Origin of the sequence: Mesorhizobium sp. LCM 4577 (assembly GCF_001854795.2) — a bacterium.
Classification (GTDB): Bacteria; Pseudomonadota; Alphaproteobacteria; order Rhizobiales; family Rhizobiaceae; genus Mesorhizobium; species Mesorhizobium plurifarium.
The window spans coordinates 1-115047 of the sequence record NZ_MDDU01000011.1 but is presented as its reverse complement, the minus strand read 5'-3'; the positions used below and the strand labels follow the sequence as shown (position 1 = coordinate 115047).

Annotated in this window: 106 protein-coding genes and 1 pseudogene (1 of these 107 only partly in view); 39 read left to right on the top strand and 68 right to left on the bottom strand. The window is 64.1% G+C overall.

The features are described 5' to 3' along the window. Positions 1 to 484 carry the 3' portion of a GcrA family cell cycle regulator gene (locus LCM4577_RS14350; protein WP_040985866.1) on the top strand. The gene continues 35 nt to the left of window position 1, outside the view, so the window shows 484 of its 519 coding nt (coding positions 36-519); its start codon lies off the left edge, out of view; it ends in the stop codon at positions 482 to 484. 168 nt (positions 485 to 652) lie between these two features. Here the strand turns inward: LCM4577_RS14350 and LCM4577_RS14345 are convergent, their stop codons facing one another. The 3 genes from LCM4577_RS14345 to LCM4577_RS14335 form a co-directional block, all read right to left on the bottom strand. Continuing rightward, entirely contained in the window at positions 653 to 1660 is a 1008-nt protein-coding gene (locus tag LCM4577_RS14345; RefSeq protein ID WP_040985867.1) for a magnesium and cobalt transport protein CorA, read from the bottom strand. 187 nt (positions 1661 to 1847) lie between these two features. Then, positions 1848 to 2570 carry a phosphate signaling complex protein PhoU gene (phoU, locus tag LCM4577_RS14340; RefSeq protein WP_071071850.1) on the bottom strand — a complete coding sequence of 241 codons (723 nt, stop codon included), beginning with the start codon at positions 2568 to 2570 and terminating at the stop codon, positions 1848 to 1850. 108 nt (positions 2571 to 2678) lie between these two features. Next, positions 2679 to 3944, bottom strand: coding sequence for a cell wall metabolism sensor histidine kinase WalK (locus LCM4577_RS14335; protein WP_041001680.1), 1266 nt, complete (start codon positions 3942 to 3944; stop codon positions 2679 to 2681). A gap of 198 nt (positions 3945 to 4142) precedes the next feature. On the opposite strand from LCM4577_RS14335, the gene ppk2 reads away from it, so the two are divergent. Then, on the top strand, positions 4143 to 5048 hold the full coding sequence (gene ppk2, locus LCM4577_RS14330; RefSeq protein ID WP_071071848.1) for a polyphosphate kinase 2: 906 nt from the start codon (positions 4143 to 4145) through the stop codon (positions 5046 to 5048). Positions 5049 to 5168: 120 nt separating this feature from the next. Here the strand turns inward: ppk2 and LCM4577_RS14325 are convergent, their stop codons facing one another. The 3 genes from LCM4577_RS14325 to LCM4577_RS14315 form a co-directional block, all read right to left on the bottom strand. Then, positions 5169 to 5918 (bottom strand): enoyl-CoA hydratase-related protein, encoded by a 750-nt coding sequence (locus tag LCM4577_RS14325; RefSeq protein WP_116390064.1) that lies wholly within the window; start codon positions 5916 to 5918, stop codon positions 5169 to 5171. An 11-nt stretch (positions 5919 to 5929) separates the two neighbouring features. Beyond that, on the bottom strand, positions 5930 to 6568 hold the full coding sequence (locus tag LCM4577_RS14320) for an acyl-homoserine-lactone synthase (protein WP_041007387.1): 639 nt from the start codon (positions 6566 to 6568) through the stop codon (positions 5930 to 5932). Between the two features lie 98 nt (positions 6569 to 6666). Beyond that, a complete protein-coding gene (locus LCM4577_RS14315; protein WP_040985873.1) occupies positions 6667 to 7398 on the bottom strand; it encodes a LuxR family transcriptional regulator in 732 nt (243 codons plus the stop codon). 280 nt (positions 7399 to 7678) lie between these two features. On the opposite strand from LCM4577_RS14315, the gene LCM4577_RS14310 reads away from it, so the two are divergent. Beyond that, positions 7679 to 8500, top strand: a complete 822-nt coding sequence (locus LCM4577_RS14310) for a transporter substrate-binding domain-containing protein (RefSeq protein WP_040985874.1) — start codon at positions 7679 to 7681, stop codon at positions 8498 to 8500. A gap of 161 nt (positions 8501 to 8661) precedes the next feature. On the opposite strand, the gene LCM4577_RS14305 is transcribed toward LCM4577_RS14310, so the two are convergent. Continuing rightward, a complete protein-coding gene (locus LCM4577_RS14305; protein ID WP_071071844.1) occupies positions 8662 to 9075 on the bottom strand; it encodes a tellurite resistance TerB family protein in 414 nt (137 codons plus the stop codon). Between the two features lie 183 nt (positions 9076 to 9258). Here LCM4577_RS14305 and LCM4577_RS14300 point away from each other — a divergent pair, with 183 nt between their 5' ends. Further along, positions 9259 to 10908 (top strand): lysine--tRNA ligase, encoded by a 1650-nt coding sequence (locus LCM4577_RS14300; protein WP_071071842.1) that lies wholly within the window; start codon positions 9259 to 9261, stop codon positions 10906 to 10908. Here LCM4577_RS14300 and LCM4577_RS14295 read toward each other — a convergent pair. The 9 genes from LCM4577_RS14295 to LCM4577_RS14255 all read right to left on the bottom strand — a co-directional run bounded on the left by LCM4577_RS14295 (position 10871) and on the right by LCM4577_RS14255 (position 20936). Beyond that, complete coding sequence (locus tag LCM4577_RS14295) at positions 10871 to 11761, bottom strand: thermonuclease family protein (RefSeq protein WP_371410051.1); 891 nt, start codon at positions 11759 to 11761, stop codon at positions 10871 to 10873. The two genes, LCM4577_RS14300 and LCM4577_RS14295, sit on opposite strands and share 38 nt — an antisense overlap. A gap of 10 nt (positions 11762 to 11771) precedes the next feature. Continuing rightward, positions 11772 to 12413: a helix-turn-helix transcriptional regulator gene (locus LCM4577_RS14290; RefSeq protein ID WP_041001666.1), complete on the bottom strand. Its 642-nt coding sequence runs from the start codon at positions 12411 to 12413 to the stop codon at positions 11772 to 11774. Between the two features lie 272 nt (positions 12414 to 12685). Further along, positions 12686 to 13228: a thioesterase family protein gene (locus tag LCM4577_RS14285; protein ID WP_071071838.1), complete on the bottom strand. Its 543-nt coding sequence runs from the start codon at positions 13226 to 13228 to the stop codon at positions 12686 to 12688. 9 nt (positions 13229 to 13237) lie between these two features. Beyond that, positions 13238 to 15457, bottom strand: coding sequence for a 3-hydroxyacyl-CoA dehydrogenase NAD-binding domain-containing protein (locus LCM4577_RS14280; protein ID WP_071071836.1), 2220 nt, complete (start codon positions 15455 to 15457; stop codon positions 13238 to 13240). 13 nt (positions 15458 to 15470) lie between these two features. Beyond that, positions 15471 to 16679 carry an acetyl-CoA C-acetyltransferase gene (locus tag LCM4577_RS14275; RefSeq protein ID WP_071071834.1) on the bottom strand — a complete coding sequence of 403 codons (1209 nt, stop codon included), beginning with the start codon at positions 16677 to 16679 and terminating at the stop codon, positions 15471 to 15473. Positions 16680 to 16711: 32 nt separating this feature from the next. Next, positions 16712 to 17881 (bottom strand): acyl-CoA dehydrogenase family protein, encoded by a 1170-nt coding sequence (locus LCM4577_RS14270; RefSeq protein ID WP_116390060.1) that lies wholly within the window; start codon positions 17879 to 17881, stop codon positions 16712 to 16714. After that, complete coding sequence (locus tag LCM4577_RS14265; protein WP_040985882.1) at positions 17878 to 18321, bottom strand: endonuclease domain-containing protein; 444 nt, start codon at positions 18319 to 18321, stop codon at positions 17878 to 17880. Before LCM4577_RS14265 ends, LCM4577_RS14270 begins: the two co-directional genes overlap by 4 nt. Positions 18322 to 18446: 125 nt before the next feature. After that, positions 18447 to 20243 carry an acyl-CoA dehydrogenase gene (locus tag LCM4577_RS14260; RefSeq protein ID WP_071071832.1) on the bottom strand — a complete coding sequence of 599 codons (1797 nt, stop codon included), beginning with the start codon at positions 20241 to 20243 and terminating at the stop codon, positions 18447 to 18449. A 228-nt stretch (positions 20244 to 20471) separates the two neighbouring features. Continuing rightward, the gene (locus LCM4577_RS14255; protein WP_116390059.1) at positions 20472 to 20936 is read right to left on the bottom strand and encodes a MerR family DNA-binding transcriptional regulator; all 465 of its coding nucleotides are present in this window, start codon (positions 20934 to 20936) and stop codon (positions 20472 to 20474) included. 359 nt (positions 20937 to 21295) lie between these two features. Between LCM4577_RS14255 and LCM4577_RS14250 the strand changes: the two genes are divergently transcribed. The 5 genes from LCM4577_RS14250 to LCM4577_RS14230 all read left to right on the top strand — a co-directional run bounded on the left by LCM4577_RS14250 (position 21296) and on the right by LCM4577_RS14230 (position 30016). Further along, on the top strand, positions 21296 to 22126 hold the full coding sequence (locus tag LCM4577_RS14250; protein WP_041007398.1) for a sterol desaturase family protein: 831 nt from the start codon (positions 21296 to 21298) through the stop codon (positions 22124 to 22126). A gap of 452 nt (positions 22127 to 22578) precedes the next feature. Further along, positions 22579 to 26664, top strand: a complete 4086-nt coding sequence (locus LCM4577_RS14245; protein ID WP_071071830.1) for a peptidoglycan-binding protein — start codon at positions 22579 to 22581, stop codon at positions 26662 to 26664. 189 nt (positions 26665 to 26853) lie between these two features. Further along, positions 26854 to 27777 (top strand): sulfite exporter TauE/SafE family protein, encoded by a 924-nt coding sequence (locus tag LCM4577_RS14240; protein WP_040985887.1) that lies wholly within the window; start codon positions 26854 to 26856, stop codon positions 27775 to 27777. Then, positions 27777 to 28568 (top strand): TIGR02186 family protein, encoded by a 792-nt coding sequence (locus LCM4577_RS14235; RefSeq protein WP_071071827.1) that lies wholly within the window; start codon positions 27777 to 27779, stop codon positions 28566 to 28568. Before LCM4577_RS14240 ends, LCM4577_RS14235 begins: the two co-directional genes overlap by 1 nt. A gap of 191 nt (positions 28569 to 28759) precedes the next feature. Continuing rightward, the gene (locus LCM4577_RS14230; RefSeq protein ID WP_071071825.1) at positions 28760 to 30016 is read left to right on the top strand and encodes an Hsp70 family protein; all 1257 of its coding nucleotides are present in this window, start codon (positions 28760 to 28762) and stop codon (positions 30014 to 30016) included. Here the strand turns inward: LCM4577_RS14230 and LCM4577_RS14225 are convergent, their stop codons facing one another. Then, positions 30017 to 30922, bottom strand: coding sequence for a LysR substrate-binding domain-containing protein (locus LCM4577_RS14225; protein WP_071071823.1), 906 nt, complete (start codon positions 30920 to 30922; stop codon positions 30017 to 30019). A 123-nt stretch (positions 30923 to 31045) separates the two neighbouring features. Between LCM4577_RS14225 and LCM4577_RS14220 the strand changes: the two genes are divergently transcribed. From LCM4577_RS14220 to LCM4577_RS14205, 4 genes are read left to right on the top strand one after another with little or no spacing between them, the layout of a single operon-like run. Continuing rightward, positions 31046 to 31204 carry a hypothetical protein gene (locus LCM4577_RS14220; protein WP_198540263.1) on the top strand — a complete coding sequence of 53 codons (159 nt, stop codon included), beginning with the start codon at positions 31046 to 31048 and terminating at the stop codon, positions 31202 to 31204. Then, positions 31201 to 34131, top strand: coding sequence for a molybdopterin oxidoreductase family protein (locus LCM4577_RS14215; RefSeq protein ID WP_071071821.1), 2931 nt, complete (start codon positions 31201 to 31203; stop codon positions 34129 to 34131). Before LCM4577_RS14220 ends, LCM4577_RS14215 begins: the two co-directional genes overlap by 4 nt. After that, a complete protein-coding gene (locus LCM4577_RS14210) occupies positions 34128 to 34862 on the top strand; it encodes a 4Fe-4S dicluster domain-containing protein (protein WP_071033385.1) in 735 nt (244 codons plus the stop codon). The genes LCM4577_RS14215 and LCM4577_RS14210 overlap by 4 nt, the downstream gene beginning before the upstream one ends. Positions 34863 to 34868: 6 nt before the next feature. Beyond that, a complete protein-coding gene (locus LCM4577_RS14205) occupies positions 34869 to 35804 on the top strand; it encodes a DmsC/YnfH family molybdoenzyme membrane anchor subunit (protein ID WP_071033387.1) in 936 nt (311 codons plus the stop codon). 6 nt (positions 35805 to 35810) lie between these two features. Here LCM4577_RS14205 and pdeM read toward each other — a convergent pair whose 3' ends face one another. The 5 genes from pdeM to LCM4577_RS14180 all read right to left on the bottom strand — a co-directional run bounded on the left by pdeM (position 35811) and on the right by LCM4577_RS14180 (position 42015). Continuing rightward, positions 35811 to 36527, bottom strand: a complete 717-nt coding sequence (gene pdeM, locus LCM4577_RS14200) for a ligase-associated DNA damage response endonuclease PdeM (protein WP_071071819.1) — start codon at positions 36525 to 36527, stop codon at positions 35811 to 35813. 16 nt (positions 36528 to 36543) lie between these two features. Next, positions 36544 to 39075: a ligase-associated DNA damage response DEXH box helicase gene (locus tag LCM4577_RS14195; protein ID WP_071071894.1), complete on the bottom strand. Its 2532-nt coding sequence runs from the start codon at positions 39073 to 39075 to the stop codon at positions 36544 to 36546. Positions 39076 to 39304: 229 nt separating this feature from the next. Next, positions 39305 to 40165 carry an NlpC/P60 family protein gene (locus LCM4577_RS14190; RefSeq protein WP_071071892.1) on the bottom strand — a complete coding sequence of 287 codons (861 nt, stop codon included), beginning with the start codon at positions 40163 to 40165 and terminating at the stop codon, positions 39305 to 39307. A 75-nt stretch (positions 40166 to 40240) separates the two neighbouring features. Beyond that, the gene (locus LCM4577_RS14185; protein ID WP_071071818.1) at positions 40241 to 40591 is read right to left on the bottom strand and encodes a MarR family winged helix-turn-helix transcriptional regulator; all 351 of its coding nucleotides are present in this window, start codon (positions 40589 to 40591) and stop codon (positions 40241 to 40243) included. A 56-nt stretch (positions 40592 to 40647) separates the two neighbouring features. Then, on the bottom strand, positions 40648 to 42015 hold the full coding sequence (locus tag LCM4577_RS14180) for a M17 family metallopeptidase (RefSeq protein ID WP_116390057.1): 1368 nt from the start codon (positions 42013 to 42015) through the stop codon (positions 40648 to 40650). A 125-nt stretch (positions 42016 to 42140) separates the two neighbouring features. On the opposite strand from LCM4577_RS14180, the gene LCM4577_RS14175 reads away from it, so the two are divergent. Beyond that, positions 42141 to 42968: a tetratricopeptide repeat protein gene (locus LCM4577_RS14175; RefSeq protein ID WP_071071816.1), complete on the top strand. Its 828-nt coding sequence runs from the start codon at positions 42141 to 42143 to the stop codon at positions 42966 to 42968. Between the two features lie 270 nt (positions 42969 to 43238). Here the strand turns inward: LCM4577_RS14175 and LCM4577_RS14170 are convergent, their stop codons facing one another. The 9 genes from LCM4577_RS14170 to LCM4577_RS14130 all read right to left on the bottom strand — a co-directional run bounded on the left by LCM4577_RS14170 (position 43239) and on the right by LCM4577_RS14130 (position 52413). Continuing rightward, positions 43239 to 44255: a type II secretion system F family protein gene (locus tag LCM4577_RS14170; protein WP_040985899.1), complete on the bottom strand. Its 1017-nt coding sequence runs from the start codon at positions 44253 to 44255 to the stop codon at positions 43239 to 43241. A 13-nt stretch (positions 44256 to 44268) separates the two neighbouring features. Next, positions 44269 to 45282, bottom strand: a complete 1014-nt coding sequence (locus tag LCM4577_RS14165; protein WP_071033399.1) for a type II secretion system F family protein — start codon at positions 45280 to 45282, stop codon at positions 44269 to 44271. Positions 45283 to 45413: 131 nt separating this feature from the next. Continuing rightward, positions 45414 to 46907 carry a CpaF family protein gene (locus LCM4577_RS14160; RefSeq protein ID WP_040985901.1) on the bottom strand — a complete coding sequence of 498 codons (1494 nt, stop codon included), beginning with the start codon at positions 46905 to 46907 and terminating at the stop codon, positions 45414 to 45416. Between the two features lie 30 nt (positions 46908 to 46937). Continuing rightward, positions 46938 to 48221 (bottom strand): CpaE family protein, encoded by a 1284-nt coding sequence (locus LCM4577_RS14155; RefSeq protein ID WP_198541047.1) that lies wholly within the window; start codon positions 48219 to 48221, stop codon positions 46938 to 46940. A 30-nt stretch (positions 48222 to 48251) separates the two neighbouring features. Further along, positions 48252 to 48983: a CpaD family pilus assembly protein gene (locus LCM4577_RS14150; RefSeq protein ID WP_071071815.1), complete on the bottom strand. Its 732-nt coding sequence runs from the start codon at positions 48981 to 48983 to the stop codon at positions 48252 to 48254. A gap of 14 nt (positions 48984 to 48997) precedes the next feature. Next, positions 48998 to 50524, bottom strand: coding sequence for a type II and III secretion system protein family protein (locus tag LCM4577_RS14145; protein WP_071071814.1), 1527 nt, complete (start codon positions 50522 to 50524; stop codon positions 48998 to 49000). Continuing rightward, complete coding sequence (gene cpaB / locus LCM4577_RS14140) at positions 50521 to 51333, bottom strand: Flp pilus assembly protein CpaB (protein WP_071071813.1); 813 nt, start codon at positions 51331 to 51333, stop codon at positions 50521 to 50523. The genes LCM4577_RS14145 and cpaB overlap by 4 nt, the downstream gene beginning before the upstream one ends. A gap of 198 nt (positions 51334 to 51531) precedes the next feature. After that, entirely contained in the window at positions 51532 to 52050 is a 519-nt protein-coding gene (locus LCM4577_RS14135; RefSeq protein WP_040985906.1) for a prepilin peptidase, read from the bottom strand. Between the two features lie 162 nt (positions 52051 to 52212). Next, entirely contained in the window at positions 52213 to 52413 is a 201-nt protein-coding gene (locus LCM4577_RS14130) for a Flp family type IVb pilin (protein WP_040985907.1), read from the bottom strand. 347 nt (positions 52414 to 52760) lie between these two features. On the opposite strand from LCM4577_RS14130, the gene LCM4577_RS14125 reads away from it, so the two are divergent. The 3 genes from LCM4577_RS14125 to LCM4577_RS14115 all read left to right on the top strand — a co-directional run bounded on the left by LCM4577_RS14125 (position 52761) and on the right by LCM4577_RS14115 (position 54585). Next, a complete protein-coding gene (locus LCM4577_RS14125) occupies positions 52761 to 53183 on the top strand; it encodes a pilus assembly protein N-terminal domain-containing protein (RefSeq protein WP_040985908.1) in 423 nt (140 codons plus the stop codon). Between the two features lie 140 nt (positions 53184 to 53323). Beyond that, positions 53324 to 53917, top strand: a complete 594-nt coding sequence (locus LCM4577_RS14120) for a TadE/TadG family type IV pilus assembly protein (RefSeq protein WP_052457954.1) — start codon at positions 53324 to 53326, stop codon at positions 53915 to 53917. 41 nt (positions 53918 to 53958) lie between these two features. Then, positions 53959 to 54585: a TadE/TadG family type IV pilus assembly protein gene (locus LCM4577_RS14115; protein ID WP_071071812.1), complete on the top strand. Its 627-nt coding sequence runs from the start codon at positions 53959 to 53961 to the stop codon at positions 54583 to 54585. 4 nt (positions 54586 to 54589) lie between these two features. Here LCM4577_RS14115 and LCM4577_RS14110 read toward each other — a convergent pair whose 3' ends face one another. Then, the gene (locus LCM4577_RS14110; protein WP_071071890.1) at positions 54590 to 55483 is read right to left on the bottom strand and encodes a phosphate/phosphite/phosphonate ABC transporter substrate-binding protein; all 894 of its coding nucleotides are present in this window, start codon (positions 55481 to 55483) and stop codon (positions 54590 to 54592) included. Positions 55484 to 55657: 174 nt separating this feature from the next. On the opposite strand from LCM4577_RS14110, the gene LCM4577_RS14105 reads away from it, so the two are divergent. From LCM4577_RS14105 to dnaA, 5 genes are all read left to right on the top strand, one after another. Then, on the top strand, positions 55658 to 56896 hold the full coding sequence (locus tag LCM4577_RS14105; RefSeq protein WP_071071888.1) for a phosphopentomutase: 1239 nt from the start codon (positions 55658 to 55660) through the stop codon (positions 56894 to 56896). After that, positions 56889 to 57779, top strand: coding sequence for a bifunctional DNA-formamidopyrimidine glycosylase/DNA-(apurinic or apyrimidinic site) lyase (mutM, locus tag LCM4577_RS14100; RefSeq protein ID WP_041001624.1), 891 nt, complete (start codon positions 56889 to 56891; stop codon positions 57777 to 57779). Before LCM4577_RS14105 ends, mutM begins: the two co-directional genes overlap by 8 nt. A 53-nt stretch (positions 57780 to 57832) precedes the next feature. Beyond that, the gene (locus LCM4577_RS14095; protein ID WP_071071810.1) at positions 57833 to 58606 is read left to right on the top strand and encodes an enoyl-CoA hydratase; all 774 of its coding nucleotides are present in this window, start codon (positions 57833 to 57835) and stop codon (positions 58604 to 58606) included. Between the two features lie 210 nt (positions 58607 to 58816). Next, the gene (gene rpsT / locus LCM4577_RS14090; protein ID WP_040985913.1) at positions 58817 to 59083 is read left to right on the top strand and encodes a 30S ribosomal protein S20; all 267 of its coding nucleotides are present in this window, start codon (positions 58817 to 58819) and stop codon (positions 59081 to 59083) included. A 912-nt stretch (positions 59084 to 59995) separates the two neighbouring features. Further along, the gene (gene dnaA / locus LCM4577_RS14085) at positions 59996 to 61471 is read left to right on the top strand and encodes a chromosomal replication initiator protein DnaA (protein WP_371410050.1); all 1476 of its coding nucleotides are present in this window, start codon (positions 59996 to 59998) and stop codon (positions 61469 to 61471) included. Here dnaA and LCM4577_RS14080 read toward each other — a convergent pair. After that, positions 61455 to 61673, bottom strand: a complete 219-nt coding sequence (locus LCM4577_RS14080) for a hypothetical protein (protein WP_127236034.1) — start codon at positions 61671 to 61673, stop codon at positions 61455 to 61457. The genes dnaA and LCM4577_RS14080 overlap by 17 nt on opposite strands. Between LCM4577_RS14080 and dnaN the strand changes: the two genes are divergently transcribed. From dnaN to LCM4577_RS14050, 6 genes are all read left to right on the top strand, one after another. Continuing rightward, on the top strand, positions 61672 to 62790 hold the full coding sequence (gene dnaN, locus LCM4577_RS14075) for a DNA polymerase III subunit beta (protein WP_040985915.1): 1119 nt from the start codon (positions 61672 to 61674) through the stop codon (positions 62788 to 62790). The genes LCM4577_RS14080 and dnaN overlap by 2 nt on opposite strands. A gap of 25 nt (positions 62791 to 62815) precedes the next feature. Next, positions 62816 to 63982 (top strand): DNA replication/repair protein RecF, encoded by a 1167-nt coding sequence (gene recF, locus LCM4577_RS14070; RefSeq protein WP_071071808.1) that lies wholly within the window; start codon positions 62816 to 62818, stop codon positions 63980 to 63982. 126 nt (positions 63983 to 64108) lie between these two features. After that, positions 64109 to 64864 (top strand): molybdopterin-synthase adenylyltransferase MoeB, encoded by a 756-nt coding sequence (locus tag LCM4577_RS14065; RefSeq protein WP_041001620.1) that lies wholly within the window; start codon positions 64109 to 64111, stop codon positions 64862 to 64864. Between the two features lie 4 nt (positions 64865 to 64868). Continuing rightward, the gene (locus tag LCM4577_RS14060) at positions 64869 to 65357 is read left to right on the top strand and encodes a GNAT family N-acetyltransferase (RefSeq protein ID WP_041001618.1); all 489 of its coding nucleotides are present in this window, start codon (positions 64869 to 64871) and stop codon (positions 65355 to 65357) included. After that, complete coding sequence (locus tag LCM4577_RS14055; RefSeq protein WP_083354728.1) at positions 65354 to 66619, top strand: aconitase X catalytic domain-containing protein; 1266 nt, start codon at positions 65354 to 65356, stop codon at positions 66617 to 66619. Before LCM4577_RS14060 ends, LCM4577_RS14055 begins: the two co-directional genes overlap by 4 nt. Further along, positions 66616 to 67029, top strand: a complete 414-nt coding sequence (locus LCM4577_RS14050; protein ID WP_041001616.1) for an aconitase X swivel domain-containing protein — start codon at positions 66616 to 66618, stop codon at positions 67027 to 67029. Before LCM4577_RS14055 ends, LCM4577_RS14050 begins: the two co-directional genes overlap by 4 nt. A 4-nt stretch (positions 67030 to 67033) precedes the next feature. On the opposite strand, the gene LCM4577_RS14045 is transcribed toward LCM4577_RS14050, so the two are convergent. Beyond that, positions 67034 to 68035: a D-glycerate dehydrogenase gene (locus LCM4577_RS14045; RefSeq protein ID WP_040985920.1), complete on the bottom strand. Its 1002-nt coding sequence runs from the start codon at positions 68033 to 68035 to the stop codon at positions 67034 to 67036. Between the two features lie 270 nt (positions 68036 to 68305). Here LCM4577_RS14045 and LCM4577_RS14040 point away from each other — a divergent pair, with 270 nt between their 5' ends. Beyond that, on the top strand, positions 68306 to 68863 hold the full coding sequence (locus tag LCM4577_RS14040) for an SH3 domain-containing protein (protein WP_071071806.1): 558 nt from the start codon (positions 68306 to 68308) through the stop codon (positions 68861 to 68863). Here the strand turns inward: LCM4577_RS14040 and LCM4577_RS14035 are convergent. Both LCM4577_RS14035 and irrA read right to left on the bottom strand, forming a co-directional pair. Continuing rightward, positions 68853 to 69245, bottom strand: a complete 393-nt coding sequence (locus LCM4577_RS14035; protein WP_071071804.1) for a DUF4260 domain-containing protein — start codon at positions 69243 to 69245, stop codon at positions 68853 to 68855. The two genes, LCM4577_RS14040 and LCM4577_RS14035, sit on opposite strands and share 11 nt — an antisense overlap. Positions 69246 to 69255: 10 nt before the next feature. Further along, a complete protein-coding gene (irrA, locus tag LCM4577_RS14030) occupies positions 69256 to 69687 on the bottom strand; it encodes an iron response transcriptional regulator IrrA (protein WP_040985923.1) in 432 nt (143 codons plus the stop codon). 247 nt (positions 69688 to 69934) lie between these two features. On the opposite strand from irrA, the gene fabA reads away from it, so the two are divergent. The 4 genes from fabA to LCM4577_RS14010 all read left to right on the top strand — a co-directional run bounded on the left by fabA (position 69935) and on the right by LCM4577_RS14010 (position 74486). Continuing rightward, the gene (gene fabA, locus LCM4577_RS14025) at positions 69935 to 70450 is read left to right on the top strand and encodes a 3-hydroxyacyl-[acyl-carrier-protein] dehydratase FabA (RefSeq protein WP_040985924.1); all 516 of its coding nucleotides are present in this window, start codon (positions 69935 to 69937) and stop codon (positions 70448 to 70450) included. A gap of 116 nt (positions 70451 to 70566) precedes the next feature. Then, positions 70567 to 71787 (top strand): beta-ketoacyl-ACP synthase I, encoded by a 1221-nt coding sequence (fabB, locus tag LCM4577_RS14020; RefSeq protein WP_071071802.1) that lies wholly within the window; start codon positions 70567 to 70569, stop codon positions 71785 to 71787. Between the two features lie 29 nt (positions 71788 to 71816). Next, positions 71817 to 72620 (top strand): enoyl-ACP reductase FabI, encoded by an 804-nt coding sequence (gene fabI / locus LCM4577_RS14015; protein ID WP_040985926.1) that lies wholly within the window; start codon positions 71817 to 71819, stop codon positions 72618 to 72620. Between the two features lie 312 nt (positions 72621 to 72932). Then, on the top strand, positions 72933 to 74486 hold the full coding sequence (locus LCM4577_RS14010; protein WP_071071801.1) for a bifunctional diguanylate cyclase/phosphodiesterase: 1554 nt from the start codon (positions 72933 to 72935) through the stop codon (positions 74484 to 74486). Between the two features lie 118 nt (positions 74487 to 74604). On the opposite strand, the gene LCM4577_RS14005 is transcribed toward LCM4577_RS14010, so the two are convergent. The 30 genes from LCM4577_RS14005 to LCM4577_RS13860 form a co-directional block, all read right to left on the bottom strand. Beyond that, the gene (locus LCM4577_RS14005; RefSeq protein ID WP_071071799.1) at positions 74605 to 75612 is read right to left on the bottom strand and encodes a class I SAM-dependent methyltransferase; all 1008 of its coding nucleotides are present in this window, start codon (positions 75610 to 75612) and stop codon (positions 74605 to 74607) included. A 91-nt stretch (positions 75613 to 75703) separates the two neighbouring features. Continuing rightward, a complete protein-coding gene (gene pnp / locus LCM4577_RS14000) occupies positions 75704 to 77854 on the bottom strand; it encodes a polyribonucleotide nucleotidyltransferase (protein ID WP_071071797.1) in 2151 nt (716 codons plus the stop codon). Between the two features lie 386 nt (positions 77855 to 78240). Continuing rightward, positions 78241 to 78510: a 30S ribosomal protein S15 gene (gene rpsO, locus LCM4577_RS13995; protein WP_027165894.1), complete on the bottom strand. Its 270-nt coding sequence runs from the start codon at positions 78508 to 78510 to the stop codon at positions 78241 to 78243. 295 nt (positions 78511 to 78805) lie between these two features. After that, entirely contained in the window at positions 78806 to 79900 is a 1095-nt protein-coding gene (gene corA / locus LCM4577_RS13990; RefSeq protein ID WP_071071795.1) for a magnesium/cobalt transporter CorA, read from the bottom strand. A gap of 106 nt (positions 79901 to 80006) precedes the next feature. Further along, positions 80007 to 80966, bottom strand: a complete 960-nt coding sequence (gene truB, locus LCM4577_RS13985) for a tRNA pseudouridine(55) synthase TruB (protein WP_071071794.1) — start codon at positions 80964 to 80966, stop codon at positions 80007 to 80009. After that, positions 80967 to 81383 (bottom strand): 30S ribosome-binding factor RbfA, encoded by a 417-nt coding sequence (rbfA, locus tag LCM4577_RS13980; protein ID WP_041007483.1) that lies wholly within the window; start codon positions 81381 to 81383, stop codon positions 80967 to 80969. It lies immediately after the preceding gene. A 123-nt stretch (positions 81384 to 81506) separates the two neighbouring features. Beyond that, on the bottom strand, positions 81507 to 84083 hold the full coding sequence (infB, locus tag LCM4577_RS13975; protein WP_071071792.1) for a translation initiation factor IF-2: 2577 nt from the start codon (positions 84081 to 84083) through the stop codon (positions 81507 to 81509). Further along, the gene (locus tag LCM4577_RS13970; RefSeq protein ID WP_116390063.1) at positions 84080 to 84730 is read right to left on the bottom strand and encodes an RNA-binding protein; all 651 of its coding nucleotides are present in this window, start codon (positions 84728 to 84730) and stop codon (positions 84080 to 84082) included. The genes infB and LCM4577_RS13970 overlap by 4 nt, the downstream gene beginning before the upstream one ends. 32 nt (positions 84731 to 84762) lie before the next feature. After that, positions 84763 to 86358, bottom strand: a complete 1596-nt coding sequence (nusA, locus tag LCM4577_RS13965) for a transcription termination factor NusA (protein WP_071071790.1) — start codon at positions 86356 to 86358, stop codon at positions 84763 to 84765. A gap of 46 nt (positions 86359 to 86404) precedes the next feature. After that, entirely contained in the window at positions 86405 to 87037 is a 633-nt protein-coding gene (gene rimP, locus LCM4577_RS13960; RefSeq protein ID WP_040985940.1) for a ribosome maturation factor RimP, read from the bottom strand. Positions 87038 to 87190: 153 nt separating this feature from the next. Beyond that, complete coding sequence (locus LCM4577_RS13955; RefSeq protein WP_071033456.1) at positions 87191 to 87478, bottom strand: type II toxin-antitoxin system mRNA interferase toxin, RelE/StbE family; 288 nt, start codon at positions 87476 to 87478, stop codon at positions 87191 to 87193. Continuing rightward, on the bottom strand, positions 87475 to 87720 hold the full coding sequence (locus LCM4577_RS13950; protein ID WP_116390056.1) for a CopG family ribbon-helix-helix protein: 246 nt from the start codon (positions 87718 to 87720) through the stop codon (positions 87475 to 87477). Before LCM4577_RS13950 ends, LCM4577_RS13955 begins: the two co-directional genes overlap by 4 nt. A 147-nt stretch (positions 87721 to 87867) precedes the next feature. Beyond that, positions 87868 to 88578, bottom strand: coding sequence for a tRNA (guanosine(46)-N(7))-methyltransferase TrmB (locus LCM4577_RS13945; RefSeq protein WP_071071788.1), 711 nt, complete (start codon positions 88576 to 88578; stop codon positions 87868 to 87870). Then, the gene (gene metK, locus LCM4577_RS13940; protein ID WP_040985947.1) at positions 88575 to 89840 is read right to left on the bottom strand and encodes a methionine adenosyltransferase; all 1266 of its coding nucleotides are present in this window, start codon (positions 89838 to 89840) and stop codon (positions 88575 to 88577) included. Before metK ends, LCM4577_RS13945 begins: the two co-directional genes overlap by 4 nt. 167 nt (positions 89841 to 90007) lie before the next feature. Then, on the bottom strand, positions 90008 to 90430 hold the full coding sequence (locus LCM4577_RS13935) for a helix-turn-helix domain-containing protein (RefSeq protein ID WP_040985949.1): 423 nt from the start codon (positions 90428 to 90430) through the stop codon (positions 90008 to 90010). 140 nt (positions 90431 to 90570) lie between these two features. After that, complete coding sequence (gene lnt / locus LCM4577_RS13930; protein ID WP_071071786.1) at positions 90571 to 92157, bottom strand: apolipoprotein N-acyltransferase; 1587 nt, start codon at positions 92155 to 92157, stop codon at positions 90571 to 90573. Positions 92158 to 92254: 97 nt separating this feature from the next. Further along, complete coding sequence (locus LCM4577_RS13925) at positions 92255 to 92725, bottom strand: VOC family protein (RefSeq protein WP_040985953.1); 471 nt, start codon at positions 92723 to 92725, stop codon at positions 92255 to 92257. Between the two features lie 12 nt (positions 92726 to 92737). Continuing rightward, the gene (locus LCM4577_RS13920) at positions 92738 to 93814 is read right to left on the bottom strand and encodes a hemolysin family protein (RefSeq protein WP_040986248.1); all 1077 of its coding nucleotides are present in this window, start codon (positions 93812 to 93814) and stop codon (positions 92738 to 92740) included. Between the two features lie 27 nt (positions 93815 to 93841). Continuing rightward, entirely contained in the window at positions 93842 to 94339 is a 498-nt protein-coding gene (ybeY, locus tag LCM4577_RS13915; protein WP_071071784.1) for an rRNA maturation RNase YbeY, read from the bottom strand. An 11-nt stretch (positions 94340 to 94350) separates the two neighbouring features. Next, entirely contained in the window at positions 94351 to 95343 is a 993-nt protein-coding gene (locus LCM4577_RS13910; RefSeq protein WP_225248283.1) for a PhoH family protein, read from the bottom strand. A gap of 127 nt (positions 95344 to 95470) precedes the next feature. After that, complete coding sequence (gene miaB / locus LCM4577_RS13905; RefSeq protein WP_071071781.1) at positions 95471 to 96880, bottom strand: tRNA (N6-isopentenyl adenosine(37)-C2)-methylthiotransferase MiaB; 1410 nt, start codon at positions 96878 to 96880, stop codon at positions 95471 to 95473. Between the two features lie 74 nt (positions 96881 to 96954). Further along, a complete protein-coding gene (locus LCM4577_RS13900) occupies positions 96955 to 97767 on the bottom strand; it encodes a 1-acyl-sn-glycerol-3-phosphate acyltransferase (protein ID WP_071033467.1) in 813 nt (270 codons plus the stop codon). Positions 97768 to 97888: 121 nt separating this feature from the next. Beyond that, positions 97889 to 98383 carry an N-acetyltransferase gene (locus LCM4577_RS13895; RefSeq protein WP_071071779.1) on the bottom strand — a complete coding sequence of 165 codons (495 nt, stop codon included), beginning with the start codon at positions 98381 to 98383 and terminating at the stop codon, positions 97889 to 97891. Next, positions 98383 to 99072: a tRNA (adenosine(37)-N6)-threonylcarbamoyltransferase complex dimerization subunit type 1 TsaB gene (gene tsaB, locus LCM4577_RS13890; RefSeq protein ID WP_071033471.1), complete on the bottom strand. Its 690-nt coding sequence runs from the start codon at positions 99070 to 99072 to the stop codon at positions 98383 to 98385. The genes LCM4577_RS13895 and tsaB overlap by 1 nt, the downstream gene beginning before the upstream one ends. 148 nt (positions 99073 to 99220) lie before the next feature. Continuing rightward, on the bottom strand, positions 99221 to 100327 hold the full coding sequence (locus LCM4577_RS13885) for a DUF1513 domain-containing protein (RefSeq protein ID WP_071033473.1): 1107 nt from the start codon (positions 100325 to 100327) through the stop codon (positions 99221 to 99223). Positions 100328 to 100767: 440 nt separating this feature from the next. After that, positions 100768 to 101862: an imelysin family protein gene (locus LCM4577_RS13880; RefSeq protein ID WP_371410049.1), complete on the bottom strand. Its 1095-nt coding sequence runs from the start codon at positions 101860 to 101862 to the stop codon at positions 100768 to 100770. After that, a complete protein-coding gene (locus tag LCM4577_RS13875) occupies positions 101862 to 103463 on the bottom strand; it encodes a di-heme oxidoredictase family protein (protein WP_071033475.1) in 1602 nt (533 codons plus the stop codon). Before LCM4577_RS13875 ends, LCM4577_RS13880 begins: the two co-directional genes overlap by 1 nt. A gap of 12 nt (positions 103464 to 103475) precedes the next feature. Continuing rightward, entirely contained in the window at positions 103476 to 103961 is a 486-nt protein-coding gene (bfr, locus tag LCM4577_RS13870) for a bacterioferritin (protein ID WP_040985970.1), read from the bottom strand. Continuing rightward, complete coding sequence (locus tag LCM4577_RS13865) at positions 103927 to 104238, bottom strand: (2Fe-2S)-binding protein (protein WP_040985972.1); 312 nt, start codon at positions 104236 to 104238, stop codon at positions 103927 to 103929. The genes bfr and LCM4577_RS13865 overlap by 35 nt, the downstream gene beginning before the upstream one ends. Before the next feature lie 110 nt (positions 104239 to 104348). Next, on the bottom strand, positions 104349 to 105638 hold the full coding sequence (locus tag LCM4577_RS13860; RefSeq protein WP_071071777.1) for an imelysin family protein: 1290 nt from the start codon (positions 105636 to 105638) through the stop codon (positions 104349 to 104351). Positions 105639 to 106052: 414 nt separating this feature from the next. Between LCM4577_RS13860 and LCM4577_RS13855 the strand changes: the two genes are divergently transcribed. From LCM4577_RS13855 to LCM4577_RS13845, 3 genes are all read left to right on the top strand, one after another. Continuing rightward, positions 106053 to 107306 (top strand): NAD(P)/FAD-dependent oxidoreductase, encoded by a 1254-nt coding sequence (locus LCM4577_RS13855; protein WP_071071776.1) that lies wholly within the window; start codon positions 106053 to 106055, stop codon positions 107304 to 107306. 125 nt (positions 107307 to 107431) lie between these two features. Next, positions 107432 to 107689, top strand: a complete 258-nt coding sequence (locus LCM4577_RS13850; RefSeq protein ID WP_071071774.1) for a type II toxin-antitoxin system ParD family antitoxin — start codon at positions 107432 to 107434, stop codon at positions 107687 to 107689. Continuing rightward, positions 107689 to 108000, top strand: coding sequence for a type II toxin-antitoxin system RelE/ParE family toxin (locus LCM4577_RS13845; RefSeq protein ID WP_071033483.1), 312 nt, complete (start codon positions 107689 to 107691; stop codon positions 107998 to 108000). The genes LCM4577_RS13850 and LCM4577_RS13845 overlap by 1 nt, the downstream gene beginning before the upstream one ends. Positions 108001 to 108023: 23 nt before the next feature. Here LCM4577_RS13845 and LCM4577_RS13840 read toward each other — a convergent pair whose 3' ends face one another. After that, positions 108024 to 109301, bottom strand: a complete 1278-nt coding sequence (locus tag LCM4577_RS13840; RefSeq protein WP_071071772.1) for a 4-aminobutyrate--2-oxoglutarate transaminase — start codon at positions 109299 to 109301, stop codon at positions 108024 to 108026. 388 nt (positions 109302 to 109689) lie between these two features. Between LCM4577_RS13840 and LCM4577_RS13835 the strand changes: the two genes are divergently transcribed. The 3 genes from LCM4577_RS13835 to LCM4577_RS13825 are packed head-to-tail and all read left to right on the top strand — an operon-like array spanning position 109690 to position 114871. Continuing rightward, positions 109690 to 110697: an efflux RND transporter periplasmic adaptor subunit gene (locus tag LCM4577_RS13835; protein ID WP_244508322.1), complete on the top strand. Its 1008-nt coding sequence runs from the start codon at positions 109690 to 109692 to the stop codon at positions 110695 to 110697. Then, positions 110694 to 111767 carry an efflux RND transporter periplasmic adaptor subunit gene (locus LCM4577_RS13830; protein WP_071033488.1) on the top strand — a complete coding sequence of 358 codons (1074 nt, stop codon included), beginning with the start codon at positions 110694 to 110696 and terminating at the stop codon, positions 111765 to 111767. The genes LCM4577_RS13835 and LCM4577_RS13830 overlap by 4 nt, the downstream gene beginning before the upstream one ends. Continuing rightward, positions 111767 to 114871 carry an efflux RND transporter permease subunit gene (locus LCM4577_RS13825; RefSeq protein ID WP_071071769.1) on the top strand — a complete coding sequence of 1035 codons (3105 nt, stop codon included), beginning with the start codon at positions 111767 to 111769 and terminating at the stop codon, positions 114869 to 114871. Before LCM4577_RS13830 ends, LCM4577_RS13825 begins: the two co-directional genes overlap by 1 nt. A gap of 12 nt (positions 114872 to 114883) precedes the next feature. Here LCM4577_RS13825 and LCM4577_RS13820 read toward each other — a convergent pair. Beyond that, positions 114884 to 115047 (bottom strand): annotated as a pseudogene (locus LCM4577_RS13820) (IS630 family transposase); the annotation flags it as partial.

The window sequence follows — 115047 nt, the reverse complement described above, 5'->3', positions numbered from 1 at the left end:
GAAATTGTGGTCGGAGGGCCTGAGCGCCAGCCAGATTGCCGCACAGCTTGGCGGAGTGAGCCGCAATGCCGTCATCGGCAAGGTGCATCGCCTGAAGCTGTCGGGTCGCGGTCGCGCGACGGCCGCCCCGGCGCGCCAGAAGAAGGCGACGCAGGGCGCCTCGATGCAGAAGTCGGTGACCCGCGCCGCAAGCGCCACGCGCCATGTGACGGCCACCATCGGCGCCACCGCGCTGCAGGTGCAGTTCGACGCCGAGCCGGTCGCCCGCCACTATATCCGCCCGGTCGAGAACGTCGTGGTGCCGATCTCGCGCAACCTGCAGCTTGTCGAACTGACCGAACGGACCTGCAAATGGCCGAACGGCGACCCGCTCTCGGAAGACTTCAGCTTCTGCGGCAACGACGCCGCCGAGACGGGACCGTACTGCAAGTATCATTCCCGGGTTGCGTTCCAGCCGGCGGCGGAGCGGCGCAGGGCGCGCTGAGCGAATAGCGAATAGCGAATAGCGAATAGCGAATAGCGAATAGCGAATAGCGAATAGCGAATAGAACGGCTTGGCTTCTGGGAGGAAGCAAGCCGTTTTTGCATTTCTCCCTATTCACTATTTCACTATTTCGCTATTCGCTATTCGCTATTCGCTATTCGCTTCCGATCACAGCCATCCATTCTTCTTGAACCGCCAGTACAGGAACGCACAGATCAGCGCGATGGCCGCGAGCACGGTCGGATAGCCATATTCCATCTTCAGCTCCGGCATGTCGGAGAAGTTCATGCCATAGATGCCGGCGAAAGCCGTCGGCACCGCCAGGATGGCGGCCCATGAGGCGAGCTTCTTGGAGATAGCGGTTTCCTGGCTCTGTCCGACGAGAAGGCTGGCTTCGAAAGCGAAGGCCAGGACCTCGCGCAAGCTGTCGATCTTTTCCTGCACGGTGCGGATGTGGTCGGTCACGTCGCGAAACAGCGGATGCATGGCGGCATGGATCTGCGGCAGATCGGCGCTGGTCAGCCTGCGGCAGACCTCGACCAGCGGCAGGGCCGCATTGCGCAGCCGCAAGAGATCGCGGCGCAGCATGTACAGACGCTCGATATCGGCGCCGGTCATCGGCTTCAAAAGCACCTTGTCCTCGATCGCCTCGACCTCGTCCTCGATCTGCTCCAGCACCGGCATGTAATTGTCGACGATGAAATCGAGGATGGCGTAGAGGACGAAATCCTCGCCCTTGGCGAGCGAATGCGGGCAGCTCTCCCAATGCTGGCGCACGGCGGCGTATGAGGTCGAGGGGCCATGCCGGACGCTGACGATGTAGCCGGTGCCGACGAACAGATGCGTCTCGCCGAAGGTGACGCGGCCGTCGATTAATTGCGCGGTGCGGGCGACGATGAAGAGAGCATCGCCATATTGCTCGATCTTCGGGCGCTGATGCGGATGCTCGGCATCTTCGATCGCCAGATCATGCAGGTGGAATTGCGCCTGCACCCTGAGCAGAAGGTTGCGATCGGGCTCGAGCAGCCCGATCCAGACGACATGGCCGGGTTTTGCCGCCCATTCGCCGGCCTGTTCGATGGCGATGTCGGCAACCCGCTTGCCCCCCAGATAGACGCTGGATGCAATGATGCCTGATGTCGGCGAGGCCGGAGTCAGGTTCCGAACTTGTTCCATCGCAAACCTCCCGAGACTGCGACTGACAAATTGCTGCGCCTGGAGCAATTCCAGGAAAAGTGTGAGCGGTTTTCCGCCCGGAATTGCGTAAAAACAAATAGTTAGGGCGTTTCGCCGTTTCCATGAAACGGTGAGACGCTCCAGAGGAGCTTAGCCTAAATTAGAAAGCCGTTCGAGAGGCGCCCGTTCACTTAGCCGATACCACGCCGGGCAGCACAACCTTGTCGGTCTTGTCGCCCTTCGGACGGTCGGCGGGCATCTGGTCGCCGGTGACGATGTAGTAGATGGTCTCGGCGATGTTGGTCGCATGGTCGCCGATGCGCTCGATATTCTTGGCGCAGAACAGAAGATGCGTGCAGGGCGTGATGTTGCGCGGATCTTCCATCATGTAGGTCAAAAGCTCGCGGAACAGCGAGGTGTACATGGCGTCGATCTGGTCGTCCCGATCGCGCACGAAGCCGATCCTCTCGACCGAACGCGAGGCATAGACGTCGAGCACTTCCTTGAGCTGCGTCAACGCCAGGTCGGCAAGGGCCTCTAGACCGCGGAAAAGACTGTTCGGCTGGCGGCCGTCGACCGCGGCAACGCGCTTGGCGACGTTCTTGCCCAGATCGCCGACACGCTCGATATYGGCCGAGATGCGGATGGCGCCGACGATCTCGCGAAGGTCCGTCGCCATCGGCTGGCGCCTGGCGATGATGATGATGGCCTTGTCGTCGATCTCGCGCTGTCCCTCGTCGAGGACGAGATCGTCCTGGATGACCTTCTGGGCGAGGCCGTGATCGACGTTCACCAGGGCCGCCACGGCCTGTTCGACCATGCGCTCGGCATGCCCGCCCATCGCGGCGATGCGCTTCGACAGATACTTCAGTTCTTCGTCATAGGCACTGACGATATGGACGGACTGCATGGATATGCCTTCCCGGTTTATGCCGGCTGGTGCGTTCCCTCATTCCGTCGCTGATACGTGAACCGCATGACAGAATGAAGAAAATCCCGGTTAGCAACCAATATACGATCAGCGAGCCGGCAAATGAACAGTGAACGCCGCGCCCTTGCCGACCTCCGACTTGATGGACAGTCTTGCGTTATGACGGGTCAATATATGCTTGACGATCGAAAGGCCAAGCCCGGTGCCTTTCTGGGTGCGGCTGCTTTCGACATCGACACGGTAGAAGCGCTCGGTGATGCGCGGGATGTGTTCTTCGGCAATGCCCGGACCATAGTCCCTGATCGTGACGTCGAAGCCCGGCTGTTGGCCATCCTCGCTGCCGGCAATCGATACGGTGACGCGCCCGCCCGACTGGCCGTATTTGCAGGCGTTCTCGAGGAGATTCTCGAAAACCTGGAACAGTTCGTCGCGATCGCCGGGAACGACGAGCGGCCCACTTGCGAACTCCCGCTCGATGACGACGCCGTTCTCGCTGGCCAGCGGCCCGAGCGAATCGATGACGCTGTCGATCGTCTGGCGAAGATCGACCTCCGTGCCCGGCCTCAGATAGGGCTTCATCTCCAACCGCGACAGGGAGAGCAGATCGTCGATCAGGCGGGCCATGCGGCCGGTCTGGTTCTGCATGATCTGCAGGAACTGGTCGCGCGCCGCCGGATCGTTGCGGGCCGGCCCGCGCAGCGTCTCGATGAAGCCGGCGATCGAGGCGAGCGGCGTGCGCAGCTCGTGGCTGGCATTGGCGATGAAATCGGCCCGCATGCGATCGATGCGGCGCGTCTCGCTCTGGTCCTTGAAAACCAGCACATACAGGCCGGTGGCATGACCGACCGTGGACGCGCTGACACGGTATGTCCGCTCCACCGGCAGCTTTTCGGTGTAGTCGACCGCGTCGGCGGCGACCTGCCCTGACAGGATGCCATCGAGCAGCGCCTGCATTTCCGGCGCGCGGAACTTCAATGACAGCGACATGCCCGGCGCCAGCCCGCCGAAGGCGGCGAAGGCGGCAGCGTTGGCATGAACGATGGTGGCGGAATGGTCGAAGATGATCAGCGGATCGGCGACCGCGGCCGCCAGATACTCGCCGGAGAGCCTTTGCAGCCCGCTTGCCTCGATCGCCGCTCCTGCATCGGCTGGCTGGCGTCCGGCATCCTTGGACAGCATCGCCGCGGCCGCCAGCGCGACCAGGGCCAGCACCAGCACATAAACGGAGACGCCAGCAAAAAAATAGACGGCAAGGACCGCGAGAACACCCGCGCCAAGCAGCCAGCGGTTGCGCGACAGCCGCGCCACCAGGGCCTGTCCCTTGCCGTCCTGCTCAGCGCCCGTCTCTGCCATAGGCCCGCGCCACCCCGCATGCCGTCGATCGGTCAGCAGTTCGCTGGACCGGCCTGGCGCATGGCCCTGAAAATCAGGATCGATTTTCGCGAAGGTTCATGCGCAAAATCAAAATGCTACAGCGTCTTTGCGCCCGAATGCGCGCTACGCTGCACAGGCTCCATAGCATGAGTCCGCAAACTGGAAAGGTTCGTCTGGATGAAAAAGGCCAAGGAAACGGCTGAAGCGGTGCCAGCCACGGCACCGATCAAGATCAAGATCGGCGGCAAGGAGCGCGAGTTCGACATCGACAATCCGGTGCTGCCTGACTGGATCGAGGACAACAAGCTTACCGCCGGCGGCTATCCTTACGACAAGAAGATGAAAGGCGAGGACTACGAAAAGGAGCTCGAGAGCCTGCAGATCGAGCTGGTCAAGGCGCAAGCCTGGCTGCAGGCGACCGGCAAGCGGGTGATGGCGCTGTTCGAGGGCAGGGACGCCGCCGGCAAGGGCGGCACGATCTTCGTGCTGCGGCAATATATGAACCCGCGCACGGCACGCAACGTCGCGCTGACAAAGCCGACGCCGACCGAAGCCGGGCAATGGTATTACCAGYGCTATGTCGACCACTTTCCGACTTCGGGCGAGTTCGTCACCTTCGACCGCTCCTGGTACAACCGCGCCGGCGTCGAGCCGGTCATGGGGTTCTGCACGCCGGAGCAGCACGAGAAATTCCTCGACGAGACGCCGCATTTCGAGCGGATGATCAGCAACGAAGGCATCCATTTCTTCAAATTCTGGCTGAATATCGGCCGCGAAACGCAGCTCGAACGGTTCCATGACCGCCGCTGGTCGCCGCTGAAGAACTGGAAGTTCTCGCCGATCGATATCGCCGGCGTCAGCAAATGGGACGACTACACCAAGGCGCGCGACCAGATGATCGAGCGCACGCATAAGGAGTTCTCGCCCTGGATCGTCGTGCGGGCCAACGACAAGCGCCGCGCCCGGCTCGCGGTGATCCAGCGCATCCTGCTTTCCCTGCCCTATGACGGCCGCGACCTCGACGCCGTCGGCAAGCCCGACAAGAAGATCATCGGCGAGGGGCCGGAGTTCCTGAAGGACTGATGCATGCCCCACCCAGAGGCGCGTGGCGGCTCGGGGAAACGACATGCATCAAACAAAGGCGGGAATTACAGCGCCGCGGGCCCTTCGGCTTACGCGGCGCTGAGATTTTAGGCCAGGCGCTCAGGCGGCCAGGCGGGCGATCCGCTGCAGCCGCTTCAGCGTGGTGTCATCCTGAAGCGCCTGCTGGAACAGCGTGATCTCGTGGTCGATGCGGTCGCACAACACGTCCGTATCCCCCTTGAGCAGGCTGCGCGTCTGCAGCAATGCCGTCACGGGTTTCTTGGCCAGCTGCTTCGCCCTCGCCAGCGTTGCTTCCTCGGCGCTGCCTTGCGTCACGATCTCGCCGACCAGGCCGAGCGCCTTGGCGTCCTCGGCGCCCAGCGTGTCGCCCAGGCAGAAGAAGCGGAAGGCGCCGGCATAGCCGAGCTTCTGGGGCGCCAGAATGCTGGTCGCCGCGTCCGGCACCAGGCCGAAATCGACGAACGGCACCCTGAAGGTGCTGCCCCTGGAAGCGATCACCATGTCGCAATGGAACAGGATGGTGCAGCCGACGCCGACGGCGTCGCCGTCGACACAGGCAAGCACCGGCTTGGGGAAGGTCGCCAACATGCGGAACATGTCGGTGACGGCGGCGATCAGCTCTCGGTGCTTGGTGGCGTCCAGAAACTCCGAGAAGTCGCCGCCAAGGCAGAAGCATCCGGCAAGGCCGCGCAGCATCACGACGCGGACCTCGTCATTGACCGCCGCCTCGTGGAAGGTCCTGGCAAGGCTCGCATAGGCATGCCTGTCGAGCACCGGCCTTTCGTCATGCGAGGACACTGTGACGACCAGCGTGTGGCCACGCAGTTCCGGTTCGGGATGGAAACTCATGACCACCTCCATCACGACGCCTGCTTCAGGCCGAGCTGACCGGGATAGCCCCGGTTCAGCACCGGCAGGAAGTGGTTGCGGCGAGCCCGCACGACCTCGAGCGTATGGTCGGTGAAGGTCAGCAGCGTCGCCACGACCTGCTGGTTGCCATAGGTGCGCTGATAGCCGAGCGGCTTTGCCAGGAAATGCAGCTGCAGGGCTCTCAGCACCCACATCGGCTCGAACTCGATGATGACCTGATTGACGTTGCGCTTCAGGCCCCATTCGACGAAGCCGGCGATCAGTTCGGTGCCGACCGTCGAGACGCCGCGTTTGCCGTCGCGAAAACCCGGAGCCACCGCATAGCGGGTGAGCTCCCAGACATTCGGTCCCGAGGGGGACGGCCCCTCGCAGAGATCCGACAGCACGTCGGTCAGAAGATGCGGCCGTGTGGTCGGCAGCATGCGTTGGTAGCCTGCCAGTTCGCCGTTGCGGATGACGAGGTGATGTTCGGCCTCGTCATGATCGAACTGATCGATCTCGAGCTGGTCCGGACGATCGAGATCGGTCCATCCCATCTCCTCGACGAAGATCTTGTAGCGCAGGCGATGAACCGCCTCCCAAAGGTCGGGACGTTCCATCAATTCCTGGGTGGTAAGGGCGAAAAGCATTAGCCGTCTCCTAGGCTTAAGAGGAAGATACGGCCGTGATGTCCCTTAAAATATTGCGCGACTGCGCAGGCAAGAATTTCTAGGTCGGCACGGCCGACCTAGCTAATATAGCCACGCCTAATCGCCTCCGCGACTGCCTGCACGCGGTTGGCTGCGCCCAGTTTGCTCTTGGCGTTAAGAAGATGTTTCTCGGAAGTGTGTTCCGAGATGCCTAAAATTTGAGATATCTCCCATTCGGACTTGCCGACGGCTGCCCATTGCAGGCATTCCCGCTCGCGCGCCGTCAATTCTATGTGATCGATGACGCCGTCGGCCTTGGTGTGCAACTGCATCGCGCGACCGATCGCGTAGGTCGATGCCAGCGAGACCATCCCAAATTCCTGATCCGACAGCTCGACGGATTCGCCGCCCAGCGAGACCATGACGATCTGGCCGTCGAGCGTGACCAGCGGAAGCGCCAGGCCGTCGCGCAACTTGAACTCGCGAGCGTCGCCCATGACTTCGTCGCTGCTTTTGTCGATCACGCTGCTTTTGGAAGCATCCCGCCATTGGAACGGCGCCTGAAGCTGCTTCATATGGCTGACCACCGGATCGTGGTCGACATAGTTGCGCGCCACATAGCGCTCCAGCCAATTGCCTGGCCAATCGCAAAGCAGCACATGCTGTTTCTGCTGGCCGCGTGGCGTGCCGGGCTGCGGCACCGTTCCCGCCATCAGCGCGGTCAGGCCGAAATTCGAGGTGACGCCGAGCAGCCTCTCGCAAACCGCGGCCGCGGTGCCGGCATGCTGCAACTGGTCTATGTATTCCAAAGTTCTGTCGAACAGGCCCATCGCAACATCTACCCCATGTTGCTTCTGCTTTTCTCGTTACCGACGATAGATGGACGAACACCCCGTCGCCATCAACCCCCACTTTGCAATCTCCTCAGCTATGCCGGCAGCTTCCCCCTTCCGGCACGCAGGTCATTTGCAAACGCGCTAAACCATACGCCTAATTTGACCGCTTGAAATCAAAAACCGTTGTGCCTGCCCCGTTTTCATACGAAAAGCCAAGGAACGGGGACAGGTGCGGAGCCAAATCGTGATCTTGCGGTGGATATTTCCGGCCTTGATGTTGCTCCTGACCGGCGCGGCGGCCTTTGCCGGCGCGACTCAAGGCGCGGAGCCGCAGGTGCCGGTATTGTGGGACGCGAAGGAGCGGCTGCCGAAGCCCGACCTCGCCGCGCTGCCGCGGCTTAGATTCCTCACCACCACCGATTTTCCGCCCTTCAACTTCCTCGATGGGTCGGGCCGGCTGTCGGGATTCCACATCGATCTGGCGCGGGCGATTTGCGCGGAGCTGGGCATCGTCGAGAAATGCCAGGTCCAGGCGTTGCCGTGGAGCGAACTGGAGGATGCCCTTCAGAAAGGCGAAGGCGAGGCGATCATCGCCGGCATCGCCGCGACGCCGGAAAGCCGCGAGAAATACGCCTTCTCGCGCTCCTACATGCAATTCCCCGCGCGCTTCATCATGCCGAAGGCGAAGGCCTTCGCCGAGCCGATCCTCGACAAGCTGCGCAGCAAGCGGGTCGGCGTCATCGGCGGCTCGGCGCATGAGAAAATGCTGCGCGACTACTTCAACACCGTGCAGGTGGTGACCTTCGACACACCGGAAGAGCTCTATGCCGATCTCAAGGCCGGCAAGATCGACGCCGCCTTCGGCGACGGCATGCGCTTCGCCTTTTGGCTGGGCGGCTCGGATGCCGGCGGCTGCTGCCGCTTCGCCGGCGGTCCGTATCTGGCGCCGGAATATCTGGGCTCGGGCATGGCGATCGCCACCCGCAAGAGCGACACCGCGCTTGCCGCCGCCTTCGACTACGCGCTGCAGGAAATCTCGATCAAGGGCACTTTCGCCGAGTTTTACCTGCGCTATTTCCCGGTGAGCTTCTTCTGAACACGAAAGTGACACGCTGAGGCTTTGTCGAGATTCAGGTCAGGCCGAGTCGAAAATGGTGGGTTCCGAGAACCGGAGCGGAGCGTACTTTTCGTACGTGAGCACCGGAAGCGCAGGAACCCGCCATTTGCAGGCCGGCATCACCTGAATATCGACAAAGCCTAGGTCAGCGTGCGCAGGCGCGCTTTCGCAGCACGCGCGATCGCGGCGACGGTCAGCGTGTCGAGATCGAGCTTGAGGCGGATGAGCTGCAGCACCCTGACCTCTTCCATGCGCATCTCGAGATCGATTGCGGCGACCTCGAAAGCGGCGGCATAAGCGGTGTCGCGCAGCCGCTCGGGCAGCGCTTCGGCGACGCGCCCCAGCACACCTTCCAGCCCGTCCTTCTCATGCAGCGCCTTCTGGCAGGCCTGCGCCACCTGCACCAGCCTGTCCTGGTTGAAATCGACGAATACCGGCCAGGAGCGGACGACGTCGCCGATCCGCGCCAACTCGACATCGGTCATGTCGCGATCTGAAGCCGATGTGATGACCATCAGGTGGATCAGGGCTTCGTGCGGCGTCAATGAAGGCATTCAAAACTCCTGGAAGCGTTCATGTCTTTCCCCCAAACGGGATAATAGCGCTCCAACGTAGGAGCGCCATTATGGCGCCGCAAGGAAAACCACCGCAAATCGTTGACGCTCCGGCCTCGCGCGCCTAGAGACCGGTCGACAGATTTTATCCGCCGCGCAGACGGCCATGACTGGAACTTCGACATGACGGGATCAAACATCATCGATCTCAATCCCGAGATGCTTGCCGCGGCGGCCGAGAGCAAGGCCTGGCCGTTCGAGGAAGCCAAGAAGATCATCGCCCGCTACAAGGGCAAGGACTTTCCCGAGACCGTGCTGTTCGAGACCGGCTACGGCCCGTCCGGCCTGCCGCATATCGGCACCTTCGGCGAAGTGGCGCGCACGACCATGGTGCGGCATGCCTTCCGGGTGCTGACGCAAGACAAGGTCAAGACCAAGCTTCTGTGCTTCTCCGACGACATGGACGGCATGCGCAAGATACCGGACAACGTGCCGGACCGCGCCGCGCTCGAGCCCTATTTGCATATGCCGCTGACGGCGGTGCCCAACCCGTTCGGCGGCGACTATGCGAGCTTCGCCGACCACAACAACGCGATGCTGTGCCGCTTCCTCGACACGTTCGGCTTCGACTACGAGTTCGCAAGCGCGACGCAGTACTACAAGGCCGGCCGTTTCGACGAGGTGCTGCTGCGCGCCGCCGAACGCTATGACGAGATCATGGGCGTGATGCTGCCGACGCTCGGGCCGGAGCGCCAGGCGACCTACAGCCCGTTCCTGCCGATCTCGCCCCGGACCGGCCGCGTGCTCTACGTGCCGATGATAAATGTCGACGCCAAGGCCGGCACCATCACCTTCGACGACGAAGGCACCGAGACGACGCTGCCGGTTACCGGCGGCCATGTGAAGCTGCAGTGGAAGCCGGATTTCGGCATGCGCTGGGCGGCGCTCGGCGTCGATTTCGAGATGTTCGGCAAGGACCACCAGACCAACGCGGCGATCTACGACCGTATCTGCAACATCCTCGGCGGACGCGCGCCGGAGCATTTCGTCTACGAGCTGTTCCTCGACGAGGAAGGCCAGAAGATCTCGAAGTCGAAGGGCAATGGGCTCACCATCGACGAATGGCTGACCTACGCGCCGACCGAGAGCCTCGGCCTCTATATGTATCAGCGGCCGCGGCAGGCGAAGAAGCTCTATTTCGACGTCATTCCGAAGGCGGTGGACGAGTATTACGCTTTCCTCGGCGCCTATCCGCGCCAGGACTGGAAGGAGCGCCTCGGCAATCCGGTCTGGCACATGCATGACGGCAACCCGCCGGCGATCRACCTGCCGGTGCCGTTCGCGCTGTTGCTCAACCTGGTCAGCGCGTCCAACGCGCATGACAAGTCGGTGCTGTGGGGCTTCATCTCGCGGCATGCGCCGGGCGTGACGCCGAAGACGCATCCGGAACTCGATCGGCTGACCGGCTATGCGATCCGTTATTTCGACGACTTCGTGAAGCCGACCAAGGTTTTTCGCGCCGCCGACGATGTGGAGCGCGAGGCGCTGGGGAAGCTTTCCGAGGCGCTGGGCGCTCTGCCGCAAGGCGCCGACGGCGAGGCGATCCAGAACGCCGCGCTCAACGTGGCGCGCAAGATCGAGCGCTACCAGGACCATTCCAAGCAGAGCCCCGAAGGCGGGCCCGGCGTGTCGGTCGCCTTCTTCCAGATGATCTACCAGGTGCTGATCGGCCAGGAGCGCGGACCGCGCTTCGGCTCCTTCGCGGCGCTTTACGGCATCGCCGAGACGCGCGCGCTCATTGAGCGGGCTCTGGCTGGTCAGTTGGCGGCGTAACGGCGCCGCCATCGGCCGGCAGGATCGAATCCGGCGCCACCGGCGCCGTCCCTGACGCTGCCGGCAGCGCAGGCAAGCCGTCAAGCTTCGGCGCCGGGCCGAAAATGCCCTTCCTGGCGGTGCGGGCCTTGTTCTCGGCCTCGACATAGGGACCACCCTGCGCGGCGCGCGCCCAGCCGTTCTCGACCAGCCACTGGCCGATGTCCTGATTGCCGATATGGCATTCGGCGGAAATGGTGTCGCGACCGCCCTCGGGCGGCACGGTGCAGGCGACCGCCCGGCCACGCAGGAAGGCGCGGAAGGCTGTCCTGGCGCGCGCCCCGCAGGCCCAGCTCTTACCCGCGTCGCTGCAGGTTTCGTCGGCCTTGACGACATCCACGCCGGACACCGCGACCGCATAGCCCTTCGCCTCGATCAGCCCGGCGGCGGCGGCGACCGGCTGGAACAGCTTAGTGCCGTTCCAGTCGTCCGGCATTTTCAACTTGGGCGGCTTGGGCGGCCCGGCCAGCGCCAGATCGCTGAGCGGCGCGCGCGGCTCCACCCGTTCGAGTTCCTGATCCGACGGCTCCGGCGGCGCCACGACGTCGGGATCGATGRCTCTCGAATGAACGGCGGGCTTCGGCGGCTGCGGAGCGTCGGGCGTGGGAATAGCCGAGGTCGCCGGCTCTTGCGCTGCGTCGGAACCGGAAGCGGAAAGGGTATCGTTGCCGGTGGGAAGCGCATCGGCGATGGGATCGATCTGATCGACCGTGACGACGCTTTCGTGGCCCTTGACCGTGTGTCCGCCGGCAACGACAAGCGCCGCCATGACCGGAACCGCCAGGACTGCCAGAACTGTTTGAAGAAGCCGCACCGGTCCCGGCCTACTGGCTTGCCCAGACGATGCGCGCCATCCATTCGATATCGCGCGTCGGGATGTCACGGTCCGGGTGGGCGGGGTTGAGCGAGACCAGCACGATCGATTTCACCGTTTGCCGGTCGAGCACCTTGGCCATCACCTCGCCGGCGGTGGTTTTGACGACAACACGGTCGCCCTTGCGCGTCGGCGCGCCCGGTTCCACGATCAGCACATCGCCATTGCGGTAGAGCGGCAACATGGAATCGCCCTGCACCTGCAGCGCGTAGGACGTCTCGGTCGCCCGCGCCGGAAGCTCGACCAGATCCCAGCCCTGCCCCGCCGGATAGCCGGCATCGTCGAAGAACCCCCCCGCACCTGCCTGGGCGAAGCCAAGCAACGGTACGGCGCGACGCTGGTGGGCGACGGAGACGCCGCCGCGTCCTTCGACCAGTCCGGTGAATTCCTCCAGCGAAGCGCCGGTGGCCTCGATGATCTTGGCCAGCGATTCCGTCGAGGGCCAGCGCGGCCGGCCGTCGGACGACAGGCGCTTCGACTTGTTGAAAGCTGTCGAATCGAGGCCCGCGCGCCGGGCAAGGCCGGAAGCCGATAGCGAATAGCGCTCGGCAAGAGCGTCGATTGCGGCCCATACGCGGTCGTGTGAGAGCAATGCCGCGCACTCCTTCAAACAGGAAAAAATGCCTCAAGCCTGTCTAGCGCGCAGTCACGTCCTTGTCCACCGGCGCTGCCGGCGGATCGTTAAGAATGCTCCACGAGCCTCGTTCGGACGCGGCGCCTATCTGATCCCGGCCAAGGCCTTCGGCAGGCTCTTCCTGAGTTCCTCAGCATCCCAGGCGGGAGGCCGTCGTCTCCGACGATGAGTTGATGATCTTTTCGGATAAAGTGCCGATTTCCGGCAAGTCGGTCTGAGCCGAGGCGCGATCAGGCCGCTTTGGCCTGTTCGCGCAAATTCCGGTGCGACACCATGAAGGCCCGCTCGGCTTCGGTCGGCGGGCGTGGACTGGTGGCATGGCCGAGCGCCGCGACGACCTCGTCGATGTCGAGAAAGCGGCGGCCGCCACGGTCATAGACGCCGCCCGTGGTCAGGATCAGCGCCGCCGTCTCTCCGCTATCGAGGACGAAACTGTGCCTGCCGATGACGGACGTGCCTTCCCAGGTCTCGATCGACGACACCACCTCGAAGCGGCGCCACAGCCTGATCTCACGCACGTAGGCGACCTGCAGCCCGCCGATCATCGGCGCCCAGCCGTTCTTGCGCGCCAGCGCGATCAACCCGACACGCAGGAAGATGTCGATGCGGCCAAGGTCGGCCAGCATCATGTAGCGCGCATTGTTGAGATGCAGGTTGAAATCGATGTCGATCGGCAGGCAGCGAAAAGCGAGCCGGCTTTCCTCGCCGACCCGATAAGGGCCACGGCTCGACGCCGTGGCCATGGTGCGGGCCATTCGCCCCCAGACATACATGCTGGTTCGTCAGGCCGCCTGCTTTACCTCGCCCTTCTGGTAAGGGTCGAAGCGCTGGTAGAAGGTCTCGCCTTTCTCGGCCATATCGAGCAGAAGCTTCGGCGCCTTGAATTCGACGCCATATTTCTTCTGCAGGCCCTTGGCGATCTTGACGAAGCGCTTGGCGCCGATGCCGTCGATGTAGGACAGGGCGCCGCCGGTGAAGGGCGCGAAGCCAAAGGCGAGGATCGAGCCGACATCGGCCTCGCGCGGATCGGTGACGATGCCTTCTTCCATCACGCGCGCCGCTTCCAGCGCGATGGTGACCAGCAGGCGCTGCTTCAGTTCCTCATAGTCGACCTTTTCGGGCTTCAGCTGCGGATAGAGATCCTTCAGGCCCGGCCACAGCTTCTTCTTCGCGGGCTTGGCCGGATAGTCGTAGAAACCCTTGCCGTTCTTGCGGCCGAAGCGGCCATGCGTGTCGACCATGGTGTTGATCAGCGCCATCTGCTTCGGATCGACCGCCTTGTCGCCGAGATCCCTGATGGTCTGCTTCATGATCTTCTGGGCAAGGTCGACGGCCGTCTCGTCGGTCAGCGCCAGCGGGCCGACCGGCATGCCGGCGGCCTTGGCGGCGTTCTCGATCATCGGTGCCGGAACGCCTTCGATCAGCATCTTGTAGGCTTCCGACATGTAGCGCAGCACGCAGCGGTTGACGTAGAAGCCGCGCGTGTCGTTGACGACGATCGGCGTCTTCTTGATGGCGCGCACGAAGTCGAAGGCGACGGCCAGGGCCTTGTCGCCCGTCTTCTTGCCGAGGATGATCTCGACCAGCATCATCTTGTCGACCGGCGAGAAGAAGTGGATGCCGATGAAGTTCTTCGGCCGCGCCGAATTCTTCGCCAACGCCGTGATCGGGATCGTCGACGTGTTCGACGCGAAGATCGCCGACGACTTCAGCACCGCCTCGGCCTTCTCGGTGGCGTCCTTCTTGACGCCCGAATCCTCGAAGACGGCCTCGACGACGAGGTCGCAGCCGGCAAGGTCGGCATAGTCCGCCGTCGGGGTGATCAGCGACAGGAGCTTGTCCTTGTCCTCCGGCTTGGCGCGGCCCTTCTTGACCTGATCGGACATCAGGCTGTCGGAATGCGCCTTGCCCTTCTCGGCCGATGGCAGGTCGCGGTCGAGCAGCACCACCGGAATGCCAGCTTTTGCCGTGACATAGGCGATGCCGGCGCCCATGAAGCCGGCGCCGAGAATGCCGATCTTCTTGAACTTGGTCTCCGGCACGTCGGCCGGGCGGCGCGCGCCCTTGTTCAGCTCCTGCAGTGACAGAAACAGCGAGCGGATCATCGCCGCCGCTTCCTTCGATTGCATGATCTCGGTGAAATAGCGCTGCTCGATCCGGAGCGCGGTATCGAACGGCACCAGCAGGCCTTCATAGACGCACTTCAGGATCGCGGCCGCGGCTGGGTAATTGCCGTAGGTTTCGCGGCGCAGGATGGCGATGGCCGGTGGCCAGAGATTGGCGCCGGCGGCCGAATAGATCGGGCCGCCCGGCAGCTTGAAGCCCTTCTCGTCCCAAGGCGCCACCGGCTTCAGGCCGTTTTTGATCATCGCCTTGGCGGTCTCGACAAGCTTTTTCGGCTCCGCGATCTCATGGATCAGGCCCATCGCCTTCGCCTTTTGCGGCGTCAGGTTCTGGCCGGAGGTCAGCATCTGCAGCGCCTGCTGCTGATCGGTCAGCCGCGGCACGCGCTGGGTGCCGCCGGCGCCGGGGAAGATGCCGATCTTCACCTCGGGCAGCGCCATCTTCACCTTGTCGCTGTCGGCGGCGACACGGCCATGGCAGGCGAGCGACATCTCGAAGGCGCCGCCCATGCAGGTGCCGTTGATCGCCGACACCCAAGGCTTGCCGGACGTTTCGATCTTGCGGAACAGGCCGGTCATGTAACCGGCATTCTCGAACAACGCCCTGGTCGCCTTGTCGAGATCCTTCTCCTTGTCGGCGGCGAAGGTCGCCAGCATCTTCTGCAGCATGGTGATGTCGGCGCCGCCGGAGAAGGAGTCCTTGCCGGAGGTAATGACCACACCCTTGATGGCGGCATCGGCGATCACCTTCTCGACGATGGCGTTCAACTCGCGCATCACCTCCTCGGTGAAGACATTCATCGAGCGGTCCGGCATGTTCCAGGTGACCAGAGCAATGCCGTCGGCGTCCATGTCGAGGGTGAAATTGGTGTAGCTCATCTTCTTCTCTCCCTCAGACGCGTTCGATGATGGTGGCGGTGCCCATGCCGGCGCCGATGCAGAGCGTGACCAGCGCGGTGTTGAGGTCGCGGCGCTCCAGCTCGTCCAGCACCGTGCCCAGGATCATGGCGCCGGTGGCGCCGAGCGGATGGCCCATGGCGATGGCGCCGCCATTGACGTTGATCTTATCGTGCGGAATGTCGAAAGCCTGCATGTAGCGCAGCACGACGGAAGCGAAGGCTTCGTTGAGTTCGAACAGATCGATGTCCGACAGCTTCATCTTGGCGCGCTTCAGGAGCTTCTCGGTGACGTCGACCGGACCGGTCAGCATCAGCACCGGCTCCGAGCCGATATTGGCGAAGGCGCGGATGCGCGCGCGGGGCTTCAGCCCCATCGCCTTGCCGGCCTTCTTCGAGCCGAGCAGCACGGCGGCGGCGCCGTCGACGATGCCCGACGAATTGCCGGCGTGATGGACGTGGTTGACCTCCTCGACCTCCGGATGCTTCTGCACGGCGACCGCGTCGAAGCCGCCCATCTCGCCCGGCATGACGAAGGATGGATTGAGCGAGGCGAGCGACTGCATGTCAGTCGAAGGCCGCATGTGCTCGTCATGGTCGAGAATGGTGAGACCGTTCTGGTCCTTGATCGGGATCACCGACTTCTTGAAGCGACCCTCGCCCCAAGCCTTGGCGGCGCGCTTCTGGCTTTCGACCGCATAGGCATCGACGTCGTCGCGGGAAAACCCGTATTTGGTGGCGATCAGGTCGGCCGAAATGCCCTGCGGCACGAACCAGCCGGGCAGGCCGACGGAGGGGTCCATGAACCAGGCGCCGCCGGACATGCCCATGCCGACGCGCGACATCGATTCGACGCCGCCGGCGATGACGATCTCGTCGGCGCCTTGCGCGATCTTGGCGGCACCGAAATTGATGGCGTCAAGACCCGAGGCGCAGAAGCGCGAGATCTGCATGCCGGGCGCTTTGGTGTCGTAGCCGGCCTCGAAGGCGGCGGCGCGCGGGATGACCGCGCCAGCCTCGCCGACCGGATCGACGCAACCGAAGATGATGTCGTCGACAGTGCCGGTGTCGAGCCCGTTTCGGTCGCGCAGCGCCTCGAGCGTCTTCGCGGCGAGCCGCACCGCCGGCACCTCGTGCAGCGCGCCATCCTTCTTGCCCCTGCCGCGCGGCGTGCGCACGGCGTCATAGACGTAAGCTTCGGCCATTTTCTGCTCCTTGGGTTTGCCGGCCGCGGCGCTCAGAGAGAGCGCCCGATCAGCAATTTCATGATCTCGTTGGTGCCGCCGTAGATGCGCTGGACGCGGGCGTCGCGGTACATGCGGGCGATCGGATATTCATTCATGTAGCCATAGCCGCCATGCAGTTGAAGGCATTCGTCGACGACTTTGCCCTGCAGGTCGCTGAGCCAGTATTTGGCCATCGAGGCGGTCACCGGATCGAGGCCGCCATCGATATGGCGGGTGACGCAATCATTGTAGAAGACGCGGCCGATGGTGGCTTCGGTCTTCAACTCGGCCAGCTTGAACTGGGTGTTCTGGAAATCGATGACCGCCTTGCCGAAGGCCTTGCGCTCCTTGACGTAGTCGATGGTGAGCGCCAGCGCCCGCTCGATCATGGCGATCGCCCCGGTGCCGATCTGCAGGCGCTCCTGCGGCAGTTGCTGCATCAGCTGGACGAAGCCCTTGCCTTCTTCATGGCCGAGCAGGTTGGAGGTCGGCACGCGCACGTCGTTGAAGAACAGCTCGGAGGTGTCGTTCGACTTCAGCCCTATCTTGTCGAGGTTGCGGCCGCGCTCGAAGCCCTCGACCTCGTCGGTCTCGACGACGATCAGCGAGGTGCCCTTGGCGCCCTTGTCCGGATCGGTCTTGGTGACGACGATGATCAGGTTGGCGAGCTGGCCATTGGTGATGAAGGTCTTCGAGCCGCTGATCTTATAGTGGTTGCCGTCCTTCTCGGCGCGGGTCTTCACGCCCTGCAGGTCGGAGCCGGCGCCGGGTTCCGTCATGGCGATGGCACCGATCAACTCGCCGGTCGCGAGCTTCGGCAGCCATTTCTTTTTCTGCTCCTCGGAGCCGTAATGCAGGATGTAGGGTGCGACGATCGAGTTGTGCAGGCCGATGCCGAAGCCGTCGACGCCGACATGGCCGATCGCCTCGATGATAGCGCTMTCATGCGCGAAGGTGCCGCCTGAGCCGCCATATTCCTCCGGCATCGAAGCGCACAGCAGGCCCGCCGCTCCGGCCTTCAGCCAGCTCTCGCGGTCGAAGATCTCGTTCTTCTCGAACTCGTCATAGCGCGGCGCGATCTCTTCGGCCATGAAGCGGGACGCCATGTCATAGAGCATGCCGACTTCGTCCGCCGCCCAGGCGGGCTTCGGCAGGCCAAGAATTTCGGCTGGATTTGTCATGCTATTTCCTCCGTGGCGCCGGCGTCCCCCTCCCCCTTGAGGGGAGGGTGGCCGCGAAGCGGTCGGGAGGGGTCGCCCGCGACGCGCTCGGCCTCACCTTTGACAAACTGTGCAACGTGCCAGGCGCTATTGATAACATCCGGCTCGTCGATCCTGAGCACGACGTAGCCAAGCGACTGCAAATAAGAGTCGCGATTCAAATCATGACGCTTGCCAGCCTCGGTTTCGTGCAGGTCGCCGTCGACCTCCACAATGAGTTTGACCGACGGACAAACGAAATCGACAACGTACGGCCCGATCGGCGACTGCCGCCTGAATTTCAGGCCATCCGCCTTCAGTTCCCGCAATTCGTACCACAGCAAGGACTCCGCCTTCGTCGCATGGAGACGAAGCGAGCGAGCCTTCTGCCGCATCTCGAAACTGACTCGCGTGCGGGGCATTGCGGTGGTCCTCCTCCTAGCGCACATCCGTCAAAATTGGTGTCGAGATCGTCGCGGGCGACCCCACCCGACCAGACTTCGTCTGGCCACCCTCCCCTCAAGGGGGAGGGGGACGCCGAGCATTTCTAGAACGCTTCCACCGGCAGCGCCATTAGCGTGTCCGCGCCACTGGAAATGCGGGCAAGCCGCGTCGCGGTTTCCGGCATGATGCGCTCCATGAAAAAGCGCGCGGTCACCAGCTTGGTGTCATAGAACACGCCGGCGCCATTGGCGCCTTCCGCGAGCTTCGCCTGCGCGGATTTCGCCATCTGCGCCCACATATAACCCAGCGCCACAAGACCGAAGAGATGCATGTAGTCGGTCGAGGCGGCCCCGGCGTTGTCGGGCTTGGCCATGGCGTTCTGCACCAGCCACATGGTGGCCGCCTGCAGGTCATTGAGGCCCTTCTTCAGCGCCTTGGTGAAGGGCGCCATCTTCTCGTCGGCGCGGTTTTCCTCGCAGAACTCGCCGACTTCCTTGAAGAAGGCCTGCACGGCGCGGCCGCCATTCTGCGCCAGCTTGCGGCCGACGAGGTCCAGCGCCTGGATGCCGTTGGCGCCTTCATAGATCATGGCGATGCGGGCATCGCGCACGAACTGGCTCATGCCGTGCTCTTCGATATAGCCGTGGCCGCCAAACACCTGCTGGGCCATCACCGCGTGGTCGAAGCCCTTGTCGGTGAGCACGCCCTTGACCACCGGCGTCATAAGGCCGGTGTAGTCGTCGGCCGCCTGGCGGTCCTTGTCGTCACCGGAGCGATGCGCGACATCGGACTTGATCGCCGTCCACAGCGCCAGCGCCCGCCCGCCCTCGTTGAACGCCTTCATAGTCATCAGCGAGCGGCGGATGTCGGGATGGACGATGATCGGGTCGGCCTTCTTGTCCGGCGCCTTGGCGCCCGACAGCGAACGGCCCTGTAGCCGGTCCTTGGCGTAGGAAACCGCGTTCTGATAGGCGATCTCGGAGACCGAAAGCCCCTGCAGGCCGACGCCGAGGCGGGCCTCGTTCATCATCGTGAACATGGCCTTCAGGCCGCCGTTCAATTCGCCGAGCAACGTGCCCTCGGCCTCGTCATAGTTCATGACGCAGGTCGAGTTGCCGTGGATGCCCATCTTCTCCTCGATCGAGCCGCAGGAGAGCGTGTTGCGCTCACCGGGATTGCCCGAGGCGTCGAGCTTGAACTTCGGCACGATGAACAGCGAGATGCCCTTCACGCCTTCCGGCGCGCCCTCGGCGCGGGCAAGCACCAGGTGAACGATGTTGTCCGACATGTCGTGCTCGCCGGCGGAGATGAAGATCTTCTGGCCGGAAATCCTGTAGGTGCCGTCGCCGTTGGGAACGGCCTTGGTGCGCAGCAGGCCGAGATCGGTGCCGCAGTGCGGCTCGGTGAGGTTCATGGTGCCGGTCCAGGCGCCCTCGATCAGCTTTGGCAGCCAGGTCGCCTTCTGCTCGTCCGTGCCGTGGGTGACGATCGCCGCTATCGCGCCTTGCGTCAGGCCGGGGTACATCATCAGCGCCATGTTGGCGGAGACCATATATTCGGAGACCGCGGTGTGGACCGTGTAAGGCAGGCCTTGGCCACCGAACTCGGCGGGCGCCGCCAACCCCATCCAGCCGCCCTCGCGGTACTGGTCGAAGGCGTCCTTGAAGCCCTTGGGCGTGGTCACCGAGCCGTCGTCATGGCGCACGCAGCCTTCCATGTCGCCGACGCGGTTCAGCGGATGCATGACGTTCTCGGCGAGCTTCGCGCCCTCGGCGAGGATCGCCTCGACCACGTCGGGCGTGGCGTCCGAGAAGCCCGGAAGATTGGAATAGCGCTGATAGCCCAGCACATCGTTGAGCACGAACAGCGTGTCCTGGATCGGCGCCCTGTAGATCGTCATGCCTTCCTCCGCCCTTACGGTCCCAGCCCGACCAGCAAGTCGCCTGTCCACGTCCTGGACAGGAGGCCGGGCCAATGTCGATGCTGCGATAGCAAATATTGACGTTTGCGTAAACGTCAACTTCGTCGCAGCCAAAAAATTTTTGTGAGCGTCAGGCATTGTGGCGACAAAAAAGCCGCGCGGCTATAGCCACGCGGCTTTCTGCGTCCGGGGTATGAGTGCGGGCAATCAGCCGGCGGCGCTTGCCTGCGGCGCCGCGGTGCGCTCGACGAGCATCTTGCGCACGATGGACATCGAATTGCTCAATTCACCGATGGCGTCGTCGATCAGCGCGCGCTGCTTCTGCAGGCGGGCGAGCTGCTTCTCGGACTTGTCGAGCGCCAGACGCAGCTGCTTGGTGTTGGTGCCGGTCGGATCGTAGAGATCCATCATCTGCTTGACGTCGCGCAGCGAGAATCCGACTTTGCGACCGAGCAGGATCAGCTTCAGCCGGGCCTTGTCGCGGCGCGTGTAGAGCCGGGTCGAGCCGTCGCGATGCGGATTGAGAAGGCCCTTGTCTTCGTAGAAACGCAGCGTGCGCAGCGTCACGCCGTATTTCTTGGCCATCTCGCCGATGCGGACGAATTCCTCACCGGCCTCGGCCGGAATGTCATTGGTATTGGCCGCGGCTTCGCCGGGCGAAACAAGTTTCATGGTCACTGGCTTTCCCCTGATGGCGTCGCGGTCACGGACCAAGCGTCGCCGGAATGGAAGCGGGGGCGTGCTTCCAATCGTGGTTGCAACAAATCAATCGCAAGAGGCACGGCTTCGCACCTTTTACGTTTACGTCAATTCTATATCGACAGCCGCGGGGTGACGCAAGGGCGTTGTCGAGACGGAACTTTATGCCGCACCCGGATGTGAGCAGCCCTTTAGTTTCCAAGTCGTGCCGTTCATTGCTCAACCATTAACACTCTCTTGAAAGCCCTGTCGCTAACCTCACGGGGGCGGCGTTTTGCGGACACGGCGTCGGGTTGCCCTAATTGGGCGGGGTGAGGATTTGGGGATGCACTATGAGCAGCCTATTCGCGTATAGCTTGGCCCAGTTGATCTACGCGGCAAGATCCTTGGTAGAACCTTTGCCCTTCTTTGTGCTTTTAGCCGCACTGACCAAAGGTCGGGCGATCTTCCGCGATGTCCGCGCTACCCTTTCGGAAGCCCGTATCGCGATCCTCATCCTCGTTAGCGAAGCGCTCCTGTTCGCACCCATTCTTGTGGCTTCGGCGATTCTGATCGAGCGACTGTTCGCCTGGGTTCCATGGCGAGATTTCTGGACCGGCTGGCCGCTTTGGGCGGTTGCCCTTGTCGGGGTATTGGTTGGTGATTTCGCGGGGTATTGGAGGCATCGCCTCGAACACAGCGAACTACTTTGGCCATCCCATGCGATCCACCATAGCGACACGGCCATGACGTGGCTCGCCATCTTCCGGTTTCATCCCATCAATCGGCTCAGCACCGTTTTTCTCGACGGCGCCGCAATCGCCGTGCTTGGCCTGCCGCCCTATGCCATCATCGCCAACAGCGCTGTGCGCCACTTCTACGGTGCGTTCATACATGCCGACTTGCCATGGACATACGGACACCTTGGCCGAATATTCGTGTCGCCCGCCATGCACCGCTGGCATCACGCAAAGGACAAAGCGGCCTTCAATACCAACTACGCGACAGTTTTTTCGATGATTGATATCATATTCGGAACTTACCGCGTCCCGGGGCCCTGCGACGTTCCGCTGGGTGTGTCTGACGATATGGGAAGCGGTTTCATCGGGCAGTATGTCTACCCGTTTCGCCCGCGATCCTATGCACCGGTAAGACGCGCGCGCCGGCGGAAAATAACAGGTTAACCCTCAAGCCGATCGCAATTTGCGTTCGATGGCACAAGAGTGTGACCTACCTAAAAGCTAAGCACAACGCGACTTTCGCGTTGTTGTGGTCATCGCGGTCCGTATCGATTTCACCGTCTTTCCTGTTTTGCCTGGACTTGTTCCCGACCACAATGCACATCTGGCGTCCCTTCCGACATGGGCGCCGAGAATCCTGCCCCGCGCGTTCGTCCATCGTCAAAGTTCCAGCTTCTTAAGCTTGGTTAACGCCTTGTTTACCACGTTGGGCGAAATGTGCGCATGTCGGTCATCCGTGTTTATCCTGTAGCGAATTTTTCACGGTTTTCGAAGCGCGGGTGAAAACCCGGGAAGGTTTGTCTTCCTCTGCGGCAAAACCGCTCGGCTCGCTTCGTTCCCGGCAGGCTACTGGGGAAACCGGCCTCCGGCCGGCCATTCTGAACACGGGCGCATCGATGAACAGCAAGCGGTCCTATCTCGATACACTCAATGCCGGCAGGCAGCGCCGGCCGCACGCTTCGCTCGAAGAACTGAACCGCTCGCTCGAAACGCTGGAGCAGCGGCTGGACCGGACGCGCGCCGACATGCCCGATCGCCCCGACCTGCGGCGGCCGCCGGTCGAGCCGCGCTATCCAAGCACGCAGCCTTACGGCCAGCCGCGCTGGTACGAAGACACCTACTCCGCGCAAAGACCTCTGGACCGGCCGCCGCAAAACCCGGCAGCGCAGTATCCCGGCGCGCAGAACCAGCGGCCGCAGACGCGCGCGCCGCAAAATCCGGCGCCCGGCGCCGCGCCCGCCTTCGAGCAGAACTATCAGGCGATCGCGCGTGACATCGACCGGGTGCGCGGCCAGGAAGACAGCGTCGCCATGGTCGGCAAGATCGCCGTCGAGCTGCGCGGGCTGCGCGAGGAACTGCGCCATCAGATGACCGCCGGCCTGCAGCGCGAATTCGAGGCGTTCCGCCAGGACATCGACCGCGCCATGCAGGCCAACAGCCAGCGCGGCGCGAACGGCACGCCCGACAAGAGCAGCGCCGAGCTCGGCCTCGAATTCGAGCGGCTCTCGGGAGCTATCCGGTCGCTTGCCGAAAAGAGCGACGACCGCAGCGTCAACCTGCTGCGCCTGGAGCTGGAACAGGTGAAGGGCGCGCTGGACACGCTGGCGCGCGAGGAAAGCGTGCAGAAGGTCGACCGCCGCTGGGACGATTTCGACCGCCGCTGGAGCGCTTTCGAGGACCGCGTCGACGCCGACCAGCGCAAGCGCGCGGAAGGTCCCAGTCTTTCGGTGCTGACCGACCGGCTTGAACAGATCAGCAACGCCGTCAACAACCTGCCGGAATCGCTTTCGCTGCGTTCGCTGGAGGAAAAGGTGCGCACGCTTGCCGGCGCGGTCGACCGTTTCGCCGGCCAGCAGACCGCGCGCGGCGGCGAAACGCTCGCCATGATCGACGAGCGGCTGGACGAGATTTCCCGAGCCATCGTCGCCTCGACGGTGGCCGCGCAGGCCAATGCCTTCGATCCCGAAACCTTCGGCCGGATCGAGAAGCGCATGGCCTCCCTGGCGGTGCAGATCGAAGAGGTCGCGCAGTCGCGGCCGGGAGCGGAAGTCCTCGACCACCTCAACCTCCTCACCAGCCGCGTGGACCAGCTGGCCGGTCGCGCAGACCTGCCGGAACAGGCCATGGAGCGGCTGGGCAAGCAGATCGCTTCGATCACGGAGAAGATGGACCGCGCGCCGGCGATGCCCGACGCCGACCAGATCTTCCAGGGCCTGGAGCAGCGCTTCGATGCGCTCTCCGTGCTGCTCGAGCGCCRCCAGGGCGATGCGATCGAACAGGGCAATATGCTGTTTCGCGATCTCGAGCGGCGGCTGGACGAAGTCGCGAATCGGCTCGACCAGCGCATGCGCCAGGACGAGAGCGCCGGCATCATGGAAGCGATCGACGCCCGCTTCACCGCTTTGGCCAAGCGCATCGAGACGCGCACGCCCGATCCCGCCAACGAGATGGCGATCCGTGGGCTGGAAAGCCGGCTCGAGGACATTTCCAGCCGGCTGGAATCGTCCGCGCAGCAGGTCGCGGGCATCGATCCGGCGCTGATCCGGAGCCTCGAAGCGCAGGTCGCCGGCCTGTCCGCGCATCTTTCCAGGCCCGGCACGCCGCTGCCCGAATTCGAAGACATCAGCCCGCGCCTCAGCGAGATCGAGAGGTCACTGGCCGGTACGCGCGATTCCATACTGAGCGTGGCGCGCGAGGCTGCCGAGAGCGCCGTGAAATCGCTTGCCGAGTCGACGTCCAGCACGGCGCAGACCAATGCGACGGCGGTGGCCGGCCTCGCCCAGGACTTGAAGACGCTGGAAGCGCTCACCCGTCGCTCCGACGAGCGCAACTCGCGGACATTCGAGGCGATCCACGACACGCTGCTCAAGATCGTCGACCGGCTCGGCTCGCTCGAATCGGGCGAGACCAGCGAAGCGGTCAGCGAGCTGGTCGATCCGCAACCGACCAGCAAGCGCGGCCGCGGCGGCAAGATCGCGGTGCAGGACGCGCCCTCGATGGATATCGACCAGCCGCAGCCGCTTACGAGAGACATGGCCAGCCTTGAAGGCCGCGCCGCGGCCATCATGCGCGATGAGCCAAGCGCGCCACGCACGCCGGCGGAGGCCGCCGCAGCGGCGGCCATGGCGGCGCTCGGACCGGATGCGATCGGCGGCAAGAGCGAGGCGGCCGGCCGCAGGAAATCCATGTTCAGCGGCCTGGCGCGCGCCTTCAAGGGTAAGAAGGAGGCTGACACGCAGCCGCTTGCCGGCGCTGCGCCGGTCGCCGACGTGCCGAGCGTCGACATAGACGAACCGCTCGACCCCAGGGCCGCCAACCGGCCCTTGGAACCCGGTTCCGGCGCGCCGGACCTCAACGCCATCATGAAGCGCGTGCGCGACGAGCGCGGCGGCCAACCGGTCAGGCGCAACGAGAGCGATGCCGCGAAGTCCGATTTCATCGCCGCGGCCCGCCGGGCGGCCCAGGCGGCCGCAGCCGAGGCTGACACGCTGAAGCGGCAATCGACCATGACCGGCCCGGTCAAGGCGCTGAGGATCGGCGACCTGCTCAAGGCGCGGCGCAAGCCGATCCTCATGGCGGCCGCCGCGATCATGATGGCGCTGGCAGGCCTGCAGCTGGGCAAGGCCTTCCTGGCCGACCCCGTCGAGACGGCCAACAACCAGCCCGCGCCGGTCGTCTCCCCGCAGGCGGTCGATACGGCTTCGCTCAGCGCCGCGGCCGCGCCGCAAGCCGACACGCAGAAGTCCGACGCACCGAAGATTGATGCCGCGACGGCACAGGCCGAAAGCGCGCCTGCCCGTCCTGTCAGGCAGGCGGAGCCCGTCCAAGACACGGCACCAGCCGCCTCCGTGCCCGCAAGTCCCGAAAGTGCTGCTGCCATGCCGGCCGAACCGGCACCCGCGCCGGTGGCACTTGCAACGCCCGCCGCGCCGGCGCCGGTGGCTTCCGGGGCGCCATCCGAACCCGCCACCGGGACGGATACGGATGGCGACACGCAGCCGGTGGGCAAGGAGCCTGTGGCGGCCAGTCCGGCAGCCGAACGCGCCGCGGCCAGCGGGCCGGCCGCCACCTCCGCCGACACGACAGGCGCCGTGCCGCCCGCGGCAAGCCAGACGGCGGCGGCCAAATTCGACATTCCTTCGGAAATCGGTCCGGTGGCGCTGCGCGACGCGGCCGCCGGCGGCGACGCCAAGGCGCTATTCGAGATCGGCTCGCGCTATGCGGAATCGCGCGGCGTCAAAGAAGACATGAAGGCGGCCGCGAAATGGTATGAGCAGTCTGCCGAGCTCGGCTTCGCGCCGGCCGAGTACCGCATCGGCAATTTCTACGAAAAGGGCATCGGCGTCGCGCGCGACATCAAGAAGGCCAAGACCTACTACCAGCTCGCCGCCGAGCAGGGAAACGCCAGCGCCATGCACAATCTGGCGGTGCTGTTCGCCATGGCGGCGGACGGCGTGACCGACAATGAATCGGCCACGCACTGGTTCCAGGAGGCCGCCGACCTCGGTGTCAAGGACAGCCAGTTCAACCTCGGCATCCTGGCCGCCAAGGGCGTCGGCATGAAGCAGAACCTGGAGGAATCCTACAAGTGGTTCGCGCTCGTCGCCAAGACCGGCGACAAGGACGCCGCCGCCAAGCGCGACGAGATCGCCAACGCATTGCGCCCCGAGCAGCTCGAGCGGGCGCGCGCCGCCACGGAATTGTGGAAGGCCAAGCCGCTCAACGCGGCCGCCAACTCGGCCGACGTTCCGGAATCCTGGCAGGACAGCGCACCGCAGACCACCGCCGGTATCGACATGAAGAAGGCGGTGAAGAACATCCAGCTGATCCTCAACAAGAACGGCTATGACGCCGGCGGCGCCGACGGCGTGATGGGCGGCAAGACCAAGAACGCCATCATGGCCTTCCAGACTGACAACAAGATGAAGCCGACCGGCGAGGTCGACGCACCGCTCGTCAAGGCGCTGCTGGCCAAGAAATAACGGCGGGCGCGTCGCATACGCGACGCCCTGCCACACATTTGCCTGTTAACTGATTGAGATGGTTTTTGTTTCGGCGCGGCGGGGTTTTGACCCGCCGCCGCGCCGGCGCAAGAAAAAATTGGCTTTTCGGTGCTTTAGTGTCCGGGGACGGCATTATGCGCCGACAGACAAACTGATCGAGACAGACGGGTGGGCATCTATCTCCCGATCGCGGAAATTTCCGTCAACGTCTTCGTGCTGCTGGCGATGGGCGCGGCGGTGGGCTTCCTGTCGGGCATGTTCGGGGTCGGCGGCGGCTTCCTGATCACGCCGCTCCTGATCTTCTACAACATCCCGCCGGCGATCGCGGTGGCCACCGGCGCCAACCAGGTCATCGCCTCCTCCTTCTCCGGCGCGCTGTCGCACTTCAAGCGCGGCACGCTCGACTTCAAGCTGGGCGGCGTGCTGCTGGCCGGCGGCATCGTCGGCTCGACGGCCGGCATCTACGTCTTCGCGCTGTTGCGCCGGCTCGGCCAGCTCGATCTCTTCATCTCGCTGCTCTATGTCGCCCTGCTTGGCACCGTCGGCGGGCTGATGCTGGTGGAAAGCGTCAACGCGTTGCGCGCCAGCCGCAGCGGCGCAGCGCCCGTGCTCAAGAAATCCGGACAGCACAACTGGATCCACCGGCTGCCGTTCAAGATGCGCTTCCGCGCCTCGAAACTGTTCGTCAGCGTCATCCCGGTGCTCGGGCTGGGTGCGGCGATTGGCTTCCTGTCATCGATCATGGGCGTCGGCGGCGGCTTTATCATGGTGCCGGCGCTGATCTATCTGCTCAAGGTGCCGACCAATGTCGTTATCGGCACCTCGCTGTTCCAGATCATCTTCACCTCGGCCTACACCACGCTGGTACATGCCACGACCAACCAGACGGTCGACGTGATCCTGGCCTTCCTGCTGATGGCGGGCGGCGTCGCCGGCGCGCAGTATGGCGCCAAGGCCGGCCAGCGGCTGCGCGGCGAGCAATTGCGCGCGCTCCTGGCGATGCTGGTGCTGGCCGTCGCCATCCGCCTCGCCGTCGATCTTTTCGTGACGCCGCCCAATCTCTATTCGCTGTCCGCCGCGGGCCTCAACTGATGGCGGGACCCAGAGCATTTGCAGCCGCCGTCCCGTTGTCGATGCTCCTTGCCCTTTCCCCGGCAACTGCGCAGACGCCGCCCGCCGAAAGCATCCAGATCGGCCTGTCGACCGACGCCATTTCGATCACGGCGGGCTTCTCCGGCGCCGATCTCACCATTTTCGGATCGCTGGAAAACCCAGATCCGCTGATCGCTCGCCAGGGGCGCTACGACGTCGTCGTCGTGCTCGAAGGGCCGCCGCGTCCGGTCGTGGTCCGGCGCAAGGACCGCGTGCTCGGCGTCTGGGTCAACCTGGACTCGGAGACGTTCGAAAACGTGCCGGTCTCCTATTCCGTCGCGACGACGCGGCCGCTGCAGGACATCGCCGAGCCCGCCAAATACAAGCAGCTCTCGCTCGGCGCGCAGAACCTCTACATGAAGCCCGCCGACGAGACCGACAGCCCGGCAACCATCGAGGAATTCACCGCGGCGCTGCGCGACCGCAAGGCGGCGACAGGCCTCTACAGCGAGAATGTCGGCGGCGTGCAATTCCTGTCGCAGAACCTGTTTCGCGCCACCGTGCGGCTCGCGCCCAACGTGCCGGTCGGCACCCATAAGGCGCGCGCGTTCCTGTTCAAGAGCGGCATGTTCGTCAAGGAAAGCTCGGCGCAGCTCGAAATCCGCAAGTCCGGCTTCGAGCAGTCGGTCTTCCGCGTCGCGCATGACTATTCCTTCCTCTACGGCGTGTTCGCCATATCGCTCGCCATGCTGACCGGCTGGCTGGGACGGCTCATCTTCCGCAAGGATTGATGTTTCGGGGAAATGGAAGAACCCATTTCCCGTGAAAAGAGGGTTTCCCTTTTCCCGGTTTTGCGATACATCGCCGCCTCCCAGCCCTAGGGATAAGCAACACATTCAATTTCGATAGAGCGGTCCGGCCTTCCGGTTGACGGCGCGCGATGCGTCGGCTTGCCGCTATGAAACAACGACAGGAGGCTGCGATGCGATCGGCATTCGGCGGCATCGATTTCGGCACGTCCAATTCCACCGTGGGCGTGATCCGCGACGGCCGGGCGCGGCTGGTGGCGCTGGAAGGCGAGCAACCCACCCTGCCGAGCGCCGTGTTCTTCAATTTCGAGGATGGCTATACCTATTTCGGCCGCCGCGCGATCAGCGACTATACAGACAGTATCGAAGGGCGGCTGATGCGCTCCCTGAAGAGCGTGCTCGGCAGCACGCTCGCCAACGAAAAGACCCGCATCAAGGCGCGCCAGATCGGCTTCATCGACATCGTCGGCATGTTCGTCGGCCATTTGAAGAAGCGGCTGGAGGAAGACACCGGCGGTCCGGTCGAGAACGTGGTGCTCGGCCGGCCCGTGCAGTTCGTCGACGACGATGCGGCCGCCGATGCGAAGGCGCAGGGCGAATTGGAAAAGGCGGCCCGCGCGCAAGGCTTCAAGCACATCGCCTTCCAGTTCGAGCCGATCGCGGCGGCGCTCGACTACGAGCAGAAGGTCACCCGCGAGGAGCTGGCGCTGATCATAGACATGGGCGGCGGCACATCCGACTTCTCGATCGTGCGGGTCTCGCCTGAGCGCGCGCGCTCAAGCGACCGCAAGGCCGACATCCTCGCCAATCGCGGCGTCCATATCGGCGGCACCGATTTCGACCGGCTGCTCAGCATCGCCCATGTCATGCCCGAGCTCGGCTATCTGACACGGACCAAGGACCACAAGCGCAACCTGCCCGCGGCCTATTTCATCGACTTGGCGACCTGGCAGCGCATCAATCTCGTCTACACCGCCAAGGCGATGAACGACCTGCGGCAGATCCGCTACGAGGCCGAACGCGCCGACCTCGTCGACCGCTTCATCCATGTCGTCGAGCACCGCTACGGCCATGCGATGGCCGGCCTGGTCGAAAGGGCCAAGATCGCGCTGACCGATCAGTCCTCGGCCGAGGTGAAGGTGTCGCTGCCCGGCGCGCGCTTCGCGGCCGAGATCACGCGCGCAGGCCTCGAGGAAACCATTGCGAGCGACATCGAACGCGTGACTGCCACGGTCAAGCAGACCATCGCCGACGCCGGCGTCGATGCCTCCGCCATCACTGCCGTGTTCCTCACCGGCGGCTCGACCGCGATCCCGCTGGCGAAGCGGCGTATCCTATCGCTGGTACCGCAAGCTTCCGTCATCGAAGGCGACATGTTCGGCTCGGTCGGCCTTGGGCTGGCGCTCGACGCGCAGCGCAAATACGCCTGACTATTCCACGCTTGCTGGCGCGTCCGCCTTTCCACCGAGATGCGCCTTCAGCGCCATCTGGGCGAGGCTCGCCTGGCGGTCGCGATGCGTGATCATGGCGAAGTCGCGTTTCGGCAAGTCGACCGGCACGGCCCTGAGGCTGCCCTCCGCCAGGGAGCGGGCAACGACGAGTTCCGAGATGATCGTCGCCCCCGCGCCGGCCTCGACCGCCTGGCGCACGGCCTCRTTGCTGGGCAGGACGAGGAATATCTGCAGCTCCGCCGGCGGGACCCCTTGGCTGAGCGCGAAATCCTCCAGCGCCTCGCGCGTGCCCGACCCGCCTTCCCTGATGATCCAGCGCAACGCCCTGATGTCGAGATTACCCGCCCGCGTCATTGGAATTTCGGGATGGGCGCGCGCCACCACCAGCATCGGGCGATCCTCGTCGACCGTGGCGCGGCGCAGGATGTCGGACTCGGTGCGGCCCTCGACCAGTCCGAAATCGGCGCGGCCGTCGAGCACATTGGTCTCCACCTGCCTGGTGTTGCCGATCGTCACGCTCAGCTTCACGGCGGGATAGGCTTCGTGGAAGGACGCCAGGCGACGCGGCAGCCAGTAGCTGGCGATGGTCTGGCTGGCCGCGATCGACAGGCTGCCGGCGACGGTCTGCGATACATCCTCCAGCACGCCGCGGGCAGCAGCGGCGCGATCCAGGACCGCCTTCGCCTCAGGCAGGAAGCGGTGACCGGTCTGAGCCAGTTCGATGTTGCGGCCGACCCGGTTGAACAGGCGCACGCCGTGCTGGCTTTCGAGCGCGCGGATCGCGGCCGACGCCGCCGACTGCGAGATGCCGAGCCGCTCCGCGGCCTTGGTCATATGGCCGTGCTCGGCGACGGCGACGAAGATGCGCAACTGATCGAGAGTCATGGCCAACTAAGAAGCAGAATCGATCGGAATTACAAGAGCTGCTTGTTAGACGCATCAATTGCTTTGTTCTAAGTTTTCACCTGAAGTTGGAAAAAATTGGTCGTCAGAGGCCAAGAGTGGGAAATGACAGGGCGCTTCAAATCCCTATTCGCGCATTGGAGCCGCCGGCTGAAGCGGCAGCTCGCCGGTGAGCGTTATCATCCCGAGCTTCACTATATGCGTGGCCCTGGTCCGAAGAAAAAAGCCAAACTGGCGGGCGGCAAGAGCGTTCGCGGATCATGAGCAATGCCGCGCCGCGCGGCGCCAATTCCGCACCTTCGCAGCGGCCGCTGGCCGACAGCCGGGCGCCGGACGAAGGCGACGGGGTCGAGACCTCGCCAAGCGTCTCCGACCGCACCGCCAAGACCACCTGCTACATGTGCGCCTGCCGCTGCGGCATCGACGTTCATATCAAGGACGGCAAGGTCCGCTACATCAACGGCAACAAGGATCATCCGGTGAACCGCGGCGTGATCTGCGGCAAGGGCAGCTCCGGCATCATGCAGCACTACAGCCCGGCGCGGCTGAGGAAGCCGCTGCTGAGGACAGGGCCGCGCGGCTCGGGCGAATTCCGCGAGATCGAGTGGGAAGAAGCGCTGACCATCGCCACCGAACGGCTGTCGGCGATCCGCCGCGCCGATCCGAAAAAGCTCGCCTTCTTCACCGGACGCGACCAGTCGCAATCGCTGACCGGCTGGTGGGCGTCGAAATTCGGCACGCCCAATTTCGCCGCGCATGGCGGCTTCTGCTCCGTCAACATGGCGGCCGGCGGGCTCTACACGATCGGCGGCTCGTTCTGGGAGTTCGGCGAACCCGACTGGGACAACACCCGATATTTCATGCTGTTCGGCGTCGCCGAGGACCACGATTCCAACCCGATCAAGATCGGCCTCGGCAAGCTCAAGGCGCGCGGCGCCAAGGTGGTTTCGATCAACCCCTGCCGCACGGGCTACAATGCCATCGCCGACGACTGGATCGGCATCAGGCCGGGCACCGACGGACTGTTTGTGCTGGCGCTGGTCCATGAATTGCTCAAGGCCGGCCGCATCGATCTGGATTACCTGCTGCGCTACACCAATGCGCCGGTGCTGGTCGTGCAAGAGCACGGGTCCGCCGATGACGGACTGTTCGTGCGCGATAGCGACGGCAATCCGCTTGCCTGGGACAGGGTGGCGAAGCAGCCGGTCAACGCAGCCGACCCGGAAGCAAAGCCGGCGCTGACCGGCAGCTACGAGGTCGCCGGACGGCGCTGCGTGCCTGTCTTCCAGCTCATCGCCGAGCGCTATCTCGACAAGACGTACTCGCCGGACGCCGTGGCGGAGCGCTGCGGCGTCAGCGCCGACACGATCCGGCGGATCGCGGCGGAACTGGCGCATGTCGCCTTCGAACAGACGATCGAGCTGCCGGTTGCCTGGACCGACTGGACTGGCCGGCGGCACGAGACGATCAAGGGCCGGCCCGTCTCGATGCATGCCATGCGTGGCATCTCGGCCCATTCCAACGGCTTTCACACCTGCCGCGCCATCCATCTGCTCCAGGTGCTGCTCGGCACAGTCGATGTGCCCGGCGGCTTCCGCTTCAAGCCGCCTTATCCGCGCCCGGCACCGCCGGGGCCGAAGCCATGCGGAAAAAACGCCCAGCCGATGACGCCGCTGGACGGCATGCCGCTCGGCTTCGTCTGCGGACCGGATGACCTTCTCGTCGACGAGGCCGGCCGGCCCACCCGCATCGACAAGGCCTATTCCTGGGAAGCGCCTTTGGCCGCGCATGGGCTGATGCACACGGTGATCCGCAACGCCTGGGCCGGCGATCCTTATCCGATCGACACGCTGATGATGTACATGTCGAACATGGCGTGGAACTCGTCGATGAACACGGTCGAGACGATTGCCATGCTGACCGACAAGGACGAGGCCGGCGCCTACAAGATCCCGTTCATCATCTATTCCGACGCCTATTATTCCGAGACGGTGGCTTTCGCCGATCTGGTGCTGCCGGACACCACCTATCTCGAACGGCACGACTGCATCAGCCTGCTCGACCGGCCGATCAGCCACGCCGACGGGGCCGCCGACGCCATCCGCCATCCGGTGGTGCAGCCGGACCGCGACGTGCGGCCTTTCCAGTCGGTGCTGATCGATCTCGGCGCGCGGCTCCGCCTGCCCGGCTTCGTCGACGAGGACGGCTCGGCGAAATACCGCGACTATGCCGACTACATCGTCAATCACGAGCGCACGCCCGGCATCGGCCCTTTGGCCGGCTGGCGCGGCAAGAATGGCGGCGCGATCGGCAGGGGCGACGTCAACCCCGACCAGTTGCAGCGCTACATCGACAATGGCGGCTTCTGGCACCACGATTTTTCCGACGACCAGCGCTATTACAAAATGGGCAACCGCGCCTATCTCGATTTCGCCGTCGAGATGGGTTTCATCGCCAAGGCCGAACCGATTGTCTTCCAGCTCTATTCGGAGCCGATCCAACGTTTTAGATTGGCCGCGCGCGGCCATGGAAAAGTGCAGCCGCCGGAGGCCGAGCGCGGCCGTATCGAAGCCTATATGGACCCGCTGCCCTTCTGGTACGCGCCCTTCGAGGACAGCGCCGTCGACCTCGAAAAATATCCGCTGCATGCGCTGACGCAGCGGCCGATGCACATGTACCATTCCTGGGGATCGCAGAATGCCTGGCTGCGGCAGATCACCAGCCAGAACCGGCTGTTCGTGCATGCGGACACCGCCGCCAACCTTGGCCTTGCCGACGACGACTGGGTATGGATCGAAAGCGTAAACGGAAGGGTGAAGGGTCAGATCAAGCTGATCGACGGCGTGAACCCGGACACGGTGTGGACCTGGAACGCGATCGGCAAGCGGCGCGGCAGCTGGGGCCTGAAGGACGATGCGGCGGAGAGCAATCGCGGCTTCCTGCTCAACCACATCATCGGCGACCAGACTGCAGCCGACGCCAGCGGCAAGCGCTATTCGAATTCGGACCCGGTCACAGGACAGGCGGCATGGTTCGATGTGCGTGTGCGGATCGCAAAATGCGCGCCTGACGAAGCCGGCTTCACCGAGCCGCAATTCGAGCGCTTCCGCCAGCCRCCACATTTCGAACCTGCGCCCGAAGTGCTTCGCTTCGGCGCGGAATTCCGCATGAAGAGGGAAGCCGCCGAATGACCTGCCTTCCCGCCCGGACCGAGAAGAAGCTCGGCCTCGTCATCGACCTCGACACCTGCGTCGGCTGCCAGGCCTGCGTCACGGCCTGCAAGGAGTGGAACACCGGCGGCCATATGGCGCCGCTGACCGACATCGCTCCCTATGGCGGGCATGTCGACGGCGTCTGGTTCAACCGGGTGCACAGCTACGAGCACACGACCGAGATGGGCGGCCGCACGGTGAACTTCCCGCGCTCCTGCCTGCATTGCGAGCAGCCGGCCTGCGTCACTGTCTGCCCGACCGGCGCCTCCTACAAGCGCGTCTCGGACGGCATCGTGCTGGTCGATGAAGACAAATGCATCGGCTGCAAATTGTGCAGCTGGGCCTGCCCCTATGGCGCGCGCGAGTTCGACACGGATGTCGGCGTGATGAAGAAATGCACGCTCTGCGTCGACCGCATCTACAACGACAATCTTGCCGAGGAGGACCGCGTGCCGGCCTGCGTCGCCGCCTGCCCGACCAGCGCCCGGCATTTCGGCGATCTCGGCGATCCGGCCTCCGCGATCTCGCAGCTTGTCGAGGAGCGTGGCGGCGTCGCGCTGATGCCGGAGCTCGGCTACAAGCCGACCAATCGGTACCTGCCGCCGCGCGCCCGCAGCCAACGCGCGGCGAAGGTCGACGCGCCGGCGCTGGAGCCGATCAAGGCCGAGGGCGGCTTCCTCGGCTGGATCGACCGCATGCTTTCGAATTAGCTGATCATGCATCCCGCTTTCTCGGTCGTCTTCTTCACCACCGCCACCGGCGCCGGCTACGGCCTGCTGGCGCTGCTCGGCCTGCTTGGCGGGCTTGGAGTAATCCCCGCCGATTTCTGGCTTGGCCTTGCCGGCATGGCGCTGGCGCTCGGCCTGATCGTCGCTGGCCTCTTGTCCTCCACGGGCCATCTGGGCCGGCCCGAGCGTGCATGGCGCGCCTTCTCGCAATGGCGCAGCTCCTGGCTGTCGCGCGAAGGCGTGGCGTCGGTCGCGACCTTCATTCCGGCCGCGCTGTTCGGCATCGGTTGGGTGTTTCTCGGCGAGAGCGGCGGCTGGGTGGCGGCCGCGGGCCTGCTGGCGGCGGCAGGCGCGGTGACGACCGTCTGCACGACAGGCATGATCTACGCTTCGCTAAAGCCGATCGCCCAATGGCACAGCCGCTACACTTTGCCGGCTTATCTCATTTTTGCGACGATGACCGGAGGCGTTCTCGCCAACGCTCTGCTCCAGGTGTTCAAGCTCGGTTCAACGGCGATGCTAGCCTGGGCTCTGCTTGCCACGCTCGCCGGCTGGGCCTGGAAGCTGGCGACATGGCGCCACAACGACCGGCTGGAGATTCCGACAACCGCCAACACCGCGACGGGCCTTGCCGGCGGCACGGTGCGGTCGATCGAATGGCCGCACACGGAAGAAAACTATCTGCTGAAGGAAATGGGCTTCCGCATCGCGCGCAAGCACAGCGCGAAGCTGCGGCGGATCACGCAGGCGCTGGCTTTCGCCGCGCCAGCCATCCTGCTGGCGACCGTGTACTTCCTGCCATGGCCGATAGGCGCAATCGCATCGGTGCTTGCAGCGATCGCGCAACTCGCCGGCATGCTGGTCGAGCGCTGGCTTTTCTTCGCCGAGGCGAAGCACACGGTCACGCTCTACTATGGACGATAAAGGACCTCAGCCCGGCCGCAGCATTGAGCCGGAGATCGCAAAAATGCGTTCGGCGCCGAGCATATAGGCAACAAGCGTCTCCAGCCGGAACAGGCCGGCATAGGCGCGGTCGAGCACGTTGAGCGAGCCGGTATAAGCGCCGAAGGCCGGCATGATCATGCGGCCGCCGTCGCCGGCGAAGCAACGGCGCCTGACCGAGCGGCCGCGCTGGACAATGCGGGCACAAGGATGGAGATGGCCGGCGATCTCGCCCTCGACGCGAACCTTCGACGGTTCATGGCGAAAGAGCAGCGAGCCGATGGCAAGTTCCCGCACCGTCTCGCCGGGCAGATCGGCGGGCGCATCGGGATCGTGGTTGCCGGCGACCCAGAACCAGTCGCGGCCGGCCATCATCGCTTCAAGCTGTTCGCGGAAACTCCGGTGCATGCGTTCAGCACCGCCGCCGTCATGGAAGGAATCGCCCAGGCTGACCACGATGCGCGGCTGATAATCGGCGATCACTGCCTGCAGCCGCAGCAGAGTAGCGCCGGTATCGTAGGGTGGGATCAGCGCGCCGCGCCGGGCGAAAGACGAGCCTTTCTCGAGATGCAGGTCGGAGACCGCAAGCAGCCGAAGATCGGGGAAATAGAGGACGCCGCGGCGATCGCAGACAGCGCGCTCGCCGGCAATGCCGACAAGGTCGGCCTCGGCGATCAGCGTTGCGCGCGACAGCGAAAAATTCATCCCCCTCAACTCTCTTTCAGCCCGTCATCTCGGGCCCCATGGCCTCCTCGACGAGGGTGGCGGCATCCATCAGCAGCGTCTCGTCCGCCTCGCCATTGACCGGCATCTTGCCGATTTCGAGCATGATGGGCACGGCCAGCGGCGAAATCTGTTCGAGATTCTTATGCATGATTCGGCCGCGGATGCGCGAGAGCATCTCGGCAAGTCTGCTGACATCGAGCAACCCGGTTGCGGCATCCGTACGGGTGGCCTGCAGCAGAATGTGGTCGGGTTCATGGCTGCGCAGCACGTCATAGATCAGGTCGGTCGAAACGGTCACCTGCCGGCCGCTTTTCTCCTTGCCGGGGTGGCGTTTTTCGATCAGTCCGGAAATGAGCGCGCAGTTGCGGAAGGTGCGCTTCAAGAGCCAGCTGTCGGCGAACCACGCTTCGAGATCGTCGCCCAGCATGTCCTGATCGAACAGCGTGGCCAGCGACGGTTTCGTGTTCTTGAACATCCAGCCCATGTCTGCCAGCGACCAGATGGCCAGCGCATAGTCTGTGGCCACGAATCCGACCGGCTTGGCTCCCGCCCGATCCAGCCGCCGGGTAAGCAGCATGCCGAGCGTCTGATGCGCAAGCCTGCCCTCGAACGGATATGCCACCATGTAATACCGGTTGCCGCGCGGAAAGGTTTCGATCAACAGGTCGTCGCGTTTCGGTAGGACCGACTTGTCCGCCTGAAACCGCAACCAGTCAGCGACCTGCTCGGGCAGTTTCTTCCAACGTTGCGGATCGTCGAGCATCGCCCGCACCTGCTCGGCGAGGTAGGTCGAAAGCGGGAATTTGCCACCGCCATAATAGGGCACCTTGGCATCGCTGCCGGGCGCGTTCGAGACGAAACACTCATTCTCGCGGATGCCTTCGAAGCGCAGGATCTTGCCGGCGAACATGAAAGTGTCGCCATGGGTCAAAGTCTCCAGGAATGCTTCCTCGATCTTCCCCAGCACCCTGCCGCCGCGCGAGGCTGCCCCTCTGCTGCCGGCCTGAACATAACGCACATTGAGCGCCGGCACCTCGATGATGGTGCCGACATTGAGCCTGTATTGCTGGGCGACGGCTGGATTTGAAACCCGCCACAAGCCTTCCTTGGTCTGCCGGATGCGGGCGTAGCGTTCGTAATTTCTCAGCGCGTAACCGCCGGTGGCGACGAAGTCGATGACCCGGTCGAATGTCGGCCTGTCCAGGCTGGCGTAGGGGGCGGCCGTTCTTACTTCATCGAACAACGCATCGGGATGGAACGGCGCCCCACAGGCGCAACCCAGCACGTGCTGGGCCAAGACGTCCAGACCGCCATTGACCAATGGTGGCGTATCCTGCGCGCCGAGATAGTTGGCGTCGAGCGCGGCGCGGCATTCCAGCACCTCGAAGCGGTTGGCAGGGATCAGGATCGCCTTCGACGGCTCATCCATGCGGTGGTTAGCGCGGCCAATGCGCTGCGCCAGACGGCTGGCTCCCTTCGGTGCGCCGACATGCACGACCAGATCGACATCGCCCCAGTCGATGCCGAGGTCCAATGTCGAGGTTGCGACGATGGCGCGCAACGCGTTTTCGCCCATTGCCTTCTCGACGCGGCGGCGCTGGGCGACGTCCAGCGATCCGTGATGAAGCGCGATCGGCAGCGTGTCTTCATTGACGCGCCATAGTTCCTGGAACAGCAGCTCGGCCTGGCTGCGCGTGTTGACGAAAAGCAGCGTGGTCTTATGCCGCTTGATCTCGCGGTAGATTTCAGGCGTGGCGTAGCGGGCGGAGTGACCGGCCCAGGGCACCCGCTCTTCCGAGTCGAGGATCGATATCTCGGGCTTCGCGCCGCCTGCGACGACGATGAGCTCGGACATGTCGCCCGGAGAAGCCTGACTGACCAGCCAGCGCCGCAGTTCGTCCGGCTCGGCGACCGTCGCCGACAGGCCGATGGTCTGGAGATCGGGGACAATGCTGCGCAAACGCGCCAGGCCGAGCGCCAGCAGATGCCCGCGCTTGGAGGTGACCAGCGAATGCAGCTCATCGAGCACGACATAGCGCAGATCCTCGAAGAAGCGCTTGGCGTCGTTCGAGGCGATCAGCAGCGCGAGCTGCTCGGGCGTGGTGAGCAGGATGTCGGGCGGCGCCAGCTTCTGCCGCTGACGCTTGTGCGACGGCGTGTCGCCAGTGCGTGTCTCGATGGTGAGGGGCAGGCCGATCTCCTCGACCGGCTTGCCGAGATTGCGCTCGATGTCGACGGCCAACGCCTTGAGCGGCGAGATATAGAGCGTGTGGATGCCGCGATGCGCTTGACCCGGTTTTCGCTTGGGACGGTTGGCGAGCTCGGTCAGCGACGGCAGGAAGCCGGCCAGCGTCTTGCCGGCGCCGGTCGGCGCGATCAGCAGCACCGATTGGCCGCTTTGAGCCTTCGCCAGCAGGTCCAATTGATGGGCGCGTGGAGACCAGCCCTTTTCGCCGAACCATTTGACGAATGGCTCAGGCAGCAGGACGGCGGCATTCCGTTCGGCAAGGCGCGGCTGCTCGGTCACGCGCAACAGGTAGCGCGGCGGCGCGAAATCGCCAAGGAAAATCAGAACAAAAGGGGATCGTTTTTCCCTTCTCCCCTTGTGGGAGAAGGTGGATCGGCGCGCAGCGCCGAGACGGATGAGGGGTGTTCCAGCTTGGCGCCAAGCTACCCCTCACCCGGATTGCCATCCGATTTGTGAAGAACAAATCGGGACAATCCGACCTCTCCCACAAGGGGAGAGGTAAAGGGCGTTACGGCCTCCTGAACCCCGTCGGGCCGCCATAGAGGTAGCCGATGCGGTCGACCGCCTCTTTCAGCCCCTCGCGCGAGACCAGCATGGTGTGGCCGTTGGCGTGGATCATATTCTTCTCGTCGGTCATAACAGCGACATGACCCTTCCAGAAGACGAGGTCGCCGCGCCGAAGTCCTGAATAGTCCGCACCCGGCTCGAACGGCGTGCCGATCGATGCCGCCTGCATGTCGGAATCGCGCAGCACATCCTTGCCGGTCATGCGCATCGCAAGCTGCACCAGACCGGAGCAGTCGATGCCGAAGCCGGAAACGCCACCCCACAGATAGGGCGTGCCGAGGAAACTTTCGGCGACCGTGACGTAATCGTCCGCCAACTCGACGATCGGCCGCAAATGGCGGGCGATGACCGCCTGGCCGGATGGCAGAAGCGCGTAATGCGTGCCGCGCGTTTCGGCCGAACCGGTTACCGTGACGGTCGAGCCCATCGACAGCTGTCCGTCGATCGGAAAGCGCAGATCGGGGCCCGGATAGAGGAAGGTACGCGGTACCGAAACGATGTGCGTGGGCGCATGGTCGCGCTGGCCAAGAAGATTGTCCGCCACATAGCCGACATAGCCGTCGCGCTCGGCCTGCACCCAGGCCCAACCTTCGGCTTCCTCGAAGACAAGCACGTCGTCGCCGAACAGCGCCTGCGTGTTGACGCCCGCATCGGGGCGCGGCGCCTTGCGCAGGTCGGCGACCGGCGTCGTGATACGCGCCGGACGGCCGGTGACGAAGCGGTCGGCGGCGACCTCGCCCTTCAGCCTCGCATCGGCAAGGTCGGAGCGGAAGGCATGAAGGCGGGCATCCCTGGCTGTCAAATCGATAATCCAGTCGAATTTCTGTTGGAGCATGATCTTATCCGAAAACCGGTTCCCACTTTTCGGGATCATGCTCTAGATGGGCAGGTCATGCGCCCTGGCGACGATACCATCGCCGAAGCGCTCGACAAAGAGCGCGCCTTCCACCGTGCGCCGGATCAGCACGTTGCGCTTGTCGAGCTCGTCGCGATGGCGCGAGACCAGCTTCAGCGCGCCCATCGTGTCCAGCGCCCGGGTGATGACCGGCTTGGTGACGTTGAGCTTTGCCGCAAGCCTGCGCACCGTGTGCGGCGGCGGATCGAGATAGATGGTGAACAGGATCGCCGTCTGGCGCATCGTGAGATCGGGCTCGCCGTCGCGCACCTGGGCGAGCATCACCTGCTGCCACAGTCGCAAGGCCTGGCTCGGGCGCATCGAGATCGACATGCGCAAAGCATGCCGGCAAATTGTTTCGGTTCCGTTTCAGTGACGGCGTTTCGCCGCTACGCTCCAAAACGCCCGGCGATGACTTGCTCCAGCGCGCGAATGCCTTGCGCCTCGCCGCCGGTCAGGCCGTAGGGGCGGTCGGTCGGGTTCCAGGCGAAGATGTCGAAATGCGCCCAGCTGTGGGTCTTCTCGACGAAGCGCTTGAGGAAAAGCGCCGCGGTGATCGATCCGGCAAAGCCGTCCGCGGTCACATTGTTGATGTCGGCGATCTTCGAGGAAAGCTTTGCGTCATAGGGACGCCACAACGGCATGCGCCAGAGTGGATCCTCGACCGAAACGGATGCCGCGGCAAGATCGGCCGCAAGCGCCTCGTCGGCGGTGTAGAAAGGCGGCAGATCCGGYCCCAATGCGACGCGCGCGGCGCCGGTCAGCGTCGCCATGTCGACCAGCAAGGCCGGCTGCTCCTCGTCGGCCAGCGCCAGCGCGTCGGCGAGAACCAGCCGCCCTTCCGCATCCGTGTTGCCGATCTCGACCGTGATGCCCTTGCGGCTCCTCAGCACATCGCCCGGCCGGAAGGCATTGCCGGCGATCGAATTCTCGACGGCGGGGATCAACACGCGCAGCCGGACATTCAATTTGGCCGCCATTATCATGGAGGCGAGACCCAGCACGTTGGCGGCGCCTCCCATATCCTTCTTCATCAAAAGCATGCCCGACGACGGCTTGATGTCGAGGCCGCCGGTGTCGAAGCAGACGCCCTTGCCGACCAGCGTCACCTTCGGCGCATCGCCCGGTCCCCAGGTCATGTCGATCAGTCGCGGCGCGCCGGTCGAGGCCCGGCCGACCGCGTGGATCATCGGGAAATTCCGCGCCAGGAGATCGTCGCCATGGATTACGGAGATATCGGCGCCATGGGCGGCCGCGAGGTTCCGGACGGCTTCTTCCAGTTCGAGCGGCCCCAGGTCGCTGGTCGGCGTGTTGACGAGGTCGCGTGTCAGGAACACGCTGTCGGCGACGCGGCGAACATGCGTGGCGTCTGCGCCTTCCGGAAGCGCAAAGCGCAAGGCCCTGCCAGGCTTCTTGCCGTAGCGTGTGAAGACATAGCCCCCGAGGACCAGCGCGAGCGCGGCGAGATCGGGCTGCGCGGGGGCCGACGCGAAATGCCAGTCGCCCTCCGGCAACGCCCTTGCGAGCGCGCCTAGGGCAAGCGTGCTTTCGCCGTCGCCTATGCCGAACAGCGCGCCGGCAAGGCTGCCGCCCTCGCCCGGCAGGACCAGCACGCGCCCCGCATCGCCGGAAAAACCATTGGCCCTTGCCCAGGCGGCGGCCGGCGGCGGCAGCGCCGCGGCATCAAGGGCATCCCTTGCCACCAAATAGACAGGCAAGGCGGTTTCCGGCTTCTGCTCGACGAGTTCGACAGGCATGTGATGATCTCCGGCCGAACAGCTTGAGTCGGCGCTTCTTAACGGTCCGTTAGGGTTAACAGAATATTTCTGCGGGAGGGAAGACGGCCAACCAATGGCCGCACAGGAATGGAGACCGGGCGCCGATGCCGACCGAAGCGTTCAACCTTTCAGCCAACCGTATGATCACCGCGGTCTTCACGGCGGCGCTGGCGGCCAGCGTTGCGGGCTGTGGTAGCACCAGCAAGTTCACCACCGGCTCCATCTCGCGTTCCGACAGCAAGCCGCTGGAAACGATGTCGGCAGACGACTTGCACACCGCAACGTCCAGGCTCGGCCAATCCTACGCCCACAATCCGAACGACAAGCGCCTGGCGATAAATTTCGCGGCGGCGCTGCAGATGGACGGCGATGCCGACCAGTCGCTGGCCGTGATGCGCAAGCTGGCGATCGCCTATCCGAAGGATCGAGACGTGCTTGCCGCCTATGGCAAGGCGCTTGCCGCCAACGGCCAGTTCGAGCCCGCCCTCGACGCCGTGCGCCGCGCGCAGACGCCCGAATATCCGGACTGGAAGCTGGTGTCGGCGGAAGCCGCCATTCTCGACCAGATGGGGCAGAAGGACGAAGCGCGGCAAGACTATCGCAAGGCGCTGGAACTGAAGCCGAACGAGCCTTCGGTGCTCTCCAATCTCGGCATGTCCTATGTGCTCGAAGGCGACCTGCGCACGGCCGAGACCTATATGCGCTCGGCCGCGCAGCAGCCCGGCGCCGACAGCCGGGTGCGGCAGAACCTCGCGCTGGTCGTCGGGTTGCAGGGCCGCTTCGACGAGGCCGAGAAGATCGCCTCGCAGGAACTGTCGCCCGAGCAGGCGCAGGCCAACATCGCCTATCTGCGGCAAATGCTTGCCCAGCAGAACGCCTGGAGCCAGTTGAAGGATCAGGACAAGGACAAGGCGAAAGTCGCCACGAACTGAACGCGGCGGGCGCTGCCAAGCATCGACCCCCGCTGAAATCAAAAAGCCGCGCGGACCCCGCGGCTTTTTGAAGGGGACGGCTCTATCCCTTTGTTTTTACGCAATTCCAGACGGAACGCTGCGGCGAAGTCGCCGAGCCTAAAGCGCGTCGCGATCTTCAGATTCGCTCCATGCGCTTTAGGTTTTTGATTTTGCGCATGTCTTTATCCCAAAACCGGGTCCCACTTTCGGGTGACATGCTTTAACCGCCCGATACTTTTCCTGGAATTGCTACTGGCTCGAGGAACTGTGCTGGTCGCCGAAGATGCCGCGCTGGCTGACCTGGATGCCGGCCGGACCCAGAATGATGGCGAACAGAACCGGCAGGAAGAACAGGATCATGGGCACGGTGAGCTTCGGCGGAAGCGCCGCGGCTTTCTTTTCGGCAGCGTTCATGCGCATGTCGCGGCTTTCCGAGGCGAGCACGCGCAGCGCGTGCGCCACCGGCGTGCCGTAGCGTTCGGCCTGGACCAGGGCCTGCGACACCGACTTGACCGATTCCAGGCCGGTACGGCTTGCCAGGTTTTCATAGGCGATCTTGCGATCCTGCAGATAGGACAGCTCGGCATTGGTGAGCACGAATTCCTCGGCAAGCGCCACCGACTGCGCGCCGACTTCATCGGCAACCCTGCGCAAGGCCGCTTCCACCGACATGCCGGATTCCACGCAGATCAGCATCAGGTCGAGCGCGTCCGGCCATGCCAACTGGATCGACTGCTTACGCTTGGTCGCGCGGTTGTTGACGTAGAGGATCGGCGCGTAGAAGCCGCCATAGGCGACAACGACACAGACGAACAGCTTGATGGAGGCCGGCTGCTGCGGCAGGCCGCCGAGCACGAACAGATAGACGGCCGCCAAGGCAAAGCCGACGAATGGCAGGACGAGGCGGAAGAACAGGAAGCGCGTCAGCGGGTTCTGGCCGCGAAAGCCGGCGACCTTGAGCTTCTGGACGGTGTTTTCGTCGGCAAGGGCGCGCCTGAGATCCAGGCGGTCGACGATGTTGCGCATGCCGATGGACTGCTCCTCGCGCAGCCCCTTGCGACGGCGGTCGGCCTCATTGGCCAGCCGCGCACGCTGTTCGGCACGCAATTTGTCGCGCTCGATCGCCACGGTCTTCATGCGCGACTTGAGCGACGTGCCGCCGAACGCCGGCATGAGCGTGAAGACGGTCGCAAAAACGGCAATGCCGACCAGCATCGCGATCAGGAAAGAAGGGTCGGTGAGTGTTTTTACGACCTGCTCTGTCACGGGATCCGTGCCCCTACACTTCGAAGTTCATCATCTTGCGCATCACCAGGATGCCGATCGACATCCACACACCCGAGCAGCCGAGGATCAGGTTGCCGACATTGGTGGTGAACAGCGGCATGATGTAGTTCGGGCTCGACAGATAGACGAGGAAGGCAACGACAAAGGGCAAGGCGCCGATGATGACGGCGGATGCCTTGGCTTCCATCGAAAGCGCCTGGACCTTGGCCTTCATCTTCTTGCGGTCGCGCAGGACGCGCGAAAGGTTACCCAGCGCCTCGGACAGGTTGCCGCCGGCCTGCGACTGGATCTGGATGACGATGCCGAAGAAGCCGGCCTCGCTGCATGGCATGGTCTCGGACATGCGCATGGCGGCGTCGGGCACCGACATGCCCATCTGCTGGGAATCGACGATGCGGCGGAACTCGGACCGGACCGGTTCGGGCGATTCGTTGGCGATCAGGCGGATCGCATCGTTGAGCGGCAGGCCGGACTTGACCGCGCGCACGATGATGTCGAGCGCGTTCGGGAACTCTTCCAGGAAGGCCTTGACGCGGCGTGTACGGCGAAAGGAGACAAACCAGCGCGGCAGGCCGAGGCCGCCCACCAGCAGCGCTCCGGGCAGAGCCCACAAAGGCGCGCCGGCGAAAAAGAGAAAGCCTGTCAGCACGATGCCGCAGACGGCCGAATACATGTAGAAGCGCTCGATCGGAACCTGCATGCCGGCCTGACGGATCTGAACCTTCAGCGGCGGCTTCCTGACGTTTTGGTCGTTGGTCTTCTGCTTCTCGTCGAGCTGCCTGAGGGAGTCCTGGAGGTTTTTGCGCCGCTTGACCGCTTCCGCGGCGCGGTCGCGCGTGGCTTTCACCACAGACCGGTCGGTTTCGGCGGTCTTGATGGTCTGAAGCCGCTTGCCGGCCTGCTTCTCGTTATCGATGCGCGTGAACAGGAAAGCGTAGGCCACCGCGCCGGCGCTGAAGCCGGCGAGCACGATGAAAGCCAGTACGGTGGTGTCAATTCCAAACATCGACCGGGGCCCCTACACCTCCAGATGCGTTAGAGCGGGATGCGCTGAATAGATGTCGGCACCCCGCGCTATCTGTTTGTTTCAGCCGCATTTCTGCGACGCCAATTGGTTCCACTTGGCTGCAAAATGCTCTAGTCAGCGCGTTTCTCCATCGCCTCGAGCGCGGTGGCGAGGCGCTGCTCCTCGCCATAATAGCGGGCGCGGTCCCAGAAATGCGGGCGGCCGATGCCCGTCGACACATGTTCGCCGATCAGCCGGCCGCTCGAGTCCTCGCCCTTGATGTTGTAGAGGACAAGATCCTGGGTGATGATGACGTCGCCTTCCATACCGACCACTTCGGTGATGTGGGTGATGCGGCGTGAGCCGTCGCGCAGGCGGGCCGCCTGGATGATCACGTCGATCGAGCCGACGACGATCTCGCGCACCGTGCGCTGCGGCAGCGAGTAGCCACCCATGGCGATCATCGATTCGATACGGTTGAGGCATTCGCGCGGGCTGTTCGAGTGGATCGTCCCCATCGAGCCGTCGTGACCGGTGTTCATCGCCTGCAAAAGGTCGAATACTTCCGGTCCGCGCACTTCGCCGACGATGATCCGCTCCGGCCGCATGCGCAGGCAGTTCTTGACCAGGTCGCGCATGGTCACCTCGCCCTCACCCTCCAGATTGGGTGGCCGGGTTTCGAGACGGACCACATGCGGCTGCTGCAGCTGCAGTTCCGCCGAATCCTCGCAGGTGATGACGCGCTCCTCGCGGTCGATATAGTTGGTCAGGCAGTTCAGCAGCGTCGTCTTGCCGGAGCCCGTGCCGCCCGAGATCACGACGTTGCAGCGGACGCGGCCTATGATCTTGAGGATTTCCGCGCCTTGCGGCGAGATGGCGCCGAACTTGACCAGCTGATCCAGCGTCAGCTTGTCCTTCTTGAATTTGCGGATGGTGAGCGCGGTGCCGTCGATCGACAGCGGCGGCGCAATGACGTTGACGCGCGAGCCGTCGGGCAGGCGCGCGTCGCAGATCGGGCTCGATTCGTCGACGCGGCGGCCGACCTGGCTGACGATGCGCTGGCAGATGTTGAGCAGCTGCTGGTTGTCGCGGAAACGGATGCCGGTCTGTTCGACCCTGCCATTGACTTCGATGTAGACGTTCTTGGAGCCGTTGACCATGATGTCGGCGATGTCGTCGCGGGCAAGCAACGGCTCCAGCGGCCCATAACCCAGAACGTCGTTGCAGATGTCCTCGAGCAGCTCTTCCTGCTCGGAGATCGACATCGCGAAGTTCTTGATCGCGATGATGTCGTTGACGATGTCGCGGATTTCCTCGCGCGCGCTCTCGGGATCGAGCTTGGCGAGCTGCGACAGATCGATCGTATCGATCAGCGCGGAGAAAACCTGGCTCTTGGTGTCGTAGTAGGTCTCCGAGCGCTCGCGCTGAACCCTTCTTGGCGGCTCCGGCGCCATGGGCGGCGCTTCGACGGGGCGGCGCGCAGGCGGCGCGGCCGGAGCGCTGGACGGCGGCGCGACCGGTCGTTCGGCCGTCATCGTTCCCGTTGGAGCGGCGGGAGCGGATGCCGGCGGACGGAATTCAGGCGTTGCCCGCTTGCCGTCGTCTGTGCCTCTTTTACCAAACATGATCGACTACCCGATGCCGCTCAATCAGCGTCACTTCTTGTTGCGCGAGAGCTTGCCGAGGATCGAGCCCAGGCCTGCCTTCTTCCTTGTCTTGATTTCGCTGCGTCCGGTCAGCACATGCGCTATCTCATTGATGGTCGCGACGACGGGGCTCTTGGCGTCCATCTCGGAGAGCATGCGGCCATTGTTGGCGGCATTGCCGAACAGCAGCGGTTCGAAGTTGATCACCGCCATCGGCGTGATGCCGAGCGGTTCGGCGAAATCGGAAGCCGCGATCTCGGGCCGCTTCGGAACGCCCGTCTGGTTGATGATCAGCTTCGGCGAGGGATCGTTCGGACGCAGCCGCTTCAGCATATCCACCATGTTCTTGGTGTTGCGAAGGTTCGCGAGCTCGGGCGTGGCCGTGATGACGATCTCATCCGCCTTGATCAGCGTGCTCTTCGTCCACCCGCTCCAGATGTGAGGGACGTCGAGGACCAGCAAAGGCGCGCTACGCTGGGCGGTCTCGATGACCTGCGCGAAGGCCTCAGGGTCGAAATCATAGACGCGCTCGAGCGTGGAAGGAGCCGCGAGCAGCGACAGATGCTCGGCGCATTGCGCGAGCAGACGGTCGAGATAGACCTCGTCGACCCGCTCGGGCGAAAACACCGCCTCGGCGATGCCTTGCGCCGGATCCTGATCGAAATTGATATTGGCGGTACCGAAGGCGAGATCGAGATCGGCGATGACGACTTCGGACTTGAACAGGGAAGACATCGCCCAGGCGACATTGTGAGCGATGGTCGAGGAGCCGACGCCGCCCTTGGCGCCGATGAAGGCGATCGAACGGCCGATCGGCTCCGCTTCCGGATCGACGAAGATCGACGACACGACGCTGACGATGTCGGTCATCGAGACCGGCGCGATGACATATTCGGAAATGCCGGAGCGGATGAGCTCGCGGTAAAGCCCGACATCATTGTAGTGGCCGATGACCACGACCTTGGAGGACGGATCGCAATATTCCGCGAGTTGGCCGAGTTGTTCGAGCAACTGCTGCGGTTCGCTGCGCGATTCCAGCAGGATCAGGTTCGGTGTCGGCGCGGACTGGTAGAACTCGATCGCGGTCGGAATACCGCCCATATGGACCTTGAGATGGGCTTTGGCCATGCGGCGATCCTCGCCGGCGCGTTCGACGGGGTTGGCGACGCCTTCGGTCTCGCAAAAGGCCTGGATCGAAATGCGCGGCACCGGGCGCAACGCCTGCATGGCGGCGATGTCCTGCTGCGAAAGGTCGCCGGTCTCCGCGGGCGTGTCGTAGGCAAGATTGCTCATCGTCATGCTCTTTCCGTCGTCTGGCGCGGATCAGTACGTCACTTCAGAATTGCTGAGGAATTCGTCGGAGATGCCCCTCGCGCGATACGTGTCGATCACCGCGCCGCGATTTTCCGCGTCGATGTCGGACTGCTTACGCGGTCCGATCAGATCGTTGGGATTGGCCACCTGGGCCGCGAGATTATTCTGATAGGAGCAGCCGAAGTCGGCATAATGCTTGTTCTCCGACGTCTCCGTCAGGTCATCTGGCCAACGGCCGCATTTGTCGGTCTGTGCTCGCACCGCGACAAAGGCGACGCGCACCGGCGCGGACGCTTCCGGCACCGCCGACTGATAGGACGTCATGACGATGCGGTTGCGCTTGACGCCCGCCGCCATGGCGAGCCGGGCAAAATCGCGGCCTGCCGAGCGGGCGGCAACTTCGTTGGCGGAGCCGGCGGGCATCGCGATCGTCAGGGTCGGCGCGGCGCTCTTGTCGTAACCGTCGAGAAAACCGAGCAGCGTGTCACGTTGTGCGCCCGTCATGCCGCGATCGCCGGCGCCGACCGGCAGATCGATCTTCTGGTTCTTCTCGGCGATGACGATCGGATGGGTCGTGCGGTAATCGTCCGGAACCGATCCGACCGTGATGCTGTCGCGATTGGCGCATCCGGCGAGCGACGCCGCAAGGGCGATCGCCAGCGCCGGAACCACCTGCCGGCGGACCCTTGCGATGCCGGATGCTGTCCGGACCGTCACGACCTTCGATGCTGACTTGGACATATCCGCATTCCCACTCATTTGTAGATGAAGCCGACGACGCCGTGATAGCGGCCCGACGGCCTGTCGGTCTGCATGGTGCCGTAGACGCGGTTGACGCGGCCGAGGAACATGCCGGCGCCGTCGCTCGGCGGATTGAAATTGTCGTCCGGCTTGGCCAGGTCGTTGCGTGCCACCGGCCGCGTCAGATAAGGCGTGATGATGATGACGAGCTCGCTTTCGTTGCGCACGAAATCGCGGCTGCGGAACAGCGTGCCGAGGACGGGGATCTTTGTCAGTCCGGGCAAGCCGTTGAYGGCCTGCCGGACATCGTCGCGGACGAGACCGGCAATCATCATGGAGCCGCCGGAGGGCAATTCGACCGTAGTATCCGCAAGACGCTTGCGCAACGACAGGATATTGGTGCCGGGGCTCGTCACGCCGGAGGAAAGCGCCACGGATCCTTCGGTGGTCGGCTCGGAGACGGCTGTCCTGACTTTCAGGCTGATGCGACCCGGCGATAGAACCACCGGCTGGAACTCCAAACCGATACCGTACTCGATCTTTTCCGTCGTATAGTTCTTTAGGCCGGTCTGGTTGTCGGTGGACACATTGGCCGTGACACCGGTCACCATATTGTATTCGCCGCCTACCTTAAATGTGGCCTTCTCGCCTGAGACGGCGGTCAGGGTCGGTTCGGCCAATGTCTTCATGACACCCGACTGCTCCATGGCATTGATGTAGGCCATCAGTGACGAGTTGCCGATGCTTAAGCCCGAGTTCGATAGCTGCTTACCCAAGCCCGTGAAATTGTCGCTGACCGCGCTATAGCTGATGCCGTTGCTGCCGCCATTGCCAACCATGTTGACCCCAAGCTGCTTCATCACGGACCGGCTCACTTCGGCGACGGTCACCTTCAGCGTCACCTGATCGTCGCCGATGATCTGCAAGAGGTTGACGATCTTGGAGGTCCGGCGCTCCTGGTCGGGGTTGTTGATGTCGACGCCGCCATTGACCGAGCCGCCGGCGGCGGTCTGCGAATATTGACCCGTCGTCGCTTCACCGCCGGAGACGAAGATGGTTGCCAGGTCGACGGCGCGCTTGGCATCGAGCGGCGTGTCGACCATGCCGGTCAGGACCACGTTGTCGTTGAGAAGCTCGACCTTGATCTGCGAGGACGGGATGAAGCGCTTCAGATAATCCTCCAGCCCGGCGACGTCGCGCTCGACGGCCAGATCCAAGCTGACGATCTGCTCGCCATTGGGGCCGAAGACAAAGATGTTGGTTTCGCCGACCGCCTTGCCGAACAGGTAGATGCGCCGCGCCGTGCGGGTCACGGCATCGGCGACCGCCGGATTGGCGACCAGGATGTCGTAGGCGTCGCTCGGCAGGTCGATGACCACGGACTTGTTGAGGCCGAGCTTGACGCGCTGCGTGGCGACGGAAGCCGACACGCCGGCGCTCGCGGCCTTGGCTTCGACCAGTCCCGGGGCGCTGGTGCCTACCAGGAAGGAACCGATCGCCACGGCGGCCAGGACAGGCAGCAGTTTACCGTTGAGCCTCATTTCCTTGCTCCCACCTCGGAAACCTCGCCCGACTTGATCAGCCGCACCGTTCCGCGCCGGCCATTGCCGTTGACCAGATAGTCGGCCTCGTCGGTACTCTTTTCGTGGATGTCGGTGATCGGCCGCAGCGCGAGCGTCAGGCGGTCCGCCATCTGCTGCGCCACCGTGATGATCTCCGCCTGCTGCGGCGTCAGCTCCAGCGTCGCGGTCTGGCCGACCCTGGTCTTCTTGCCCTCTTCGTCTTCCTGGATGGTCTGGTCGATGGCCAGCACGCGGATGTTCTTGAGGATCGTCTCGGTGTTGAAGCCGCTGCCGCCATTGCCGGTGTCGGCGCGGCGGGTCATGATGACGTCGACGAAGTCGTTGGGCAGGATGAAGCCGCCGGCGGACGTGTCGGCCGATATAGCGGTCGCGACGGCGCGCATGCCGGAAGGCAGGATCGACGACATGAAGCTCTGCCCCTCGCCGACCAGCTTGGAGCGCCGCAAAGGTTCGCCGGTATACATGGCGACGCGGGCGACCGAGCCCTTGAGCTTTTCGACCGCGTCAGGCTCGGCGGCGCGGGTGATGAAATTGGCGTTGACGCCATCGGCCGGCCATTCTTCCCAGCTGATGTTGTTGGCAAGCGGGCTGCCCATCGGCACGTCGCCTGAAAGCACCAGCACATCCTGCAATGCGATCGCCGGCTGCTTGGGCGCATCGACGACGACCTGAGGCGGCGGCGCCACGACCATGTTCTTCGCCACATAGCCCGCGCCACCCGCCGCGACAGCAGCCACGCCCAGAATAATCAATCGGGATGCTGGCATTCGTCCGAAACCCCTTCGCCTAGTGGGCAAACCACCTCGCCAGGCCGGACTTTGCAGCTGCAATCGTCAAAACAAGGTTAATGCAATGCTTACGATCGTGATTAATTTAAGGTTTACTCAAATTGGATGGAACGGCCCGCCGTTAACAAAAAAGGCGGCCTGGCCGCCTGGTGACCGCCGACATCAATGTCGCCATGCCTATGTCGTGAGCCTCCCCAGCGCCCAGACCATCAGCGGCGAATCCGGGAAAGTGATCAGTCCACCCGCGCCCAGCGCAATGCCATATGGGACGCCGACGCTCTCGTTCGCGAAATGGCGCAGAAATCGGTTGTGGCCGGTGTACATGGGGAGCGGCGATTTCCGGTAAGCGAGGATTGCGACGGTCAGCAGGCCTCCGATGAAAGCCGACGTCACCAGATAGCCGATCAGGTTGATGTTGAGGCCCATCCAGACCGCCGTCGCGGCCAGAAGCTTGGCGTCGCCGCCACCCATCCCGCCGAGCGCAAAAAGACCGAATGTCACTGCCAGCACCAGGGCGCCTGCCGCGAAGTGCCAGCCATAGGTCGCCCAATCCATGCCGGTGAGCGGAGCGATCAGCGCAAAGGTCGCCACCAAAAGCACGGGCACGCGATTGGCGATCGTCATCGACAGCGTGTCCGAGATCGCCGCAAAGAGCATGCAGAAGGGGAAGACGACGAAGATTACAGCTTCGATCATGACGCGACGCCTGCGATGAACTCTGCGTCAGCCTAGGCATATTGGATTAACGATTGATGAGGGCCGCCGTTCGAATCGCATGTCCGCATGAGAGCTAATCCAACGATGAAGGGCCGCCCTGGGGCGGCCCTTCATTTGCCGAAGAGGCGCTATCCGCGGCTGTTACGGGGCCGCCGGGGCCGCAGCGGTGCCGGCGACGCCATTAAGAGTGTTGGCGATGCCGGAGAACTTGGCATTCAGCGCGCCGCCGAGCTGGGAAGCGCCCATCATGATGGCGAGCGCGATGAGGGCCGCGATCAGACCATATTCGATGGCGGTCGCGCCGGATTCGTCCTTCACGAAGCGTGCAATGAGATTAGACATTCGAGAGCTCCTACTCCACGTGTTACAGCACTTCCGTCAACTTCTCTTTGCGGTTGATCGGATGCTGCAAATCTAGGGAGAAGCCGTTTCAATCGGCTTAATAAACAGCCTTACCGATTCCTTTCCGGTGGCGAACGCGCTGCGTGGTTAACCGTGACCTAAACATCGCCAGGGAGCTCGGGCTCCCGGAAAACCGGCGCTTGTGCAATATTCCTAAAACAGCAACCGCCATCGACGCATGACCCACCATGCAAGCCGATCCTTAATCATGCAGTGGCCGGCTTAACCGTTGCTTCACCAATCTCGTTCATGTTCCGTTGAAGAATCTGCCCGCCGGGAGCGCTTCAATGACGTTGTCGAGATCGCTGTTTCCAGTCGCCGCGCTGCTGGCAACTGCCGCCTTGGTCATGCCGGCCTGGGCCGGCGCCGGCATAGAAGTCACCATGAACCAGGCAAAGATCGTCAAATTGTCACGCGCGGCCGACACGGTCGTCATCGGCAATCCGGCGATCGCCGACGCCTCCGTGCAGGACGCCTCGACCATCGTTCTCACCGGCAAGGGCTTCGGCGTCACCAATATGGTCGTGCTCGATTCGGACGGCAGTCCGATCATCGATGAACAGGTGACCGTCGTGCGACAGGCCGCGTCCTCGGTGCGCATCTACAGACGCGCCGAAGTCCAGACCATGTCGTGCACGCCCTATTGCGAGAGCGCATTCAAGAGCGAGGCCGAGAAGGCTTCCGAAGCCGAAATGAGCGCCGGACACTGAGCCCTGCGAGGGGCGAACCCACCGGCATTAAAGACAGCTTAAAGCTCGCCCAGCGAATTTAACGATCATCCAAACCGGACCTCAATGGGTTTTCGCTAACCTTGCCGACGGTACCGCAAAGGGATCGGCAGGAACGCGATATGAGCAAGGATGCCACATCCGGCAACGGCATGGACAGCAAGGCGCACGCCCGATCGCGCCCAGGCTTCTTCAGCGACAGGCGCGGCAGCACAGCGATGGAATTCGCGCTGCTGGCCATCCCGTTCGCGCTTCTCGTCTTCGCCATCCTCGAGAGCTGCATTTCGTTCGCCGGCCAGGAGGTGATGGCCAATGTCACCGATGACGTGGCCCGTCAGTTGCGCACCGGACAGTTGCAGAAGACGAATGTCACCGCAGCCTCGATCAAGCAGCTGATCTGCGGCAGGCTTGAAATCATTGTGGCCCAGGACTGCCCGGGATTGTTCGTTGATCTGCGCGAATATTCGAGCTTCGCGGACGCGGCAACGGCGGGCTTCAGAATAGACGGCAACAACATCGTGCTGACGCAAGGCGGAGGTGACAAGACCTTCACAGTTTCGCCAGGGCTGGCCGAATCGATCAACATGCTACGGGTGTTCTACAAATGGCCGGTGATGACGGATCTGCTGGCCAAACAGATGCAGAATTTCACTGACGGCACCACGCTGCATTTCGCGTCCGTGACCTGGCAAAACGAACCATTCGACGACAACTGAGGCCGGTGGACGACTGAGACTGCGTCGGCTTGGAGGACAGGATGTACCGTGCGGGGGCACATTGGGGGATTTCGGCCATCGTGGCGCGAGCAAGGCGGTTTGTCCGCGATCGGCGCGGGGTCGCGGCGATCGAGTTTGCTTTTATCGTGCCCGTGCTGCTCATCATGTATTTCATCACGATGGAAGCCTCACAGGCCATCGAGACCAGCAAGAAGGTCAGCCGCATCGGCAGCATGGTGGCCGATCTCGTAACTCAACAGCAGGCGGTCGTGAAGGCCAACCTCGACGCTATAATGAAGATCGGCGGCACGACGCTTTTGCCCTATAACCGCTCGGCTCCCTCGATCATCATCACCGCAATACAGATGTCGGACGAGGCGTCGCCTAGAGCGACGGTGGCGTGGTCGCGCAAGCTGGTGGGCGCGACATACAGCGCCGGCGCCAAAAAGGGCGATCCCGTTACCGTTCCGGCAACGCTTAATATCCGCAACACTTTCCTGATCCGGGTGGAAAGCGACCTTGGCTATACGCCCGTCATCATGTGGGACAAGGATAACAAGGATCAGAAGGCGCTTGGATTGTTGTCCACCTTCAGCGACATCAATATGAGCGAGACTTACTATCTGAGGCCTCGCCGGAGCCCGACGATTCCTTGCAGCGACTGCTGACTTGCTATTCCTTGCCGCCTGTCAGTCGCACGATGGCCAGAGCCATCGCGTAGTCCTTCGGCAGGGCGGGCGTAAAACCGCCGGAATGCGCCCGCTCCAGCAGGTCGTACACATCGGGCGTCTGTGACTTGAGATTGGTCAGGAAGACCGTCAGCCGGCGTTTCGCCTCGGGGTCGAGATCGCTGCGGACGGCGTGCGGCCCGTAGCGCAAGAGGGCCGAGGTCCACAACACCCGAAGCGACGCCTCGGCGATGCCAGCCGCCTCCAGCCGCGCGACCGTGCCGTCGGAATGGCTGGGTTGGCCGTCGGCAGCGGCCGGCTCCCAGCCGAATAGGGCGTCGGCCTCGCCGCCAGCCAGCATCGTCTCGGCCGCGGTGGCTGAAGCGGCGCGCGCCAGGAAGGGCGAATCCCGCGCGATCCTGACGCCTTCGGCCGACAGTGCCGCCAGCGGCAGCAGCGCGCCGCCGACGTTGTCGGCCGGCGCGATCGCGATCCGGTGCGAAGCCATGGCGGCAAGGTCCGGAAGCCTGCCGTCGCGCGTCACCAGGACGGAACGGATGCCGACGGCGCCGTCGGCATCGACCGGCGCCACCAGAGGTTCGACGCAGCCGCAGCGCTCCGAAGCCGTGGCGTAGGCGAGAGCCGAATAGACCGCGTATTGCACGCGCCCGCTCGCCTGTGCCTCGATCAGCGCCGCATAGTCGCGCGCGACGACAAACTCGACCTTCATGCCGAGCGCATTGGCGTAGGCGTCGGTGAGGCGCGCGAGCCCTGGAATGGTGTTGCCGCCACCCGGTTCAGCGACGATGCCGATGCGGAACGTACCGATGTCGTCACGCCAGTCGGCGCGTGCCGGCCATGCGGCGGCGCCGAACGCCGCGAGTGCGGCCGCGCACATTTTCACGGCCTGCCGTGCCGCGGTTCTGCCGCGCCTTGCCATACCTGCTTCGCTCCCGCCGCATCCGCGTCTCGCCGCAACTATGGCGCCAAGCCGTTGCGGTTCGGTTTCCGATTTGCCAACACCGCCGGGGAACCTTATGTCTGGCAGTGAGCACTGACAACAAAGATGCCCATGGCGCGCGCGTTCCTGTTCGTTCTCGATTCTTTCGGCATCGGTGGCGCCGCCGACGCCGAGCGCTATGGCGATGCCGGCGCCGACACGTTCGGACATATATTCAAGGCCTGCGCCGACGGTCGCGCCGACCGGGAAGGGCTGCGCAGCGGACCGCTCGCCCTGCCCAACATGATGTCGCTCGGGCTTGGCCGGGCAGCGCAAACCGCGACGGGATCGAGAACCGGCACCGACGCGCCGCCGATCGCCTCGGCTTTCCACGGCGCCGCCCAGGAAGTGTCGAGCGGCAAGGATACGCCTTCCGGCCACTGGGAGATCGCCGGCCTGCCGGTGCATTTCGACTGGGGCTATTTCCCCGATACGGTGCCGGCCTTTCCGGCCGGACTGACCGACGCGATCATCCGCGAAGGCCAGCTGCCGGGCATCCTCGGCAACTGCCATGCGCCCGGGACCGAGATCATCGAGCGTTTCGGCGAGGAGCATATCCGTACCGGCAAGCCGATCTGTTACACCTCGGTGGACTCCGTATTGCAGATCGCCGCGCATGAAACGCATTTCGGCCTGGAGCGGCTTTATGAGCTTTGCCTCACGGTGCGCCGGCTGGTCGACCCCTTGAAGATCGGGCGCGTGATCGCGCGGCCATTCGTGGGCGAGACGCCCGCTACGTTCCAGCGCACCCACAATCGCCGCGACTATGCGGTGCCGCCGCCGGAGCCGACCCTGCTCGACCGGCTGACCGGGCGCGGCAGCAAGGTCATCGCCGTCGGCAAGATCGGCGACATCTTCGCTCATCGCGGCATTTCGGAAGTGCGCAAGGCCGGCGGCAACATGGCGATGTTCGACAAGGCGCTCGGCGCCATGGACGATGCCCACGATGGCGACCTGGTCTTTGCCAATTTCGTCGATTTCGATACCGAGTTCGGCCACCGGCGCGATGTCGCCGGCTATGCCGCGGCGCTCGAGGCCTTCGACCGCCGGCTGCCGGAGGCATTTTCGCGCATCAGGCCGGGCGACCTTCTCATCCTTACCGCCGACCATGGCAACGATCCGACCTGGCGCGGCACCGACCATACGCGCGAACGCGTTCCGGTGATCGGCATCGGGCCGGGGCTGAAGGGTGGCGACATCGGACTGAGGCCGACCTTCGCCGACATCGGCGAAACCGTCGCGGATCATCTCGGCCTGGCAACCGGCCGCCATGGAACATCCTTCCTCGCGACGATAGGCGGCCATGCCTGAGCTGCCTGAAGTCGAGACGGTTCGGCGCGGACTGCAGCCGGTCCTGGAAGGGGCGCGGCTCGTCAACGTCGAGGCACGCAGGCCCGATCTTCGCTTTCCTTTTCCCGAACGCTTTTCGGAGCGGCTTGCCGGCAAGACCGTGACGGCGCTTGGCCGGCGCGCCAAATACCTGACGATGCATATCGAGGACGGCCTGGTGCTCATCTGTCATCTCGGCATGTCGGGATCGTTCCGGGTCGAAGCTGCCGGAAGCAGCGATATCCCTGGCACCTTCCACCAGGAGCGCTCGAAAAGCGCAGCGCACGACCATGTCGTGTTCGACGTGGCCTCGACAACGGGCGAGCGATCGCGCGTCATCTTCAACGACCCGCGCCGCTTCGGCTTCATGCTGTTTGCCGAAGGGCCGCCGGACACGCATCCGATGCTGGCGGGGCTTGGCATCGAGCCAACCGGCAATGCGCTCGATGGCCCCCTGCTCGCCTCGCTGCTGAAGGATCGCAGATCGCCGCTCAAGGCGGCGTTGCTCGACCAGCGGCTGATCGCCGGGCTCGGCAATATATATGTCTCGGAAGCCTTGTGGCGCGCCGGGCTCTCGCCGCTGCGCGAAGCCGGCACCATCGCCGGGTCGGCCAAGAAGGCGAAGGAACAAAGCGAGCGCCTCGCCGAGGCGATCCGCTCGGTCATCGCCGATGCGATCGCCGCCGGCGGCTCCTCGCTGCGCGACTATGTCCAGGCCGACGGATCGCTCGGCTATTTCCAGCATTCCTTCGCGGTCTACGATCGCGAGGGGGAGCCGTGCCAGAAGCCGGGCTGCCGCGGCCACATCGAGCGCATCGTGCAGAGCGGCCGCTCGACCTTCTATTGCCGGACCTGTCAGCGGTAAGCTAGGAACAGTATCGATCATCGATCATCCCACTGCCGCGGAAGGAGCGAACCATGACCTATGAAACCATCCTCGTGGAAACACGCGGCAAGGTCGGGCTGATCACGCTGAACCGGCCCAAGGCGCTCAATGCGCTGAATTCGCAAGTGCTCGCGGAGGTCCTGGCGGCGGCGAGCGCGTTCAACGCCGATCCCGCCATCGGCGCGATGGTGCTTACGGGCTCGGAAAAGGCGTTTGCCGCCGGCGCCGACATCAAGGAGATGCAGGCGCTGTCCTTCGCCGACGCCTACAGCCAGGACTTCTTCGTCGGCTGGGAGGAACTCACGCGGACGCGCAAGCCCATCATCGCGGCGGTCGCGGGCTATGCGCTCGGCGGCGGCTGCGAGCTGGCCATGATGTGCGACTTCATCATCGCCGGCGACAATGCCAAGTTCGGCCAGCCCGAAATCACGCTCGGCGTCATGCCGGGCATGGGCGGGTCGCAGCGGCTGACCCGCTTCGTCGGCAAGTCGAAGGCGATGGACATGTGCCTGACCGGGCGGATGATGGACGCGGCCGAAGCCGAGCGGAGCGGACTGGTATCGCGGGTGGTTCCGGTCGCCGAGCTCACCGAGGAGGCGCTGAAGGCGGCGGCGAAGATCGCCGAATTCTCGCTGCCGTCGGTCATGATGACCAAGGAGGCCGTCAACCGCGCTTACGAGACGACGCTCGCCGAGGGACTGCGCTTCGAACGCCGCCTTTTCCATTCGCTGTTTGCGCTCGACGACCAGAAAGAAGGCATGGCCGCCTTCGTCGAGAAGCGGAAGCCGAATTTCACCAACCGCTAGGCCATGCCGCCCGATGATTGAAGCGGATGACGACGCGCCGCGCTTTCAGTCTGCCAAAAAGACCGCCCAAAAAGACTGCCCAGTGGCGTTGACGCGTCGGAAAAGCTGAACTATAAGCCGCACCAACCGAGGCGGCCCTGTGGCTGCCCGTTTGTTTTTTTGCGCCCTGCGGCACCCCGCTGGCGCCCACCAGATCAGAAGAGAGGCATCATGGCCAACACGTCTTCGGCCAAAAAGGCAACGCGCAAGATCGCCCGCCGCGCAGCGGTCAACAAGAACCGCCGCTCGCGCGTCCGCACCTATGTCCGCAAGGTCGAAGAGGCGCTGGCCGCCGGCGACAAGGCCGCGGCGGTGGAAGCCTTCAAGGCGGCGGAGCCGGAATTGATGCGCGCCGCCACCAAGGGCGTCGTCCACAAGAACACGGCTTCGCGCAAGGTCTCGCGGCTGGCCCAGCGGGTCAAGACGCTGTCGGCCTGACCGACTCCTCTTTCACTCCGTCGATACTGAACCCGGCCGTACAGGCCGGGTTTTTTCGTTTGCCGGCAAGTACTTAAAAAGTTTGCTCGTGAGCAACGCTTATGACGCGATTCCACTACCAGTAATGTTTTGCCGGCATATTCAGCGTCGCCGACGTCGGCACGCCCTCCCCGCGGCAACTGCCCAAATTTGCCTGCCAGGAAATCCGTAGGTTTTTCATGGACTTACGGCGGGTCATCCACAGCTTGTTCAACGCACGTTCGAGCAGCAGGGCAGAAGTAGCTGTCAAGAGAATTATTTCAGAATATTTCGTTATAGGCGGCCTTTTTCATATTCGCCGGAAAAGGGTTTGAATCACAATGGCTTTGTCAAAACGTGCCGTCCCGACAGCCGATTTCAAGCCCCGTCCGGTAACCAGATTCGTTAAAAAACCGTTAGATGTGGCCTTGCCCTATCCACAGCGATTTCGGTAATGTCCATCCATCGAAGGGACGGGCTCTAGCCCCCTGACCCAGCCTGAATCGGCCAGCAAAAAATGGCGGAATTCATGACGTGGAGCAATTCCGCGTGCGGCTTGGTTTGTCTCTTCGGTGCGGGTAGGGGACTGGCGTAATTGTACATGGCAGTCGATGTCTCACCGGCGTTTTCGCCGGAGGGCGATGCATTGCCTTGTCTTTGTCGGAAGCCGGCGTGCGGAGCCGGCAGCTGGTCCCTTGCGCGAGTTGCGACGACGTTGCCGGCGGCGGCAATGAATCGCGGCTGAATGAGGTCGCCGGATCAAGGATGCAGGAGGCGCATCCCCGGTGGAAAAAGGGTACGAGAAGACAAGGGACTTTGATCATGCAAAGCGGCATCGAGAGGGAGATAGCGGGCGAGCTCCCATTTCCGGCAACTTTTGTCAAAGGGGGCGACGTGGCGGTATCCAGCGACGCGGAACAGAAGTTCGAACGGGTCAAGGCTCAGTTGAAGGCGCGTCTTGGAGCCGAGGTCTATTCGAGCTGGTTCGGTCGCATGAAGGTTGCCGAGGCATCCCGCGGCATTGTGCGCATCTCCGTGCCTACAGCCTTCCTGCGGTCCTGGATCAACGGCCATTACCTCGAGCTCATCGCGGAGCTGTGGCGGCATGAGGATCCGGACGTCCTCAAGATCGAGATCGTCGTGCGCACCGCCACGCGCCAGGGGCGCAACCCTGTCGAGCCGGAGGTGGCGCCGGCGCGCAAGATGACCAAGCAGACGCATACCGCGCTCGCCAACGGCACCGCGAGCGCCGGGCGCGCGGAACAACGGGCGCCGGCGCCGCGCCCGGGCGCGTCCGCGGAACCGGAGTTCCGCCACAATGTGCTGGGGTCGCCTCTCGACCCGCGCTACACTTTCGCCTCCTTCATCGAAGGACCGTCGAACAGGGTTGCCTTCGCCGCGGCCAGGGCGGTGGCGGAATCGCAGTCGAGCGCGGTGCGTTTCAACCCGCTTTTCCTGCATGCGACCGTCGGGCTCGGCAAGACGCACCTGCTGCAGGCGATCGCGGCGGAATCGCTACGGCACAACCCGAAGTCGCGCGTCGTCTACCTGACCGCGGAATATTTCATGTGGCGCTTCGCCACCGCGATCCGCGACAACAATGCGCTGACGCTGAAAGAGCAGCTGCGCGACATCGATCTCCTGATCATCGACGACATGCAGTTCCTGCAGGGCAAGTCGATCCAGCACGAATTCTGCCACCTCATCAACATGCTGCTCGACAGCGCCAAACAGGTCGTGGTCGCGGCCGACCGGCCGCCGTCGGAACTGGAATCGCTGGAGCCGCGCGTGCGTTCGCGACTGAATGGAGGCGTGGCGCTGGAAATGTCGGCGCCTGATTTCGCCATGCGGCTCGGCATGCTGAAGCTGCGCCGCGCCACCGCCAAGACCGATGACACCTCGCTCGACATCTCCGACGAAATCCTGGAGCACGTCGCGCGCACGGTGACCGGCAGCGGGCGTGAGCTCGAAGGCGCCTTCAACCAGCTTCTGTTCCGCCAGTCGTTCGAGCCGCAGATCTCCATCGACCGTATCGACGAGATCCTCGGTCACATCTACCGCTCCGGCGAGCCGAAGCGGGTGCGCATCGAGGACATCCAGCGCATCGTGGCGCGTCACTACAACGTGTCGAAGACGGAGCTTCTGTCCAACCGGCGCACGCGCACGATCGTCAAGCCGCGGCAGGTGGCGATGTATCTGTCGAAGGTGATGACGCCGCGCTCGTTGCCGGAGATCGGACGGCGCTTCGGCGGCCGCGATCACACGACGGTGCTCCATGCCGTGCGTAAGATCGAGGACCTTTCGGGCGCGGACAACACGCTGGCGCAGGAACTCGAACTGCTCAGAAGGCTGATCAACGACCAGGCCTGAGGGGGCGCAGAAATAGCCGGCGGCGCGCTTCGCCGGCTTTATCCCCAGAAAGCCCGCGCTGCCGGCCGTAACCGGTGCCGCGGGCTTGCGTTCGCAGGCTTTTTACTGTCAGCTTACAGAGATTCTGGAAGCCTTTCAGGGCTTTCGCGGGATGCCGCCTGCCGGTAACCCGTTCATTCTTGAAGCGAGCCTGTTTGGTCATGCGTGTTATCCTGGAACGGTCAAATCTCCTGAAGTCCCTCAACCACGTCCATCGCGTGGTCGAGCGGCGCAACACCATTCCGATCCTGTCCAACGTGCTGCTCAGCGCCGAGGGCGCCAGCCTCGAGATGAAGGCCACCGACCTCGACCTCGAAGTGACGGAGGCGACGCCTGCCAAAGTCGAGCGCGGCGGCGCGACGACGGTGCCGGCGCATCTGCTCTACGACATCGTGCGCAAGCTTTCCGACGGCGCCGAGGTGATGCTGAAGACGGACGAGGACGGCAACGCGATGACCGTCACCTCCGGCCGTTCGAGCTTCCGTCTGCAGTGCCTGCCGCAATCCGACTTCCCGGAGCTTTCGGCCGGTTCCTTCTCGCATATCTTCCGGCTGGAATCGGCAGCGTTCAAGGGGCTGATCGACAAGACCCAGTTCGCCATCTCGACCGAGGAAACGCGCTACTATCTCAACGGCATCTACCTGCACACCGTTGAAGTCGGCGGCAAGCTGAAGCTGCGCTCGGTGGCGACCGACGGGCACCGCCTGGCGCGTGCCGAGATCGACGCGCCGGCAGGCTCCGAGGGCATGCCCGGCATCATCATTCCGCGCAAGACGGTGAGCGAGCTGCAGAAGTTGGTCGACGATCCCGATGTGGCGGTGACCACGGAGCTGTCGGACACCAAGATCCGCTTCACCATCGGCAGCGTCGTTTTGACCTCGAAGCTGATCGACGGCACCTTCCCCGACTATCAGCGCGTCATCCCGACCGGCAACGACAAGAAGCTGATCATAGACCGCCAGAGCTTCGCCGCGGCGGTGGACCGCGTTTCGACCATTTCCTCCGAACGCGGCCGGGCGGTGAAACTGTCGATCAATGACGGCCAGCTGACCTTAGCCGTCAACAACCCCGACTCGGGCAGCGCCACCGAGGAACTGGCGGCCGACTATTCGTCGGACCCGATCGAGATCGGCTTCAACGCCAAATACCTGCTCGACGTCGCCGCCCAGCTCACCGGCTCGGAGGCCAAGTTCATGCTGGCCGACGCCGGTTCGCCCACGCTGATCCATGACATGGCGGACGAAACCGCGCTCTATGTGCTGATGCCGATGCGGGTCTAGGTCCGGGACAGGCGTATATGTCGCCGTGACCGCGGATGCGAAACAGCTTCGGCAGCAAAGCTATATAAGTAAGCTAACACTTACGAATTTCCGTAACTACGCGGCGCTTTCACTCGACCTTGCGCCCGGCGCTGTGGTGCTGTCGGGCGACAATGGCGCGGGCAAGACCAATCTCCTGGAAGCGATCTCGTTCCTGACACCTGGCCGGGGCCTGCGCCGCGCGCCCTATGCGGATGTGGCGCGCGAAGGCGGCGATGGCGGCTTCGCCCTGCATGCGCGCATCGAGGGGCCGGAAGGCCAGGTCGAGATCGGCACCGGCATATCCGGCGGCGACGCCGCCGGCGAAGGCGGCAGGAAGGTGCGGATCAACGGCGCGCCGACGCGATCGGCCGAGGATATGCTGGAATGGCTGCGGGTCGTCTGGCTGACGCCGGCTATGGACGGCCTGTTTCCCGGGCCTGCGGGAGACCGCCGCCGCTTCCTCGACCGGCTGGTGCTGGCGATCGACCCCGGCCATGGCCAGCGCGCGCTCGACTATGAGAAGGCCATGCGAGGCCGTAACCGCCTGCTTACCGAAGGCTCGCGCGACGGCGCCTGGTTCGAGGCGATCGAGACGCAGATGGCCGAGACGGGGGTGGCGATCGCCGCGGCACGGGCCGAGCTGGTGCGGTTGCTCGCCGCCATGATCGACAGATTGCCCGGCAGCGGGCCGTTTCCACAGGCCGACATCAGCCTTGCCGGCGACCTGGAGAGCGAGGTCGCCGTCGCGCCGGCCGTCGACGTCGAGGAGCGCTTCCGCCGCGCGCTTGCCAACGGCCGCGAGCGCGACCGCGCCGCCGGCCGTACGCTCGACGGCCCGCATCGTTCCGATCTCCTGGTGCGGCACCGGCCGAAGTCGATGCCGGCGGAACTGTGCTCGACCGGCGAGCAGAAGGCGCTGCTGGTCGGCATCGTTTTGTCGCATGCCAGGCTGACCGGCGAGATGTCGGGACTGACGCCGATCCTTCTCCTGGACGAGATCGCCGCGCATCTCGACGCGGGCCGGCGCACGGCGTTGTTCTCGATCCTGGAAGAATTGAACTGCCAGGCCTTCATGACCGGCACCGATGCCGCCTTGTTTTCGAGCCTTGCCGGCCGGGCACAGTTCCTGACGGTCGATCACGGCAGCGTTGGGCTGACGTCCAGCCCTTGAAGYCATTTCCGCGCTGCGCCACGAGGCTTTGCCTCGCGTCATGCCAAACCTTCGCCTTGCGTGTGGACCACAAGGCTTCGCCTTGCGCTTACTGACAAGGCTCTGCGCGAGCGATATGGTTCGGCTATGATCGACGCCGCCCTGACCGACGAAGAGCTCGAACGCTATGCCCGCCACATCGTGCTGCCGGAGATCGGCGGGCCGGGCCAGCAGAAGCTGAAACGGTCGCGGGTGCTGGTGATCGGCGCCGGCGGGCTCGGCGCGCCGGTGCTGGAATACCTTGCGGCCGCCGGCGTCGGCACGCTCGGCATCGTCGACGACGACACGGTTTCGCTGTCCAACCTGCAGCGGCAGGTGATCCACGGCAGCGACACGATCGGCATGGCCAAGACCGACAGTGCCGCCGCGGCGATCATGCGCATCAACCCCAACGTCACGGTGGAATCGCATCGCCTGAGACTGACGGCGGAGAACGCCCCTGCCCTCGTCGCGCGCTACGATGTCGTTGTCGACGGCTCCGACAATTTCGAGACACGCTACGCGGCCGCCGATGCCTGCGCCGGTGAGAAGAAACCCCTCGTCACGGCCGCCGTCGGCCGCTTCGACGGCTCAGTGACGGTGCTGAAGCCGTTCGAGACAGGCGCCGACGGCAAGCGCAATCCGAGCTATCGCGACCTGTTCCCGGAAGCGCCGCCCGAAGGGCTGGTGCCATCCTGCGCCGTTGCCGGCATCGTCGGCGCGCTGACGGGCGTCATCGGCACGCTGGAGGCGATGGAGGCGATCAAGCTGATCACCGGCATAGGCGAGCCGCTGATCGGCCGACTGCTGCTCTACGATGGCCTCACGGCCCGTTTCGACACCATCCGCTACAAGGCCGTCTGAGCGCATGGACCAGAGCGTCGGCATCTCCATAACCGGCCTTCCGGCGCATTTCGACCGATGGGACGATCTGCTCGCGCTGATCCGGCGCGCCTTTGCCTATATGGACGGCATCATCGACCCGCCGTCGTCGGCGCATCTTTTGACCGCCGATACCCTTGCCGAGAAGGCGAAACGGGAAGCCGGGTTTTTGGCGATCGAGAATGGCCGCGTCGTCGGCTGCGTCTTCGCGCTGGAACGGGCGCAGGATTTCTATGTCGGCAAGCTCGCGGTCGAGCCGCGGCTGCAGGGCCAAGGCATAGGGGCCCGGCTGATGCGGGCGGTCGAGGATCTCGCCCGCGAACGCGGCAAGGATGCGATCGAGCTGCAGACCCGCATCGAACTGACGGCAAACCATGCAGCCTTCGCCCGGCTTGGCTTTCGCGAGAGCGAACGCACGGCGCATGCGGGCTATGACAGGCCAACCTCCATCACCATGCGCAAGGTGCTTCTATGAGCCTTTCGCTCAGCCCGGAAGAACAGGCGATCGCCGCCCGCCGGGACGGCGCGGGCATAGCGATGCGCATCGTCGCCGAAAGCGCCCGCCTGCTCGGTGCGCCGCGGCTCATCCCGATCGCCTCCACGCATATCGACGGCGCTCTCTATCATGGCGATTCCGGCACGCTGTTCGCGGAGAAGCTGGTCGAGGGCGGCGCGCGGGTCGCGGTGCGCTCGACGCTCAATGTCGGGGCGCTCGACCTGATGGGTTGCTCGCGCATCCGCCTGGAAGAGCCCCAGCGTGGCATGGCGCTACGGATGATGGAGGCCTATCGCAAGCTCGGCTGCGAGCAGAGCTGGACCTGCGCGCCCTACCAGGCCGGGCATAGGCCGGCGCTGGGCAGCGACGTCGCCTGGGGCGAGTCCAACGCGGTCGTCTTCTGCAATTCGGTGTTGGGCGCGCGCACCAACCGCTATGGTGATTTCCTCGACATTGCCTGCGCGATTGTCGGCCGCGCGCCGGATTACGGCCTGCATCGGCCCGAAAACCGCCGGGCAAGGCTCGTTTTCGATGTCTCGGGCCTGTCGCCATCCTTCCTCGCCTCGGAGATCGCCTGGCCTGTCCTGGGCAGCCTCTATGGCCGCGAGGTGGGCAACGCGATCGGCGTCGTCGCCGGCGTGGCCGCTCATCCCGGCGAAGACGCGCTGAAAGCCTTCGGCGCGGCGGCCGCATCGTCGGGCGCGGTGGGCCTTTTCCACATTGCGGGCGTCACGCCCGAGGCTCCCGACGTCGAAGCCATCCTGGCCGGGCCGGAGCCGGAAGCGGTGATCCGCGTGACGCCTGAGATGGTCGCCAAGGCCCGCGCGGGCCTGTCGACCGCGGCGGCGACCAAGACCATCGACGCGGTGGCGATCGGCAGCCCGCATCTGTCGAACGCCGAGTTCGACAGCCTGGAACGGCTGATCGCCGGGCGGCGGCTTGCGGTGCCGATCTATGCCTGCACCGGCCGCCACGCGCTCGCCCAGCTGGAGCGGGACGGCCGGCGAAAAAGGCTCGAGGCGTGCGGGGTCGTCATCGTCGCCGATACATGCGTGGTGGTGACGCCGATCATGCCGGAGCTCGGCCCAGAGCTCGGCAATGGCGTGCTGATGACCAATTCGGGCAAGTTCGCGCATTACGCGCCGGGCAACACCGGCTACGCGGTGCTCTACGCCTCGCTCGCCGACTGCGTCGAAAGCGCGGTCCTCGGCAAGCCGGTTTTCACGGATATCGCCGCATGAGCGCGGCAGCGGAAATCCTGGTGCCGGGCAAGGCGGGCGAAGGCGAGGCGCTGGTGCTGACGGCGCCGATCAGCTTCTGGGGCGGCGTCGACCCCAAAACTGGCCGCATCGCCGATGTCCGCCATCCGCAGCACGGTGAAGTCATTTCCGGCCGGGTGCTGTTCCTGCCCGGCACGATCGGCTCGTCGTCCGCTTCGGCGGTGCTGATGGAGCTCGTCCACAACGGCCGGGCGCCGGCCGCCCTGGTGCTGCACGAGCCCGACGCCATCCTGTTGCTCGGCCTGATCGTGGCGCGGGAAATGGGCTGGGAAACGCCCATGGCAATACGGCTCGAGCGCGGCGCGTTCGATGCCTATCGCGGAGCCGCGGTGAGAGTTGGCGCGGACGGCGCCGTTACCATAGCCGTTTAAAGCCTCAGGTCCTGAGCGGCAGCACACGATCCGGCGGACGGTGGCCGTCGAAGAAGGCGCGGATGTTGATGATCACCTTCTCGCCCATGTCGATGCGGCCCTCGAGCGTGGCCGAACCCATATGCGGCAAAAGCACCACCTTGCCCTTGGCGGCGAGCTTCAGCAGCTTGCTGTTCAGCGCCGGTTCGTGCTCGTAGACGTCGAGGCCGGCGCCGGCGATCTTGCCGTCATGGATGAGCTTGACCAGCGAGTCCTCGTCGATGATGTCGCCCCGCGCGGTGTTGACGAGGTAGGCCGAAGGCTGCATCAGCGCCAGGCGACGACCGGACAAAAGGTGGAACGTCGCCGGCGTCGAGGGACAATTGACCGAGATGATGTCCATGCGGGCCAGCATCTGGTCGAGGCTTTCCCAATAGGTCGCCTCCAACTCCTCCTCGACGGCCGGCAGCACGCGGTGCCGGTTGTGATAGTGGATCGACAGGCCGAAGGCCTTGGCCCGCCTGGCGACCGCCGTGCCGATGCGGCCCATGCCGACGATGCCGAGCCGCTTGCCCCAGATGCGCCGGCCGAGCATCCAGGTCGGCGACCAGCCGGCCCATTTCTTCTCGCCGGTCAGCACATTGGCGCCTTCGGCGAGCCTGCGCGGCACGGCGAGCATCAGCGCCATGGTCATGTCGGCGGTGTCTTCGGTGAGCACATTCGGCGTGTTGGTGACGGTGATGCCCTTCTTGGCGGCCGCCGCGACATCGATCTTGTCGACGCCGTTGCCGAAATTCGCGATCAGCTTGAGGTTTTCGCCGGCCTGGGCGATCAGCGCGGCGTCGATATGGTCGGTGATGGTGGGGACCAGCACATCGGCTTCCTTGACCGCCGCAACCAGCTCGGGCTGCGTCATCGGCCGGTCCTCGACATTCAGCCTTGCGTCGAACAGCTCGCGCATGCGCGTTTCGACCGGATCGGGCAGCTTGCGCGTGATGACGACGAGGGGCCGTTTTTTGCCTGCCATTTTATCCCCGAAGCTTCCTGGATCAGGATGACGTCTCGTTGAATCGCCGTCCTGATCCTACTCTTTTTTGGAGCATGATCTTTTCCGAAAACCGATTCCCACTTTCCGGGATCATGCTCTCGAAACCGATCTCGTTGAGACCTCTTTAACCAAGACCGGCGAAACTTGCAGCCAGTCGCGGCATCAGCCCACTCCTGTAACAAGCGGTGCCGCCGAAGACAAAGAAAAAGGGGCGCCCGTCCCGACGGACCGGCGCCGAAAGGAACGAAAGTGTCTGGTTTCGCGTCGCTTCGCCTGGCCTTCAGCGCGGCCATTCTCGGTGCCCTGCTTTGCGCGCCGCAGGCTTTGGCGCAAAGCGCGGCGGCACCCGCCCAAACCATAACGCTCGGGCCGAGCGGCCTGCCGCTGCCGCGCTTCGTCAGCCTGAAGCCGGCCCGCGTCAATTCGCGCGTCGGGCCCGGCGCCAATTATTCCGTCAACTGGATGTATCTGAAGGCCGGCCTGCCGATGGAAGTCATCCAGGAATTCGACACCTGGCGCCGCGTGCGCGATGCCGACGGATCGGAGGGCTGGATCAATCAGTCGCTGCTCTCAGGCCGCCGCACCGCGATCGTCGCGCCCTGGCAGCGCGGCAAGGGCGGGCGAATCAACCTGCTCGACGAACCCGACAAGGATGCCGGTGTCGTCGCCATCATCGAGCCGGGCGTGATCGGCTCGATCAAGAAATGCGACGGCCAATGGTGCGAAATGACCTTCGACGGCCATACCGGCTGGATGGCGCAATCGCAGGTGTGKGGCGCCTATCCCGGCGAGAAGGTCAARAACTGAGTTCGCTGGCCTTGCTGTTACGGTCGCGGCCGATGCGRCCGAGACGCGTATCCTGAAAACCGGTGGGCAGCTTGAGGCCGTAGCCGAGGGCACGGTCGATGGCGATGTGCGCGATCCAGATCAGCGCTACGGCGGTCGTGACCCGGYCGGAGAGCAACGCGCCCGCAAGCAGGAGGACGAGCGGAGCAATCAGGATATGCAAGGCGTTGTAGGTAGCGGCGCCGAAGCGTGGCCCGGCGAGGTAGCCCAGCATCGACAGGTCCGGCGCAAGGATGAGCAGCGCAAACAGCCACCAGGAAAAGCCGGATATTGCGTAGCAAACGATTGCCAACGCGGCGACGGTGACCCATTCAAACCGGACAATCAGGTCGACCGGGCGCATGGAAGACGGATCAATCGCAGCGTTTGGGACGCAGTCTAACCACGATGTCGACGTTGGCGATCTCCATGCCCTCCGGCGGCGCCGGCAGGTTGGAGACGGTTACCGGTCCGCTTTCGATATCGAAAATGCGGTTCTCGCCTTCGATGTAGAAGTGGTGGTGATCGGACGTGTTGGTATCGAAATAGGTTTTCGACCCCTCGACCGCCAGGATGCGCAGCAGGCCGGCCTGGGTGAACTGGTGAAGCGCGTTGTAGACCGTCGCCAGCGAGACCGGCACGCCGGCGGCGATCGCCTCTTCGTGCAGCTCCTCGGCCGAAAGGTGGCGGTCGCCTTTGGCGAAAAGCAGATCGGCCAGCGCAATGCGCTGACGCGTCGGCCTCAGGCCGGCTTCGCGAACCCGCTTGTCCACAGCGACATTTTCCTTCCGGTAGCCCGAATCCATCTCTTCGCTTCGAAGCTTGTTGCCCAGCCCATCAACAGGTCCAGAGTGGCAAAAAGACGTCAAATGCCAAAACCGGACATCAATCGACATATATTCTGTAGTCCGAATGCGATCAATAGCGCGCATTGACCCGGGCAGGCGCACGGGTTAAGCGCAAACGCCGGTTTCCGGCCGCAAACAGAGTGTGTTAGGAAACCAACGAGAAGGGCGCCCTGCCGCCCGCGAAGATCACGGGGACGGAAATTTGATGGCGGATCAAAAGTCCAGCTACGATTACGAGGAACTGCTCGCCTGCGCCCGCGGCGACCTGTTCGGGCCAGGCAATGCCCAGTTGCCCTACCCGCCGATGCTGATGTTCGATCGCATCACCGAGATCAGCGAAACCGGCGGCGCTTTCGACAAGGGCTTCATTCGCGCCGAATTCGACATCAAGCCGGATCTGTGGTTCTTCGCCTGCCACTTCATCGGCAATCCGATCATGCCCGGCTGCCTCGGCCTCGACGCCATGTGGCAGTTGACCGGTTTCTATCTCGGCTGGCTGGGCGAACCCGGCAAGGGCATGGCGCTTTCGACCGGCGAGGTGAAGTTCAAGGGCATGGTGACGCCGTCGGTGAAGAAGGTCGAATACGGCGTCGACTTCAAGCGTGTGATGCGGGGCCGGCTGGTGCTCGGCATCGCCGATGGCTGGCTCAAGGCGGATGGCGAACCCATATACGCGGCTACGGATCTGAAGGTCGGTCTTTCCAAGCAGTCGGCCGCCTGACCGTTTTTCGCCACGGCGTCCGCGTAGCCGATGGACGCCACGTCAGTTTATTTGCGTATGATCACAAGCGAAAACCGGCTAGGTTTTTCGCCTGAATACGCCGGAAGGAGTTGCGAATGAGACGGGTCGTAGTGACAGGGCTCGGCATTGTGTCGTCGATCGGCAACAATGCCAACGAGGTGCAGAGCTCGCTTTACGATGCCAAATCCGGCATCAGCTTTTCCAATTCCTTCGCCGAACACGGCTTCCGCTGCCAGGTCTGGGGCGCGCCGACGCTCGATCCCACCCCGATGATCGACCGCCGCGCCATGCGTTTCCTGAGCCAGGGCGCGGCCTGGAACCACGTCGCCATGGACCAGGCGATCGCCGATGCCGGGCTCGGTGAAAGCGACATCACCAATGACCGGACCGGCATCGTGATGGGCTCCGGCGGTCCTTCGACCCGGACCATCGTCGAAGCCGCCGAAACCACGATCAAGAACAACAGCCCGAAGCGCATCGGCCCGTTCGCCGTGCCGAAGGCCATGTCGTCGACCGCGTCGGCCACCCTGGCGACGTGGTTCAAGATCCACGGCGTCAACTATTCGATCTCGTCGGCCTGCTCGACCTCGGCGCATTGCATAGGCAATGCCTATGAGCTCATCCAATGGGGCAAGCAGGACGTGATGTTCGCCGGCGGCCACGAGGACCTCGACTGGACCATGTCGGACCTGTTCGACGCCATGGGCGCCATGTCGTCGAAGTTCAACGACAAGGCGTCGACCGCTTCGCGCGCCTACGACGTCAACCGCGACGGGTTCGTCATCGCCGGCGGCGCCGGCGTGCTGGTGCTGGAGGAACTGGAGCACGCCAAGGCGCGAGGCGCCAAGATCTATGCCGAGATCGTCGGCTATGGCGCGACATCCGACGGCTACGACATGGTCGCGCCGTCGGGCGAAGGCGCTATCCGCTGCATGCGGCAGGCACTCTCCACGGTGTCATCGCCGGTCGACTATATCAACACCCACGGCACCTCGACGCCGGTCGGCGATTCCAGGGAAATGGGCGCCATTCGCGAGGTGTTCGGCGACAAGATGCCCTATATCACCTCGACCAAGTCGCTCACCGGCCATTCGCTGGGGGCCGCCGGCGTGCAGGAATCGATCTACTCGATTCTGATGATGCAAGGCGGCTTCATCGGCGAGAGCGCCCATATCGAGGAGCTCGATCCGGAATTCGAAGGCATGCCGATCGTGCGCAAGCGTATCGACAACGCCAGGATCGACACCGTCCTGTCCAACTCCTTCGGTTTCGGCGGCACCAACGCAACGCTGATTTTCCAGCGCTATTCCGCATAGAGCCGGCGTTTTTATAAGGATTGCCTTTTATGGACGGGTTGATGAAGGGCAAGCGCGGGCTTGTCATGGGTGTCGCCAACGACCATTCGATTGCCTGGGGCATCGCCAAGAAGCTGTCGGAACATGGGGCGGAGCTCGCCTTCACCTACCAGGGCGACGCCTTCGGGCGGCGGGTCAAGCCGCTGGCCGAGAAGGTGGGAGCCTCGCTGATCGTGCCTTGCGACGTCGAGGACAGCGCCTCGGTCACCGCGACCTTCGAGACCCTCGGCAAGGCCTGGGGCGGGCTGGATTTCGTGGTCCACGCCATCGGCTTTTCCGACAAGAACGAACTGAAGGGCCTCTACGCCGACACCAGCCGCGACAATTTCGTGCGCACCATGGTGATCTCCTGCTACTCCTTCACCGAGATCGCCCGCAACGCCGCCAAGCTGATGGGCAATGGCGGCTCGATGATCACGCTCACCTATGCCGGCTCGGTCAGGGTGATGCCGAACTACAACGTCATGGGCGTCGCCAAGGCCGGGCTGGAGGCCAGCGTGCGCTACCTCGCCAACGACTACGGCCCGCGCGGCATCAGGGTGAACGGCATCTCGGCCGGGCCGGTGCGGACGCTGGCCGGCTCCGGCGTGTCCGATGCCCGCCACATGTTCTCCTACCAGCAACGCAATTCGCCTTTGCGCCGCACCGTGACCATCGACGAAGTCGGCGGCTCGGCGCTCTACCTGCTCTCCGACCTGTCGTCGGGCGTCACCGGCGAAATCCATTATGTGGATTCCGGCTATCACATCGTTTCGATGCCGGCACTGGAGGAATTGAAGCAGACCGACGGCTAGATCGTGATGGCGTTTCGTTGAATCGCCATTACGATCTAACTCTTTGTGGGGCATGATCTTTCTCCGAAAACCGGTTCCCACTTTTCGGGATCATGCTCTCGCGCATTTCACCGTTTCATGGAAACGGCGAAACGCGCTATCTTTTTGTTTTACGCAATTCCGGGCGGAAAACCGCTCACACTTTTCCTGGAATTGCTCCGGCGCGAATAGTTTGCGGCCGCGATAGTAGCGTTCCAGTAAAATTGCATTCATCGGCGGAAACTCATTTTAAGGAGATGTCCGCTATAAGGGCCCCTAATCTAGGGACCGTGCATGCCTGCAGTCAGCAATCCCAAACGGACTCCGCTGTTCCGGCTGATCACCATCGCCAGCTCGGGCATGGGCAGTTTCATCCTTGGACTATGGGGGCTGCGGTTCGGCTTCGGCGACGGCATGGCCGGCATACCAGCCGAAACGATGGCCGACGTCATCGCCGCGCTCTGCGCTCTAGCCGCCGGCGGAGCCGCGCTGTCGTTCTTCGCGGGCGTCGATGAATCGGTGGCCTATGTCTTCAAGGAAACCCATTTCGACAAGCTGACCGGCCTGCTGGCGCGTCAGGCGATGGTCGGCAAGATAGCCGAGGCCGCCTCCGGGACGATCCGAACCGGCGAGCCGATGTTCCTGATCGACATCGATATCGACCGCTTCAAGCAGATCAACGACGCCATCGGCTACAGCCAGGGCGACGAACTGATCCGCGCCTTCACCAGCAGGCTGAAGGAGGTTATGCCGAAGAACGCGGTGATCGGGCGCATCGGCGCCGGCGAATTCGGCGTGCTGCTGCCGGACCGCGACATCAGGGGTTCGATCGAACGGCTCATCGAGAAGCTCATCAACGAGATGATGGAGCCCTATCAGCTGCAGAGCCATCTGCAGTCGGTCAGCCTGTCGGTCGGCATCGTGGCGATGCCGAAGGACGGCGTCGACCCGGTCCTGATCCTGCGCCGCTCGAACCTTGCGCTGCAGAACGCGCGCGCCAGCGGCATCGGCAACTGGTCCGTCTTCCACGCCGATATGGGCCGCGTGGCGGATTATCGGCAGTGGATCGAGTCGGAACTGAAGACCGCCTTCGACCGCGGCGACTTCAGCCTTCACTACCAGCCGCAGCTCAACCTGCCGAGCGGCCGCGTCGTCGGCTATGAGGCGCTGATCCGCTGGAAGCATCCGGAGCGCGGCATGATCCCGCCGATGGAGTTCATTCCGATCGCCGAGGAAACCGGCATGATCAACCCGATCGGCGAGTGGGTGCTGCGCAAGGCCTGCAGCGACGCCCGGTACCTGCCGCAGGACTGTTTCGTCGCCGTCAACATCTCGCCTGTCCAGTTCATGACCAGGGATTTCGTCGGCATCGTGCGGGACGTGATGGAATCGACCGGCATCAAGCCGTCGCGGCTGGAGCTCGAGGTCACCGAGACGGCGATGATGCAGGATCGCGACCGCGCCGCGGCGATCCTGGAGCAGCTTGCCGAGATGGGAATCTCGGTGGCCGTCGACGATTTCGGCACCGGCTATTCCAATTTGAGCTACCTGATCGACTTCTCCTTCGGCAAGCTGAAAATCGACCGTTCCTTCGTCAGCCRCATCGACACCGACTCCAGCTCCGGAGCGATCGTTTCGACCATTGTCGGCCTGTCGCGTGCGCTGGGCGTCGGTATCATCGCCGAGGGCGTGGAGACCGAGAACCAGGCCACGCTGCTTCGGGCCGCCGGCTGCGAGGTTGTGCAGGGCTATCTGTTCGGTCGGCCGGCACCGCTCAAGGTCGAGCTCGGCGAAGCCCGGCCCGCCTTCGGCACGCATGAGCCCGCCCGCATCGTCAGCGTGCAGTAAGCGCCGCTTCTTTCCCGACGCAATTCCGGACGGAAAACCGCTTCACACTTTTCCTGGAATCGCTTGTTCCTGGCGCAATTCCGGACGGAAAACCGCTCACACTTTTCCTGGAATTGCTTTAGCGGCGCGCCGAAAACACCTTGAACATGCCGTCGCGGGCGATCTCGGCATGGCTGGAAAAGGCCGCCRACAGCACCTGCTCGTAAGGAAGCTGGCGGTTGGCGACCATGAACAGGCGGCCGCCCGGTTTCAGCGCCTTCGACGCCGTGCGGATCATGCCCGCGCCGATTCCGGGTTCGGCTGCGCGGCCGCTATGGAAAGGCGGATTCATGACGATCGCGTCGTAACGCCGTTCGACCGCCTCGGCGAGCAGATCGGTCCAGAAGAAGCGTGGCTCGATGGCGCCATGGACGTTGACCCTGGCTGCTTCCAAGGCTTCGAAATCCGCTTCGTAGAGATCGAGCGCGGTGAGGCCTTGCGAACGCTGCAGAACTTCCGCCGCCAGATAACCCCAGCCGGCGCAGAAATCAGCGACATTGCCTTTGAGATCGTCAGGCAGGTTCGCGGCCAGCAGTGTCGAACCGGCATCGATCCGATCGAAGGAGAACATGCCAGGCTTGGTCTTGAAGCCACCTTCGACGACAAGATCGGGGTTGCCGGCGCGCAGCGTCGCCGCCGCCTCCGTGCCGGCCCGCCGGAACCAGAAAGCAACGCCGTGATGCTTCGGCAGATGGCCCTCGAGCGGCGCCAGCGCGTCGATCCGCTTGCGCAGGCTGTCGATGCCGTCGTCCTTGCTGCCGGCAACGACGACAGGCGCGCCCGGAGCGATGCGCTCGACCGCTTCCGCGATGCGTAACTCATTTTGCCCGCGATGCCGGCCGGCGAGCACGAGGGCGATGTCGTAGCCCTCGCCTTCCGCCCGCGGCGTGACTGCGTGGCCGGACGCCTGCAAGGCGCGAAAATGTGGCCTGAAACCCTGCACGAGATGCAGCGCCGCCTCGAAGCCGGCAGGCAGACGGAAGCCGGGCTCGGCACCGAGGAAAAGAACGCGGGCACCCTTCCCGGGCAGCGGCAGCGCCTCGGCCTCGAACGGGTAGAACAGCGTCTTCAGCGGCTCCGCGGCCATCCATCAGCTCCGTAGAACTCTTTGTCGTGCCCTGAAACAAAACGGGCGCGACCTTGCGGCGCGCCCGTCTCAAACTATCCAGCCAAACCGATCAGGCGGCGTCTTCCTCGCCTTCGGCCTTCTTCTTCTCCTGGACGATTTCCTTGCCGGTCGCCTGGTCGACGACCTTCATCGACAGGCGGACCTTGCCGCGCTCGTCGAAGCCCATCAGCTTGACCCAAACCTTGTCGCCTTCCTTGACGACGTCGGAGGTCTTGGCGACGCGCTCATTGGCGAGCTGCGAGATGTGGACGAGACCGTCGCGCGGGCCGAAGAAGTTGACGAACGCGCCGAAGTCGGCCGTCTTGACGACGGTGCCTTCGTAGATCTCGCCGACTTCCGGCTCGGCGACGATGGTGTGGATCCACTTCTTCGCCGCCTCGATCTCCTTGGCGTTCGCCGAAGCGATCTTGACGGTGCCGTCGTCCTCGATGTTGATCTTGGCGCCGGTCTTCTCGACGATCTCGCGGATCACCTTGCCGCCGGAGCCGATGACGTCGCGGATCTTGTCGGTCGGGATGTGCATGACCTCGATGCGCGGCGCGAACTCGCCGAGCTCGGCGCGGGCGCCGGACAGCGCATGCGCCATCTCACCCAGGATATGCAGGCGGCCGTCCTTGGCCTGGGCCAGCGCGATGCCCATGATCTCCTCGGTGATGCCATCGATCTTGATGTCCATCTGCAGCGAGGTGACGCCATTGGCGGTGCCGGCGACCTTGAAGTCCATGTCGCCGAGATGATCCTCGTCGCCCAGGATGTCGGAGAGCACCGCGAAGCGCTCGCCTTCCTTGATCAGGCCCATGGCGATGCCGGCCACCGGCTTTGCCAGCGGCACGCCCGCATCCATCAGCGCCAGCGAGGTGCCGCAGACGGTCGCCATCGACGAAGAGCCGTTGGATTCGGTGATCTCCGAGACGATGCGCAGCGTGTAGGGGAACTGCTCCGCCGAAGGCAGCATCGGATGGATGGCGCGCCAGGCAAGCTTGCCGTGGCCGATCTCGCGGCGGCCCGGCGAGCCCATGCGGCCGGTCTCGCCGACCGAGTAGGGCGGGAAGTTATAGTGGAGAAGGAACTTCTCCTTGTACATGCCGGTCAACGAATCGACGAACTGCTCGTCCTCGCCGGTACCGAGCGTGGCGACGACCAGCGCCTGGGTCTCGCCGCGGGTGAACAGCGCCGAACCGTGGGTGCGCGGCAGGACGCCGACTTCGGAGACGATCTTGCGCACGGTCTTGAGATCGCGGCCGTCGATGCGCGAGCCGGTGTCGAGGATGTTCCAGCGCACGACCTTGGCCTGGAGCTCCTTGAAGACGCTGCCGATCTGCTCGGAAGTGTACTTGGCTTCCTCGCCTTCGGCCGGAGCGAACGCGGCCTTGACCTTGGCCTTGACGGCGTCGACCGCGGCATAGCGCGACTGCTTGTCGGTGATCTTGTAGGCGTCGCGAAGCTCGTCGCCGACGACCTTCAGCATCTCGGCTTCGAGCGCGGAGTAATCCGGCGCGGTGAAGTCGCGCGGCTCCTTGGCGGCGACCTCGGCCAGCTTGATGATCGCCTCGATCACCGGCTGGAAGCTCTTGTGGCCGAACATGACGGCGCCGAGCATCAGGTCCTCGGAGAGTTCCTTGGCCTCGGACTCGACCATCAGAACGGCATCGCCGGTGCCGGCGACGACGAGGTCGAGCTTGGATTCTTCCATTTCGTCGATATGCGGGTTGAGGACATATTCGCCGTTGATGTAGCCGACGCGGGCGCCGCCGATCGGACCCATGAAGGGCACGCCCGAAAGCGTGAGCGCGGCGGAGGTGGCGACGATCGACAGGATGTCGGGATCGTTCTCGAGATCATGCTGGACGACAGTGACGACGATCTGGGTGTCGTTCTTGTAGCCGTCGGCGAAAAGCGGGCGGATCGGGCGGTCGATCAGGCGGGAAACCAGCGTTTCCTTCTCGCTCGGACGGCCCTCGCGCTTGAAATAGCCGCCCGGGATCTTGCCGGCGGCATAGGTCTTTTCCTGGTAGTTGACCGTCAGCGGGAAGAAATCGAGGCCGGGCTTCGGCTCCTTCATCGAGACGACGGTGGCCAGAACGACGGTCTCGCCATAGGTGGCGAGCACCGCGCCGTCAGCCTGGCGCGCGATCTTGCCGGTTTCCAGGATGAGCGGACGGCCGCCCCATTCGATTTCCACTTTGTGTTGATTGAACATATCTTGTCCTTCATATGCGGAAAGGGCCGCGCCGTCCTAGCGGTCACGGGTTCTCCCTTTCCTGGCTTCCTTCGGGCAGCCACGGGCAAGACAACGGGATGCTCGATCAAGTCCGGCTCCCCAAGCCGAGCGAGCATCCTGCAATCCTGCCCCATGACCGTCCATGGGCGGCTCCGGATAGCCCTCTGCAGTCCGGAACCCGGTTGGCCAACTGGTTGGCCGGTTGGCCAACTGGTCGGCCGACCTTGCGCATGACGCCGGAAACCACTGCTTCCGGAACGCGCCATGCGCGGAGAAGAATTCCTTTTTCAGCACCGATGCACCGGACCATCCGATGCGCCAATGCGCGACCGGCGGGCCCCTTCGAGGGCCCGCCGGTCAATTCGTCAGCGGCGCAGACCGAGCTTGTCGATCAGCGTCTGGTAGCGCGCGTCATCCTTGCGCTTGAGATAGTCAAGCAGGCTGCGGCGCTGGGAGACCAGAGCAAGCAGACCACGGCGGGAATGGTTATCCTTCTTGTGATCCTTGAAGTGCTCGGTCAGGTTCTTGATGCGCTCGGAAAGGATGGCAACCTGGACTTCCGGAGATCCGGTATCGCCCTTGGCGGTCGCGAATTCAGTCATCAATTCCTTCTTGCGATCGGCAGTGATCGACATCGTGCTTTTCCTTATCTGTTGGAGGAAACGGGACGCCCACAGCCGGGATGTCGTCCAGCAAGGGCCAGTGCAAGCGACGCGTCAGGGCGCGAAGCTGCGGCGCATATAGTGCAATTCCGGGAAAAACACCAGCCCAATTGTCAAGCCGGCTTGTCGCAGGTTCTGGTTGCGAAAACCAAAGCATGTCTCCCGAAAGCGGGAACGGCTTCGGGGCAAAGACATGCGCAAAATCAAAAGCCTAAGACGCGGGGAGCGAACCTGAAAGATCGCGGCGCGCTTTGGAAGAATTCAAAGGCTAAAGCCACTTCTTCCATTTGAAGAACGCAATCAGACCGACCGCAACGATCGCCATGAACATGAGCGAGGCGGGATAGCCGTAATAGGCCTTCAGCTCGGGCATGTTCCAGGGTGAGCTTTGCGGATCGAAATTCATGCCCCAGACGCCGACCAGGAAGGTCAGCGGCATGAAGATCACCGAGACGATCGTCAGATAGGAAATGACGTCGTTGGTGCGGGCCTGAGTCAGCGACACATGCATCTCGATCAGGCCCGTTAGCATGTCGCGCTGGTTCTCGACCAGCTCGATCAGGCGCAGCGAATGATCGAGCGTGTCGTTGAAGAAGATCTTGGTCTCGGCCTTCACGAAGGGCACGTCATTGCGGATCAGCGTCGCCAGCGCGTCGCGCATCGGCCACAGAACGCCTTTCAGCACGTTCGCGTCGCGCCTCAGTCCATGCAGCTGGCGCATCTGATGCTTGTGCGGCTTGTTCAGCATCTCGTCCTCGATGCCRTCGACCAATTCGCTCGCCGCTTCGATTGGCGGGAAATAGCTGTCGACGATGGCATCGATCAGCGCATAGGCAAGATAGTCGGCGCCGCGCGAGCGCAGCCGGTTCGGCATCGCGGCCGCGATGCGCTTGCGCACCGGATCGAACGGATCGCCCTCGCGTTCCTGGAACGTGACGACGAAATTTCGGCCGAAGAACAGCGCGATCTGCTCGTAGCGATGCGCGGTGACATCGTCGATCATGCGCATGACGACGAAGGCATGATCCTCGTAGAAATCCACCTTGGGCCGCTGGCCGGTATTGACGACGTCCTCCAACGCCAGCGGGTGGAGGTTGAAGATGCGGCCGATCTCCTCGATCAGCGCGATGTTGGCGAGCCCGGTGCAGTCCAGCCAGACGACAGGCCATTTCTCGCAATGAGTGTTGAGATCGTCGATCGAGGCATTGTCGATGGTTTCGTATTTCTGGGACGAGATCAACGTCAGCCGAAGCTCGCTGCGCCGCGCCGCCGGATCGGCGATAAGCGTGCCGGGCGACGCCCCGACCGGAGGCCGACGGGTTCTCAGYGGCGCCCGCTTCTTGCCAGTGTCAGCCTTTGCCATGAGTTCTCTGGGCTCTCGCGCTCAGCTGAAGACTAGAGCGATTCCAGGAGAAGTGTGCAGCGGTTTCCGTCCGGAATTGCACAAATAACGAAGACCTGTACCGGAATCACCCGACAAAGACCCGCTTGGGCTTGAACATGCCTTGCTCGATGGCGCCGATGGCGACGAGCTTGCCACGCGCGGTGGCGCAAGCCTCCTCGGCCTCGACCGGCGCATCGCGGCCGCGAATGATGACGGGATTGCCGAGGCGGATCTTCGTTGCCGCGTCGTCGCTGACGGCGACCTGCGGCAGGCAGTCGAGCGCCGCCGCCGTTTCGACCAGCAGCGCGTCGATGGTGCTGAAGTCGATCGGGGCCGCGGCTTCGTCCGGGCCCGCTTCTGTCTTATCGCCAAAGCGGGCTGCTTCCAGCTCGGCTACTGTGACGAAATCCTCCGGCGTGAACGGCTCAACCTCGATGCGGCGCAATTCAGCGATATGGCCGAAGCAGCCGAGGTCGCGACCCATGTCGCGGGCCAGCGAGCGCACATAGGTGCCCTTGCCGCATTCGACCTCGAAGACGGTTTTGTCGGCATTGTGCTCGATAATATCCAAACGGCCGATTTCAATTTCCCGCGCGGGTATCTCGACCGTCTCGCCGTCGCGGGCGAGGTCGTAGGCGCGCTCGCCGGCGATCTTGATGGCCGAGAATTGCGGCGGCGTCTGCATGATGACGCCGGTGTATTTCGGCAGCAGCGCTCTCACCTCGGCTTCGGCCGGGCGGCGGTTGGAGCTGTTGGTCACAGGGCCTTCGAGGTCGTCGGTCGAGCGCTCCTCGCCCCAGGCGACGGTGAAGCGGTAGACCTTGGCGCCGTCCTGCACGTAAGGAACGGTCTTGGTCGCCTCGCCGAGCGCGATCGGCAGCATGCCGGAGGCGAGCGGATCGAGCGTGCCGGCGTGACCGGCCTTCTCGGCCTGGAACAGCCATTTGATCTTGGAGACGGCCTCGGTCGAGCCCATGCCCACCGGCTTGTCCAGCACCACCCAGCCGGAGACCGGCCGCCCCTTCTTCTTGCCGCGACGCGCCACCTAGTCCTCGTCCTTGTCGTTGTTCTTGCCGTCGCCGAGATCGCGCGCGACTTCGGGCGATTTCAGCAGTTCATTGATCTTGGCGAAATTGTCGAAGGAGGTATCGAGCCGGAAGCGGAACTCCGGCATGTACTTCATCTGCCTCAACGCGCCCGAAACACGGCCGCGGATGAATTTCGCATGCCTGTTGAGCGCCTCGACCACGGCGTTGTCGTCGCCGGCGCCAAGCGGCGAGACGAAGGCGGTGGCGATCTTGAGGTCGGGCGACATGCGCACCTCGGAAACCGAGACGACGCTGTTTTCGATCACCGGATCGATGACCTCGCCGCGCTGCAAGGTCTCGGAAAGGGCGTGGCGCACCTGCTCGCCGACGCGCAGCATGCGCTGGGAGGGGCCTGATTGTGTCGAACGGGACATTTTCTTCGGTCCTGAAATCGTGGAGCGCGGGATGGGACCGCGCGGCATGTCTCAAATGCACAAGGGGTATGGGCGGCAGCCTTGCGGCCGCCGCCCGTTTCATTCCGGCAAGTATACCTGAATTTAGAGGGTCCTGCTCACCATCTCGACGCGGAAGCACTCGATGACGTCGCCGGCGCGCATGTCCTCGTAGTTCTGGAAGGCCATGCCGCATTCCTGGCCGGCCGGCACTTCCGAAACCTCATCCTTGAAGCGCTTGAGCGTCTTCAGCGTGCCTTCGTGGACGACGACGTTGTCGCGGATCAGGCGCACGCCCGCACCACGCTCGACCTTGCCTTCGGTGACGCGGCAGCCGGCGATCTTGCCGACCTTCGAGATGTCGAAGATCTCGAGGATCTCGGCATTGCCGATGAAGGTCTCGCGCCGTTCCGGCGAAAGCATGCCAGAAAGGGCCGCCTTCACGTCATCGACGAGGTTGTAGATGATCGAGTAGTAGCGGATCTCGATGCCCGCGGCGGTCGCCGCGGTGCGCGCCTGCGCGTTGGCGCGGACGTTGAAGCCGATGATCGCCGCTCCGGACGTCTCGGCCAGCGAAACGTCGCTTTCGGTGATGCCGCCGGCGCCCGAATGGACGATGCGTACCCTGACCTCGTCATTGCCGAGCTTTTCAAGGGCGGCATTGATCGCCTCGATCGAACCCTGCACGTCGCCCTTGATGACCAGCGGGAATTCCTTCAGCCCGCTCGTCTGCAACTGCGACATCATCTGCTCGAGCGAGCCGCGCTGGCCGGCATGCCTGGCCACTGCCTTGTCGCGGGCCAGGCGCTGACGGTATTCGGTGATCTCGCGGGCGCGCGCCTCGTTGTTGACGACGGCGAAGCGGTCGCCCGCCTGGGGCGTGCCCTGGAGRCCAAGCACCTCGACCGGCATTGCCGGCGGCRCTTCCGGCACATGCTCGCCGCGATCGTTGACGAGCGCACGCACACGGCCCCATTCGTTGCCGGCGACGATGATGTCGCCCGGCATCAGCGTGCCGGTCTGCACCAGCACGGTGGCGACGGGGCCACGGCCCTTGTCCAACTGCGCCTCGATGACCGCGCCTTCGGCGGTGCGGTCCGGGTTGGCCTTGAGGTCGAGGACTTCGGCCTGCAGCAGGATCGCTTCCAAGAGCTTGTCGAGATTGGTGCCCTTGGTCGCCGAAACCTCGACGTCCAGCACCTCGCCGCCCATCGATTCCACGAACACTTCGTGGCGCAGCAGCTCGGTCCGTACCTTCTGCGGGTCGGCGTCGCGCTTGTCGATCTTGTTGATGGCCACGATGATCGGCACGCCGGCCGCCTTGGCGTGATTGATCGATTCGATCGTCTGCGGCATCACGCTGTCGTCGGCCGCCACCACCAGCACCGCGATGTCGGTGACCTGGGCGCCGCGGGCGCGCATGGCCGTGAAGGCGGCGTGGCCGGGCGTGTCGATGAAGGTGATCTTCTGACCGTTCTTCTCGATCTGGTAGGCACCGATATGCTGGGTGATGCCGCCGGCCTCGCCGGAGACGACATTGGCGTTGCGGATGGCGTCGAGCAGCGAGGTCTTGCCGTGGTCGACATGGCCCATGATGGTCACGACCGGCGGACGGGACACCAGGTCTTCCGGGCGGTCGGCGATGTTGAACAGGCCTTCCTCGATGTCGGACTCGGCGACTCGGCGGACGGTGTGGCCGAATTCGGAAGCCACCAGCTCGGCCGTGTCGGCGTCGATGACGTCGCCCGGTTTCAGGATCTGGCCCTGCTTCATGAAGAACTTGACCACGTCCACGGCGCGCTCGGACATGCGCTGCGCCAACTCCTGGATGGTGATGGTTTCGGGCAGGATCACTTCGCGCATGACTTTCTCGCGCGGCTCATTGTGCAGCGCGCGTTTGAATTTTTCCTGGCGGCGACGCATCGACGACAGCGAGCGGCCGCGCGCGTCGTCATCCGACAGCGCCGAGTTCAGCGTCAGCTTGCCGCGGCGGCGATCTTCCTCGCCCTTGGTCGGCTTGGCCGGGCGAGCCACTTCGGGCGTCGCAAGACGGCGCGGCGGCGCGCTGGCTCCAGCACCGGCACCCGTGCGCCTCGGCTTTGCCTCTTCCTCGTCATCGGCCGTCGCGACGTCGGCAGCCTGCGGCGCGCGCCGGCGAGCCTCTTCCTCGGCACGGCGCCGCGACTCGGCCTCGGCCTGCAGGCGCGCTTCCTCCTCGGCCTGACGGCGCGCGGATTCGTCACGCTCGCGCTTGCGGCGTTCCTCTTCCTCGGCGCGGCGCTTGGCATCTTCCTGAGCGCGCAGGCGATCCTCGGCCTCGCGGGCCTTGGAGCCTTCCAGCGCCCTGCGGCGCGCTTCCATCTCGCCGCGCGAGAGTTCGTTCAGAACCATGCCGGAACGCTCCGGCTGCGGGGGCGGCGCCTTGGGCGCTTCCTGCACGGCAGGCGCGGCGGCGACAGGAGCGGCGGGCTTCGGCGTGAAGACAGACGGCGCCGCCGGCTCCGGCTTGTCGCCCGGCAGCGAGAACTTGCGCTTCTTGGTCTCCACGACGACCGACTTGGTGCGGCCGTGCGAGAAATTCTGGCGCACGGTGCCCTGCTCGAGGCCGGGGCGCTTCAGCGTCAAGGTCTTCTTCGGCGTAACGCTCAACGTCTTGTCGTCGCCCGATTTCGTATCGCTCATTCCATATCCTCTGCGGCATCATCTTCGTCAGCAACGGCCGCAAGCATTGCCAGATCGTTCGGGGTACCGCCCCGATATCGGTCGAGCGCAACAACGCGCTTCTCAACCGCCAGTCCCGCGTCCTGCGCGAGGACGGCAGCATGTATCACATTTGTACCCCCCAATGCCAAGCTCAACTCGGCCTCAGGGAAAAGTTTGTAGGCAAGGATGGCGGGGCCGCCGAGATGGACGGTCGCCCGCCGCGCCTGACTGATCTTGCGGACGCCATCGTCCGAAGCCTCGGTCGCATGCAGCACGAGCAGCGCCTGCCCGTCGCGTACCGCGGCTTCGACCTTGGCGGCGCCAAGAACGACGGCGCCGGCCTTGCGAGCGAGGCCAAGCATACCCAGAGCGGATCTGGAAAGCAGCCCGTCGACCATGCCGCCAATGTCGGCCGGAACGGTCACCTGTGCCTTGAAAGCACGGGCAAACAGGTTCTTCGCCGCTGCCTTCTCGATATGTAGGCGATCGGCGGTGACCCAGCAACCGCGGCCAGGCAGATTTCTCTTGATGTCCGGAACGACGGCCGAATCCGGGCCGACGACGAAGCGGATCAGTTCATCCGCTTCGGCCTGCCTGCGCGTAACGATGCAAGTGCGATCGTTCATCTCGTCCACGGGCTTTGTGATTGGTGGTCACCTCACGCACCGACGGTTTCGTCGGCCGCGGCCTCTTCGGCGGCGAGTTCTTCCTCGGTGATCCAGCCGGCCAGCTTGCGGGCGGCAAGCACCATCTGCTCGGCCTCGGCGCGCGAGACGCCGTGGCTGGCGAGCACGCCCGGATAGACCTTGGTCTCGCCGTCCTTGCGCTCTTTCCAGCCGATCAGGTCGTCCGCGGCATAACCGGCGAAGTCCTCGATGGTCTTCACGCCGTCCTCGCCGAGCGTCACCATCATGGCGGTGGTGATGCCGGGAATCTCGCGCAGCTCGTCCTTGACGCCCAGCGCCTTGCGCTTTTCGTCATGCTCGGCCTCGATCTTTTCCAGGTATTCGCGGGCGCGGGTCTGGATTTCCGAGGCGGTGTCCTCGTCGAAGCCATCGATCGAGGAGATTTCGTCCGAGTCGACATAGGCGACTTCCTCGACGCTGGTGAAGCCTTCGGAGGCGAGCACCTGGCCGACCATCTCGTCGACGTCGAGAGCTTCCATGAAAAGCGCCGAACGCTCGACGAATTCCTTCTGCCGACRCTCGCTCTCCTCCTGCTCGGTCAGGATGTCGATATCCCAGCCGGTGAGTTGCGAGGCGAGGCGCACGTTCTGGCCGCGGCGGCCGATGGCCAGCGACAGCTGGTCGTCCGGCACCACCACCTCGATGCGCTCGGCGTCCTCGTCGAGCACCACCTTGGCGACCTCGGCAGGCTGCAGCGCGTTGACGATGAAGGAAGCGGCCGAAGGTGACCACGGAATGATGTCGATCTTCTCGCCCTGCAACTCGCCGACCACCGCCTGGACGCGGCTGCCGCGCATGCCGACGCAGGCGCCGACCGGATCGATCGAGCTGTCGCGCGAGATGACGGCGATCTTGGCGCGCGAGCCCGGATCGCGGGCGACCGACTTGATCTCGATGATGCCGTCGTAGATTTCCGGCACTTCCATGGTGAAGAGCTTGGCCATGAACTGCGGATGGGTGCGCGACAGGAAGATCTGCGGCCCACGCTGCTCGCGGCGCACGTCATAGACATAGGCCCGCACGCGGTCGCCATATTTGTAGTTCTCGCGCGGGATCAGCTCGTCGCGGCGGATGATCGCCTCGCCACGGCCGAGATCGACGATGACGTTGCCGTATTCGACGCGCTTGACGGTGCCGTTGACGATCTCGCCGATGCGGTCCTTGTATTCGTCATACTGGCGATCGCGCTCGGCCTCGCGCACCTTCTGAACGATGACCTGCTTGGCCGACTGGGCGGCGATGCGGCCGAAATCCATGGGCGGCAGCTGCTCGGCGATGAAGTCGCCGATCTGGGCGTCGGGATTGCGCTCGCGCGCCGAGGAAAGCGCGATCTGCGTTGCGTAGTCCTCGACCTTCTCGACCACTTCCATCAGCCGCTGCAGCTTCATCTCGCCGGTGTTCGGGTTGATGTCGGCGCGGATGTTGGTCTCCTGGCCATAGCGGGAGCGCGCCGCCTTCTGGATCGCATCGGCCATGGCGGCGATGACGATCTGCTTGTCGATCGACTTTTCACGCGCGACCGCGTCGGCGATCTGCAGCAGTTCAAGCCTGTTGGCGCTTACAACCATTGTCTTTCTCCCGATTTCGCGCCGGGCGCACGGCCCGGCTACTCAATCAACTTTCCTGTTCGGTTTCGTTTTCTTCGTCCGCGCCGGCGTCTTGCGCTTCGCCGCGGCGTTTCCTGGCTTCCTTGCGCGCCCGGTTGTCCTTCGACAGGGCATCGCGGATGAGATCGTCGGTCAGCACCAGCCGGGCCTCGGCGATCGCGTCATAAGGCACGCGCACCGTCGGCTCCTCGCCATAGGCCGCCTTGTCGCGCTCGATAAGGATGCCGTCGGCGTCAGCCTCGGCGATCTTGCCTTTGAACCGCTTGCGGTCACTGACAAGAACCGACGTCTCGAGCTTGACCAGATGGCCGGTCCAGGTGGTGAAATCCGACTTGCGCACCAGCGGCCGGTCGATACCGGGCGAGGACACTTCGAGATGATACGCCTTTTCGATCGGATCCTCGACATCGAGCGCCGGCGACACCGCGCGGCTGACCTCTTCGCAATCCTCGACGGTCATCGTGCCGTCCTCGCGCTCGGCCATGATCTGCAGAGTCAACCCGTTCTGGCCGGTCAACTGCACCCGCACGAGACGGAAGCCGATGGCCTTGAGCACCGGCTGCACGATCAGCGCAATGCGCGCATCGATGCCGCTTTCGCGGATGATACGGTCGTCGGCCTCGCTTGCCGCTGCAGTCATCAGATCCCTGTCGCTTTTTGGCTTCCGGCCGGCAGGTAACAAAAAAGAGCGGGACCGGGTGGACCCACTCTTCGTCATACCGACCAAGAATTTGAGGCTGATATAGACGATTGCCGCCGGCGTTTCAAGCCTTCAGGCACAGGCTAGCGGTGTCTACAGCTGGCGTGGCCATCGCTGGGCTGCATGCATCACCGTGAGTATCGCGATCTCGTCGCCGACAACACGGTAGGGAATTATGTACGGGATATCAGCCAAGACCAGCTCTCGTGTCCCTTTCACCCGTCCAACGCGGCCCATTGCCGGATGTTCGGCAAGATTGTCCACGGCAGAAACAATGCGGGCAACGACCCGTGCCGCGGCTGTTGGATTGTCCTTTTCGATGAAAGCGCCAATCTGGTCGAGACGGCGCACGGCGCGCTCTGTCCAGCGAATCCGCTTCATCGCCCGGAGGCCGGTTTCACGTATTTCGCTATGACGCCGGCCAGATCCTTCTCACTTGCAAATTCCCCTCGATCGGCTTCATCGAGGCCTGCCTCGATCTCGGCAAGTTGCCATTCTTCCCTGGCGACATAGTCTTCGATCGCTTGGGCCGCCACGTAGGAACGAGATCGATCAACCTTCTCCGCCAGTTGATCGAGCTTGGCCACGGTCTCATCGGGAAGTCGTACGGTGAAGGCGCTCATAATCCTGTCTCCGCTTTGGTTCACTATGAATGTGATGGAACCACGGTGGTTCGTCAATCCGCGTATCGTGAGCAGAACCTGGCTTGAGCTCGCGCTGTGGTGTGCGAAGACAGCGCTTCTGAAGCGGTCGGCGCTGGGAGCTGCCGCCTATGTCCGGATAAAGGTAAGGTAAGCAGGCTGGCGTCCCTCGCGGATGGCCTTGGCCTCGTAGCGGGTGCCGGGCCAGCCCTCATAGGGCCGGTGCCAGCCGGCAGCGTCTTCGGCCTGCCATGCGAAGGCGCCGTGGCGCCGGCAGGCAAGCAGCGTCCAGTTCACATAGCTGTCGATGTCGGAGGCGAAGCGGAACCTGCCGCCCGGCTTCAGCACCCGGGCAAACCGGCCGAGATTGGCGGCGCTGACGAAGCGCCGCTTCCAGTGCTTCTTCTTCGGCCACGGATCGGGATAAAGCAGGTCAATGCCGTCGAGCGAGCCTGACGGCAGCCAGTCGAGCAGGCGCGTGGCATCGTCGTCATAGACCCTGAGATTGGCAAGCGGCGCCTTGCCGAGCGCCGTCATCATCTTGGCCATGCCGTTGACGAAGGGCTCCACGCCGATGAAGCCGGTCTCCGGCGCTTCCGTGGCGCGATGCAGGAGATGCTCGCCGCCGCCGAAGCCGATTTCCAGCTGCAGCGCCGAAACCTGTGCCTTGAACAAGGTCTTGAGGTCAGCCGGCGCTTGCGCCGTCAGGTCAATCCGGTACTCGCGCAGGCCGCTTTCGAGGGCAATCGCCTGCTGCGGGCGTATGGTTTTGCCGTGCCGGCGGCCGAAGAATCCTTCGGTCGCCCGGCTCGGCCTGTCCTTTGCGTCCGCTGGCGTCAGGCGGCAACGGCGTCCTTGAGCGCCTTGGCGAGATCGGTCTTCTCCCAGGAGAAGGAACCGTCGCGGCCTGCCTTGCGGCCGAAATGGCCGTAGGACGAGGTTTTCGCATAGATCGGCTTGTTGAGGTCGAGATGACGGCGGATGCCCGACGGCGAGAGATCCATCACCTTGCGCAGGGCCTCCTCGAGCTTCGCTTCCTCGACCTTGCCGGTGCCGTGCAGGTCGACATAGACCGACAGCGGCTGGGCGACGCCGATGGCATAGGAGAGCTGGATGGTGCAGCGGTCGGCAAGCTTGGCCGCCACCACGTTCTTGGCGAGGTAGCGCGCCGCATAGGCCGCCGAACGGTCGACCTTGGTGGTGTCCTTGCCCGAGAAGGCGCCGCCGCCATGCGGTGCCGCGCCRCCATAGGTGTCGACGATGATCTTGCGGCCGGTGAGGCCGGCGTCGCCGTCAGGCCCGCCGATGACGAACTTGCCGGTCGGGTTGATGTACCAATTGCAGTCCTCGGCGATCCTCAGGTCGCCAAGCGCCTCCCGGATATAGGGCTCGACTACCTTGCGGACCTTCTTGGAGTCCCAGCTCGCATCGAGATGCTGAGTGGAGAGCACGATCTGCGTGACCTCCGCCGCCTTGCCGTCGGCATAGCGCACGGTGACCTGGCTCTTGGCGTCCGGGCCGAGCTTGCCGGCCTCGCCATTGCCTTCATGGCGTGCCGCAGCCAGCAATTCGAGAATCTTGTGGCTGTAATAGATCGGCGCCGGCATCAGGTCGGGCGTCTCGCGGCAGGCGTAGCCGAACATGATGCCCTGGTCGCCGGCGCCTTCCTCGCCCTGCCGGTCGGCGGCGTTGTCGACGCCCTGGCCGATGTCGGGYGACTGGCCGTGCAGCAGCACGTCGATCTTGGCGGTCTTCCAGTGGAAGCCGGACTGCTCGTAGCCGATCTCGCGGATCGCCTTGCGGGCAACAGACTTGAACTTGGCCGGGTTGACCACCGGATGGCCGGACGCATCCTTGAGGACGTTGCCCGCCTTGTCCTTCTTCAAAAGCGTGTCGGGGACGCGGACCTCGCCGGCGATGACGACGCGGTTGGTGGTGGCCAGCGTCTCGCAGGCGACGCGCACCTTCCACGGATCCATGCCCGTCTTCTTGGCTTCGCGATAGACCAGATCGACGATCTCGTCGGAGATACGGTCACAGACTTTGTCGGGATGACCCTCGGAGACGGATTCCGAGGTGAAGAGATAATTCTGCCGCGTCACGGGTGTCCCCTCTTGAAAAAAGATCGGCAGGGCTGCCGATTTTGGCGCGCCACGTGTTAGCGGTGCCGGGCGCTGCTCGTCAAGCGGCGCGACGGTTCTGGCATGAATGTAGGCAAGGCCGGCTATGCCACCGGCGGCAGGGGCGCCGCCGGTGGCATAGGTAAAAATCAATCGGCGTCGTCGGCGGAGAGCGCCTTCACCAGATCGATGATCCGGCGACGCACCTTGACGTCGCCGATCTTGACGAAGGCCCGGTTGAGCTGAAGCCCTTCGGGACTGCCGCAGAATTCGATGGCGAAGGCCATCGAGGAGTCTTCGGCAAATCCCCGATTGCCGCCGCCGGTCTCCTCGCCCGGGGCGTCCTCGAAAAAGAAGGCGACGGGAACGCTCAGGATGGAGGCGATCGCCTGCAGACGGCTGGCGCCAACCCTGTTCGTGCCTTTTTCGTACTTCTGGATCTGCTGAAAGGTGATGCCGAGATTTTCACCCAGCTTTTCCTGGCTCATTCCAAGCATATTGCGACGCAGCCGGATACGACTCCCGACATGGATGTCGATCGGATTCGGCTTCTTCTTGTTCTCTTCTGTCATTTTTTCCTCGCCGAATTTTTCCGGCTTTTTCTATTTTGTTCCGCCCATATGAAGCCGGAGCCACCTGCCCCAACAGAACCCTCCAACCGACTTCGAGAAAATTTTAGGCGTTACAGTATGAGTTTCTAATGTGCCGACTGTCAATTCACCCGTAGCCGCTGCCTTACATTCAATGTGAAGGCGGCGAGCGCAAACAGCAACATGATCAGCAATCCGTTAATGCGCCGCTGGTCGGGAGACAGGAGGGCGCGCCCAGAGACCGGCACATTCGCGTCGATGGCGCCGCGCGCGTCGACGGCCAGCGCATCGACGATGCGCCCGCGCGAATCGACGACTGCCGAGATGCCGTTGTTGGCCGCGCGCAACAGAGGCAATCCATTCTCCACCGCGCGAATCTGGGCCTGCCTGAAGTGTTGATACGGGYCCGGCGTGTCGCCAAACCAGGCGTCGTTGGTGACGTTCACAATTAAGTCAGATGACGCAGCGTCGACGGCGACGAGATCGGGAAAGATCACTTCGTAGCAGATGAACGGAGCAGCGCGCAGGCCACCCGGCACGGCGATCGGATGCCGCTCGTTGCCGGCGGCGAAATTCATCGGCCCGGCAACGAGTTGGCCGATGCCGAAGCGTTCGAAAAGATCGGCGAAGGGCAGATACTCGCCGAAGGGCACCAGATGCACCTTGTCGACCGCATCGACGATCTCGCCCTTGTCGTTGATCGCCACGACGGAATTGTAATAGCGGCTGCCGGCGCTCGCGGATCCGCCCTCCTCGCGCACGACACCGGCAATCAGCATCTGGCCGTCGGCCAGCATGTCGCCCAACGCCGTCAGCGCGTCCGGACGCTCAGTGAACAGGAACGGCACCGACGTTTCCGGCCACAGGATGAGCTGCGGCTTGGCATGTCCCTCTTCCGGCGCTTTCCCCGATATCCCCAACAAAGTTGCGAAGATGCGGTCGCGCACCGAGGCGTCCCACTTCTCGCTGAGATCGACCGCGGGCTGGACGATGCGGACATCGATCGAACGCGTCGGCTTGACCGGGGTGGCGAGCCGGAAATAGCCGAAGCCGACATCGGCGGCGACAAGGATGACGAACAGGGCGATCCCCAGCCTCAGATGCCGGCGCGCCGCGACCAGCGCGGGAAGGGAAAACAGGAAGACGGCGAGCGCGTTCATGCCGATCATCCCGGTCACCGACACGCTCTGCATCAGGAGCGGCACCGGCATCGCCGCGTAGCCTACGGCGTTCCAGGGAAAACCTGTGAAGAGGAAGTCGCGCAGCCACTCGGCAAGGCCGAAGCCGAAGGCAAGGGCGGCGATGCGGCCGATGTCGCTGCTCCAGAACAGCCGCGCCACCACGGTGGCAAAGCCGTAGAAGAAAGCCAGCGCGAAGGGGATGCCGACAACGGCGAAGGGCAATGCCCAGGCGAAGCTGTCGGCCTCGACCAGCAAGGCCTGGCCGATCCACCACAGGCCGGCGAGGAAATAGCCGAAGCCGAACCACCAGCCGGTGGCGAAAGCCGGCCTCAGACGCCGGAACCAGCCGTCGGAAGCCTCGCCCGTGGCGCCGTCGAGCAGCCAGACGAGCACCGGAAACGAGACGAAGCAGACGGCGAAGAAGTCGTAAGGCGCCTGGGCAAGCACCGCCAGCGCTCCGGCGGCAAAGGCCACCAGCGCCCGCCGCCACCCCCAAAGCAGAATTATCCGGCCGGCAAAGCGCTGCATCAAGCTTCCCAAGTCGCGCGAATCAGGGAGCTAGAGATTTAACAGGCTGTACCGCCCGATCCAAACCCGGATAAGCGCGGGCTGACACACGATGGCGCTATCTGTGCCACCCCTCGATGCGCAGGCCGCTCAGTCGCTCGGCCTCGTCCTTGGGCACAACACGCACGGTGCGGGTGAATGTCCAGACATGGCCTTCGGGGTCACGGGCGCGATATTGACGCTCGCCGTAGAAATGATCCGTCGGCTCTTCCAGAATTTCCGCGCCTGCCGCGCGCGCTTTCTCGCAATGAGCATCAAGGTCTTGCTGCAAACGGATATAGACGGCTTGCGTGTTCCTGCCACCGACGGAGGCGGGACTGGCGATATGCTCATCCCATTCGGAATCGACGATGATGTAGCCGTCGCCGAAACGCATTTCAGCATGCACGAGCCGACCGTCGGCATCGCTCACCAGCATGCTCGGCTCGAAGCCGAAGGCCGCCTGCAGCCAGGCCAAGGCCGCGCGCGGATCCTTGTAGAAAACACCCGAGCCCAGAACCGCGTGCTTGAACGGATCGTCCATCGCCATCGGAGGGCGATATCAGGCCTGTTCGGTGCGGGCCGCGCGGCGGCGCTGACGCTCGCCCTTCTGGCTCTGCACGATGCGCACGCGCTTGACGCGGCGCGGGTCGGCGTCGAGCACATGGAACTCGAAGCCGGGAATGGCCTGCACGACTTCGCCCCTGGCCGGGACGCGTCCAAGCGTGTTGAAGATCATGCCGCCGATGGTGTCGACATATTCGCCATGCTCGCCGGCCGCGAAATCCCCGCCGATCATCTTGGCGACCTCGTCGATCTCGGCCTTGCCGTCGACGACGAAGACGCCGTCGCCGGTCTGCGTGATCATCGGCTCGTCGTCGTCATGCTCGTCCTCGATGTCGCCGACCACCATCTCAACGATGTCTTCCAGCGAGGCGAGGCCATCGGTGCCGCCGTACTCGTCGATGACCAGCGCCATCTGCGTGCGCGTCGTCTGCATGCGACCCATCAGGTCGGAGGCCAGCATCGAGGGCGGCACGAACAGCACCTGGCGGATCAGATTGAGATCGCCGATGGTGCGCGCGAGATCGACCTGCGCAAGGTCGAGCGCCGTCGTCACCGGCGCCTTCGCCCTGGCGCGGCCTTTCTTGACGCGGGCGACCTTGGTGATGTGGGCGAGCACGTCGCGGATGTGGACCATGCCGCGCGGGTCGTCGAGCGTCTCCGAATAGACCGGCATGCGCGAATGGCCCGATTGCTCGAAAAGGCCGAGCAGGTCGCCAAGCGTGGTGTTGATCTCGACCGCCTCGATATCGGCGCGCGGCACCATGACATCCTCGACCCGCACTTCGCGAAGGCGCAGGATGTTGTTGAGCATGGCGCGCTCGCCAGGCGAGAAGGCGCCGGCATCGGTCGCCGTTTCGGCAAGCGCGCCGGCGATCTCCTCGCGCAGGCTGGTGCCGTTGCGGTGCCGGAACAGGCCGAGCACCCGGTCGAAGAGGGAAGGACCGGCATGCGTCGCTTCAGCGGCCGCGCTGCCGGTGGGAATACTCGGACTTGAGCCCTCTTCCGTCTTTTCGGAAGGCTTGGCAGCACTGCCGGCGTCCGGACGGGCGGCAGTTTCTGGTGTGTCGTTCATCGCCATCGGGTCAATTGAGCTTTTTTGTTACGCGTAGGGATCGGGAATGGCAAGCCTCGCAAGCGCCGCGCGCTCGATCGCTTCCATCTCGTCGGCCTCAGCGTCGGTCTCGTGATCATGGCCCAAAAGATGCAGCAGGCCATGGATGACGAGATGGGTGAGATGGTTCTCGAGCGGCTTGTCTTCCAGGGTAGCCTCGCGCGCCACCGTCTCGGAGGCGAGCACGATGTCGCCCAGCATCGGCGGCAGCTGGCCGCCCTTCGGGAAGGAAAAAGCAGGGAAAGACAGCACGTTGGTGGGCTTGTCCTTGCCGCGCCACTCGGCATTGAGCGTCCGGATATGGGCATCGTCGGAAAAAACGACGCTGAGCTCGGAAGCCCCGCCCGCGCCGGTCTCGGCAAAGGCGGCCGCAACGGCGCGATCGACGAGGCGTGTCAATTCGACCTCCGCGGGCCAGTCCCCTGCCTCGACGAAAATATCGATATCGACCGGCGTTTCGCCGCCAAGTTCCGGATTTGGAGCCATTGCGCCTTTGATCAGCTTTCGGCGCCCAGGCCTCGCGCCAGCTTGCCGTCGCGGTCATAGGCCTTGACGATCTCGGCGACCAGCGGATGGCGCACCACGTCGCCCTCGTTGAAGCGGACGGTGACGATGCCAGGCACGCCGTCGAGGATGCGCAGCGCCTCGACCAGCCCCGACTTGGTGTTGGGCGGCAGATCGATCTGGCTCGGATCGCCGGTGACGATCATGCGCGAGTTCTCGCCGAGGCGGGTCAGGAACATCTTCATCTGCATCTGCGTGGTGTTCTGCGCCTCGTCGAGGATCACCGCCGCATGCGCCAGCGTCCGGCCGCGCATGAAGGCCAGCGGCGCGATCTCGATGACCTCGGCCGCGATCGCCCGCTCGACCTTGTCGGCCGGCATCATGTCGTAGAGCGCGTCGTAGAGGGGCCTAAGATACGGATCGACCTTCTCCTTCATGTCGCCCGGCAGGAAGCCCAGCCGCTCGCCGGCCTCGACCGCGGGGCGCGACAGCACGATGCGCTCGACCATGCCGCGTTCGAGCAGCATGGCCGCATGGGCCACCGCCAGATAGGTCTTGCCGGTGCCGGCGGGGCCGATGCCGAAGACCATTTCGGAACGCTCCAGCGCCCGCATATAGGCGTCCTGGGTGAGCGAACGGGCATAGATCGTCTTCTTGCGCGTCGAGATCTGGGCGGCGGAAACCTTGCCCTTGCGCTCCATGGTCGGCAGCGTCAGCTGGTCGTCGGCCGCAATCGCCATGCGCACGGCGCCGTCGACGTCCGACTGGCCGATGTCGACGCCCTTCTGCAGGATGCCGTAGAGCGTATCCAGCGCGCGGCGCGCCTGTTCGGCGGCCGAAGCCGAGCCCTTGATCGCAAGCTGGTTGCCGCGCGAGCGGATATCGACGCCGAGCTTCTGCTCGAGCCGGGCCAGATTCTCGTCGAACTGACCGTAAAGGGCGCTGGCAAGCTTGTTGTTGTCGAAGGTCAGTACGATGTGCGCCATGTCGGAAGCCCCGGACGCCTGGTTCTGGGGCGGATTCTTCAGTTCGGCAGCGCTCAACCGTCTCTCCTCATCTGCCGAGGCTTGCGGCTATGCAGGTCGTTTCCCCAAAATCACGGGACGACATGCATCAGGCCAACTCGGCGAACAGGCTGTTGGGGCCTGTCTTCGTGATTCGTACGTCAATAATGTCACCGATTCCACCGGCCTTGTCGTCAACAATAACCGGGTTCAGCCATGGCGAGCGGCCGACGATCTGGCCGGGGCGGCGACCGGGCTTCTCGATCAGCGTGCTGACGGTGCGGCCGACCAGGCCGGCGATGAAATTCCGCTGCTGCTCGTTGATCAGCGCCTGCAGGCGCTGCAGCCGCTCGTCCTTCACCGTTTCGGCGAGATGCCCGTCCATTTCGGCGCCCGGCGTGCCGGGGCGTGGCGAATATTTGAACGAGAAACAGGCCGCGTAACCCACCTCGCGCACCAACTCCAGCGTCGCCTCGAAATCCTCCTCCGTCTCGCCCGGGAAGCCGACGATGAAATCGCCGGACATGGYGATGTCGGGGCGTGCGGCGCGGATACGCTCGATGAGCGCCAGATAGTCACGTGCCGTATGCCTGCGGTTCATCGCCTTCAAAATCCGGTCGGACCCCGACTGCACCGGCAAATGCAGATAGGGCATCAAGGCGGGCAGGTCACGATGCGCGGCGATCAATTCGTCGTCCATGTCGCGCGGATGGCTGGTGGTGTAGCGCAGCCGGGCCAGGCCGGGGATTTCCGCAAGCCGAAACAGCAGACGACCGAGGCCCCATTCCTCGCCGTTTTCGCCGACACCGTGCCAGGCGTTGACGTTCTGGCCAAGCAGCGTCACCTCGCGCACGCCGGCTTCGGCCAGGCGCTCGGCCTCGGCGACGATCTGCGCCACCGGGCGCGAGACCTCGGAGCCGCGCGTGTAAGGCACAACGCAGAAGGTGCAGAACTTGTCGCAGCCTTCCTGCACCGTGAGGAAGGCGGTGACGCCGCGCTTTGCCAATTCGGCGCGTTTCGGCTGCGGCAGATGCTCGAACTTGTCCTCGATGGCGTATTCGGTCTCGACGATCTTCTCGCCGCCGCGAACCCGCGCCAGCACGTCCGGCAGCCGGTGATAGGTCTGCGGGCCGATGACCAGATCGACCGCCGGCGCGCGGCGGATGATCTCGGCGCCTTCGGCCTGCGCCACGCAGCCGGCGACACCGATCAGCAACTCGCGGCCGGCCCCGGCGCGCTCGGCCTTCATGTCACGGATGCGGCCAAGCTCCGAATAGACCTTCTCAGCCGCCTTCTCGCGGATATGGCAGGTGTTGAGCAGCACCAGATCGGCGTCATCGACGGCGTCGGTGGCGACATAGCCGTCGGCGGCCAGCGCATCGGTCATGCGCTGGGAATCGTAGACGTTCATCTGGCAGCCATAGGTCTTGACGAAGACCTTTTTCGCCGTCCGGCCCATGCCGGCCGAATGCTCGGCCGCAGCGCCGATGTCGTGGCTTTCAATCGTGTTCAGTTCCATCGGGCGGCTTCTACCGCCTTTCCGTGACAAAAAACAGACGATTCTGGCAGGTTGCGGCGCCGCGCGTCCCGCTTTCAGGCGACACGCTGACGACTGGGACGCGGATCGGCGAGCGCGGCCTGCATCATCTCGCGCACCTTGGCTTCCATCAGCCTCGCCGTTTCCTTGCGGCTCGAACCCTTGGAGAACGGCACCGGCTGGCCGAAATGCACCTCGGCATCGATCGCGCCTTCGGCGAGCAGGGTTTTGAGATGCGGCATCAGGTCCTGATCGCCGATCCAGGCGGTCATCGGCCTATGGCGACGGCCCATCGGCATGCCGTGCAGGCGCGTATAGGCGATCGCCACGGGCTGGATGAAGACCTGCTCCGCCGCGCCTTCCGAGATCGCCATCGAGGCCGCGCCGAACAAGGTGCTCTTGAACGGCAGAACGAGGTTGCCGTCGCCGGTCGAGCCCTCGGCGAACAGCACCATGGCGTCGCCTTTTGCCATCCTCTTGGCGATCTCGCTTGCCTGGTCGCCGGACGTGCGCTTGCGCTCGCGTTCGATGAAGACGGTGCGCTGCAACTTCGACAGCATGCCGATCAGCGGCCAGCCCTCCATGTCGGCCCTGGCGATGAACTTCACGTCGACGAAGGAGCCGAGCACCATGATGTCGGTCCAGGAAACGTGGTTGGCCGCCACCAGCAGCGGCCGATCCTTGGCCAGCGTGCCTTTGACATGCACCCGCATGCCCAGCGCCCGCAGGATCATGCTGTGCCAGATCTTCAGGATGAACGTTTCGGGCCACAGCCCTGTCTTCATCGACAGGATCTGCAGCGGCACCAGCACCAGTGAACAGACGACGACATAGAAGAGCGCCAGGAAAATCCGTAATTTCTTGATCATTCGCTCCGGCCCCAACATTACAGCGCCGCGCGCCTCAGGGCGCGCAAAGGACGCTGTAACACTCCCACTTGGCGTATGACCCCGAAAATCGGAGCCGATTTTCGGGGTCATGCGCGGATGGCTAGCGAAGATCGCGGCGCATGACAAGCGCGCCGGTCGGGCCGTGCTCGGTCGAACGGTAATAGTTCGGGCGATGACCGACCTGGATGAAGCCAAGCCTGCGGTAAAGCCCGATCGCGGGCGCATTGGTCTCGTCGACCTCGAGGAAGAGCGCTTCGGCGCGCTGCGCATGAAGCTCGCGCAGCACCGCATCCATCAATTGCCAGCCAAGGCCCTGGCGGCGATGGCTGCGGGCGACGGCCACGGTCAGGATTTCGCCCTCGCCGGCCGCGAGCCGCGCCAGCACGAAGCCGACCGGGGGTTTCGATCCCTGTCCTGTCTCCCGCGYGGCATAGCCGAAGACCGTGTCCTGTTCGAGGAGCGCTGCGAACTCGCCGTCGGTCCAGGGCCGCACGAAATCCTCGCGATGCAGCACCGAAACAGCGGCGCTGTCGGCAACGGTCAGCGGTTCCAAGGCATAATCCCTGCGTCGCGGCTGAAAGAACGGTATGCRCATCAGGGCTCGTTTCCCTTGTCCCGCCTTGGCAGAATGAAGCCCGCCTGCGGCTTGGCGTCGGCGCCGCGCAGGTAGAGCGGCTTGGGCTTTTCGCCCGGTCCCTTGGCGGCAGCCAGTCTGGCATAGGTCGCAATGTCGGCGGTGGCGGCGATCGGGCCGGTGTCGAAGGCGCCCCCCACCGCCCGGGCAATAAGCGGCGCTGCGGTGCCGGCAAGGACCGCTTCGGCGTTGATGGCCATGGTCGTCGCCTCGGAAAGTGTGACCACGGAAGGTCCGTAAGTTTCTGCTAACGCTTTGTCATAGAGCGCGGCATGGATTTCCTCGCGGCCGGCGTCGAGCGCGGCAAGCACCGCGCGCCCGGGAAAGGCGCTCGCCCCTTCCGCCGCCAGGGCTTCCAGCGTCGTCACGCCGATCGCCGGGATTTTCAGCGCCAGCGCCAGGCCGCGCGCGGTCGAAACGCCGACGCGCAGGCCGGTGAAGGAACCGGGCCCGACCGAGACAGCAACGGCGCCGAGGTCGGGATAGCCGGTCCCGCCGATCCGCAGGGCCGTTTCGACAACGGCCATCAGATGCTCGGCATGGCCTTTGCCGAGATCGCGCACCTCGCGGCCAAGCTCCTTCCCTACGCCCGGGTCATAGACACAGGCAGCGCAGAGATTGGCGGCACAATCGATGGCGAGCAGCTTCATACGGGCGGCTTCATTCAGGCAGCGTCATAGGGCGGTTAAAGAACTGGATCGAAACACAATTCCCTCTGCCCGGCATAGGCGGCCGCCGCAAGGGCCAGGGCGCAGAAATGTTAAGCGGCTTTGCTTCCGGCCGGCCGATCGTCCGCCGTCAGGCCGATGCCGCAATGCGCAGCATGTGGTTGTCCCAGACATAATCCGGCTCGGAACGGGTGGCTCCGGCGCCGCCGACGATCTCGCCGGCGCCGGTCGTCGCCATGAAGCCGGCGCCGTCCGGCGCAAGACCGCAGACCTCGACCAGCGACCTGGTCGCGACCACCCGCCCGCTGGCGGCGTCGAGGACGGCCAGCGAATTGCCTTCCGGCGAGGTGACGGCGACCGAGCCTGTCGCGGCGTTGGCGGCGACCGAGCCGATGTAGTTGCGCAAGCCTGAGAGCACGTCCCGCGGCATCTCCAGCAGCTCGAGCTCCTTGCCGCGCACGGCGCGGCCGACCAGCGCCGGGCGGTCGGTCGCCGGCCCGCGATACTGGCAGCCGAACCAGACGGTGCCTGCCTGGTCGCGATCCATGTGGCGGATCGAAAGCTGATGCAGCGCCGGCGGCAATTCGTGTTTTTCGATGAGGTCGCCGGTGATGCGGTCGACCAGCGTGTAGGACGGCTTCATCGTCGCGATGTTGAGCTCGGCGCGGCCATAGTCGGGATGGGTTTCGATGCCGCCATTGGCGATGGCTAAGGTGCGGCCGTCGCCGAGCAGGAGCAGTTCATGCGGCCCCATGCCGTAGGTCGGGAACTCGCCAATGCGATTGAATTTGGCCCGCGCGTCGTAGACACCCACGACACCTGCCGCGTTGTCGAAGTCGTTCTCGGTCGCATAGAGCAGGGCGCCGTCCGGCGAGAACACGCCATGGCCGAAGAAATGCCGGCCGGCGATGCTGGCGATGGTCAATGGCTTGTCGCGGCCGGCATGGTCGAAGACCACGGCGAAGGTGCCGGGCTGGCGGGCGAAGACCACCGAACGCTTCGACACCGGATCGAAAGTGACGTCATGGCCGCGATCGGGCAGATCGACCGTGTGCAGGATTTTTCCCGCCTCGGAGAGCACGGCGGCGCCAAAGCTGCCGTCGCGCTTGACGAAGGCCGTGGCAAACACTGCATCCGCGGCAAGCGTGTCTGCCCAGGCCCGCGGCGCCATGGCGGCGGCAAAGCCGGCGCCCGCGGCCCGCAGGAAATCGCGGCGGTCGATGAGGACGGTTGTCACCAGGTGGCCCCTCCCTGCATTGGCTTGTTCCAGGACGCCGCAGTTTCGATCGCGCCCAGCCGAAGCTTGGCACTTACCGATCGCTGAGATGGATCATCGCAGACGTTGGAGGTTGGCCGAAGCCTCCGGAACTTCGTCATCCTTGGGCGAAGCAGGAGCGCAGCTCCGTCGCGGAGACCCAAGGATCCATGCCGTGACCTTGGCCGAGGGGCGCAACAGCGCAGAATTCTGCACCGTTGCAACGCCTCAAAGTCACGGCATGGATCCTCGGGTCTGCGCTGCGTCGCTACGCTCCTTGCTCCGCCCGAGGATGACGAGGAGCGAGGCGTTTCGGCCAATCTCAAAAGCATGCGGCCGGCAAAAGCAGATGCCTCTGGACTGCCAAAATCTCCAGGCTGAGAGCTGACATGAAAAATCCGCGCTGTTTCCGGGACCATTGCTCAGTCCCCATCCAGCGAGGAAAAGCCGGCAGTCAGGCCGAACTCGGCGGTCATCCTGGTGCCGATCAAGGTCGACAGGCTGGAGGTGATCAGCGCGAAATGCTCGAGCTTGCCGCGCAGCGCCGGATCGGCCAGCGCCTTGTCGATCGGACCAGCGATCGATTTCGCGGTCGCCACGCCGTTGGTGAGCTGGATATGGATGGATTCGGCCATCCATTGCGCATCGGCGGGCAGCGCGTCGCCAAGTTTCGAGGCTTGGAACAGCCGGTCGATGCCAGAGAGATTTCCGGCAAGCGAGGCCGTCGTGTTCCGCGAGCGCCAGTAGATCGCCTGTTTCGGCTTGTCGGCGTCGGACTTGGCGCCGAGAAAGCCCTTGAGCCGCACGTCGCGGATCATGTCCAGCTCGTTGATGAAAACGCCGACCAATTCMGTCACGGCTTCGTTGCCGTCGCGGTAGAGCGGGTTTTTCGGCCCCGGATTGGCCCAGAGCGACGCGAAGCCGTCGGGCGTTTGCCAGGCGTCGCGCACCTCGCCGGCGATCGCTTCGACGTTGCCGGCAACCGCCGCGCCATAGGCGCAGCGATAGGGGTCATCCTTGCCGGCAAGCGTTTCGGCGCCGTCGCCGTAAAGCACATATTCGAGCGCGCCGAGGCCCTGCATGGCGACGCTCTTTTGCGCCAGTTGCGCCGGATCGGCGGCCGACGGGTCCTTTGCGGCAAGCGTCGACTGCACCTGCCGCAAACCGATGCTCTTGCGGTCCGGCCAATAGAGCATGCGTTCCAGCCGGTTGTTCTCCTTGATCGGCCCGAAAGCGATGATCTCGGCCACCGACCAGGACTCCACCGTGCCGGAAAACGCCGCACGCGCAGCTTCGAGGTTTTGGCCGGACGGCGTTTCGCAAAGCTGGCGCATCGCCTTGGTGAGCCCCGCCGCATGCTCGTCGAGGCTGGCATAGGCCGGGCGGACGAACCCGTCGATCGCGCGGCCGATGACATCGGAAGGCTTGACCGCAGCCGATGCCGGCAGCGCGGCGGCCAGAAGGAATGGGAGAGCAAGGGCCAGGCGTTTCGACATCAGAGCAACGCGTTTTACCATCAGAGAGACTCCAGGAATTTGATCAGCGCCTCACGATCGGCGGCGGCGGCGCCGGCGAAACGGTCGCGCGCCTTCTCGCCCTCACCGCCATGCCACAGGATCGCCTCGGCAGGCGTGCGGGCGCGGCCGTCATGCAGATAGAAGCTGTTGCCGTTGACCGTCGCGGTGAGCCCGATACCCCAGAGCGGCGGCGTGCGCCATTCGCTCCCCGTGGCTTCTCCGACCCTTTGCCCATCGGCGAGGTCCTCGCCCATGTCGTGCAGCAGGAAATCGGAATAAGGCCAGATCAGCTGAAAGGCCTGCGCCTTGTTGGGCGTGCCGCGCATGGTGACGAATTTCGGCGTGTGGCAGGCAATGCAGCCCATCTCGTAGAACTGTTTCTTGCCGGCAAGCACCTGCGGCGTGGCGATGTCGCGCCGCGCCGGCACGGCGAGGTTCTGCGAATAGAAGGTGACGAAGTCCATCACCGGCGGCGGCGCTTCCGCGCTACCCAGTCGCTCCTGCACGCCGTTCGGCATGGCAAGGCAATCCTCCTCAGCCTTGGTGCAATCGCCCCAATGCTTCGGCATTTCCGGCGTCGAGATGCCGATATCGGCGGCGAAGGCATCCGCCGCCTGCTGGCGGATCGAGGCGGTCTGCGCCTTCCAGCCGAAGCGGCCCAAGGTCACCTGGCCGCTCAGCTCGTCGCGCACGATGTTCGGCCGGCCCGAAATGCCGTCACTGTTACGATCGTCCGGATCGGCATGGGCAAGGATATCGGCCGGCGCGATCTGCTCGATCAGGCCGAGCCCGATCATCGGCGGCGTCAGTCGCGGCGACAGCGTGGTGCGCGGATCGAGCGGACCGTGGCCGAGGTTTTCGATCGTATAGCTCGGCTTGCGCAGCGAAACGACGGCGCCGTCGCCGAGCGTGACCTTCTGCTCCTGGTAATCGACGCGCATCCGGCCCTCGCCCTTGAGGCTCGGGACCGCGAGCTCCTGCAGTTGGGAGCCGTAGACCGGATCGGGAAAATTCAACGCCTCATGGCCGGCGAGCGCGGCCCTTTCCTCGGCGCTGCCGGCGTCGCGCGCGAGCCTCAGGAACATCGACGTCGATCCGGCATCGCCTTCCGGAGGACGGCCGCGGCCATCCTTCAGATGGCAGTTCTGGCAGGCGCGCTCGTTGAACAGCGGGCCGAGCCCGTCCGAAGCCTGGGTCGACGACGGCGACGACACCCAGTTCTTGCGGAACAGCGCATTGCCCAGCTTGAAATTACCCTCTTCCTCGAAGGTGATGTTGGCGGAGGATTGCGAGAAGGCATCGCGGTTGACGTCCTTCTCCGACGTGCCGGCGCCGCCCTGCATCAGCTCGAACGGCTCGGGCCTGGTGAAGTCGGTCGTCGGCCTGGTGACGGCCAGGACCCGCGTCTGATCCTTCGGCGTCAGGTCGGTGCGGCTCGTCGGCAGGGCGGCCGGCTCGCCGGCCAAAGCGGGTGCGGAAAGCGTGATCGCCAGCAAAAGCGACGCCCCGCCCGCCCAGTATCGCGGGGTCTTCTGAAGCGGCAGGCCGTCGATTGCGACCCGCCGCGCGCGGCGCGAAAAATGATCTACGGGGCGCCGCATTCCCGCATGTCCTTACTCCGCCTCGTTGGCCGAGTCGGCGTTGAGCAGGCCGTATTTTTCCTCGCCGATGGAGGCAAGCAGATCGAGCTGCGTTTCCAGGAAGTCGATATGTCCTTCCTCGTCGGTCAAAAGGTCCTCGAACAGTTTCATCGAAACGAAATCGCCTTCGTCGTGGCAGATTTCGCGCGAGCGCTTGTAGGCAGTGCGCGCGTCATATTCGCCGGCCAGATCGGATTCGAGCACTTCCTTGACGTTCTGGCCGATGCGCAGCGGCGCGACGGACTGCAGGTTGGGATGGCCTTCGAGGAAGATGATGCGCGCGATCAGCCGGTCGGCGTGATGCATTTCCTCGATCGATTCCGCCCGCTCTTTCTTTGCCAGCTTGGTGTAGCCCCAATCCTCGAGCAGACGATAATGCACCCAGTACTGGTTGACGGCTCCAAGCTCCAGGAACAGAGCTTCATTAAGCCGCTCTATGATCTGCGGTTCGCCTTTCATGGGTTCTGCTCCCGTATTGGCCGCGCAAGCCTCTCACGCGATCCAGATGTGAAACGACGTCCACGCCGCCCACCTCTGAGCGGGCGTGGTAGTTCTCGGTGACCCGAATGATCGTTTCCACCACATTTGGGAAACAGCCGCAACAGCGACCGCGCTTGCGCATCGCGTGGTAGACCTTCGCGGGCACGATCAGCTGCCAGGGATCCTCGTCCAGCAGACTGACGATCGTCTGCTCGATCTCCTTTTCGGTGATGATGTTGCAATGGCAGATCAGCATCTGTTTGCTCTGGCTGACGGCGCCGGTCCGGCGCCGCTTGGCTGGTTTGTTAGTCGGGCATGATCTTGTCCAAAAACCGGCTTCCACTTTTTGGGATCATGCCCTGAAACTTACTTGAACACCTTGTCGGGCGCGTCGAGGCTGTCGGAACCCTCGAAGGCGATCTGGTTCAGCTTGAGCGAGCCGACGGCGCGCTCGATCGACTTGGTCTGGTCGATCAGGGCGTCGATCGCCGCCTGCACGGTGGCGTTACCTTCGGTGTTGCCCTCGGCGATCTGCTGGTCATAGGCCTCGCCGGCCAGCGCGCGCGCCTTGATAGCCTCCATCTTGGCGACGGTGGTGTCGAGTTTGCCCGACAGCTCCTTGTCGATCGTCGGGTCAGCGGCCTTGACCATGTCGGACACGGACGGACCCGAAACCACGGAGCCGTCGAGCCGCTTGTAGCTGGCATGGTAGGCGTCGCGGATGCCGACGGCGTCATAGAGATGCGAGTTGTAGGTGTTGTCGGAGAAGCAATCGTGCTCCTCTTCCGGATCGTGCAGCAAGAGGCCGAGCTTCATGCGCTCGCCGGCGAGCTCGCCATAGGAGAGCGACCCCATGCCGGTGAAGATGGTGGAGATGCCTGCATTCGCATCGCCGTCGGTCAGGTTCTTGCGCGCGGCGCCGTCTTCCTTCCAGTTGCCGACCATCTCCTGCAGGTCGGACACCAGAAGGTCGCTCGCCGACTTCAGATATTCGGCGCGGCGGTCGCAATTGCCGCCCGTGCAGTTCTTGAGGTCATAGTCGGTGTAGGGGCGCTCGCCGGCGCCCGGACCGGTGCCATGCAGGTCCTGGCCCCAGAGCAGGAATTCGATGGCGTGATAGCCGGTCGCGACATTGGCCTCGACGCCGCCGGCCTCCTGAAGCGTGCCCGAAAGGAACTCGGGCGTCAGCTTCGAGGCGTCGACCTTCTTGCCGTTGATCTCGATCTCCTTGTTGGCGATCACGTTGGCCGTATAGAGCGCGTTCTCGTCCGACTCGGTGCCGTAGCTCTTGGCGACATAGTCGATCAGGCCCTCGTCCAGCGGCCAGGAATTCACCTTGCCTTCCCAGTCGTCGACGATCTTGTTGCCGAAGCGGTAGACTTCGGTCTGCTGATAAGGAATGCGCGCGGCCTTCCAGGCTTCGCGCGCGGCGTTCAGCGTGTCGGCCGAGGGACTGGCGATGAGCGCATCCACCGCCTTGTCCAGCGCCTGCGCGGTGGTCAGCGAATCCTCGTATTTGGCCAGAGCGATATCGGCATAGGTCTTGATCACCGCCTTGGCGTCGGTCTCGGCTTTCGCCGGCAACACGAACACCGCCGCCGTCAGTGCAGCCGTGGCGCAGATCGCAGCCAGCCTGCCACCATTACGTGCCGTCATTATCCTTCTCCGGTTCTTTGGAAATTCAATAAAAGACGCCCACCCGCGCCGAGGCATGAGCATGCCGGGAAAAATGGTGGCCGCGCCGATGCGCGGTTCGCGATAAAAAGACACCCACTTGCCTCCAATCGAAAGGGTTCAAGGCCCAGACATCAAAGGAATGCGCTTGACGCGCAGCTCTCCATAAAGCGATGGAGAGGCCGGGAGTCAACTGGTGAAACAGAAAAAATTCAATTGAAACAACAGTTTAGAATTATTCTAAACTGCAAATATCAACTTTAAGCCCAACACTGCCTCGCTGGCCCGATTGACAGACAGCCATTCTGGGTGCGACCCGATCCGCGGCTCTTGCGGCGGCGGCAGACAATCGCCACCTGGCGCAAGAGCCTAGATTTGCAGACAAAAAGGATTGCGATGACGAACGGGGTTGTGATTGTCGGTGCCGGCCATGCCGGCGTGCAGGCGGCCGCCAGCCTGCGCGAAGAGGGTTATGAGGGGCCAGTCGTCCTGATCGGCGACGAGGAGGAACTGCCCTATCACAAGCCGCCGCTGTCCAAGACCTTCATCAAGGACCCGGAGGCCAAGCCGCAGCCGTTGCGCGGCGAAGCCTTCTACACCGGCAACACCATCGACTACCGGCCGGGCGTGCGCATCGAGAGCATCGATGCCGGCGCCCGCAGGCTCGAGGTAGCGGGCGCCGGCAAACTTGCCTTCGACCGGCTGGTGCTCGCGACCGGCTCGCGGCCGCGTTTGCTCAAGCTCGACGGCGCCGGCCTTGCCGGCGTGGTCTCGCTGCGCTCGCTGGCCGATGCGCGCCTGATCCGCGAGCTCAGCGCGCGAAGCGAGGACGTCGTCATTCTGGGCGGCGGCTTCATCGGGCTGGAGATCGCCGCGACGCTGAGGGCCGCGGGCCGCAATGTCACCGTCGTCGAAGCCGTCGACCGGCTGCTCGGCCGCGCCGTGGCGCCGGTCATCGCCGCGCATGTGCGACAGCGCTTGGAAGCGATCGGCGTGCGCATCCTGACCGGTACCACCGTCGCCCGCCTGGAGGGCGAAGGCGGCCGCGTCTCGGCCGCGATCACGTCCGGCGGCGAGCGCCTGCCGGCGCAAATGGTGATCATCGGTATTGGCGTCGTGCCTAATGTTGAATTGGCGGAAGCTGTGGGTCTCGCCATCGGCAACGGCATCCGCGTCGACCAGCATATGCAGAGCTCTGTTCCCGAAATCCTCGCCATCGGCGACGCCGCTTCCTACCGGCACTGGTTCACCGGCGGCGACGTGCGGCTGGAATCGGTGCAGAACGCCACCGACCAGGCCAGGCTCGCCGCGCGGACCATCCTCGGCCACGCCGAGCCCTTCATGGCGGTGCCGTGGTTCTGGTCGGATATCGGCGACATGAAGCTGCAGATGGTGGGGCTGACGCAAGGCGGCGATCACCATGTCGTGCTCGGCGATCTCGCCGAGAACAAGTTCTCGATCTATCACTATGCCGGCGACCGGCTGCTCGGCATCGAATCCGTCAACCGGCCGGCCGACCACATGCTTGGCCGCAAGATGCTCGGCGCCGGCTTCTCGCCGACGCCTCAGACCGTGGCGGGCGGGCCGGATGCGCTGAAGGCGGCGCTCGCGGATTTTCAGGAAATGGAACCGGCCAAGGCGACGGGCTGACTATTTCAGGCTGACCAAGGGATTAGTAGCGATAGATGCTAAAGGATTCGCAATGCGAGCCTTGGCAAAAGATCTCGGCTGACTTATCATAAATTGATAATTTTGGATAAGCGAAAGATTGTTCCATGCCTGCAAGCTACAGCATTGGCTCTCGCTACGAGGCATTCGTGCGCGAGCTTGTCGAGAGTGGCCGCTACGCCAGCGCAAGCGAAGTTGTGCGCGATAGCCTGCGTCTTTTGGAGGAACGCGAAGAGCACCGGCAGGCGAAGCTTACTGCACTGCGTGAAGACATCCGCAAGGGTGTAGAGAGCGGACCAGCTATTCCGGCCGAAGACGTTTTTGATCGGCTGGAGAAAAGATACGCGGCTGAAGGCCGCAAATAATGGCTCTCAGTTTCGCCCCTGCCGCCGTGCAGGACATTGAAGAGATTGGCGATTATATCCAGGCTGAAAATCCGGCGGCCGCGCGCCGCCTGATAGCGGCACTTCGAGTGCGATGCGGCACCATCTTGGATGCGCCACGTGGTGGCGCTCCCCGTTCCGAACTCTGGCGCGGCCTGCGCTCCGTCGCGTTCCAGAAATATGTCATCTTTTATACCGTCGAAGGCGACGACGTGCGTGTAGAACGCATCCTGCACGGCTCACGCGACATCCAGGGCATTTTCGATGAAGGAAGAATGCCCAAGGATAGTTGACGCTGACGCTCTGACTATTTCGACTAGGCGGCCCGCGCGTTGCGGATCGCGGTCTCCAGGATATCCAGCGCCTCAGTCATGACTCCGTCCTGGATGGTGATCGGCGACAGGAAGCGGATGACGTTGCCGTAGACGCCGCAGGTGAGCAGGATGAGGCCCTTGTCGAGCGCCTTCAGCCGCACCGCATTGGYGAACTCGGCCGAGGGCAGGCCTTTCTTCACGTCGTTGAACTCGACGGCGTTCATGAAGCCCGGGCCGCGAATGTCGACGATCTCCGGCACGTCCTCGCGGATCGAAACCAGCCGCTGCTTCAGCCTGGCGCCCAGCGCGTTGGCGCGATCGCAGAGCTTTTCCTCCTCGATGACGTCGAGCACGGCATGCGCGGCGGCAACGCCGATCGGGCTGCCACCATAGGTGCCGCCCAGGCCGCCGGGGCCGGGTGCGTCCATGATCTCGGCGCGGCCGGTGACCGCCGAGAGCGGGAAGCCGCCGGCAAGGCTCTTGGCCATGGTGGTGATATCGGGCGCCACATCATGGTGGTCCATGGCGAACATCTTGCCGGTGCGGGCAAAGCCGGTCTGCACCTCGTCGGCGATAAGCAGGATGCCATGCTGGTCGCAGATCTTGCGCAGGGATGCCATGAAATCGCGCGGCGCCTCGTAGAAGCCGCCCTCGCCCTGCACCGGCTCGACGATGATGGCGGCAACGCGGTTTGGATCGACGTCAGCCTTGAACAGCTTGTCGAGCGCGGCGAGCGAATCCGCGACCGAAACGCCATGAAGCGCGACCGGAAACGGCGCATGGAAGACATCGCCCGGCATGGCGCCGAAGCCGACCTTATAGGGCACGACCTTGCCGGTCAGCGCCATGCCCATGAAGGTGCGGCCATGGAAGCCGCCGGAAAAGGCGATGACCGCCTGGCGGCCGGTGGCGTTGCGGGCGACCTTGATGGCGTTCTCGACCGCCTCGGCGCCAGTGGTGACGAAGATGGTCTTCTTGTCGAACTTGCCGGGCAGCATGCCGTTCAGGCGTTCGGCGAGACGCACGTAGCTCTCGTACGGCACGACCTGGTGGCAGGTGTGGGTGAAGCGGTCGAGCTGCGCCTTGACGGCTTCGATCACCTTCGGGTGGCGGTGGCCGGTGTTGACCACGGCGATGCCGGACGAGAAGTCGATGTAACGGCGGCCTTCGACATCCCAGATTTCCGAATTCTCGGCGCGATCGGCGTAGATCTGCGTCGTCATGCCGACGCCGCGCGAGATCGACTGATTCTTGCGTTCGGAAATGGCTGAATTCTTCATATCGTCCCTCATCGGGTATCCCTCGTCGGGATAGGACCCGTTCCGTTGATCAAAACCCTTCTGACCTTATTTCACGTTTTCCTCAAGTTGGCACGTTGGCCCAGTCGATTGGGCCTGCCTCGAAGATGGGGAACGATGTTCTTAACCAGCCCGGCGATACGCGCCTCGGAAACAGTTTCCTTTTCCCGCCGATCGATTAATCTCATTTCATCCGCGACGTGCCGCCGTCAGGAGCGGCCCCCACGGATCGAGGGGAACCATGAGCAGGAACGCGACATCGTCCGCCTTGCCGTCTTCGCCGCTCCGCCCTTTGCCTCGTCCAAACATCTTGTTGCTGCTGGCCTGTTTCGCCGCCGCGTTTTCAGTCGCCGGCTGCCAGAAACAGCAGGTGGCGGAAAAGAAATTACCTGTGGTGGTGACGACGCAGACAGTCGCGCTCGCCGATTACGCGCCACGGACCTCGCTGACCGGGGTGATCGCCGCCCGCACGCTCAACAATCTGTCGTTCCGCGTCGGCGGCAGGGTCGCCGAACGGCTGGTCGATGTCGGCCAGCATGTCGACCAGGGCGCGGTGCTCGCCCGCATCGACCCGCAGGAACAGGAATCGGACCTGCGTTCGGCCCAGGCCGATCTCGACGCGGCGCAGGCGCAGCTCACCCAGGCCGCGGCCACCTATGAGCGGCAGAAGACCCTGTTGGCCCGGGGCTTCACCACGAGGCGGGATTTCGACACCGCCAATCAGACGCTGAAAGTGGCGCAAGGCAGCGTCGATGCCGCGCAAAGCGCTTTCGCCAACGCCAAGGAAAACCTGTCCTATACCGAGCTCAAGGCAGGCGCCGCCGGCGTCATCACGGCGCGCCAGGTCGAGGCCGGGCAGGTGGTGCAGGCGGCGCAGACCGTGTTCACCATCGCCGAGGACGGCGATCGCGATGCGGTCTTCAACGTGCACGAAACGCTGGTTGCGCAGACGCCGTCCTCGCCCGCGGTGACGATCACGCTGCTGTCGGACCCGCAGGTGCGCGCGGTCGGCAAGGTGCGCGAGATATCGCCGGCGGTCGATACGGCGTCGGGGTCGATCCGGGTCAAGGTCGGCATTCCCGACACGCCCGCCGGCATGCCGCTGGGCGCGGCCGTGATCGGCACGGTCAGCGCCAGGTCGGTCAAAGCTATCCTGCTGCCCTGGCAGGCGCTGACCTCGACCGGCGGCAAGCCCGCCGTCTGGATCGTCGACCCGTCGAGCAAGGCAGTGACGCCGGCGCCGGTCGAGGTGCTCGCCTTCGATTCCGGCATTGTCGTCGTCGACAAGGGCCTGCAGGAAGGCCAGAGCATCGTCACCGCCGGCGGGCAGTTGCTCAGCCCCGGACAGACGATCGAAGTGGCGGGGGCAAAGCAATGAACCAGTTGCCGCGCATCGCTCCCCTGCTCGCCCTTCTAGCGCTTGCCGGCTGCTCGCGCTCGGAAGAGAAGCCGCCGGAGATCGTCCGACCGGTTCTGTCGGTGGTGATCGAACCGAAGACCGTCGAGACCTTCGGCTTCGCCGGTTCGGTCGAGCCGCAATACAGCGCCGACCTTGCCTTCCGCCTGCTCGGCCGCGTCGTCTCGCGCGACGTCAAGGTCGGCGACCTCGTCACCAAGGGCACGACGATCGCGGCGCTCGATCCGACGGCGCTGGAGCTTGCCGTCCAGGCATCGAAGGCCGATCTGTCGAACGCGCAGGCGCAGTTCGCCAATGCGGCGGCCAGCGAGGAGCGCCAGCGCGCCCTGCTCGCTTCTGCCAACACCTCCCAGTCCGTCTTCGACGCCGCGCAGCAGGCAAGGCAAGCCGCGGCCGCCGGCGTCGAGCGGGCGAATGCCGCCTTGGCCAAATCGCAGGAGCAGCTCGGCTATGCCCGGCTGTTTTCCGATTTCGACGGCGTCGTCACCGCCGTCGGCGCCGAGGTCGGCCAGACCGTTTCGCCGGGACAGACGATCGTCACCGTGGCGCGCACCGACCCGCGCGAGGCAGTTGTCGACATCCCGGACCAGTTGACCGGCGACCTCACCGTCGGCACCCCGTTCGAAATCATCCTGCAATCGCTGCCGACCATCAAAACCGACGCCAAGCTGCGCGAGGTCGCGCCGCAATCGGAAGGCGCCACGCGCACCCGCCGCGTGCGGCTGACACTGATCAATCCACCGTCGGCGTTCCGGCTCGGCTCGACGATCACCGCGACACGCATGACCAAGGTCGCGCCGACAATCGAACTGCCGATGTCGGCGCTGCTCGAAAAGGACGGCTCGCAAAAGGTCTGGATCGTCGATCCGCGATCCTCCAGCGTGAGCGCGCACGAGATCAAGGTCGCCGCCAAGAGCGGCGGCAGCTTCACCGTGTCGGAGGGGCTCGCGGCCGGCATGCGCGTCGTCACCGCGGGCGTGCACAGCTTGAGCGAAGGCCAGAAGGTCAAGGTGCCGGAGGGCGGGGTCTGATGAAGGGCTTCAATCTCTCGGACTGGGCGCTCAGCCACCGTTCGCTGGTCTGGTATTTCATGCTGGTCTTCGTGGCGGCCGGCATCTTCTCCTATCTCAATCTCGGGCGCGAAGAAGACCCCGCCTTCACCATCAAGACCATGATCATCCAGGCCAACTGGCCCGGCGCCTCGGTCAAGGAGACGGTGCAGCAGGTGACCGACCGCATCGAGAAGAAGCTCGAGGAGCTCGACAGCCTCGACTACACCAAATCGATCACCACTGCCGGCCAGACCGTCATCTTCGTCAACCTGAAGGACACCACCAAGGCGCGCGACGTCGTGCCGAATTGGCTTCAGGTGCGCAATATGGTCAACGACATCAAGGCGCAGTTCCCGCAAGGCGTGCAGGGACCGTTCTTCAACGACCGCTTCGGCGACGTCTACGGCAACATCTATGCCTTCACCGCCGACGGGCTGACACCGCGCCAATTGCGCGACTATGTCGAGGATGTCCGAACCAAGATCCTCACCGTGCCGAATGCCGGCAAGGTCGATCTGGTCGGCGCGCAGGATGAGGCGATCTATCTCGAATTCTCGACGCGCCAGATCGCGGCGCTCGGCCTCAACCAGCAGCAAATCGTCGCCAGTTTGCAGGCGCAGAACGCCATCACGCCGTCCGGCGTCATCCAGTCCGGCCCTGAGCGCATCAGCGTGCGTGTCGGCGGCCAGTTCACCTCCGAGGAGAGCCTGCGGGCCATCAACCTGCGCGTCAACGACCGCTTCTTCCGGCTGAGCGACGTGGCGACGATCCGGCGCGGCTATGTCGACCCGCCGACGGCCCTGTTCCGCTTCAACGGCCAGGACGCGATCGGGCTCGCCATCGGCATGAAGCCCAACGCCAATCTGCTGAAATTCGGCGAGGCCCTGCACGAGGAGATGCAGAAGGTGCTGGCCGACCTGCCGGTCGGCGTCGGCGTGCATCTGGTGGCCGACCAGCCGGTCATCGTCGAGGAAGCGGTTTCGGGCTTCACGCGGGCGCTGTTCGAGGCGGTCGCCATCGTGCTCGCCGTCTCCTTCATCAGCCTTGGGCTGCGGGCCGGCTTCGTCGTGGCGCTGTCGATCCCTCTGGTGCTCGCGATCACCTTCACCGTCATGGAATATCTCGGGATATCGCTGCAGCGCATTTCGCTCGGCGCGCTGATCATCGCGCTCGGGCTGTTGGTCGACGACGCGATGATCGCGGTCGAGATGATGGTGGCGCGGCTGGAGGTCGGCGACAATCTGCGCAAGGCGGCGACCTATGTCTATACCTCGACCGCCTTCCCGATGCTGACAGGCACGCTGGTGACGGTCGCAGGCTTCATTCCGATCGGGCTCAATTCAAGCGCCGCCGGCGAATACACGTTCACGCTCTTCGTCGTCATCGCGGTGTCGCTGCTTGTGTCATGGATCGTGGCCGTGCTGTTTGCGCCGCTGCTCGGGGTCACCATCCTGCCGGCGACGATGAAGACTAAGCATCACGACCAGCCTGGACGATTCACCTCGCTGTTCCGGCGCGTGCTTGTCTTTTCCGTTCGCCGCCATTGGCTGACCATCATCGTGACGGTGCTTCTGTTTGCCGCCTCGGTCGCCGGCTTCGGCCTCGTGCAGCAGCAGTTCTTCCCGCCATCCGACCGGCCGGAGCTGATCGTCGACTGGAACCTGCCGCAGAACTCCTCGATCACGGAGACGCGCGACCAGATGGTGCGCTTCGAGCAGCGCGCGCTGGTCGGCAATCCCGACATCGACCATTTCTCCTCCTATATCGGCCAGGGCGCCGTGCGCTTCGTGCTCGCCTATGACGTGCAGCCGGCCAATCCCTATTTCGGCCAGACCGTCATCGTCACCAAGAGCATCGAAGCCCGCAACCGCGTGAAGCCGGCGCTGGAAAAACTGCTGCGCGAGGAGTTCGTCGGCACCGACGCCTTTGTCAAATTGCTGGAGCTCGGCCCGCCGGTCGGCAGGCCGGTGCAGTACCGCGTCGGCGGTCCCGATATCCAGACCGTGCGCGAGCTGGCGCAGCAATTCGCCGGTGTCATTTCCGCCAATCCGAAGCTTGCCGCGCCGACCTTTGACTGGAACGAGCCGCAGCGCGTGCTCAGAGTCGACGTGCTGCAGGACAAGGCGCGCCAGCTCGGCATCACCTCTTCCGACATCGCCAGCGCGCTGAACAGCACGGTGGGCGGCTCGACGATCACCCAGGTGCGCGACGCGACCTATCTCATCAATGTCGTGGCGCGCTCGCGCGAGGCCGAGCGCGGCTCGATCGAAACCTTGCAGAACATGCAGCTGCCGACCGGAAACGGCGAGTCGATCCCGCTCGCGGCGGTCGCCAATTTCCGCTACGATCTCGAACAGCCGACGGTCTGGCGACGCAACCGGACGCCGACGATCACCGTGCGCGCCGGCCTGGTCGGCGACGTGCTGCCGGCGACCGTCGTCAACGAACTAAAGCCTTCGGTCGACGCCTTCATCGCCAAGCTGCCGCCCGGCTATTCAGTGGAAACCGCCGGCTCGGTCGAGGAAAGCGCCAAGAGCCAGGGACCGATCGCGGCCGTGGTGCCCTTGATGCTGTTCATCATGGCGACCATCCTGATGGTGCAGCTGCAGAGCTTCCAGCGCCTGTTCCTGGTGGTGGCGGTGGCGCCGCTCGGCCTGATCGGCGTGGTGGCGGCCCTGGTGCCCAGCGGCGCRCCGCTCGGCTTCGTCGCCATCCTCGGCGTGCTGGCGCTGATCGGCATCCTGATCCGCAACTCGGTCATCCTGATCGTGCAGATCGAAGACCTCGTCAAAGAAGGCAAGGACCGCTGGGCGGCGGTCATCGAGGCGACCGAGCACCGCATGCGGCCGATCGCGCTGACGGCCGCCGCCGCCAGCCTGGCGCTGATCCCGATCGCGCGCGAAGTGTTCTGGGGACCGATGGCCTATGCCATGATGGGCGGCATCATCGCGGGAACGGCGATCACGCTGCTGTTCCTGCCGGCGCTCTATGTGACATGGTTCCGGATCAAGGAGCCGGAGGAAGCGCAAGGCAACGATGCGGACACCGCCGCTGTCCCGGAAGCTCAAGGCGCGGAACGCTAGAGCGGGATGAGATTAGCTCCGGTCATAGCCTGAGTTTGCAAAATAGTTTGAGCATTCGTGTGGAGTGACACGATTGAGGGTTTGGCCAATTGCATCGCAAACGGCTTCGACGGTTCGCTTTGCCGCTTTTCGCAGCCAGTGCTTGAGCTTGGCGAAGAGCTGTTCGATTGGATTGA

Coding starts and splice junctions, on each gene's coding strand:
- LCM4577_RS13950 (WP_116390056.1), bottom strand. CDS start 87,720: ATGAGCGCCTTCACCGTACGACTTCCCGATGAGACCGTGGCCAAGCTC.
- LCM4577_RS13970 (WP_116390063.1), bottom strand. CDS start 84,730: ATGAACGATCGCACTTGCATCGTTACGCGCAGGCAGGCCGAAGCGGAT.
- LCM4577_RS14315 (WP_040985873.1), bottom strand. CDS start 7,398: ATGGGCCTGTTCGACAGAACTTTGGAATACATAGACCAGTTGCAGCAT.
- ybeY (WP_071071784.1), bottom strand. CDS start 94,339: ATGGCTCCAAATCCGGAACTTGGCGGCGAAACGCCGGTCGATATCGAT.
- LCM4577_RS14285 (WP_071071838.1), bottom strand. CDS start 13,228: ATGTATGTCTGGGGGCGAATGGCCCGCACCATGGCCACGGCGTCGAGC.
- rpsT (WP_040985913.1), top strand. CDS start 58,817: ATGGCCAACACGTCTTCGGCCAAAAAGGCAACGCGCAAGATCGCCCGC.
- LCM4577_RS14250 (WP_041007398.1), top strand. CDS start 21,296: ATGAGCAGCCTATTCGCGTATAGCTTGGCCCAGTTGATCTACGCGGCA.
- rpsO (WP_027165894.1), bottom strand. CDS start 78,510: ATGTCGATCACTGCCGATCGCAAGAAGGAATTGATGACTGAATTCGCG.
- LCM4577_RS14110 (WP_071071890.1), bottom strand. CDS start 55,483: ATGTGCGCGGCCGCACTCGCGGCGTTCGGCGCCGCCGCATGGCCGGCA.
- irrA (WP_040985923.1), bottom strand. CDS start 69,687: ATGGATTCGGGCTACCGGAAGGAAAATGTCGCTGTGGACAAGCGGGTT.
- LCM4577_RS14255 (WP_116390059.1), bottom strand. CDS start 20,936: ATGAAACTTGTTTCGCCCGGCGAAGCCGCGGCCAATACCAATGACATT.
- LCM4577_RS14275 (WP_071071834.1), bottom strand. CDS start 16,679: ATGGCCGAAGCTTACGTCTATGACGCCGTGCGCACGCCGCGCGGCAGG.
- LCM4577_RS14210 (WP_071033385.1), top strand. CDS start 34,128: ATGACCTGCCTTCCCGCCCGGACCGAGAAGAAGCTCGGCCTCGTCATC.
- LCM4577_RS13955 (WP_071033456.1), bottom strand. CDS start 87,478: ATGAAGCGGATTCGCTGGACAGAGCGCGCCGTGCGCCGTCTCGACCAG.
- LCM4577_RS14130 (WP_040985907.1), bottom strand. CDS start 52,413: ATGTCTAATCTCATTGCACGCTTCGTGAAGGACGAATCCGGCGCGACC.
- pnp (WP_071071797.1), bottom strand. CDS start 77,854: ATGTTCAATCAACACAAAGTGGAAATCGAATGGGGCGGCCGTCCGCTC.
- fabA (WP_040985924.1), top strand. CDS start 69,935: ATGGCGGATCAAAAGTCCAGCTACGATTACGAGGAACTGCTCGCCTGC.
- LCM4577_RS14125 (WP_040985908.1), top strand. CDS start 52,761: ATGACGTTGTCGAGATCGCTGTTTCCAGTCGCCGCGCTGCTGGCAACT.
- LCM4577_RS14325 (WP_116390064.1), bottom strand. CDS start 5,918: ATGAGTTTCCATCCCGAACCGGAACTGCGTGGCCACACGCTGGTCGTC.
- fabB (WP_071071802.1), top strand. CDS start 70,567: ATGAGACGGGTCGTAGTGACAGGGCTCGGCATTGTGTCGTCGATCGGC.
- LCM4577_RS13900 (WP_071033467.1), bottom strand. CDS start 97,767: ATGATCAAGAAATTACGGATTTTCCTGGCGCTCTTCTATGTCGTCGTC.
- LCM4577_RS14320 (WP_041007387.1), bottom strand. CDS start 6,568: ATGCTTTTCGCCCTTACCACCCAGGAATTGATGGAACGTCCCGACCTT.
- rimP (WP_040985940.1), bottom strand. CDS start 87,037: ATGACTGCAGCGGCAAGCGAGGCCGACGACCGTATCATCCGCGAAAGC.
- LCM4577_RS13925 (WP_040985953.1), bottom strand. CDS start 92,725: ATGGCGATGGACGATCCGTTCAAGCACGCGGTTCTGGGCTCGGGTGTT.
- LCM4577_RS13830 (WP_071033488.1), top strand. CDS start 110,694: ATGAACCAGTTGCCGCGCATCGCTCCCCTGCTCGCCCTTCTAGCGCTT.
- LCM4577_RS14135 (WP_040985906.1), bottom strand. CDS start 52,050: ATGATCGAAGCTGTAATCTTCGTCGTCTTCCCCTTCTGCATGCTCTTT.
- LCM4577_RS14230 (WP_071071825.1), top strand. CDS start 28,760: ATGCGATCGGCATTCGGCGGCATCGATTTCGGCACGTCCAATTCCACC.
- LCM4577_RS14305 (WP_071071844.1), bottom strand. CDS start 9,075: ATGCCTTCATTGACGCCGCACGAAGCCCTGATCCACCTGATGGTCATC.
- LCM4577_RS13920 (WP_040986248.1), bottom strand. CDS start 93,814: ATGAACGACACACCAGAAACTGCCGCCCGTCCGGACGCCGGCAGTGCT.
- LCM4577_RS14165 (WP_071033399.1), bottom strand. CDS start 45,282: ATGTTTGGAATTGACACCACCGTACTGGCTTTCATCGTGCTCGCCGGC.
- LCM4577_RS14155 (WP_198541047.1), bottom strand. CDS start 48,221: ATGAGCAATCTTGCCTACGACACGCCCGCGGAGACCGGCGACCTTTCG.
- cpaB (WP_071071813.1), bottom strand. CDS start 51,333: ATGCCAGCATCCCGATTGATTATTCTGGGCGTGGCTGCTGTCGCGGCG.
- LCM4577_RS14175 (WP_071071816.1), top strand. CDS start 42,141: ATGCCGACCGAAGCGTTCAACCTTTCAGCCAACCGTATGATCACCGCG.
- LCM4577_RS14095 (WP_071071810.1), top strand. CDS start 57,833: ATGACCTATGAAACCATCCTCGTGGAAACACGCGGCAAGGTCGGGCTG.
- LCM4577_RS13875 (WP_071033475.1), bottom strand. CDS start 103,463: ATGCGGCGCCCCGTAGATCATTTTTCGCGCCGCGCGCGGCGGGTCGCA.
- LCM4577_RS14335 (WP_041001680.1), bottom strand. CDS start 3,944: ATGGCAGAGACGGGCGCTGAGCAGGACGGCAAGGGACAGGCCCTGGTG.
- LCM4577_RS14205 (WP_071033387.1), top strand. CDS start 34,869: ATGCATCCCGCTTTCTCGGTCGTCTTCTTCACCACCGCCACCGGCGCC.
- LCM4577_RS14115 (WP_071071812.1), top strand. CDS start 53,959: ATGTACCGTGCGGGGGCACATTGGGGGATTTCGGCCATCGTGGCGCGA.
- mutM (WP_041001624.1), top strand. CDS start 56,889: ATGCCTGAGCTGCCTGAAGTCGAGACGGTTCGGCGCGGACTGCAGCCG.
- fabI (WP_040985926.1), top strand. CDS start 71,817: ATGGACGGGTTGATGAAGGGCAAGCGCGGGCTTGTCATGGGTGTCGCC.
- LCM4577_RS14345 (WP_040985867.1), bottom strand. CDS start 1,660: ATGGAACAAGTTCGGAACCTGACTCCGGCCTCGCCGACATCAGGCATC.
- LCM4577_RS14235 (WP_071071827.1), top strand. CDS start 27,777: ATGGCGGGACCCAGAGCATTTGCAGCCGCCGTCCCGTTGTCGATGCTC.
- rbfA (WP_041007483.1), bottom strand. CDS start 81,383: ATGTCCCGTTCGACACAATCAGGCCCCTCCCAGCGCATGCTGCGCGTC.
- LCM4577_RS13855 (WP_071071776.1), top strand. CDS start 106,053: ATGACGAACGGGGTTGTGATTGTCGGTGCCGGCCATGCCGGCGTGCAG.
- LCM4577_RS14080 (WP_127236034.1), bottom strand. CDS start 61,673: ATGACCAAACAGGCTCGCTTCAAGAATGAACGGGTTACCGGCAGGCGG.
- LCM4577_RS13935 (WP_040985949.1), bottom strand. CDS start 90,430: ATGACAGAAGAGAACAAGAAGAAGCCGAATCCGATCGACATCCATGTC.
- LCM4577_RS14160 (WP_040985901.1), bottom strand. CDS start 46,907: ATGTTTGGTAAAAGAGGCACAGACGACGGCAAGCGGGCAACGCCTGAA.
- LCM4577_RS14120 (WP_052457954.1), top strand. CDS start 53,324: ATGAGCAAGGATGCCACATCCGGCAACGGCATGGACAGCAAGGCGCAC.
- LCM4577_RS14105 (WP_071071888.1), top strand. CDS start 55,658: ATGGCGCGCGCGTTCCTGTTCGTTCTCGATTCTTTCGGCATCGGTGGC.
- LCM4577_RS14060 (WP_041001618.1), top strand. CDS start 64,869: ATGGACCAGAGCGTCGGCATCTCCATAACCGGCCTTCCGGCGCATTTC.
- LCM4577_RS13850 (WP_071071774.1), top strand. CDS start 107,432: ATGCCTGCAAGCTACAGCATTGGCTCTCGCTACGAGGCATTCGTGCGC.
- LCM4577_RS13845 (WP_071033483.1), top strand. CDS start 107,689: ATGGCTCTCAGTTTCGCCCCTGCCGCCGTGCAGGACATTGAAGAGATT.
- LCM4577_RS14045 (WP_040985920.1), bottom strand. CDS start 68,035: ATGGCAGGCAAAAAACGGCCCCTCGTCGTCATCACGCGCAAGCTGCCC.
- LCM4577_RS14260 (WP_071071832.1), bottom strand. CDS start 20,243: ATGACGATCTACAGGGCGCCGATCCAGGACACGCTGTTCGTGCTCAAC.
- LCM4577_RS14265 (WP_040985882.1), bottom strand. CDS start 18,321: ATGCCCCGCACGCGAGTCAGTTTCGAGATGCGGCAGAAGGCTCGCTCG.
- tsaB (WP_071033471.1), bottom strand. CDS start 99,072: ATGAAGCTGCTCGCCATCGATTGTGCCGCCAATCTCTGCGCTGCCTGT.
- dnaN (WP_040985915.1), top strand. CDS start 61,672: ATGCGTGTTATCCTGGAACGGTCAAATCTCCTGAAGTCCCTCAACCAC.
- LCM4577_RS13865 (WP_040985972.1), bottom strand. CDS start 104,238: ATGCTGATCTGCCATTGCAACATCATCACCGAAAAGGAGATCGAGCAG.
- LCM4577_RS14050 (WP_041001616.1), top strand. CDS start 66,616: ATGAGCGCGGCAGCGGAAATCCTGGTGCCGGGCAAGGCGGGCGAAGGC.
- LCM4577_RS14310 (WP_040985874.1), top strand. CDS start 7,679: ATGTTGCTCCTGACCGGCGCGGCGGCCTTTGCCGGCGCGACTCAAGGC.
- LCM4577_RS14185 (WP_071071818.1), bottom strand. CDS start 40,591: ATGTCGATCTCGATGCGCCCGAGCCAGGCCTTGCGACTGTGGCAGCAG.
- LCM4577_RS14065 (WP_041001620.1), top strand. CDS start 64,109: ATGATCGACGCCGCCCTGACCGACGAAGAGCTCGAACGCTATGCCCGC.
- pdeM (WP_071071819.1), bottom strand. CDS start 36,527: ATGAATTTTTCGCTGTCGCGCGCAACGCTGATCGCCGAGGCCGACCTT.
- bfr (WP_040985970.1), bottom strand. CDS start 103,961: ATGAAAGGCGAACCGCAGATCATAGAGCGGCTTAATGAAGCTCTGTTC.
- LCM4577_RS14150 (WP_071071815.1), bottom strand. CDS start 48,983: ATGTCCAAGTCAGCATCGAAGGTCGTGACGGTCCGGACAGCATCCGGC.
- LCM4577_RS14220 (WP_198540263.1), top strand. CDS start 31,046: ATGACAGGGCGCTTCAAATCCCTATTCGCGCATTGGAGCCGCCGGCTG.
- LCM4577_RS13910 (WP_225248283.1), bottom strand. CDS start 95,343: ATGGCGCACATCGTACTGACCTTCGACAACAACAAGCTTGCCAGCGCC.
- LCM4577_RS14280 (WP_071071836.1), bottom strand. CDS start 15,457: ATGAGCTACACCAATTTCACCCTCGACATGGACGCCGACGGCATTGCT.
- LCM4577_RS14055 (WP_083354728.1), top strand. CDS start 65,354: ATGAGCCTTTCGCTCAGCCCGGAAGAACAGGCGATCGCCGCCCGCCGG.
- LCM4577_RS13860 (WP_071071777.1), bottom strand. CDS start 105,638: ATGACGGCACGTAATGGTGGCAGGCTGGCTGCGATCTGCGCCACGGCT.